The following is a 101533-nucleotide window of genomic DNA, read 5'->3' as shown; positions in this document are numbered from 1 at the left end:
CATGACGACGCACCACGAACAGACCAACGACGCCACCACTTTGCGGACACGACCTAGGGGCTCGGAAGCAGGAGGCGGGCGCCGCGCACTCCGCCGCAACCGCCGAAGCGAATCTGCTGGCGAGGAGGTCTTCCGCGAGCCGGGTCCGCCGCGGACTGGACGGGGCCGCGCCGGTTGGGGGGCGCGCCGGTTGAGGGGGGCCGCGCCGGTTGGGGCCCCTCAACCGGAGGGGGGCGCGCCGGTCGGGGGGCCGCGCCGGTGGGGGGCGGCTGGGGCTTCCTCACCAGCGTCCCTGGAAGATATGGGCTGCACGCAGCTGAGCTGAGCACCTACGTACGCACCCGCCGCACGCACAACACCACCAAGAGGATCACTGATGAAGCGTTCGGCGCCCAGCACCCGTTGGAAGAAGAACACCAAGCCGGCCGCCGCGCTCGTAGCACTCGGTGGGTTTCTTGCGGTGTCACTGTGGCTCGGGGATGAGCTGTGGAGTCTGTCCGCGTACTGGCCGGGGTCCGGCATCGGATTCGGCGCCACCGTCGGCGTGCTGCTCCCGATCACGTTCACGGCCGCCAAGCGCTCCTTCCGCCGGGCCCACCCGGACGGGAGCGCATACTCGCCCCGGTGGATCGTGGTCGGCCTCCTGTACGCGGCTGTGGCTCTGGTGAGCGCGTTGGCCGCATCCCGCGCTGTGCCCGGGAAGGGGTCCTCGGGCCTCTGCCGCAGCGAGTGGCAGCCCTGCTGGGTCAACCACCTCTATCCGGGGGCCTTCCTCGTGACACTCGGCAGCTTCGTCGCGACGGTGGCCGTCATGCATTGGCTGCCGAGCTGGATGTCCCAACTGCGCGCGCTGTCCCGGCGGTAGCGGCCGAGGGCGGCGGCGGACATGGGAACGGGACGTGTTCGAAACGCCAGGAGATCGTTTGGCTTACTGCGGCCTCAAAGCCTCCGACCACGTCGGCACCGCTCAGGGCGTTGGGGTAGGTCGTAGGAATCCCTGACTCAGCAGGCGCGCTACCCACCGGCAGCCATGGAAGAGACCAGCACCGCCCCGCCGAAGAGGACGACCAGCTGCACCATGCCGGGGATGCGCCATCCCAGGGCGAGGAGGCCACCGCCCGTCAGTACGGCGCCGCCGCACAGAAGCCACAGTGCCTGCGACGCCGCCCGCGACGCACTCGTCGGGACGACGCCGTCGCTTTCGTAACTGTCGGCCCATCCCGCCATCCCGACGCTGTACACCGACCAGGCGATGAGCATGAAGTCGATGACGAGCAGCGCCAGGCTGACACCGATCTGCCCGCCGGTTGAAGGCTCGTTCGTCTGTCTCATGGCCACTGCCGTCCCGTCCGCGGGTGACGCTCTAGTAAGTGCATGTGGTCAGCGTGGTGTTGCGGGCGGGCACTGCACATCCGTACAGGTACTCAGATGCGTCATGCTGTTCACGCGAACGGCGACAGGCCCTTGTCCTCCAGGTGAGCGAGGAGCGAGTCGAGGCATGCGTCCGCCGTGGCCAGGTCAGCGCGGAAGAACGAGTCCTCGCCGAGCGGTCCGCCGCTGACGATGACCATCCATGCCGCTCGTCGCTCCATCATGCGCTCACCGTCGACCTTGAAGACGGTCGTGACTCCGCGCTCGGACAGCCACTCCATCAGTTCGAACATGTCCATGCGGGCACCCCCTCGGGAGAGATCGTCCCACCCCCTGGGGACACGCCATCTGGGGTCCCGGCTTCCCGTCCCGCACGAGCAGATCAGACATCCAGTCCTGGGCGCCAGTGCGTAGAGGCAGGGCCTCGTGTCGGTGTCACATCGCTATGGGGCCGAGGTCCGCGGCCGTTTCCGCCAAGGCGCGAATCGTGGGGTTGTCGTCGGTCGACCGCCAGGTGAGGGCCCATTGGAGGGTGGGGGCGTCGTGGACGGGCAGGAAGACGATGCCAGGGGGACTGTTGTACCGGGCGGCGACTTCGCCCAGCGGCTGGACACATTGCCCGGAGGCGACCAGCGTGAGGACCTCGTGGAAGGTCCGCGCGACCGGCCCACGCGGGACGCGTCGGCCGAGCGGCGTACGCGTGGGGACCATGGACGCAACCCAGTACTCGGGGGCGTCGGGACCGAGGTCGACGACACTGTTGTCCCCGAGGTCCTCCAGCGACGCGGCACCGCTTGCGGCAAGTGGATGGTCTGCGGACACGGCGAGCACGCGGACGCCGGTCAGTACGGTGGGGCCCACCGTGAGATCCGGCTCGGCGACGGGCAGCCACAGCACGTGGACGTCATTCTCGCCGGTGCGCAGGGCGGTGAACGGATCGCTGCCGTTGATCTCGCCGAACTGGACGTCGCTGCCGGGGCAGCGGCTGCGGAACGCGTCGACGAGAGGGCGCAGTTCGTGTCCGGCGTGGCCGAACACGCCCAGCCGCAGCGTCCGGCCCGAGCCCTCCCCGGCTGCCTGGGCCCGGGCGAGCCCTGCCTGGATGAGGTCGACGGCCTGCCGGAGGTCTTCGCGGAGGCGTCGGCCGACGGGCGTCAGGGCCACACGCCGGCTGGTGCGGTCGAACAGGGCGACGCCGAGGCGGCGTTCCTGCCTGCTGATGACCTGGCTGACGCGGGCCTGGGACACACGAAGCCGCTCGGCGGTCCGGCCGAAGTGCAGTTCCTCGGCCAACGTCAGGAAAATCTCCATCTCGCGCAGCTCCATACATAACCCCCACGTTATGGATAACCCCACGGATCCTGTCTTGTTCGGTCGCTGACCTGCATCGATGCTGGAAGCGCAGTCCCACCGACAGGCGGAGCACGCCTGGCCCGTCATCGACAAGGCAGGGTATCGATGAGTGACATGCAGGCCATCGCCGACCGCATGGAGATCGAGGCGCTGCGCGCCGAGGTCACCGACGCGGTGATGATGCGCGATTACGACCGTGTCGCATCGCTGTTCACTCCCGGGGGTGCCATGCGATGGCCGCACATCGACAAGGAGTTCGTCGGCCGGGAGGAGATCCGCGTGGGGATCGAATGGGGGCAGGGGCTCTGGGAGTTCTTCGTGCAGAACCTCCACCCGGGCGTCATCCGGCTGGACGGCGACACCGCGGTCGGCCGTGCGTACATCCAGGAGTTCGGGCGGATGCGTGACGGCACATCGCACCTGAACTACGCCCTCTACCACGACGGTTACGAACGCACCTCTGACGGCTGGAAGTTCAGCGAACGCGTCTACGAGGTCCGGTACACGGACCCGTCCCCGCTCGCGGGCTTCCCCCCGCCCGACGCGCCGGTGGCCTGAGCGCGTCGGCAGCAGATCGTCCCGACCGGGATCTTCGGCCACCGCCTCGGGCCCGTCGCGTGGTGGCCGGGCCTCATCATCCCCTGAGCGCATCGAGTGAAGGAGCACACCATCATGATCCTGATCACCGGAGCCAGTGGCGTCGTAGGACGTCAGGTGATGAACCAGCTGGTGCACGAGGGCACCACCGTCACCGCGGTCACGCGCGGGACGGGCGACGCCCGGTTCCCCGACGGCGTGGCGGTCGTCCGCGGTGACCTGTTCCACCCCGAGTGGATCGAGGCAGCGCTGGAAGGTGTGGAGGCACTCCAGATCAGCCCGCGTGCCACCGGGCCCGGCCTCGGCGAACTGCTGAGGCTCGCCGCCGCGCGAGGCGTACGGCGTGCCGTGCTGCTGTCGGCCACCACCGTGGAGTACCCGGCGGGGGAGGCCCGTTTCGCCGCCCGGTTCAAGCATGCCGAGGAGCTCGTCAGGAACTCGGGCCTGGACTGGACGATCCTCCGCCTGGCCGACTTCGCGGCCAACGCACTGGCCTGGGCACCCCAGATCAGGGCCGGTGACGTGGTGCGGGGCGCATACGCCCGGGCCGCCACCTCTCCCCTGCACGAAGCCGACATCGCGGGAGTCGCCGTACACGCTCTGCGGGGCAGCCTTCGCAAGGAGGCGATCCACACGCTGACCGGGCCGCAGTCACTGGACCAGGTCGAGAAGGTACGGCTCATCGGCACCGCCATTGGCCGGGCTCTGTCCTTCCAGGAGCTCCCGCCCGAGCAGGTACGGCAGGGCATGCTCGCCCAAGGGCTGTCGGAGGAGATCCCCGCCCGGCTGCTCGGCTCCCTCGCCGACTACGCCGAGCGGCCGGGCCCCACCACCAGCACGGTGGAGGACCTGCTGGGCCGTCCCGCGCTCACCTTCGCCGACTGGGCACACGACAACGCACCCGCGTTCGGCGGCTGATCACCTTCACGAGGCCGGTCGGATTCCCTGACCTCGTGGCCGCGGTACGCACCCCGACCTCGTGGCCGCTCTACGCACCCCTGGATTCAGCATCCGCAAGCTGACAGGGGCTCACCATGGTCCTGGCCACAGCTATTCCACGTTGTGCGAGAACCAGGTGTGGGAGCAACTGCCGCACTTACCGTCCTGGCCGTGGGTCCACCCCTCACACACCGTGCAGATCAGGCAGTTCAGAATGTCCAGGCCACCCCCCAGCCCCGCTCTGTCCAGGCGGGACATGGCCATGCTGCGCACCTCGTCCAGCTGAGGTTGCAGCTTTGCAAAGTCGTCCGCGTTCTCTTTGAACGCTTGCTCCTGCGCGTCCGTCAGGCGTGTATTGAGGCTCATTGTCTTCCCTCATTTCACAGTAGAGAAGCCATGCGCTTACCTCGATTGTCACCCAGGCCGGGCAAGGGAGCATCCGGATGCGATTGCCCTCCCCTGCCCTGCCCGAGGTCGTCTCCTTGGTGTGAACGCAGAATCTCGCCCCATGAGGGATAGCCGCGGGCCTCTCGTCACGTCGTGATGGTTCGAGAAGGGGAGGGTCGATGGAGGCCTCGAGTCATGACGAGTTCCGGGAGTTCGTGGCGATGCGGTCCACCGCGTTGCTGCGGCTCGCGGTGCTGCTCACCGGCGGGGACCGGCACGCCGCGGAGGATCTGCTGCAGATCGCGCTGATGAAGGCCTACGGGCGCTGGGCGCGCATCGAGCAACACGAGGCCTACGTGCGGCAGGTCATGTATCGCCAGCAGGTCAATCGGTGGCGGCTGCGCAGGCACCGTGCGGAGACGACGGTGCCCGTGCTGCCCGAGTCGGAGAGCGGCACTGACGCCGGGGCGGACTCCGAGTTGCGGATCGCGCTGTGGGCGGCGCTCGGCCGTCTGTCGAAGCGGCAGCGGGCCGTCGTGGTGCTGCGCTACTTCGAGGACCTGCCGGAGGCCGAGGTCGCGGCGCTGCTGGCATGCCCGGTCGGCACGGTCCGCAGTACGGCGCACCGGTCGCTCGCCAAGCTCCGGGCGCTCGTGCCGGAGCTCGGGCCCGAAGGGCCCTCGGAACGGGTCCAGCCGCTCAGCTACACGCCGAAGGAGGTCCAGCGATGACGACGGAGCGCGTGGAGGAGAAGGTCCGGGAGACGCTGAACGCGGTCGCCCTGGACCGGGTGCGGGCACCGGCGAACCTGGTGGAGCAGGTGGTGCGGCGCCGCAGCCGGCGGCGTTTCTCGCAGGCCGCGGGGGCGGCTGTCGCCGTTGCCGCGATCAGTGTGGGGGCGGTGTTCGGCTTCGGGGGAGGCGGTACCGGGCACGATCGGCCCGTGCGGCCGGCGGCGTCGCCCGCGACGCCGCCGGAGGGCTGGGAGCCGTGGCAGAGCAGCAGCCCGGGCGCCAGCGAGCGGGGGTGTCTGGTGGACGGATCCGCGCTGTACTGCAGCGGGTCCGAGTACGACGCCGCGAAGATCGAAGCCAACACGGGCAAGCGGTTGTGGACCGTCAAGGTCAACCGTGAGGGCGACGGCATCGACCACCCGTTCGCTGTGCGTGACGGGGTGGTGTACGCGTACCGCAATCACACCGCGGAGAACGCGCCGGACGGTGACTACGCCGGGGGTACCGATCTGATGGCGGTGGACGCCGACACCGGCGACGTGCTGTGGAAGGTCGAGATGCCGCAGGACGACCGCACGGCCCAGGCCGCCATGCTCATCGACGGCGCGGTGCTGGCGAACACCCCGTCGGTGCGCACGATGTCGGCGCTCGATCCGCTGACCGGCAAGGAGAAGTGGCGCCACACCTGGGACAAGGGCACCGTGTGTCAGCGGGCCGTGCTGAGCGGTGTGCCCTACCTCGCGTGCCTGCCGGACGTCGAGAAGCCGGATGCCACCGAGGTGCTCCGGCTCGATCCCGCCACCGGGAGCGCCACGAAGATCGCGACCCTTCCCGGCGGGCAGCAGCTCATGGGGACCACCGGGGACCGGATGGTGCTGGTCGCAGCGCAGGGTGAGAGTGAGGGTGGCAAGGATCTGCGGCTGACCACCGTCAGCGGCGCCGGAGAACGGGTCTCGCGCCCGTACCGGGCCGTGGGGGCGCCGGCCACCTCCGAGGTCATCGGTGACCGTCTGATCTCCGTGTCCTGGCAGGGCAAGGCCTCCGCCTACTCGCTGACCACGGGCAAGACCTTGTGGACCCGCCCGGTGGGCGTCGAGTTGCCCAGCCAGGAGACGATGCCGCGCCTCCCGTCGCCCATGGTGTCGGCGGGCCAGGGGGTCGTGTACTTCCTCAGCCCGACCGGGGACCTCTCCGGCCTCGATCTGCGCACGGGTGAACAGGTCTGGCGCGATCACGTCGACCTGGGCAAGGAGCGACTCCCGTTCGGGGGCTCGCCCCAACTCCTGCTCTACGAGGACGCGCTCGTCGTCCGGAACGGCAGCACGATCGTCTCGCTGCTGCCCCGGGTCGGCGGCTGACCCAGGCAACCGGCCCAAGCATCCCGGGTCGGGGAGGGAGTGGTGGCACTTCCTCCCCGACCCGGGTTTTCCGTTGACCACATGCGATTAGGATCGCGGAATGTCTTCGGAAGAGCCGGATGTCGTCTGGGTCCTGGAGGGGTTCAGCAAGGCGGACGACACCTTGCGCGTGGAGCACCCCATCAGCCGCGAGCAGTTCCTCCAGCTGCGGGAAGTGATCACGCCGGCCGCCGACGATCCCTGGATGCTCTACTGCTATCCCGTACCCGTCGAACTGTGGCCCGCGGTGGACGCGATACTCGGGTGCGGGCCGCCCCGGCCGGATCTGGACTACCTGACGGGCGCCTACGCAGCCAGGTAGCCGGTCGCGACGGCCGGCCGTCTCAACTGGCCCTCTACCGCGTCGAGTTCGCATACACGCGTGTTGACGATCTCGCTGGTGCGGCAGCTTGCGGACACGCCCCTGCCGGGGCCCGGAGTGCAACTCCCTGCCAGGCAGCTTCCTGGCGTGGCCGGATGCGGACAGCGGGGTCGGGGGGATGGTTCTCTCTTCTCAGCGGCCGGGAAGCGCGGGGAACGCGGAACGGTCCGGGGGAGCTGAAGCACCACTGGCTCCATGCGCATCGTCGCAAAGGTCCTGACTCACGCAGGGAACGGAGACCAGAAATGATCCGCATCACCAAGCGTTGTTCCGCCGCCGCCGCCGCCGTCGTCGTCGGTTCGGCCGTGCTCGCCACGCTCGCCTGGGCGGCGCCGGCTCAGGCCGCCGACCAGCAGGGGTCCGGCTCGTCCGTCGCCGCGCACGTCGGGATCCCGGGCGACATCGTGCTGCCGCACCTGCCGGGCACGCCCGACGACTTCACCTGGACGCCGCTGCCCCTGGGCGGTGACGACTTCACCTGGACGCCGGGTCCGCTGCACAACCGTGACGACTTCACCTGGCACCAGTCGCCCGCCGAGGGCCCCGACGACTTCACCTGGCAGCCCGGTCCGGTGGGCGAGCGGTGATCTCCACGACCACGACGGTGCCGGCGAACGCTGTCGCGAGGGTTCCAACGACCGCTGTCGCGAGGGTTCCAACGACCGCGACCACGGGGGTTCCAGCGACCACCGTCGCGACCGGGGCAGCCACCAAGATGCCGGGTGCCGGCCCACGGCCCAAACCGCCGGTACCGCCGCACCCGGCCCCTCGCCCCACCGGCCAGAGCGTGAGCTGCCGTCAGATCCACTGGCGGCGGGCCGCCTGGACCCCCGCCTCGAAACGGCTGGAGGCCCCCAGGCGCTCCATCAGCTCGGCCATGATGCGGCGTTCGGTGCGGACGCCGATGCCGAGGGCCCGGGCCACCGCCTCGTCGGTGAGGCCGGTGGCGAGGAGTTGCAGGAGTTTGCGCTCCTGCGGGGTGAGGCCCTGCGGGTCGTCGTCGGGTGAGGGGTGCTGATGGAACGGCGTCGCGTGTTCCCAGTAGGCCTCGAACAGGGCCCGCATGGCGAGCACCACCGGCCGGCTGTGGAACATCAGTGCCGCGGGGCCCGTCTGGCCCGGCAGGTTGGCCACGATGGCCGCGGTCGTGTCGATGATCAGCAGTCGCATCGGCAGGGTCGGCGACGTGCGGATCTCGCTGTTGTGCTCCGCCATCCACTGCGCGTGGGACCTCGTCACCCGGTCGTTGACGGCACTGTCGAGGTAGATCGAGCGGAACCGTACGCCCCGGGCGAGCGCCCGTTCGTTCAGCGGCCGGGACGCCTCGATGGCCTCCTTGGTCAGCCCGCCCACGGGGTGGAAGACGAGGGACTCCTGCTGGCACGACTCGGCGAGGGCCTCCAGCCGGATGCGGATCTCGTCGACGTTGTCGAGCTGCTCGGTGCCGTCCGAGCCGGACCCGCCCGACGCCGTGTACTCGGCGGCGAGCGCGGCGAGTGCCGCCCGGTTCTGCTCGATGCGCTGCTGCCGCCAGGCCAGTTCGTCCTGTTCCCGCTGGAGCAGGACCTTCAGGCCGAGCGAGGGGTTCACCGCGCGCAGTGTGCCGGGTGAGTCGCCCGACGGAGCGAGCAGGGACAGGTCCGACAAGCGCATGAGCGCCGCGTGCACATCGTCGGCACCGATGTCGAGGAGCTCGGCGAGCTTGTCCGGATCATGCTGCTTGTGGAACAGGATCGCGCGGTACACCGCGAGGGTCTGCTGATCGAGCGGCGATACGTCGTCCACGTGGCGTCTCCCCCTTGAACCACATGTGAACCGCATGTCTGGACCGGACCGTCGCGCCGGCTCGAGAGCGAAGGCACGGCACGGGGGAGCCGTCGCAAGTCGGGCGAAGATCCCCCGTAGATCGTTCACATATTGGCCACGTTACCCGCTCAGGAGTTCCGGTGTCGCACACAGTCGCACATGTACCACCGCCGTTGCAGGGCTGTGTCGTCCTCGTCGTAGACGCCACCACCGGCGTCGGTCGGCGGGTCACCAGTCAGCTGTGCGCGCTGGGCGCCGCGGTCGCCGTGGTCGGCGCCGGGCACCCGGGGCGCGGCGACGACGCCGCCACCAACGCGGCGTTCCTGTGCAAGGAACTGGCCGGAATCGGGCTGGTCGCACTGCCCTATCAGGCCGATGTGGAACGGCCGGAGAGCTTCGGTGCGCTGACCGGCCAGATCGCCGCCGACCTCGGTCCGGTCACCGCCAGTGTCGTGGTCGTGCCGTGCGCAAGCGGAGGCGAGGAACTGGCTCCGGCGTTCCGCGTGCTGTCGGGTGTCGTCGCGGCCTCTCTGCCGGCCGGCGCCGAGCACATCGAGGTCGACGTGGGCCACGAGGGCTTCGGCCTGGAGGAGGCGGCCCAGGCGGTGGTGGAGCGGCTGGTGCGACTGCACGAGCAGTGGCGCACCCCCTCCGGCTGACGGACACCACCTGTCATGTTTTTCAGAGTCTTTGCCTTAGTCCTGCCGTACGGGGGTCGAGCATGTCGATACGCATAGTCCTCGCTGGTGATCACCAACTCGTGCTGGAGGCCTTCGCCGAGACGCTCAACGGCGTCGACGGACTGGAGGTCGTCGGCCTGGCCACGTCGTACGACTCCGTGCAGCCGGCCGTCGAGCGGCACCGGCCCACAGTGCTGCTGCTCGGCGAGTCCACGATGGGCGGCAAGGCGCTGCGCGTCGCCACCGACGTGCGCAGCCGGCATCCCCGGTGCGGGGTGGCGCTGATGGTCGGGGCGGCGACGTCGTCGGTGGTGGACCGTGCGGTTGCGGCCGGCGCGCTGGGCGTCGTGCCGAAGAACGCCCGGCTCCCCCAGCTCGTCACGACGCTGATGGGTGTCGCGGGCGGCTGCCTGACCGTCGATCCGTCGCTGCTGCGGCCGGTCTCGGTCGGTGAACTGTCGCTGAGTACGCGGGAGATGGACGTGCTGCGACTGACGGCCGGCGGGGCGACGGTGAAGGAGATCGCGGGTGAGCTGTATCTGGCGGCGGGCACGGTGCGGAATCTGACGTCCGCCGCGATCAAGAAGCTCGGCGGTCGCAACCGGTTCGACGCGGCGCGGATCGCCGGGGAACACGGGTTGCTGTGAGGGCGGTGTGGGCGGTGTGGGCGGTGTGGGCGGCGCAGGCGATGCGGGCAGTGTCGGTGGTGCGGGTGGTGCCGACGGGGCGGGCGGTGCCGGCGGTGGGCGGACGCGCGCCGGCCCCGGCACGAGGGGTGCCGGGGCGGGGCGTTGATGCCGTGCGAGCGCTGGTCGGGCTGGTGCGGTCGCTGCGGCGACGGTTGTGCGGTGACGTGCCGGGCTCACTTCTCCAGGCAGAACTCGTCGATCGGGTAGCCGACGTGGCGGTCGGCCGTGGGCAGGTGCCCGAGGATGGTGTCGCCGGGCTTCAGCTCCGTGGAGTTGAGGACGGCGGCGTTCGGGCCGAGGACGCGGACGTGCCAGTCGTCCTGGAGGATCAGGTTGACCGTCTGCCCGCTCGGGGCGACCGCGTCGATGGAGATCAGCGGACGGGTCTCGATCTTGACGCGGCCGACGCTGACGGGCCGGGTGCGGCCCTTGACGTCGACGGCCAGCACCTTGCTTCCGGCGTGGAGTTCGCTGAGGTAGTGGGTGCGGCCGGCCTGCGAGACGGTGTACGAGTGCAGGGCGCCGGCGTTGACCCGGAAGGGGCGGGTCGGCATGTACGGCAGCGGGTGGGTCTCACTGACGCACAGCACCATGCCCTTGGAGTGCGAGCCGACGAGGATGCCCTCGTCCTTGCGGAAGTGGGTCGTGGTGTCGACGCAGGCCCGCTCCCCCATGCCGATGTGCGTGGTCCGGGTGACGGTGAGTTCGACCAGGTCGATCTCGCCGCCCCGGGCGCTGGCGGCGGTGCGCAGGGCGGTGGCGTCGCCGACGGTGCTGGCCCGCATCAGGACGCCGTCCGAGCCCAGTTCCAGGACGCCGTAGATGATCTCGGCCTCCTCGGTGTTGGACGCGGTGGTGATGATGGAGCCGGGGGCGCCGGTGGCGGCGGCGATCACGATCTCCAGCGGGATCTTGGTGGGGTCGCGGAAGTCGAGCACGCTCCACGGCTCCAGGCGGGCCGCGAGGCAGGCGTCCTCCAGGGTGTCGGCGTCGACGATCTCCACGTAGCGGCCGAACTCGACGTCCGGGTGGGCCTCCTGGAGCGCGGCCCGCTCCTCGCGGGGGCCCGGGACGACGACCAGGTCGGCGGCGCCCAGGTCGGCGGGGACGGCGTCGAGCCCGTCCTCGAAGAGCAGGACCTTGCGGACGGTGGGCGGCAGACCGGCGAAGGCGGCCGGGTCGGCGGCGACGATGCCGTCGATGCGCTGGTGCAGGGCCTCTTCGAGGACGGCCTGGGTGGCGGTGCCGGCTCCGCGGATGTCAAGCCAGCACAGTTTTGCGTCCGTCATGATGCGGACCTCCTGTCGGGTGTGAGGAGTACGAAGGGTCGGAGAGGTGGCGCGTGTCGTGGTCGAGCGGGGAGCCGGGCGCGCCGAGGTGGGCCGGGGCGTCCAGGTGATCGGGGGTCAGCCGCTCGGCCCGGTGCGCGTCGGCCGGGAAGGCGAGCGGGGCGAAGTGCTGCTCCGGAAAGTGGTGGATCAGCCGGGCGACCTTGGCCGCGAGCTGCCGCGGGTCGGAGGCCTGGAAGATGTTGCGGCCCATCGCCACCCCGCCCGCGCCGCCGGCCAGGGCGTCCCGGACGTAGGCCAGCACGTCCTCCTCGGTGGGCATCGCGGGACCGCCCGCCACGAGGACGGGCACCGGGCAGGCCGCGGTCAGGTCGAGCATCTCCGCGGTCGAGCCGAGGAAGACGGTCTTGACCAGGTCCGCGCCCAGGTCGGAGGCGACGGTGACGGCGTGCGCCACCAGGTCCGGGTCGCGCGGGTCGGTGACCCGGGGGCCGCGCGGGTACACCATGGCGAGCAGCGGCAGGTTCCACCGGTCGCAGGCGTCGGCGATCCGTCCGAGGTCGCCGATCTGCTGCCGCTCGTCGTCGGAGCCGACGTTGACGTGGACGCTCACCGCGTCCGCGCCTAGCCGGAGGGCCTCCTCGACCTGCGTCACCACGTACTTGGCGTCGGGGTCGAGCGCCTGGCTGGTGGACGCGTTGAGATGGATGATCAGCGACATCGCGGCGAACCGCTCCGGGCTGATGTGCCGGACGCTGCCCTTGTGCACGACCACCGCGTCCGCGCCGCCGGCGGCGAGCTGCCCGGCGAGGTGGTCGAGGCTGGAGCCCTTGGGAGCGACGGGCCCGTCGCTGATCGAGTGGTCGAGAGGGGTGATCATCAGGCCTGCCGTGCTGTGGCGGTAGAGCCGCCGCAGCCTCAGTGACCTGGCGAAGTGGCCGAATGCGGTCATGGGATGCCCTTTCTGTTGCGCGGATCGGTACGCGTACGCCGGTCGGTGGCCCGGCGGGCGTCTGGTCCGGCGGAGCCGCCGGGGTCGGGCGGACCGGTGCCGCGCGGCTCGGCGGGCGGCCCCGACCCCCCGGGCCGGGTCCGCACCGGTGCGGTGACCTCCCGCAACCTGGCCCGGTCCGGTTTGCCGGACGGCGTCAGCGGGAGCTCGGGCCAGACCGAGACGCCGACCGGGGCGTGTTCCGGGGTGAGCGTCGCGGCGACGTAGCCGCGCAGGTCGCAGGAGGTGTGGCCGGCGCCGGAGTGGAGTTCGACGGCGGCGTGGACCTGCTCCACGAGGTCCTCGTCGCGTACGCCGAACACCGCCGCCTGCCGCACCTGCGGGTGCTGGAGCAGCGCCGCCTCGATGGCGGCCGGGTCGAGCTTGAGGCCGCCGTGCTTGATGACGTCGCCGACCCGGCCGTCGAGCCGGAGGTAGCCGTAGCGGTCCCAGTGCCCGAGGTCGCCGGTGCGCAGCCAGCCGTCCCGGTAGGTCGCCCGGGTCAGCTCCGCGTCGTCGAGGTAACCGGCGGACACGGTAGGCGAGTTGATCCAGATCTCGCCGGTCCGGCCGCGGCCCAGCGGGGCGCCGGAATCCGCTGCCCGGATCTCGACGCGCACCCAGGGGAAGGGCCGGCCCGCCGAGCCCAGCAGTTCGGGTTCGCGGTGGTCGAGCGGCGTGAGACTGCTGATGCCGCCCGCCTCCGTGGTGCCGTACACCTGGATGAGGACGTCGCCGAAGGCCCGGACCGCCTGCCGGACCCGCTCGGGGGCGGCCGGGGTGCCGCTGTAGGTGATGCGGCGCAGCGAGGACAGGTCGAACGAGGTGACCAGCGGGTGGTCGAGCAGGCGATACAGGTGGGGCACCGCCAAGTAGACGTCGGTGACGCCCAGTTCGGCGATCGCCGTCAGGGTCGCGTCGGCGTCGAACTCGTCGTGCAGGACGACCGTGCCGCCTGAGCACAGCACGGCGTCGGCCATGGGTGCCGTCGTGTGGCTGACCGGCGTGACCGACAGCAGCGTCGCCGGGCCCCGGGGGTCGAGGCCGGAGGCGAGCCGGTCGACGAGGTGTTCGCGGGTGCCGTAGCGCTGGGCGACCATCTTGGGCCGGCCGGTGCTGCCGCTGGTGAAGTCGACGACGGCCAGGTCGTCGGGGCGCGGCGGCGGGGCCGGTGGCACGGTGTCGTGCCCGTCCGCCGTGCGCGGGATCGCCCGCACGGTCAGGCCGGGCCGACGACGCGCCAGCCATCGGCCGCGGGCCGTGCTCTCCTCGTCCGTGTCGTCCACGAGCAGCAGCGACACCCCGAGGTCACGCAGGAGCCCGGTCTGGGTGGCGACCGAGAAGGTCTCGGTGTCCGTGCGCGGGTTCATCGAGCGGACGTAGACGGAGGTGGCGCCGAGCAGATGGACGGCGTAGCGGGCGCTGAGCATCAGCGGGTGGTTGGGGCCGGTCAGGATGGCGACGGTGGTGCCGGGGCGGACGCCGTGGGAGTGCAGGAGCGCTGCGCTGCCCAAGGCGGACGCGCGCAACTCCCCTGCCGTCACCGTCCGTTCCGGCCGGTGCAGGACGATGCGGGTCGGGTCCCTGCCCAGCGCCGCGAGGACGCGGCGCGCATAGGGGCGGGGAATGGCTTCGGTGGTCATGGTCCTCCTCTCAAGAAAGCAAGAGATGTTTCCGGGAATCACGGAACGCTTTCGAGTCACGGACCCGCTTTCGGGAATCGCGGGACGCTTTCGGGTCACGGACCGCTTTCGGGAATCACGGGACGCTTCCGGGAAGAAACGTTTCCGGAAATCAGGCGATCTTCATCTGCGCCATCATTCCCATGGCGCTGTGGTCGATCATGTGGCAGTGGTACGGATAGACACCGCGGTGCGAATCGAAGGTGAGCTGGAGTTTCGCCGTCTGGCCGGGGAAGAGCAGCACGGTGTCCTTCCAGCCGGTCTCCGCCGGATAGGGCGGCTGACCGTCCCGTTCGAGAATGCGGAACTGCACCAGGTGCGTATGGAAGTTGTGCGGGACGGTCGCGCTCTTGTTGGTGACCGTCCACACCTCGGTGCTGCCCCACTCGATGTGGGTGTCGATGCGGTCCGGGTCGAAGGTCTTGCCGTTGATGTAGGCCTGATGGCCGCCGGAGCCGGGCTCGTCCATGGAGAGCTCGAAGCCGCGCTCCACGGTCGGCTGGGGCAGCGCCGGCAGCGTGGCGAGGGTGTCCGGCACCCTGCTGGTGTCGGCGGTGCGCTCGCCGATGTCGAACCGCATGACCTGGCCGACGAGTTCGGTCGGGCCGGGGCCCAGCATGTTGGCGAGGGTGAGCTTGGTGCCGGGCGCGTACGTGGAGAAGTCGACGACGAAGTCGATGCGCTCCCCCGGGGACAGGACCAGCACCGGCGTCTCGGCGGGCGCGGCGAGCAGGCCGCCGTCGGTGCCGATCTGCTGCACGGGATGCTGGGTGGCCGAGCCGTCCGACAGCGCGAGGATGAAGATGCGCAGGTTGCAGGAGTTGACCAGCCGGAAGCGGTATTTGCGGGCCTCGACCTTGAGGTGGGGCCAGGGGCGGCCGTTGACCAGGATGGTCGTGCGGTTCTCCGCGTCGTCCATCGTGTAGACCATCTGCGCGCCTGTGTCGAAGTGCGCGTCGCGCAGCACCAGCGGGATGTCGTACTTCCCGGACGGCAGGCCCAGCTTGTCCTCGGCGGGGTCGCGCAGCAGGTACAGGCCGGACAGGCCCCGGTAGACGTGCTCGGACTCCATGTGGTGCGCGTGGTCGTGCGTCCACAGGGTGGCGCCGGGCTGCTTGTTCTCGTAGACGTAGGTCCGCTTGCGGCCGGGGGCGATGGTGTCCATCATCCCGCCGTCGTGCGCCACCGGGTTGTTGCCGCCGTGCAGGTGCACCGAGGTCGGCATGTCCAGCGCGTTGACCTGCTGGACGACGGTGGTGCGGCCGGTGCGCGCGCGGATGGTGGGGCCCGTGAACGAGCCGTTGTAGGTCAGGGCGTCGGTGCGGGTGCCCGGCAGGATCTCCACGCCGGCGCGGCGCATCGTGATCCGGTAGAAGTCGGCCGTCTTGGTGCGGCGGTAGGGGGCCAGGACCGGCGGGGTCGTCAGGGGCAGCGAGAAGGGTTCGACCGGGGCGGCCGCCGCGCCGGCCGGTGCTGCCTTCCCGGCCGCCGCACCGGCGGCCGGCTCTACGGCGGCGGCCGCGGCCGGCTGTCCGGCGGTGAGCGTCCGGAAGACCCCGCCCGCCGCGCCGACCGCGCCGACGGCGCCGGTGGTGAGGCCGAGACGTATCGCATGTCGACGACTGAACACGAGGTTTTCCTTCACTGTCGGTGAGTTGCGGGGAGAATTCCTGTTCCGAGGATGCGCTTCGGGTGCCGAATGTCCGAGCGATTGAAGTCCGTCCCTGTCATCTGTCATGCATTCCATGACCCGGGTCACGAGCGGGAATGGCGACTGTCATTCGGTGCGGCCGGTGCGGGGGGAGCCGGTGTAGCGGGCCGCAGAGTGGATTTCGACAGGTCCGCCCACGCGAGTTGTGTACCGGAGGCCCGATGAGTCCCGTAGGCACGAAAGCGATCACCGAGAAACCCCCCGGGTCCGCCGCCCGGGCACTGCGCACCGATGTGCGGGTGACGTTCGACGACGGCACGCACACGGCGCTGCTGAGGGGGCCCGTCACCTCCCTCGTCCTGCGCCCGGTGCGCGGCCCGTTGCGTACGGTCCTGCTCCGGCTGGCCGAGGGGCCGCTGCCGCGGGAGGAGTTGTACGAGGGGCTCGACGCGGCCGGCCGGGAGCGGGCCGACGCACTGCTGGAGCGGGCCGGGCAGCTGCTGGCGTACAGCGTGCTGACGCATGACGAGCCGCCGCTGCGGCGGGAGTTGCTGCGACTGGAGCCCACCGCGCGGGATGCCGGGCACCGGGTCGCGGACGTGGCCGCCGGCGACCGCGTCCGCCTCTCCCGGTTCGCGTTCTGCCGGTCCCGCGAGGGCGTGCTGGTCCTGGAGTCACCGCTGGTGAAGTTCCGCGCGGTGCTGGTCGACCGGGCTGCGCGTGAACTCGCCGCCGCCCTGGGGCAGCCGGGCCGGGCGGGGAGCGCCGGGGAGGTCACCGGACTGAGCGAGGCGGAGACCCTCGACGTCCTGGCCCACCTGGTCGGCCTCGGATTCGCCGAGGTCGCCGGCCCGGACGGCACGTTCTCCTCCGACAACGAACCGGTGCTGCGGCAGTGGGACTTCCACGATCTGCTGTTCCACTCGCGGGTCCGATCCGGGCGCCACGACGGTGTCTTCGGGGCCGTCTATCCCTACCGGGGCGAGATCGACCCGCTGCCCGCCGTGAAGCCCGCGCCGCCCGGCGCGGTGACCGAGCTGTACCGCCCGCGCCGCGCCGACCTCGACGCCGCCGACCCGTCGCTGACCGCCGCCATCGAGTCCCGCCGCTCCCACCGCGCCTTCGGGGACCGGGCGTTGACGGCGCGCGAGCTGGGCGAGTTCCTGTACCGGGTGCAGCGCGTACGCGTCCACCGCACCCCGGGCGCGGACTCCGCCGACGAGGACGAGGTCGTCTCACGGCCGTACCCGAGCGGCGGCTCGCTGTACGAACTGGAGCTGTACGTCACGGTGCTGCGCTGCGACGGGCTGGAGCCGGGCGTCTACCACTACGACTCCTACGCGCACCGCCTGGTCCTGGTCAGCGCCGAGGCGGCGGACCGGCGGGCACTGCTGGGCGTCGCGTCCCGCTCGGTGGGCTTCGACGTCCACCCCGACGTGCTCTTCACGGTGACCTCGCGCTTCCAGCGGATGGCGTGGAAGTACCGGGCGATGGCCTACGCCACGACGCTGCGGCACACCGGGGTGCTCTACCAGACCATGTACCTGGTGGCCACGGCGATGGGCCTGGCGCCCTGCGGGCTGGGCAACGGCGACGCCGACCTGTCGGCCCGGGTGCTGGGCCTGGACTACCTCCAGGAGTCCTCGGTGGGCGACTTCCTGCTGGGTACGCCGGCCTCCGGCACGGAGCTGCCCGCGGACCCGGGCGAGGAATGGCACATGGTGAACAGCCCCGACTGGGCAATTCCGCTCGACGGCCTCGGAAAGCCGGGCGGCGGCGAAAGGTCATCCGCCCCGTGATAAATGTCAGCCGGCGGCCGTGAACCCTGGCGCCGGGGTGATTGCCCGAGCAATATGGATGTCAGAGCCGGACGGGAAGGAAACAAATCCCGGAAGGCGACCAGGAATTCACGGCCGAGATTTCCGGTGACGGAATCGACGGCCTCGACGAAAGGAATGCGACATGACCGCCAAGGACATCAAGAACCAGGACGCGGACAAGGCGTTCGAGGGCTTCGACGCGGACGAGCTGGAGACCCTCGAGGTCACCGACGGCGTCGCCCTGCCCGAGATGGGCGCCTCCAGCGGCTCGATCGGCACCTCCTCCTCGTCCTCCAGCACCTGCTCGGCCTGCTGAAGTCTCACCCAGCACCTGCTCGGCCTGCTGAACCACTCACCCAGGACCTTCGGAAGGAATTCGACATGACCGCCAAGGACATCAAGAACCAGGACGCGGACAAGGCGTTCGAGGGCTTCGACGCGGACGAGCTGGAGACCCTCGAGGTCACCGACGGCGTCGCCCTGCCGGAGATGGGCGCCTCCAGCGGCTCGATCGGCACCTCGTCCTCCTCGTCCAGCACCTGCTCGGCCTGCTGAACCAGCGTCACGGCACCAGCACCACGGCGTGAACGCGTCAAGGATGCGCCTGTCCGGCCTCGGCCGGTCGGGCACATCCTTGCGTTCGGATCTCTCAGAAGGTCAGCCGCGCAGGGCCAGGTGGTACGACGAGGCCCACAGCACCACCGCGCTGCCCAGGCCCACCACGATCCGCACGGTCTCGCTCGCGACGCCGGCCGCGACGAGCACGAACCCGGCGACCGCGACGACGGTCAGCAGCGACGCCGTCCACCGGTACTGCCACTGGTCGTACAGGCGGGCGAGCGGGAAGAAGTGCAGGCCCACGACGAGGGCGATGCCCGCGGGGATGACCTCGGGCCGGCCCGCGGCGTTGGAGGCGGCGATGACGCCGAAGATGGCCGCCAGTTCCACGGTGTTGACGATTCCCACGCCGCGCGCCCAGTTGGCCGGAAGGTCCACCGTCCGGGGCGAGGGCGCGGCGTCCTTGCGGTACCCCAGGTAGATCGCCGCCGCGGTGATCAGCAGCGCCGCCACCTCGATGGCGAGCGGCGCGACATCCGTCGCCGAGCCGGTCCCGGAGGCCGCCGCCACGGCCCACATCAGGCCGAACACGGAGAGCACGGCCACGCCTCGGCGGCGCAGGTTGCGGGTGAGGGCGAGGCACTCGGCGTCCGTGGCGGACGGGGTGGGGGGTGTTGTGGGGGACGTAGATGTCACTCGCGGAGAATACACCTGCCGACCTGCCTTCTTGGCGGTTTCCGGCCAGTTCACCGGCACTCTCGAACCAGCCCATCGACGCCCCCGAAGCGGAATGCAACATTCCGTCATCTTGACCCTTGGTCGGGCGTCACGGAAACGATGACGTATGTAAGCGCCGGGCCTTTTTCCCTTCCGGCTCGAATTCCCGGCGCCAAACATGGGATTCAGGTTCACGAATTCATTGTGGCTCTTCTCGGAAGGTGAAAGGACATGGGGGTTCACGCTCCGGAGCGCATTGCCGTGAGGCCGGATTCCGCCGGCCTGACGGGGGTGCGACTCCATACCCGGATGCCGGTGACACCGGCCTGGCTGGCCCGGCACGTCGTCCCGGTCGCCCGCGCACTGGGCGAGCGGGGCGTGCCCGGCGTGCAGGTGCGGCGCGGCTGGCTGCACGGACCGCACGTCGACGTACTCGCCCCGGCCGGCGCGCCGCCGCCCGGCGGCGCCGTCGACTGGGCGGCGATCGAGGCCGCGCTGGACGCCGGCCCCCTCGACCCGGCCCGGGCGCTGACCGAGGAGGTGTATCTGGACCAGGCCCGCGAGTTCGGCCGCCTCGAAGCGGTGGAGCCGCCGTACCTGCCGCTGCGCGAGCACGGCGCGGTGCTGCGCGTCGAACCCGGCGACCCCGCGCTGCGCTCCCGGGAGCCGCGCCTCGACGCCCTGCGCACGGTCGTGTACGGCGCCCTCGCGACGCCGGTGCTGACGATGATCGAGGGGATGGCCGAGGAGCCGGGCAGTGGCACGGTCCGCCTCGCGGAGGCGTTCGCCGCCCTCGTCGACACCCATGCGCTGGGTCCGGCCTACGGGGTGTTCTCGCCCCGCTCGCACGTGGAGGCCTTCCTCGCCTGGGCGGCCCCGCGCAAGGACATGCGCCCGGTCTTCCGGGAGCGCCTCGCCAAGGAGGGCCCCCGCATCCGGGAGGTCGTCGAACAGCGCCTGAACGGCGCGGTGTCCCCGGCGGCGGCCCAGTGGCGCACGGCGTTCGCCTACGGCGCCGGGGTCCTGGACCACGCCGTCGCCACCGGCGCCCTCACCCCGGACCTGCTCGACTCCGTCACCGACGGCGTCGACCGCAGCCGGATGGGGCCGCCCGGAGCGGAGACGGTGGTGCCGCGCGGCGAGCAGCCGGACACCGACTTCCACCGGACCGTGCACGGCTCGGGGGCGATCAGCACCCCGTCCCCGTTCTTCGCCGCCTACCGCCTGCTGACGAACCTCTTCTACCAGCAGCTGCCCCTGCTCACGGTCTCGCCGATGCAGCGCTACTACATGTGCTTCGCGCTCGCCGAGACCGTCGACGAGGTGCTCGGCAGCAGCTGGCGGGAGCGTCTCACCGCCACGCAACCGACGGGAGCCCCGCGATGACCAGCCCCGAACCCCAGTGGTTCCTGCGCGTCAACCCGCTGCGCAGGGCCCGCCTCGCCGACCCGGAGCAGCGCCGCCTGCTTGGTGAACTGGCCACGGCGGAAGCCGAGTTGGCGGAGGCCGCCGAGGTGTGCTCACAGGAGCTGTACGAGCGGATCGGCGCGGCCGCCTCGGACGCCGAGCGGCGCGAGCTCATCGCGCTGCGCCGCGCCATCCACAACGGCCGCGCCCCCAAGAAGACGCCCGAGAGCCTCGAAGCGACCCCGTCGGTGGCCCGCTGGCTGGCCGCCTGGACCGGGCGGGAGCGGCTGCGCGCCACGATCACGCAGGGCTACCCGGCCGCGGCCGACCGCGAACGCGCGGTGCTGGCCGCCCTGCTGGGCGACGGCGACCTGCTGCGCTCCCTCGCGCTCATCGCCCCCGAGGTGCACCAGGAGGCCGAGCGCTACCGGGCCGCGGTGGAGGGCCCGGGCAAGGTGTCCGCCCGCACCCGCAAGTCGGAGCGCGGCCTGATCCAGTACGTGACCCGGGCGATGGTGCGCACCAGCCCGCTCTCCCGGTTCACAGCGGTGGGCATCGCCGAGCCGGCCCCGGCCGGCGATCCGGAGGCCGTCCGCCCCGGCGACGTGCCCTTCACCGGCGCGCGGGCCGTGCCGGGCCTGGACCGGGTCATGCTCCACTACGTCCTCGGCGGCCTGCCCACCGACGACACCGACCTGACCGCGCTGTGGGTGGGGATGCCGCCCACCTCGGCCCCCGACCCGGAGACGGGCAAGCTGTTCTTCCTGAAGTTCTCCGAGCAGGGCATGCACCGTCTCGCGGTCCCGCTCGACGGGCCCGTGGGCGATCTGCTCGACGCGCTGTCGATGGGGCCGCGCAGGTTCCCGGCGGTCGTCGCGCACGTCGCCGCCCGGGCCGGCTGCCCCGCGGAGGAGGCCGAGCGGCGTGTGCGGCAGGCCCTGCACCAGGGCGTGCTGTGCACGTTCAGCAGGCCCGAGGAGGAGTCCGCCGCGGGCGACTACGACGACCTGCTGACGCTTCCCGATGCCGAGCAGCCGCCCGGTGTACGGGAGTTGGCGAAGCGGGTGCGCGCCGGGCTGCCCCGGGTGACCGAGGCCTCGGCCGCCGAGCGGGGCGCGCTGCTGGCCGGACTGCGCGGCGACCTCGGCCGGTTCAGCCAGGCGGCGGGCCGCCCGGCGCACATCACGGTCGAGGAGGACTACGTCATGCCGCCGCTCAAGGTGGCGGCCTCCGACTGGCACGCCCCGCTGGCCGACCTCGGCCCCGCGGTGGAGCTCCTGACCGTCTTCGACTGGCTGCACGACGTACGGGTCCTGATGACCGCCGCGTTCGTGGAGCGGTTCGGGGCCGGGGCGAACGTGCCGCTCGCCGAGCACGCGGCGTTCATCGTCGGGGAGGTCTCACGGCGGGCCGCCGCGATGGCCGCCGTGTACGGGCCCGAGGGCACCGGCCAGGCCGCCGCGCTGTCCGGGATCGGACCGGCGGACGGCTGCCTGGAGCGCATGTACCTGCTGCGCCGCGAGCTGTCCGAGGAGGTGCACGCCCTCCTCACCAAGACGGCCCAGGCCGGTGAGGACACCCTGCGGCTCACCGCGGCGGACGTCGCCGAGCTGACCCGGGCGCTGCCCGACCGCTTCCGGAGCGACCCGCTGATCTACGGCGTACTGCTCCAGCAGGCCGGCGGCCACCTCGTCCTCAACGACGGACTGCCGGGCCACGGCATGCTGTACGCGCGCTTCCTGGAGGCCGACCGCCGCCAGGGCGGCCGCGCCCTGCCCCGCCTGGCCGACCACCTGAAACGCTTCTACGGCCACGACGGCACCCGCATCACCGAGGACCTGGGCCTGCACCGCCTCAACGTCAACGCGCACACCCCGGTGCTGCCGGGCGGCCTCACGGCCGAGGACTGGTTCACGCTGCGCCTGGCGCACGACCCGGAGACGGACACGCTGCGGGTCGAGGACACCGACGGCGCCCCGCTGCGGGTGCTGCCGCTGGGCACCGGCCACCCGGGCCTCTTCCCGCCGCCCCTGTCGGTCGCCTCCGGCCTGGTGATCAGCGGCCGGCTCTTCAACAGCCTGCCCAACTCCTGGCACGCGGCGACCCCGTGGGACGGCAAGCACACCCGCGTCGCTCCGCGCATGGCGGTCGGCGACGTCCTCATCGGGCGCCGCCGCTGGTACGGCGGTGCCGAACTGGACACGGCCGTCGCCGCCGGGCCCGACGAACACGAGCGGCTCCTCGGACTGACCGCCTGGCGCTCCCGCCACGGCGTCCCCGAGGAGGTCGTCATCAAGTCGGCGCCGGAGGACGAGGGCCCGCTGTCGGTGGGCGCCCCCGACGTCCAGTCCAAGCGCCTGGCGCAGAAGCCGCAGTACGTCGACCTGTCCAGCGCGCTCGCGGTGCGGGTCCTGCCGCGGATGCTGGAGCGCCGCGGCGCCGGCACGAGCTATCTGGAGGAGGCCCTGCCCGGCGTCACCGACGGCACGCACGCCACGGAGTGGGTGCTCGAGGTGGGGCGTGAAGCCGGAGGCCGCTTCGTGTACGACCCGGCGAACAACGGGGCAGCGGAAGGAGTCCGGCCATGACCGTGACCGATGTGGAGAGGAGCCCGGTCGAGTCACCCCCGGCCGCCGCGCCCCTCAAGGCCCGGCCCGGGCTGCACTACGCGCCCGTGCCGGGGGGCGTCTACTTCAGCGGGACGCGCGGGCAGTTCGTGCTGCGCGGCTCGGAGCTGCTGTACGCGGTGGCGGACGGTTGCGTGCCGCTGCTGCGGGCGGGGACGACGGAGGACGCGCTGGTCGCCGAGTTCGGCACCGAGCGGGCCCGGCCCGCCGTACGGCATCTTCTGGGCAAGCTCCGGGAGAACGGCCTGCTGCTCGACCCGGCCACGCTCACCGAGCCGGAACCGCCGGACGAACTGGCCGCCCGGCACGCCGACACGCTGGCCCGCCTCACCGCCCGCCTCGACGACCCGTACGCGGCGTTCGCCCGTCTGCGCCGGGCCCGGGTGCGGCTGCACGGCCCGACGACGGCGACGGCTCCGGCCCTGCGCGGACTGCGCCGGGCGGGCGTGGCCGACGCGACGGCGACGGCCCTCCCGGTGACGCCGCCGACGCCCCTGGTCCCGGTCTGCGATCCCGCGATGTACGCGGACCCCGCCCTGCTGTCCGGCAGGAGCGGATCGGCAGGCGGCTCCCGCGCCCTGATCTCCGCCGGCGCCCCGGCGGTGCGCGCGCTTTCGACCACCGGCGACCCGGCGGTGCGCACTCCTTCGACTCCCGCCGGCGCCCCGGCGGTGCAGCACTCACTGACTCCCGTCGGCGACCCGGCGGTGGATGGAACCGGTACACGCACTCCCGCCGGCGACCCGGCGGTGAACCAACCCGGTACGCGAACTCCCGCCGGCGCCCCGGCGGTGGATGGAACCGGTCCGCGTACTCCCGTCGGCGACCCGGCGGTGAACGGACACGGTGCCACAACTCCCGTCGGCGGCCCGGCGGTGACGGCGCCTGTGACGACCGAGGGCGTGCCCAGGGTCGTCGTCGAGTTCCTCGACGGTGACCGGACGTGGACCGAGGAGGACGGCACACTGCACGTGCCCGTGCTGCTCGGGCCCGGGCCGGTGCTGGTCGGGCCCGTCGGAGTCGCACCCGGCGTCTGGGAGGTCTTCCGGGACCGGGCCAGGGCCTGGGCGGACGCCGAGGGCGTCGAACCGGCGACCGGGCCGATCGCCCACTCCCTCGCGGGAGCCCTCGCCGCACAGCTCCTGACCGACACCCTCACGGGTGTCGCGGAGCCCGGTGAGGCCCACGTCGTGCACGGCCCCGATCTGACGGCCGACCGCGTCACCGTCACGGGCGCCCCCGTGAGCGAAGCGGTCGCCGTCCGTCTCGCCGGCGCCCCCGCCGAACCCCTCCCCGCCCCCGAGGACGCGCTCGACGCCGCCGGCGTGCTCACCGCCCGCTGGACCGGCCTCTTCGCCTCCGCCCAGGGCGAGGACCTGCCGCAGATGCCCCTCGCCCTGCGCGCGGCGGAGCACCGGGCGGACCGCACGGGCACGGTCACCGCATGGGCCGCCCACCAGGAGACGGCGACCATCGCCGCCGCCCTGGCCGCCCTGCGCGACCGCGTCACCGACGCGACCGGTACCCCGGCGGCGGGCCTCACCCGCGAGCACTGGCTGCTGGACGGCGCCCTGCGCCGACTCGCCCGGACGGACGGCGACGTCCTCGACACGGACGCACCGCTGCACGCCGAAGGCCACCGCATCGCCGCCGAGTTGCGGGCATGCCTCGGCGGGTCCGAACCGGTCCTCGCCGTCTCCCGGTACGCCGGGGTCGGCTGGCCGCTGGCCGAGGTCACCGCCGACGGGCGTCCGCTCGGCGCCGGCTGGGGGCCGACCGCCGCGGAGGCGACGTACGCCGCGCTGTGCACGGCACTGGCCGTGGCGCAGACCGGCGGCACGGCCGGCCGGCTCTCCACCGACGCCCTGCTGACCGCGGACGACGCGACCCGGGCGGCGTTGCGCGCGCAGCTCACGGCCCGGGCCGTCCACGAGGGGCACGCTCTTCGCACCGACCCGGTGCTCGGCGAACTCCCCTTCTGGCACGGCCCGGTGACCGCCCATGCCGTCCCCACGACCGCCGAGGAGGCCACCGATGCCGACCACTGAACCGTTGGCCACCGAGCGGTCGACCACTGAGCTGTCGACGCCCGTGCAGGCCGGTCCCGCCCTGCCGGTGACGGCGTACGACGACTGGCTGCCCGCCCTCGTACCCCTGGCCCGCGCCACCGGGGCCACCGTCTGCGTCAACCTCGGCTGGGACCTGGACTGGGAGCGCGACCGCGTCACCCGGGCGACGGGTCCGCACCTGTCCGTGCGGGTCTACGACGACGAGGTCATGGTGGGCCCCCTGTGGGCGCCCGGCACGACGTCCGGCTGCGCCGCCTGCGCCGAGGTGCGCGAACGCACCGTCCTCGACCACCCGCTCGTGGGCGACCTCACCCAGGCCACCCGCGTCCCGGCAGCGCCCGCGCCCCTCCTGCCCGAGCTCCTGCGCACCGGCCTGGACCACCTGGCCGCCCATCCCCTCGCGCCGGGCGAGGCCTACTCGGTGACGGTCCGCGGCACCCGCCGGCACCGCATCGCCCGCAGCTTCCACTGCCCGGCCTGCGGCCCCTCTCCCGAGGACCTGGTGGCGACCGGGCCCCCGGCACCCCGCCCCCTGCGCTCCCGGCCCGCCGTGCCCGGGGACGCCACCCGCACCGCGGCGAGCCGTCTCGTCGAGCCCGGCTTCCTGCGGGACCGGCTCGTCGACGACCGTTTCGGGCCGGTCCGCGCGATCCTGCGCGAGTCGCACGCCCCGTTCGCGATGAGCATGGCCGTCGTCGCCGACGCCCCGGCCATGGGGCACGGCAGGGCCCGTACGTTCACGGAGACCGAACCGGTGGCCGTCCTGGAGGCATACGAACGGCTCGGCGGCTACCCCTACGACATCCCCCTGCTGACCGGCCGCTCGTACCGCGCGGTTGCCGAACGGGCCGTCGACCCGGGCAGCCTCGGCCGCTACACCGCAGAGCAGCTCGCCCACCCGACCAGCAGGGCCACGCCGTTCACCGCCGACACCCCGATGGACTGGGCCTGGGGCCACGACCTGGCCGACGGCACTCCCCTGCTGGTCCCGGCCGATCACGCCTTCTACCAGTACGAGTACGCGTTCCGCCGGGACCGGCGCGCGGCGCGCGTGGCCGGGGCCGCCAACCGCAGGCACTACTTCTTCGACTGCTCCAGCGGCTGCGCGGTCGGCGCCAACTACGAAGAGGCCGCGCTGCACTCCCTCTTCGAACTGGCGGAACGGGACGCCTTCCTGACGTCCTGGTACCGGGCCGAGCCGCTCCCGCACATCCCGGTCGGCACGCTCACCGACCCCACCAGCCGGGCCATGGTCGAGCTGATCAGGGCCCGTGGCTACGACGTCCATCTCCTGGTCGCCACCCGGGACATCGGACTGCCGGTGGTGTGGGTGATCGCCGTGAACGAGAAGGACCCCTTCCCGGCGACCTTCTCCTCCGCCGGCTCGGGCGCCGAGCCCGAGTCCGCGATCCGCGGCGCGCTGCGCGAGGTCGCCCAGCTCGTCACCAACCCGGTCGACTGGACGCGCGAGCAGGTGGAGCGGATGGTCGAGGACCCGTGGTTGGTGGAGGAGCTGGAGGACCACGTCCGCTTCTCCTCCATTCCCGAGACCCGCGACCGCGCCCTGGCGGGCCTCGGCGGCCCGGCCGTCACCCTGGAGGAGGCGTTCCCGGACTGGCCGGGACGGCTGGAGCGCGCGGCCGGCGGTGACGTACGCGGCACGCTGCAGTACGTCGCCTCGCTCTTCGCAGACGCGGGTCTGGACCGGATCGTCATCGTCGACCAGACCAGCCGGGAGCACGCCGACGCCGGTATCGCGGTCGCCCGTGCCGTCGTCCCCGGCATCGTGCCGATGTGCTTCGGCCACGCCCAGCAGCGCCTGGACGGACTGCCCCGGCTGCGCGCCGCCCTGCGCGGCACGGGCCAGGAGCACCGGGCGATCCCCTACGACCCGCACCCGTTCCCGTGACGGCCCCCGCCGAGCCCTGGACGCGACGCGCCCCGGTCGACCTGCCGGGCCCCGAGGGCGACAACAGCATCGCCCGCGAGCCCCTCTGGTACGCCTACGGCACCGGCGACGACGCCCCGGAACCACCGCCGTGGACCTGGGCGGCCACACCGCCGCCCGACTCCCACGTGCCGCCCCCGCCACCGCGCCCGGCGGGCCCGGCGACCCTGCTGCCGCCGGGCACGACGGACCATCTGTCGGCGCTCCCGTACCCGCTGGTCCCGGCCCCGGGCCCGGCCGTTCCGGACGCTCTGGCCCACGCCCTGACCACCACGTTCGCTCCCCTGCGCCGCGAACCGGAGAACCCGTACAACGAACACCGCCCCTACGCGTCGCCGCGCTGCCTGTTCCCGGTGCACGCCTTCGTGGGGGACGGCCACGACTGGCGCCTGCTGGAACCGACCCGCCACACCCTCACGGGCCCCGGCACGGGCAGCCCGGGCCGCATCGCCCTCACCGGCCGCTACACCGCGATCCCCCTGGCGTACCAGTGGTTCCGGGGTTCGCTGGTGGCCATCGAGACGGGCATGGTGCTGCGCGCGTTGAGCCTGGGACTGGAGCTCTTCGGGACACCGGCGTCCCTGACACCGCCGACGGCGGACGGACCGGAGCTGTTGCGCGAGCTGGGCGTGGAGCAGACCTGGGAGTGGTCACTGCCGTGGCTGGTCGAGCTGGACGAGGCGCTTGGCGCAGGTCGCGATGCGACCGGTCCAAAGGAGACGCCGGTCCCCGAGGGCGACCCTTCCCTCACCGACGTGGTCCGTGTCAACCGAGCTCAGCCGTACGGACCTAGGGGCGCGGGGAACTGCGCGACCAGCCACAACGAACCCGCACCCGTCACCACCGCCGTACCCCCCACCCTGCCCCCCTCACCACACACCCCCACCTGGTCGGAACTCCTCTGGCACCGCCACTCCGGCCGCATGCCCCGAGCCCTCCACGGCATGGACTCGGCCACGTGCCTCACCCCCCTCCCCACCAGAACCCTCACCACCGCCCTGGCCTGGCTCGGCGTCCCCCCACCGCACCCCACCCTCGCCGCCGCCTTCGACGAAGTCACCGTCACCGCCGTCGTCCAGCACATCGGCGGCCACACCCCCGGGATTCACCGCATCCACGACGGCACCGCACACCTGCTCCGCCGGGACCCCACCGCCCCCGCCGGCCTGGAGGCCAACTACGGCTACGGCCTGACCCCCGTCAACGGCTGCGGCATCGCCAACGCCCCCCTCACCGTCTTCTTCTCCATCCGCCCCCGCGACCTCTTCGCCCGCTTCGGCCCGGCCGGCTGGAGCGCCGCCCAGCACGCCTGCGGCTGGGCGGTCCACGGACTGTGCCTGGCCGCCGCCGCGGAGGGCCTTTTCGCCCGGCCGGTCCGGGCGTTCAAGGAGATCCAGACCAAGGAGGTCATCGGCCTGGGCGAGGACGAGACGATCGTCCTGTCGGCGGTGGTCGGCGTACCGCGCGAGACCGGGGGCGCCGTGCTGGACCTGCGCACGTAAGGCCCTGGGATCAGTAGGGCCCTGGAACCGCCCATCGACCGGACGACAAGGAACCCGCATGCCCACCACACCGCACCGCTGGAGCGCCTGGCACCTGCACCTCGGCACCACGGCCCGCAGCGCCCACGACCGCGTCCTCACGGACGTCATCGGCCCCACGGTCGCCGAACTCCCGCCCGGGACGCCCTGGTTCTTCATCCGCTACTGGCAGTCCGGGCCCCACCTGCGGCTGCGCATCGCGGACCTGCCCGAGGGCACGGACGCGCACGCGCGCGTGGAGCGAGCCCTGCGGGACCGGCTCGCGGAGGCGGGCCGGCTCGCACCCGGCGAGGAGCCGCTCGCGGAGGAGGCCTACCAGCAGGGCGCGTCCCGGCTCGCCGCCGCCGGGGAGACCGGCATCAACACCTCCGTCCACGCGCTGCTGCAACCCGGCGTGCACCGCGCCGACTACGACCCCGAGTACGAGCGCTACGGCGGCCCGGCCCTCATGCCGGCCGCCGAATCCCTCTTCCACCGCTCCAGCGAACTCGTCCTCCGCCTGGCCCCGCTCGTCACCTCCGAGGCCCGCCGCGCCCGGCTCGCCCTGCGCGGCACGCTGTCCACCGCCGTCGCCCTCGGCGGCCCGGACGAACGGGCCCACTACTTCGCGCGCGGCCGGGACGCCTGGCGGGCCTGGGCCAGTGACGCCGGGCACCCCGACGAGCTGCTGGACCGGATCACCACCGTCGACCAGGACCCCGCCTCGGCAGGCGTCTCCCCGGACGCCCACGGCCCGTTCACCGACTGGCACGAGGCCCTGACCGCCCACGCCGCCGACATCCGGCACCACTCACCGGTCCACCCGGGCATGATCCTCTTCTCGCACGCGCACATGCTCCACAACCGCCTCGGCCTGAGCCTGCTGGAGGAACTGCGCACCTACGCCTGGCTGTCCCACGTCTTCCCCACTCCGGCACCAGCGCCCACTCCGACACCGACGCCCGACCTGGCACCCGCGGGGTGATCCCCCGCGCCCGTGGGCGCCCACACAGAGGCCCGGCCGGATTCCCCTTCACCGGCCGGGCCTCTTCGGCATGTACGGCGGACGGCGGCTCATCCCTCCCGTACGAACACGGCCCGCACCCGCACGAGCAGGTCCGCTCCGACCAGCCCGCGCATGCCACCGACCCCGCACGCGTGCCGGTCGACCCGGGCGGTGGCCCGTACGACGACCCGTTCGCCCTGCTCGGTGAGCTCGTCGACCGTGAACGTCACCGGGGTCGCACGGCCCTTGACCTCCAGCCGCGCCGTGAGGCTCAAGTCGTCCGCCAAGCTCTGGCCGGTCAGGCGCAGTTCGGCATGGCCCTCGGCATCCAGGAAGCGCGGGCCGCGCACCGCCGTGTCCCGCTGCGGGTTGCCGGTCTCGAAACCCGCGGCGGCGACGGTGGCGTCGAGGCGGACCAGGGTGCCGTCCGGGGCGAGCTCGACGCGGCCCGAGCGCACCGGGAACGAGCCGCGCACGGGCAGGACGAAGAAGTGCCGGCCGCTGAACTCCACGGTTGACTCCGCCGGTTCGAGGTGCCAGGCCCCGGTCAGGGCGGTGTGCGGGCGGGTGGTGTGGTCGAGGGACATGGTGGGGGTTCCTTCCGGGAGTGGGGGCGGAACAAGCGCCGAGGGGGCCTCCGGGAGGCCCCCTCGATGGGTCGGGACGGGTCGCTCTACTCGGGGCGCGGGTCCCAGCGGAAGCTGCGCACGGCGATCAGGGCGCCGACGACGCCCCAGGCCGCCAGCACGGCCAGTTCCTTCCACTGGAAGCCGCCCTGGTGCGCGAACGGCGCGAGCATGGCGTCGTTGAACGGCTTCACCGGCAGCAGCCCGGCGATGTTGTTCATGACGTCCGAGTGGATCGGGAAGTAGCTGCCGGAGATGAACACCAGCGGGAACTGGATGAACTGCACGACCGCGGGCGCCGCCTCGGAGTTGCGGATCAGCGAGGCCACGCCGACGCCCAGGGCGCAGAAGCTGGCCGCGCCGAGCACCAGGGTGAGCGCGAGGGCCAGCCAGTCGGCGGGCCACGGCACCCCGTACAGGCGCCCGATGCCGATGACCAGCGCCACGTCGACGACGCTGACGACGACGCAGTGCACGAGCAGGCCCGCGAAGTACACCCAGGCGGGCAGCGGGGTGGCGTGCAGCCGCTTGAGGACACCGGTCTGGCGGCGCATGGCGAGGACGATCGCGAGCTGGCCGTAGCAGGCGCCGAGGACGGAGACGGCCGCGATGGTCGGCGTGTAGTACTGCAGGCCGCTCAGGCCGAAGAAGAAGTCCTCGCCCTCGCTGCCGGCGAACACGGCGCCGAAGACCGAGATGATCACGATGGGCAGGACGAACGTGAACACCATCGACTGCGGGTTGCGCCAGAACGACAGCTGCTCGTAGCGGATCTGGTGGGCGAGCAGGGCGAGGGAGCCCCGCTCGTCGGGCCGCTCGCGCCCGGCGCGGTCGACCCGCCGGGTGGTCTCGGTGGTCGTGGGGGGCAGGGTGCTGGTCATCGTCGGCTCCGTCCGGGTCGGCGCCCTCGGCGCGCACGCGCCGCCGAGGACGGTGTGCTGCCCCGCTCGGTGGACGGGGACGAGGCCTCCTGCTGTGCGTACGAACTGGTCAGCCCCAGGTAGACGTCCTCCAGGGTGGGCTGCTCGACGGTCAGCCGCTCCAGCGGCGTGCCCCGGTCCAGGGCCCAGGAGGTGAGCCGGTGCAGGGCGGCGGTCGGCTCCTCGGCCTCGGCGGTGACGAGGCCGTCCTCGGCGTCGCTGACCTGGACGGGCACGTCGTCGATGGCGGCACCGGCCGGCAGGGCGAACCGGATCCGGGCGAGGGCGCTGTCGCGTCCGCCGATGGTGTCGGGCGTGCCCGCGGCGACGATCCGGCCAGCGGCGATGACGGCGACGGAGTCGGCCAGGGCCTGCGCCTCGTCCATGTAGTGGGTGGTCAGCAGGATGGTCGTGCCGGCGTCGCGCAGGCTCCGCACGACCTCCCAGGCGCCGCGGCGGGCGCCCGGGTCGAAGCCGGTGGTCGGCTCGTCGAGGAACAGCAGCTTCGGGTCGCCGATCACGCCGAGGGCGAGGTCGAGCCGCCGCTTCTGCCCGCCGGACAGGTCCTTGACCTTCGCGTCCCGCTTCTCCTCCAGGCCGACGAGGCCGATGACCTCGTCGACATCGCGCGGGGCCGGATAGTAGCCGGCGTTGCGCGCGATGGTCTCCCGCACCGACAGGTACGGCTCCACGGCGATGTCCTGGAGCACGAGCCCGATCTGCCCGCGCAGCCGGCGCCCGTCGGTCTTGTCGCCGGGGTCGCGGCCGAGGACCCGGACGTCGCCGCCGTCGCGGTGGCGGAAGCCCTCCAGGATCTCCATGGTGGTGGTCTTGCCGGCGCCGTTCGGTCCGAGCAGCGCGAAGATCTCGCCCTCCTCGACGGCGAAGTCGACGCCGCGCACGGCTTCGTGGTCCCCGTACTTCTTGAGCAGGCCCTCGACGGCCACCGCGGTCACCGCGGTCGCTCCACTTCTCGTTCGCGTGTCACCGCGTGCCTCCAGGTGTCGTAACCGGTCTTCTCCTTCCGGAAGTTAGGGCCGGGCAGGGGTGCGGCAGCAGGCATGACGGGGGTTTCGATGACGTCCGTCACGCAAGCGGCGACAGTTGTCAGCACGGCGGGGCGTGACGTTGCCGCCCGGTGGCGGGCGCCACATGCTCGGGGACACGACCGATGACAGTGCGTCCACGTCGCCCGCGGTACGGCGGAGCGCGGACGGGGCGCGAAGACCCGGAAGGCGGTCCCTGAGGTGCTGTTGGGCGAAGACACAGGAGGGCGGCGGCTGCCCGGGAACACCGCGGAGCCGGCCGGCGGGGAGCGGCCGACGGTCGCCATCGTCGGCGCGGGCATCGGCGGACTGACCCTGGCCGGCGCGCTGAGCGCGAGCGGCACGCCGTACGTGATCCACGAACAGACCCGTGAACTGGCCGAGGTGGGCGCCGGCGTCCAGCTCTCCCCCAACGCGATCCGCCCGCTGCTGCGCCTCGGCCTCGGCCCGGCGCTGGAGCAGCACGCGGTGCGGATCGACGCGATGGAGGTACGCGGCTGGAACGGGCGGCCCATCGCGCGCACACCGCTCGGCACGGACTGCGAGCGCATGTTCGCGGCGCCGTATCTGACGATCCACCGGGCGCATCTGCACGACGCGCTGCTGTCCCTGGTCGACCGGGACCGGCTGGGCCTCGGCCAGAAGCTGAGCGCGGCCCGCGAACTCCCCGGCGGGGCGGGCGTGCGCCTCTCCTTCGAGGACGGCTCGGTGCGCGAGGCGGACGTGGTGGTCGGCGCGGACGGCATCCACTCCACGGTCCGCGAGACGCTGCGCCGTGACGAGCCGGTCTACTCGGGCCTGGGCATCTACCGGGGCCTGGTTCCCGTGGAGGCGTTGCCCGCCGAGGCCCGCGAGCGCCTGGTACGGCTGTGGCTCGGGCCGGGCGGGCACTTCGTCGCCTATCCGGTCGCGTCCGGCACGTACCTCAGCTACGCCGCGACCGTGCCGCTGCCCTCCGACGCGCCGCCCCGCGAGTCCTGGTCCCGGCCCGGTGACCCCGACGAACTGCGGGCGGTCTTCGGCTCCTGGACGGGCCTGGTCGCCGACATCGTCGCGGCCGTGGAGACGACCCACCAGTGGGCGCTGCACGACCGGCCGCCGCTGCGGACCTGGTCCACCGACCGCATCACGCTGCTCGGCGACGCGGCCCACCCCATGCTCCCGTTCATGGCGCAGGGTGCCAACCAGGCGATCGAGGACGCGATGGACCTGGCCGCCTGCCTGGCCGACGGGCCGGCCGGGGCGGTCCCCGAGCGTCTGGCCCACTACGAGGCGCTGCGCATCCCGCGCACCGCCGAGGTCCAGCGCGGCTCCCGCGGCAACGCGGGCATCCTGCACCTCCCGGACGGCCCCGCCCAGCGCCGCCGTGACGCTCAGATGGCGGTCCACGCGGCCCTGCACGACCGCGCGGCGCTGTACGCCCACGAGACGGGCCGCAGCGTGGTACCGGCTTGATCCATCCGGAAACCCGTCGAAACATTCGAGGAACGGAACCCTGCCCTCCGCACGCGAAGGGCAGGCGACTGAGAGGAACTTGAACTCGCGGAGTCCGTAAACACCCTTTGAACAGCGGGAATCCATCACAACCGATTCCGGTCGTATCCCGAACATTTCGCAATGACCGCCGAAACTCTTGACAGTTGACAGGGCCCGGCCAACACTCCCGGATGACAGAGCTCCCCCATCGACCCACCCCACGAGGACGAGGAGGAAGCACCCCCATGAAGAAGTCATCCGGCCGTTTCCGGCTGCTCATCAGCAGCACCTGCACCATGCTGCTGGTCGCGGCGGCGGCCCTCACCATGCCGGGCACCGCCCACGCCGACACCGTCGTCACCACGAACCAGACGGGCACCAACAACGGCTACTACTACTCGTTCTGGACGGACGCGCCGGGCACGGTCTCCATGACCCTGTCCTCCGGCGGCAGTTACAGCACGTCCTGGCGGAACACCGGGAACTTCGTCGCCGGCAAGGGCTGGAGCACCGGCGCCCGCCGCACCGTGACGTACTCGGGCTCGTTCAACCCGTCCGGCAACGCCTACCTGACCCTCTACGGCTGGACGGCGAACCCGCTCGTCGAGTACTACATCGTCGACAACTGGGGCACCTACCGGCCCACGGGCACGTACAAGGGCACGGTCACCAGCGACGGCGGCACGTACGACATCTACAAGACGACGCGGTACAACGCCCCGTCCGTCGAGGGCACGAAGACCTTCGACCAGTACTGGAGCGTGCGGCAGTCGAAGCGGACGGGCGGCACCATCACGGCCGGCAACCACTTCGACGCGTGGGCCCGGGCCGGGATGCCCCTGGGCAGCTTCAAGTACTACATGATCATGGCGACGGAGGGTTACCAGAGCAGCGGCAGCTCCAGCATCAGGGTGGGCTCGTGACGGCGAAACGCGCGCTGACCGTCCTCGCGGCGACGGCGGCCGCGGCCCTCACGGTCACGGCCACCACGACCTCGGCGGCCGCCCCGGCCCGGGCCGCCGCCTGCGGGGCCGGCTACGTCGGACTCACCTTCGACGACGGCCCGTCCGGCACCACGACGAAACTGCTCGACGCACTCCGGCAGAACGGCCTGCGGGCCACCATGTTCAACCAGGGCCAGTACGCGGCCGCCAACCCGTCCCTGGTCCGGGCCCAGGTGGCGGCCGGCATGTGGGTCGCCAACCACAGCTACACCCATCCGCACCTGACCCGGCTGGGCCAGGCGCAGATCGACTCGGAGATCTCCCGCACCCAGCAGGCCATCGCCACCGCGGGAGGCGGCACACCGAAACTGTTCCGACCGCCGTACGGCGAGACGAACGCGACGGTGAAGTCGGTCGCGGCCCGGTACGGCCTGACCGAGATCATCTGGCACGTCGACTCCCAGGACTGGAACGGCGCGAGCACCGACGCGATCGTCCAGTCCGTCGCCCGCCTCACCAACGGCCAGATCATCCTCATGCACGACTGGCCGGCCAACACCCTGGCAGCCGTCCCCCGCATCGCCCAGACCCTGGCAACCCGAGGCCTGTGCGCGGGCACGATCTCCCCGCAGACGGGCCGCGCGGTGGCCCCCTGAGATCCCGGCGCGACGGCACGGCACCCCACTGCCGTCGCGCCACCCCGGCCGCCCGGGCCATCGCATGTCAGTGCCCGCTTCTACGATTCGGCGCATGCCTGAGTGGATGCAAGTAGTCATGCCTGTCAGTGAGTTCGGTTGGCATGACGAGGTGAATCTCGTGTTCGCGCGCGGGATGGGGCTCGACGTGCTTGCCGAGGGGCTGCGAGGGCTGCGGCGGGAGCCGTTGGTGAGCGGGGAGGGGAACGGGTGGGTGTGGGTGGTGCATGACATGCTCAACGCCGAGATCGAGGACTTCGACCCCGTGTCGTACGGGGAGCTGGGGGCCGGCGGTGAACTCGTCGTGTTCGTGACCGAGCCGTGCAGCGCGAAAGCGCACCCGCCGAGCTTCGAGTACTACCGGGACGGGCGGCTGATCACCTGCTTCAGCTTCGAGGACCTGACGCAGCGCCCCGGGGAGAACCCGGACTACCTGTCCGCCGAGCTGCTGGAGGCGAAGCTGATCGGGCCCGGCTCCGAGTGCGAGCAGGAGGGGCAGGACGGGCACGACTGCTTCGACCACCACTACGAGGACCACGACCGCATCGTCCGGGCCGTCGCCGGCTTCTTCGCGCTGCCCTCCCCGCCGCTGTCGCAGGGGGCGACGGCCGCGTGACCTGGCTCGCCCCGGACACCTTCCTCACGTTCTGCCGGGGAATCCCCCTGGCCGACCTCACCGGCTTCTTCGCCGAAGCCGGCCTGCCCGCCGACGGCTGCGGCACGGAGAACGGCTGGGCCTGGCTGACCCACCACCCGGACACCACCCCCGACGGGGGCGCCGTCCAGCAACTCGGGCAGTACATCACCGGCTTCCGGTACACGGACCGCGTGCGGGACCAGCAGAACGTCGACCTGGTCTTCCTCGCCTCCACCCCCGCGTGCGCGTGCGGCGACCGGTACGCGGTTCCCCACTGCGCCGAGCACCCGTACCAGTTCGCCTACAGCCGCGGCGGTTTCGCCGTCTCCCTCTTCAACGTCGGCGCCCGCCGGGAGTCCCGCCGCTTCGGCGGCCAGGCCGACCTCTTCATCCGCCAGTTCCTGGACCAGGGCATCGTCGGCCGCACCACCCGCTACGACTCCGAGCCAGGCTTCAACACGGACGGCACCCACACCGTACGGATCATCGCCGAGCACTTCGGCCTCCCGGCAGCGCCCCTTGGCCGGACCGGCTCGTGAGCGCCGGAAGCCTCGGGGCCGGGCGCACGTCCGGGCGTCCGTCGTACTTGAGTACGCGTGCTCATGACGCCGCCCCCGCCATCCCCCGATCCTGGTCGTATGACGAATCGGGGAATCGTGGCGGCCGGGGCCGCGCTCGTCGGCGGGGTGCCTGTGGCCGCCTGGGGGCTGATGGGGCAGCAGAACTACGCCGGGCTGCCGGCCAGTGAGCTGGACTACGCGTTCCAGCCGTGGGACATCGGGGACGGCGTGGCCGCGGTCGCCGGGGGGCTCGCGCTGGTGCTGGCGGTGAGCGGTGCGGTGGTGCTCGTGCGGCGGTCCCTGCGCGGGGCGATGGACCAGCGTTGGTGGGGCGTGCTCGGGCCGCTGGTGGCGCTCGGGCTCATGGCCGGTGTGGGGTGGCGGATCCTGACCGCGGGGGGCATCGGAGCCAACATCGGAGCCGGGCTGCTGATCATCTTCGGTACGCCGATCGCCGCCGGGCTGCTGCTGTGGTCCCTGGCGTGGGCGTTCTGGCTGGCCACCCAGGGCCGCGGGCACGAGGGCGGCGCGGAGTGGGGTGTCGCCTCCCGCGGGTTGTAGCGCCCGCGCGGGCCGTGGCCGAAACTCCACGGCGGTGCGGCAGCGGGAGGGGCAACCCGGCTATCTCACCTGGAAGTTCGCCTAGGTTGGTGAGCCGGTCCCCCTTCCCCGCCCCCCAGGAGGCCCCGCCGTGTCCGACGACCGCCTGCGCGACCGCATCGACACCTCCAAGCCGCACTCGGCCCGCTTCTGGAACTACTTCGTCGGCGGCAAGGACAACTACGAGGTCGACCGCGAGATCGGCGACCAGATCAAGTCGATCTTCCCGGGCCTCGTCGACGTGGCGGTCACGAGCCGCCGGTTCCTGGGGCGGGCCGTCGCTTACCTCGCCGGTGAGCAGGGGGTGCGCCAGTTCCTGGACGTCGGCACCGGGCTGCCCACCGCCGACAACACGCACGAGGTCGCCCAGCGCGTCGCTCCCGACGCCCGGATCGTCTACGTCGACAACGACCCCATCGTGCTGGCCCACGCCAACGCCCTGCTCACCAGCACCCGCGAGGGCAGGACCGCGTACCTGGACGCCGACCTGTACGACCCCGAGGCCGTCCTGAAGGCCGCCGCCGGCACGCTCGACCTGTCCCGGCCGGTCGGCCTGATGATCCTCAACACCCTCGGCCACGTCGCCGACTACGAGCAGGCGCGCGAGCTGGTGCGGCGGCTCATGGCCGGGCTGCCGTCCGGCAGTCACCTGGTGATCAGCGACAGCACCGCGACCAGCGAGGGCATGATCGCCGCCTCGGAGGCGTACAACGCGAGCGGGGCGGTGCCGTACTACGTCCGGCCGGTCGCCGAGATCGCCGGGTTCTTCGACGGGCTGGAGCTGGTGGAGCCGGGGGTGGTGAGGGTTCCCGAGTGGCGACCGGAGGCTGTTGGTGACGCCGGTTTCGGTGACGGCGCCGTGGATGCGTACTGCGGGGTGGGGCGGAAGGCGTAGGAGCGTGGGCGCGTGGGCGCGTGGGCGCGTGGGCGCGTGGGCGCGTGGGCGCGTAGTCCGGTGCGGCGGGGTGGGGGCTGGTCGCGCATTTCCCCGCGCCCCCGAGAAGGTGCCTCGCCACGCAGGCCCGTCGCGCAGTACTCCGCGCCCCCAGACACGGCACCCCCGGCCCATCCCCTGTCACCCGTCCGGGCCGGTCATCCCAGCTCTCCTCCACCCCCACGCGATAATCAGGGCATGCCCGACCCCGTCCCCGAGCCCACCGGCCGGCTTCTCGGTGATCTGCTGGCGGTGGGTGAGGCCTACTCGCTCGTCCTCGCGGGCGGGTACGCGGCGCTGGCGCACGGGCTGGTGGAGCGGACCGGGCCGGACGTGGACCTGGCCACCGAGCACCCGGCCGCGTTGGAGACCGTCGCGGACACGGTCCGCAGCGGGCTGGTGGGGCGCGGCTGGCTGGTGCAGACCCTGGAGGCCGGGCCGCTGTCCGCCCAGTTCCTCGTGACCGACGCGCCGAGCGGCGTGGAGTGCGAGGTCGCCCTCCACAAGGAGGTGCTGTGGCGCCCGGCCGTGGAGACGGAGCTCGGTCCGGCGCTCTCCCTCGACGACCTCGTCGGCACCCGGGTGCGGGACCTGGCCGACCGCGGTCTCGCACGCGACCTGGTCGACGTCCGTGCCGCCTCGGCCCGCTGGAGCCACCCCGAGCTCGAGGAGCTCGGCCGCCGTCACGCCCCCGACACCTTCGACCTCACGGACCTCCAGGCCCGGCTGACCGGCACGGACTGGCTCGACGACAGGGCGTTCACCGTGCAGGGCCTCGACGGGCCGTCCGTCGCCGGGCTGCGCCGCTGGGCCCAGGAGTGGGCCGACGACATCGCGGAACGGCTCATCGAGGGCGAGGCCCCGGACGAGGAGTGACCCGCGCGACACCCGCACCGGGACCTACCGGTCGGTACCCTGACCCGATGGGGAACGGGGCAGCCGGGCAGGTGGGGGTCGTCGCCGCGCTGGTGCGCGCGGCGTTCCTGGTCGACGGTGTGTACGCGGAGGCCAGCCGGGCGTACGGACTGACGCCGCAGCAGGGGCAGTTGCTGTGCGTGCTGATGCCCCAGCCGTACGGGATGAGCGAACTGGGCGAGACGCTCGGGCTGGCGAAGTCGAGCCTGACCGGGCTGGTGGACCGGACGGTGCGGCGCGGACTGGTACGGCGGGAGGCCGACCCGCGCGACGGACGGGCCGTGCGGGTGGGGCTGACGGACGAAGGGGCCGCGCTCGCCGGGAAGTTCTACGCCGAGACCTGCCGTCGTATGGAGGCACTGCCGTCCGGGCTGAGCGGCGCCGAGCGGGACCGTCTGGCCGTCCTGCTGTCACGGGTCGTGGCGGACAACGAGGTTCCCGAGGTGTTCGTGGAGGGTGGGACGGTCGCGGTTCCGGGCGGCTCACCTTCCTGAGCCGGTCCCACAGCTCACCGTCCTCGGTTCCTCCCGCCTCGCCGCCCCCATCAACAGCAACGTCACTCCCGCCGACCCCACGGCCATCATGGTCATCGCCTGGGCGGGAGAGGTGAGTTGGGCCAGTGATCCCGCCAGTGCCGCCGCGACCCCCTGCATCGTGAGCATCCCCGCCGAGTGCAGCCCCAGGGCGTGCCCCGACAGCTCGTCGGGGGTGAGGGTCACCAGTCTCTCCTGCTGCACGAGGCTCGCGCCGAACCCCACGGAGGCCAGTGTCACCGCGGCCGCCGCGAGCGGAAGCGCCGGGTGCAGGAGGAACGGCACGTACGGCACGGCCAGGAGCAGCAGGAGCGGGAAGCCCAGGCGGGGGCGCAGACGTGGCGGCACCACGCGGCCGACCAGCACGTCCCCGGCGAGCATGCCCAGCGCCGCGCAGGCGAACAGGGTGCCGGCGGAGTCGGGGGCGTAGGAGACGTAGAGGGATTCACAGCCGACGACCAGGCCGTTGGGGATCCACAGGGCCAGATAGACCTGGCGGCGGGGCGGCGAGGACCAGAGCAGGGCGTTGGCACGCCAGGTCGCCGACGCCGAGGGGCGGCCCGTGGCACGGGGCGGACGGGGGGCCAGGCCGAGGCGGACGACGACGGCGGCCACGACGTACAGAGCCGCGGCGGTCAGCAGGGACAGCCGCGGGGACATCAAGGCCACGAGCGCGCCGCCGGTCGCGTAACCGGTGATCTGCATCAGCCCGCTCATCATGTTGAACACCGAACGGCCGAGCAGATAGCCGTCCTTGGAGAGGATCTCGTTGAGCAGGCCCCAGCGCACTCCCCCGCCCACGGACTCCGCCAGCCCCTTGGCGAGGACGATCGCGAAGAGCCCCCAGACGGGCAGGCCGGGCAGGGCGAGGCCGGCGGTGGCCACCGCGAAGAGCAGGGCCAGGGCCGTCAGGGCGGCGCGCGGGGGCAGCCGGTCGGCGGCGGAGAGCAGGAAGGTCGCGCCGAGCACCTGCACCAGCGACGAGCCGAACATGCTCACGGCGGACAGCAGCGGCGACCCGGTCGCCCGGTAGACCAGGGTGCCCAGGGCGAGTCCGCCCATGGTCTGGGCGACCGTCTGCGCGGAGGCGGACAGGAAGAACGGCGTGAACTCGGGCGTGCGGAACAGATCGCGGTAACTGCGCATGGCCGGAGTCTTCGACGCTCCTGTCCGCGTGGTTATTGTTTCGCGCACGTGCGAAACCTCGGGGGGTGCGGTCCATGGGCTGGTGGCAGATCAACGCTGACACCCTGGCCGGGAGCCGGTTCGTGATCTCACCGTTCGCGGAGGCCTTCGCGAGTCTGCGGCTGCTGCACGGGGCCGAGGCGGCGCATCCCGGCGAGCGGCGGTGGCTGGACGCGCATCTGCCGGCCTACCGGCGGCGGCTCGCGCGGGACCCGGTGACCGCGCAGCTGATCCGCGCCGGGATCGGGCGGGAGTGGACGGCCGACTTCCTCTCCCCCGCTCCGCGCGACGGGGAGACCTTCGAGCAGGGGGTCGAGCGCGTACGGGCGGCCGACCCGGAGGCGGCCCGCGCCGACCTCACCGTCTCCCTGCGCGGCCCGGTTCCGGCCCGGCTGCACCGGGGCGACCTCCCGGAGCGCGCCGCGGACCTGCTGACGTATGTCTGGACCACGGCCGTGCGGCCGTACTGGCCCCAGCGTCGGCGCATCCTGGAAGCCGATGTGGTGGCGCGGACCGCGCAGGTCAGCCGGGGCGGCTGGGCGAGCGCGCTGGACACGCTGCGGCCGGGCACGCAGTGGCTCGGGGAGAACCGGCTCCAGGTCAACGCGCACGAGTACCCGCCGCGGGAGCTGTCCGGGGCGGAGCTGGTGTTCGTGCCCATCACGACGCAGCGCATCGGCTGGGTGGCGTGGGAGGGGACGGACCGGTACGCGCTGGTCTACCCGTGCGCCGGGGCGCTCGCCGACCCCGGGGGCAGTCCCGTGCCCGCGAGCCTCGGCGCGCTGCTCGGCACGGCCCGCGCGGGGGTGCTGGTCCGGCTCGGCTCGCCGCTGAGCACCAGCCAGCTGGTCGCCGTGACCGGGCAGGGGCTCGGCTCGGTCGGGCGGCATCTGCGGGTGCTGCTGGACGCCGGTCTGGTGGAGCGGCGGCGGGCGGGCCGGTCGGTGCTGTACTCGCGGACGGCGGCGGGGCAGGTCCTGGTGGAGGCCACCGAGGCCCGCGGCCGGCCCGGCACCCGGCGGAGCTAGGGTCTGCTCATGACGACTTCCAACGGTTCCTCTCCCCTCGACGTCGAGATCGGTGCGCTGCAGGGCGGCCCGGCCGACCTGTCCCAGTACGCGGGCAAGGCGGTGCTCGTGGTGAACGTCGCCTCCAAGTGCGGCCTGACCCCGCAGTACACGGGCCTGGAGAAGCTGCACGAGCAGTACGCCGGGCGCGGCTTCAGCGTCCTCGGCGTGCCCTGCAACCAGTTCCTCGGGCAGGAGCCCGGCAGCGCCGACGAGATCGCCGAGTTCTGCTCGGCCACGTACGGCGTGACCTTCCCGATGACCGAGAAGGTCGAGGTGAACGGCGAGGGCCGGCACCCGCTGTACGACCGCCTGACCGGCTTCGCGGACGCCGAGGGGCACAGCGGCGACATCCGCTGGAACTTCGAGAAGTTCCTCATCGGCCGCGACGGGCAGGTCGTCGCCCGCTTCTCGCCGCAGACCGAGCCGGACGCGGCGGAGGTCGTGGCGGCGATCGAGGCCCAGCTGGCCTGACGGCCCGCTGCTTGACCTTGCCCCTGGGTCAGGCCCGAGCGTCCTCGTCATCGGGCGGAAGAGCCGCCCGATGACGGAGGATGCCGTGGTGGACGGACCGGAACCGAACCTGGAGCTGCTCACCATCGGGGCGTTCGCCGCGCGTGCCCGCCTGTCGCCGAAGGCCCTGCGGTTGTACGACCGGCTGGGCCTGCTGGCGCCGGCGCACGTCGACGAGGTGACCGGCTACCGCTACTACCGCGCCGGCCAGGTCGAACGGGCCCGGCTCGTGGCGATGCTGCGGCAGCTGGACATGCCGCTCGCCCGGATCGCCGAGGTGGTCGAGGCGGGCGACGGGCCCGGGGCGGCCGCGCTGCTCGGCGCGTACTGGGCGGATGTCGAGGCGCGGGTGGCGGGGCAGCGGACGCTCGCCGAGTACCTCCGTGGACGGCTGTCGGGGAGGAGCTCCGAGATGTACGGGAAGTTCACGGTCGAGACGGTTCAGACACCTGCGCAGGTGGTGATCTCCGAGAAGCGGCACACGCTGGCGGACGAGCTGCCGGCGTGGATCGGGGCGGCGCTGGGCCGGCTGGAGGAGGCGGCCCGGGAGTGCGGGGGCGTGGCCGGGGTGCCGTACGTCGCCTATCACTCGGAGGTGTCGATGGAGAGCGACGGCCCCGCGGAGGCGTGCGTGCCGGTGGCCGACGAGGCGGCGGCCCGGGCCTGGGTGGAGCGGCGGGGGAGGGCGTGGGAGACGGCGGTGCGGGTGGAGCCGGCCCGGCGGCTGGCCTACACCAGGATCACCAAGGCGCAGGTGGCGCACCCGCAGATCCTGGCCGCGTTCGAGGCGGTGGAGGAGTGGATGGCGGCGCGGGGGCTGACGGCGACGGGCCCCTGCCGGGAGCTCTACTTCGCGGACTGGGCGGCCAGTGGGCCCGAAGACCCGGTGTGTGACGTGGCGTTCCCGGTGAGCTGAGCTCCCTCAGGGATCTCCGGGCACAAGCGGAGCCCTCTCGGCAAGGACGGCGATGCTGGTCGAGAGGGCTCTGTCGGTGGTGCTTGTGGTGCTGTCGATCGCGAGGTCAGGCCTTGACCGAGGCCACGAAGGCGTTCCACGCGTCGGCGGGAAACGCCAGCTTGGGGCCCTCGGGGATCTTGGTGTCCCCGAGCTCCAGGGCCTCGGCGACGGTCGACCTGACCATCACACACGCGCCGTTGTTGTTGGTGTAGGAGGACGTCGTCCACGTTTCCGTGGCGCCCAGACGAATTGCCATGTTCGCTCCGTTGCGGGTTGCGTTTACGCCAACCTGTGCTGGTGGTTGGCGTGATCGACGCTACTCGCCAACATCCTCGTTCGGAGCAGTCATTCACTCGACCGGATGGCATATTCCAGGGGAGACTTCCAGTCAGGCGTGTCAGCGGGTAGCATCCCGCGCTTTGCCCGACGGAAGATCATCCTCCGGTGACGGCTCAGCGCGCGTACTCCTTCGCCACACGCTCGATGAGCTGCCGGGACTGGTCCACGTTCAGCGACTGGGCGCGCAGGTGCTCGTACATCACCGTGTACTTCTGCACGTCGAGCGGCTTCTCCAGGTACAGGTCGCTGGTGACGCCCTCGATGTAGACCACGCTCGAGTCGGCCGCGTCGGCGAACTCCAGGATCGAGTACTGGCCGTTGATGCCCGCGTGCGCGCCCACCTCGAACGGCAGGACCTGCACGGTGATGTGGGGCAGCTGCGACATCTCGATGAGGTGCTCCAGTTGCTCGCGCATCACCGGCCGGCTGCCGACGATCCGGTGCAGGGACGCCTCGTCCAGGACCACCCACAGCCGCAGCGGTTCGGTGTCGGCGGTGATCCGGCCCTGCCGGCGCAGCCGGACCTCGACGCGCTTGTCGTTGTCCGCGTCCGACGCCTCGGGCGAACCGCCGCGGATGATGGCCTCGGCGTACGCACGGGTCTGCAACAGGCCGGTGATGATCTGGGGTTCGTAGACCCGCAGCGACTCGGCGTCCGTCTCCAGGCCGATGTAGACGCTGTAGGGGATGTCCCCGAAGGCGTGCCACCAGCCCTGCTGCCGGGAGTCCTTGGCCATCTGCATCAGCGAGTCGACGATGCGCTGGTCCTCGACCTCGTAGACCCCGCACAGGTCGCGGACGTCACGCTGGCTGATGCTGCGCCGCCCGTTCTCCAGCCGGCTGATCTTCGACTGCGACACCAGCAGCCGCTCGGCCACCTCTTCGGCCGTCATGCCCTTGAGCTCACGGAGCCTGCGGAGCTCCTGGCCCAGCCGGCGCCGCCTGACGGTGGGATTGACATTGGACGCCACGGGACGTGCACCTCCGGCTGCGTGCCTCTACTTTGCGTATCTGCTGTTGAGCAGACTGCCACCAAGGTGCTTACTACCGCTGGGAAACGGTGGATATGCGACGGGTACACGCCAGTTCGGGCACGGCACGCCGAGCGGGGCGAAGAGAGTGTGTGCTCTCTTCGCCCCGCTCGGACAGCGGCTCCCGTGACCGGGTTCGTGGGTCCCGTGGTGCGTGTACCGGTCGTAGGTCGTGCCGGCGCGGCGCGGCTCAGTGGGCCGCGACGCGCGCCATGCTTCCGTGGCGCGGTTGCATCGGAACCCCCCGAGCGGGCTCCGCTGCGGGCCTGGTGCCGCCGGCGGCCTGACGGCCGGACGGTGCCGGGTTGCGGCGCGGCTGGGCCGCGACGCCGTTCTGGACGTCCATCACCGCGTGCGCGACGAGACCGCCCATGGGGTCGTGCCTGATCAGGTCCCTGAGCCGGGAGCGAGAGGAGCGTCCCTCGTTGCCCGGGTACAGGTGCTTGCCGAGGCCGACCGCGTGGGCGAGGGCGGCGAGTGCCGCGGTCCGCGGGTCCGGCGGTACGCCGGTGCGGATCGCGGAGTCCAGCCGGGCCTTGATCTCCCGGCTGATCTCTGTGTCCGTCGCCTGGTAGCGAGTCGTCGGCAGCACCCCGCACATCTGGCCCGCCACGGCATGCACCATGCCGCACCGCTCCAGATGCGAGAGGTAGGTCTGGCGCAGCCCGAGACGCGGCCCGCCAATCCAGTGGACGGCTCGCACGGGAGCGCCACGCCTTCGCAGCAACTCCAGTGCGCAGTCCAGTGTTGGATCTCCAGTCGGCCGTGGCGCCACCACGGCGATACGATCCCCGTCTGGGGCTATCCGTCCGGCCAGCGCCAGCTCTACTAGCTGTGCTCCGGCCAGACCGAGGTCGAGCGACTGCGGCTGTGCGGTGGTACCCGTGGTCGGGTCCAACGCCAGCAGCAGAAGCTCCTCCGGAAGTGTTCTGCGGCTCCTGCCCATCCATGCCTCCCCGCGTGGATGAAAGACAGGGTGACCCCTCTCACATTGGTCTGTCGAGGGTGCGTGACCGGTTCGTAGTGGAACCAGTAGGTATGTCGTTCTCGTCTACCGGATGGGTTTGGCCCGCACACAGGACACTGGTACATGGTTCGGACAGCGCCGGAGCGGTGTCACGGGCGGCGGTTCACGGTTCGGTACGCGCACGCGGGCAGCAGCGGCGCGAGGAGGAGGCATCGGTGGCGGGCGAGTCCCCCGACAGGTCGAAGCAGCGCGAGTCGTCGGCACGAAGGACGTCGGGGAGCGCGAGTCCGGTTCCGGAGGCCAGGAGCGAAGCCGCCGACCCGCGGCTCGCAGTGGCCCGGGACGCGGAGAAGTCCTCGGCACGAGGCGGTGCCGACACGGCGACGCGCGTGCTGTCCACACGCACGGCCGAGGACCCGAAGAACACCGGGCGCGCCGCGGGCGACTCGGAGCCGGAGGACGACGCGGACCGGGGCGCCGCGTCCGCTGTGGACACCGAGGAGGCCGGGAGCGACTCCGACACGGAGAACGCCGCCGGCGACGCCGGACGAGCTGCGGGCGCCGCGGACACCGAGAGCGACTCGGACACCGAGGACGCGGCGGACGGCGCTGCGGGTGACGCCGGGCGGTCCGGGAGCGACTCGGACGCCGAGGACGCGGACGTGTCCGCCGAGCGCGGTGCGAGTGATGACTCGGACGCCGAGGGGGACGTGAGCGACTCGGGCACCGAGGACGCCGCGGCTGACGCCGGGGAGGGCGCTTCCGGCTCCTCCCAGGAGTCCGGGGAGTCCGGGGAGTCCGGGACCGACAAGGAGGCCGCCGACGCCGGGGGCAGCGACGGGCGGCTGCGGGATGCCGTCGCCGCGTGGGTCGCCTCGGCGGACGGGGGCGAGGAGTCTGGCGCCGACAAGGGTGACGCCAAGAACGCCGAGGCCGCCCGAGAGGCCGCCGAGCGCACGGACGAGCCCGCCGAGGCCGACACGGACGGCCAGGAGGCCGGGAAGGCCGCCGAGGCGTCAAAGGCCCCGTCGGACGCCGAAGACGCCGAAGACGCCGAAGACGCCGAAGACGCGGACAACGGCACGGACGACGCGGACCGCCGCGAGGCCGGGCGCGACAAGGTGGCCCAGGACGCCGCAGACGAGGCCGACGAGCCCGAGGCGGACCGTTCCGCCAAGGGCGGCAGCACCGGCACGGCCGAGGCCGACGCGGAGACCGACGACGAGGCCTCCAAGCCCGCGGACCCGCGGGTCTCCGGCGACGCCAAGGCCGAACCGAAGGCCCCCGCCGCCCAGGCCGCCGACCCCAAGGCCGCACCCAAGACCACCGACGACGCCGACGCCTCCAAGGACGCCGCCGCCGAGGCCAAGGCCCCGACCGAAGACCCCAAGTCGAACAAGTCGGACAAGACTGACGAATCGACCGACGGCGACGCCCCCGCCGAACCCCCCGTCGACCAGCCCACCGCCGTCTTCAAGGCCCCGCGGCCCCAGGTCGATCAGCCCACCACCATGCTGAAGATCGGGGGCGGGACCAAGGAAGCTCCGGAGAAGGCGAAGAAGGACGTCCCGGAGAAGGACGCCGAGCGGACCAGCAAGTTCGTCGCGCTCAAGCACCTGGACGACCCTGCGACGAAGAAGCCCGTCGCCCCGGCCGAGGCCACCGCGCCCGTCCCCACCGTCGGCCCCGAGCGCACCACGCAGCAGCCACTGCCGCCCAAGCCGCCGCTGGATCTGCTGGCCGAGCTGACGAACACCCCGCCGCCCCCGGAGACCCCGCTGCGGACGGCGGCCCGGCGGGTGAAGATCTGGACGCCGCTGGTGCTGCTGCTGGTCGTCGTCTTCGCGGTCGTACAGAGCGTGCGCCCGCTCCCCTCGCCCACCCTCGAACTGACCGCCGAGGACAGCTACACCTTCGAGGGCGGCAAGGTCGACATCCCCTGGCCCGCCGACGGCCAGGCCGCGCTGGACGTCCAGGGCATCGGCACGTTCGGGTCCTCCGGCGAGCAGAAGCCCGTGCCGATCGCGAGCGTCGCCAAGGTCATGACCGCCTACGTCATCCTGCGCGATCACCCGCTCAAGAGCGGCGCGGACGGCCCGAAGATCCTGATCGACCAGGCCGCCCAGGACCAGTCCGACGCCGGCCAGGAGTCCACCGTCGACGTCACCAAGGACGACAAGATCACCCAGCGGGAGGCCCTGGAGAGCATCCTGATCGCGTCCGCGAACAACGTGGCGCGGCTGCTCGCCCGCTGGGACGCGGGGTCCGAGAAGGCGTTCGTGCAGAAGATGAACGACGCCGCCAAGGACCTCGGCATGAAGAACACGACGTACACCGACCCGTCGGGCCTGAACAACACGACCGTCTCCACGGCCGTGGACCAGGTGAAGCTCGCCAAGGCCGCCATGCTGCAGCCGGCGTTCCGCGAGGTCGCGGCGATGATGTCGTACGTCGACTACAAGCAGAAGAAGCACGACAACTGGAACCGCCTGGTCGGCTACAACAACGTCACCGGCATCAAGACCGGCACCACCACCTCGGCGCTCGGCAACCTCGTCTTCGCGGCCAAGAAGGACGTGAACGGCGAGACCCACCGGATCATCGGCGCGGTCGTGCGCCAGCCCGCCGGCGGCCCGGACAACACGATCCTGGGCGCCGCTCTCCACGAGGGCGACAAGCTGATCCGGGCCGCGCAGGGCGCGCTGGAGTCGGCGACGATCCTGAAGAAGGGGGACCTCGTCGGGTACGCGGACGACGGTCTCGGCGGCCGTACGCCGGTCGCCGTCACCGAGGACGTCACGGCCGTCGGCTGGGCGGGCCTGTCCGTCAAGCTGACGTTCGCCGGTGACGACCTGCCGCACACGGCCAAGGCCGGCACCAAGGTGGGCACGCTCACCGTCGGTGACGGGACCACCAGTGCCGTGAAGGTTCCGGTCGCCCTCCAGAAGGACCTGACGGAGCCGGGCTTCGCGGCCAAGCTCACGCGCCTCGGCTGAGCCGGGGCGGCCGCACCACCGCACTCCGCCGGTAACGGCCCGTCCGGGCGCTGCCCGGCGGGGTGCGTGCTAGCGTCCCGAACCGGGACAGGTCACCGCTCGCGACGGCGCGGCAGCGGAAGCCGAGAACAGAAGACGGGACACGGGGAGTGCCTTCGAGTGGCCACTGCGGAGCCGACACGCGCAGACGACGAACCGGGCTCGGTATCAGGCCCGCGAATACGCCTGCCCGAAGCACCGGAAGGCGATACGCCGGAAGCCGGCCCGGCAGCTGAGGGCACGGCCGTCGGCACGGCGGACGGCACCGCGGAAGCCACGGCGGCCGGCCCGGCGGACAGCACCGGCGCACCCGGCCGCGACAGCGGCTCGCGGTTCGAGTGGCCCGCCCCCGTCCTGGCGCTGCGCGAGCGCATGCTGCGGCACCCGGTCCTGTCCGTCACGGGCCTGGCCGCGGCGCTGCACATCCTCTGGTTCTTCACGTTCGCGAACAGTGGCGGCGATCTGGCCGCGCAGGACGCGTGGGCCGAGTTCGTCGGCCGGCACCCGGACTCGGCGTACAACCTCGCCTGGTACGGCGGCATGCATCCGGTGTCGTACAGCGTGGTGTCGCCGTATCTGATGTCGGTGCTCGGCGTGCGGACGACGATGATGATCGCGGGGACGGTCTCCGCCGGGCTGCTGACCCTGCTCCTGCTGCGCAGCCGTTCCGTGCTCAACCCCCTGTGGGCGTCGATGGCGGGCGTGTTCGGCCTGTTCTGCAACGCGGTGTCGGGGCGGGTGACGTTCGGTCTCGGCATGATGTTCGCGCTCGGCGCGGTCGCCGTCGTGTTCTGCTGGCCCTACCGGTGGCGCTACAAGCGCTGGGCGAAGGCCCTGAGCGCGGCGCCGCTGGCCGCGCTGGCCACCATGGCGTCGCCGGTCGCGGGCCTGTTCGTGGGCCTGGTGGCGGTGGCGCTGTTCCTGCAGAAGCGGCGGCCGGGCGCGTGGGCGCTGGGTCTGGCGCCGACCGCGGTGGTGGCGGTGTCGGCGTGGCTGTTCCCGTTCTCGGGCACGCAGCCGATGATGATCGGCTCGGTGCTGCTGCCACTCGCGTTCTCGGTCCTCGCCTATGTGCTGGTGCCGCAGGACTGGAAGACGGTCCGGCTCACGGCCGCGGTGTACGGCCTGGGGGTCGTGCTGGTGTGGCTGATCAGCTCCCAGATCGGTTCGAACATCACGCGGCTGGCGATGCTGTTCGCCGGGGTCGCGCTGGTCGCCGCGCTGCCGTTCACGGTGCCGCGCAGCCGCCGGTGGTACGCGGCCGTCGTGGCGCTCTGCGGTTTCGGCGTGTGGATCGGCTTCAAGACGGTCGACGACATCGTGCACACGGCGCCCGCGGCGTCCTGGTCGCGCGAGCTCGCACCGCTCGTCAACGAGTTGCAGGAGGTCGGCGCCGAGAAGGGCCGGGTCGAGGTCGTCCCCGCCCGCTCCCACCGCGAGGCCTCCGCGCTCGCCCCGTACGTCAATCTGGCCCGCGGCTGGAACCGCCAGGCCGACATGGAGCGCAACCCTCTCTTCTACGACGACACGCTCAACTCGGCGAACTACCACGAGTGGCTGAAGCGCTGGGCCGTGCACTACGTCGTGCTGCCGAAGGGCGAGCCGGACGGTGACGGAGGTCAGCGGGAGCGGGCGCTGGTGCGGCGCGGGCTGCCGTATCTGACCCAGATCTGGGGCAACGACACCTGGCAGCTGTTCAGGGTGACGGCCCCGACCTCGCTGGCCGAGCCGAACGCCGTGGTCGACCGGGCCGAGCAGGGCGAGATGGTCCTCCAGGTGAGGAAGGCGGGCCGGGTCCTGGTCCGTATCCCCTACTCGCCCTGGCTGAGCATCGTCGACGCGGAGGGCAAGAGCCTGAAGCCTCCGCAGGAGACGGAGGAGTCCAGGAACCGTCCCGAGGGTGAGCCGAAGACGTATGTGAACGTCAACGGCTGCCTGGCGGAGACGGAGGAGGACGCGCAGGGCGACAAGTGGACGGAGCTGCTGGCCCCGAAGGCCGGGACCTACCGTCTGGCGGCGCCGTACCAGTTCCCCCGGGGCACGCCGTGCCCGGAGGAACTGCGCTGAGCCGGTCCGCCGCACCCCTCTGAACCCCTCGTTCCCGTTCGATTACAGTGCTGAGCTGTCGTACGTATGGACGGTGCCCCGGGGAGGTCTAGGTGGGTGCGACTGCCGGCGCCGTCTGGGGCCGTACAGAGCAGCAGGACTTCCGCAGCCGGGTGCGCGGGACCCTGCTCGGCGTGGCCGTGGGAGACGCGCTGGGCACGCCCGTCGACGGGCTGACCATCGACGCCGTTTGGGAGGCGCACGGGGCGGAGGGCCTGGTGGACCTGGCCCCCGCCTACGGCAGACGCGGCGCGGTCACGCACCTCACCCAGCTCACCCTGTTCTCCGTCGACGGGCTGATCCGGGCCCAGGTCAGACGGGACACCGGCGCCTGGCATCCGCCGACCGATCTGCACCGGGCGTATCTGCGCTGGGCCGCCACGCAGCGCGACTGGGGGCCTGACGAGCGCCGCAAGGAAGACGGGTGGCTGGCGCGGGAGGAGTGGCTGTACGCGCGGCGGGACCCCAGCCGCGCCCTGCTGCTGGGACTCGGCGACGAGACCATGGGGACCCCGGAGGCGCCCAAGAACCCCGGGGAGGCCGGGGCCGAGGCCGCCGCCCGGTCGGCCCCGTTCGGGCTGCTCGTGGGCTGGGAGCCGCAGCTGGTCATACAGCTCGCCGTGGAGTGCGCCGCGCAGACCCACGGTCACCCCACCGCTTCCCTCGCGGCGGGTGCGTACGCCGTGATCGTGCACGCGCTTGCGCTGGGCGAGAGCCTCGACGCCGCCGTGCAGCGGGCCTTCGGGCTGCTGGCCGCCCGGCCGGGGCACCAGCCGGTGTCGGACGCGCTGCAGCATGCGCTGGGCGCCGTGCGGCAGGGCATGCCGGGCCCGGAGCGCGTGGCCGAGCTGAGCGGGGCGGGGACGGCGGAGGGGCTCGTGGCCGCCGCCGTGTACTGCGCGCTGGTCGCGGCGGACGTCCGGCACGGGCTGTGCCTCGCGGTGAACCACGACGGCCCGTCCGCCACCACCGGCGCGCTGACCGGCGGCCTGCTCGGCGCGCTGCACGGGGAGACCGCCCTGCCGCCGGCCTGGCTGGCCGAACTGGAGGGCCGCGCCACCATCCTGGAACTCGCCGACGACTTCGCCATGGAGATGACCCAGGGCCCGGCCCTGCACGGCCCGGCCGGCTCGTCCCCGGGCTGGCTCGCCCGCTACCCGAGGGCCTGAACCGGCCCCCACGCATTGCTGCCGGGCGGTCACCCGGCATAGGGGCGGCAACACCGCTACTGCCTCCGCCTCCGCCACGGGTGCCGTCGCGCGGGGGCACGGATTCCCGCACGCCGGACAGACCGGCAGGGGCTGCCGGGCCGCGGCCGGGCCGGCCCCGCCCACGGCCGGCCGAAGGCGAGGCCGGGCGGCAGCGGGGGCTACCTGCGCTGCGCTGACGACGAGCGGCCCACGCACGAGCCGGAGGCGGGCTCGCTCCCCTCTACCCCCGGCGCTCGACCTCGGCACATCCCCGGGCGAGGCGAAGCACCCGCGCCCCCTTCTCCGCCGGGACGCCCCAGGGCCCGGCGCCGGCGTCGCCGCCGTGAAGCCTGCGGTGCGGGGTACGACATGCCGCCGGGCGGCCACCCCTGTCGAGGGGGTGGCCGCCCGGCGGGGTTCAGTCCTTGCCGAGTCGGACCACGTCCTCCGCCGGGCCGGCCGGTGCCGGGATCGTGGCCGCCGCCGTGCCGTCGTCGTCGGTGTTGATGCGTTCGATGATCGCCAGCCGCTCCGGTGTGTCCTCCGGCCGGATGTAGCCGACGAGGATGTACAGGACCAGCGACACCGCCAGCGGGATGGACACCTGGTACTGGAGCGGGACGCCGCCCTCGACGTTCCAGTTGATCGGGTAGTTCACCAGCCAGAAGGCGAGCAGGCCCATCGACCAGCTGACCAGGGCCGCCGTGGGGCCGGAGCGGCGGAACGCGCGCAGCAGGCCCAGCATCATCGGGATCGCCATCGGGCCCATCAGACCGGCCACCCATTTGATGACGACGGTGATGATGTCCTGGAACGCGGGCGAGTTGACCTGGGTCGCCGCCGCCATGGACAGACCGAGGAAGACGACCGTGGCGATACGGGCGACCCGCAGGCCCTGGCTCTGGTTCCAGGCCCGGGCCCGCGCCCAGATCACCGGCGCGCAGTCCCGGGTGAAGACGGCCGCGATGGCGTTGGCGTCGGAGGAGCACATGGCCATGGTGTGCGAGAAGAAGCCGACGATGACCAGGCCCAACAGGCCGTGCGGCAGCAGCTGTTCGGTCATCAGGGCGTAGGAGTCCGAGCCGTCGGGCTTCTGCGACTCCACCAGCAGCGGCGACATCCACATGGGGAAGAACAGGACCAGGGGCCAGACCAGCCAGAGGATCGCCGAGAGGCGGGCGGAGCGCTCGGCCTCCTTGGCGTTCGGCGTGGCCATGTAGCGCTGGGCCTGGTTGAGCATGCCGCCGTTGTACTCGAAGAGCTTGATGAAGAGGAAGGCGAGCAGGAACACCGTGCCGTACGGCCCGATCAGCGGTTTCTCATGGCCCTGGAGCTCGGGCGAGTCCCAGACGCCGAAGAAGCCGCCGTGGTCGTCGAGGCGCACGAACACCGCCACGAACATCGCGACGCCGGCCAGCAACTGGATGATGAACTGGCCGAGTTCGGTCAGCGCGTCCGCCCAGAGGCCGCCGATCGTGCAGTAGATCGCCGTGATGCCGCCGGTGATGAGGATGCCCTGGTTGAGGGAGATCCCCGTGAAGACGGACAGCAGGGTGGCGATGGCGGCCCACTTGGCGCCCACGTCCACGATCTTCAGCAGCATCCCGGACCAGGCCAGCGCCTGCTGTGTCTTCAGGTCGTAGCGGTTCTTCAGGTACTCCAGCGGGGAGGCCACGTGGAGCCGGGAGCGCAGCCGGTTGATGCGCGGCGCGAACAGCTTCGACCCGATGGCGATGCCGAGGGCGATGGGGAAGGACCAGGTGACGAAGGACGTGACGCCGTAGGTGTAGGCGATGCCCGCGTACCCGGTGAACATCACCGCGCTGTAGCCCGACATGTGGTGCGAGATGCCGGACAGCCACCAGGGCATCTTGCCGCCGGCGGTGAAGAAGTCGCTGACGTTGTCGACGCGCTTGTGCGACCAGACGCCGATCGCGACCATCACGGCGAAGTAGCCGATGAGCACGGCCCAGTCGAGACCGTTCATGTGCGCCCTCCCAGGGTTCAGCCCGGCGCTCATCGTGGGCGCTGCCGCGTGAACACGACAAGTAACCGTAGGGTCAAGGGAAGGTAAAATCGTTCGGCGTGATGGCCTTGGTTCATCTACATGAACGCACTTCGTCAGCTCATCGCATCAGCTCCCCCGCATTGACCAGCAGCGATTGCCCGGTGATCGCCCGCGCCCGGTCCGACGCCAGAAACACCGCCGCATCGGCCACGTCCGCGTCCGTGGCCAGCTCGGGCAGCGCCATCCGCCCGGTCAGCCGCTCCAGGACGGTCGCCTCCTCCACGCCCTCCGACTGCGCCGCGAACTGCACGTACGCCTGCACCGGCGGCCCCCACATCCAGCCGGGCAGCACGGTGTTGACCCGGATCCGGTACGGCCCGAGCTCCCGCGCGAGCGAGTACATGGCACTCGTCAGCGCCCCCTTCGACGCCGCGTACGCCGCCTGCCGCACCTGCGAGGGGGCGGCCACCGCCGACTGCGTCCCGATGAACACGACGGATCCACCGGCCTCCTTGAGCGACGACAGACAGGCCCGGGTCATCCGCAGCGTGCCCAGCAGGTTCACGTCGAGGACGGACCGCCAGGACTCGAAGTCGGCGTCCTCGAGACCGCCGAAGTAGCCGTCCAGCGCGGCCACATGGACGACGGCGTCGATCCCGCCGAACCGCTCCCGCGCCACCCCGGCGAGCGCCTCGCACTGCGCCTCGTCACGGATGTCCGTGGCGCGGTACGCGGCGCACGCCCCGCCGGGGTCGATCTCGGCGGCCGTCTTCGCCAGGCTCGCCTCCGTGCGGGCCCCGAGCACAACGCGCCCGCCGTCCCGCACGACGGCCGCCGCGACCTGCCGTCCGAGCCCGGCCCCGACCCCCGACACGACGACCGTCTTTCCCGCGAGCAGTGACATGGCAGGACCTCCCCGGAACGGACCCTGGCGTTCTATCTGACGGAGCGTCAGAGTATGGGTCAGCCACCGACGAAGGGGAAGGGCATGAGCGAGGACACCCGCAGCGAGCTGTACGCCGAACTGGCCGCCGTCGGCCCCTACGGCACCCACCCCGGGCACGCCCTCATCACCATGGTCGAGCCGCATCCCGGCCACGAGTACGCGTACAACCGCTGGTACGAGGACGACCACTACTACGCCGGTGCGATGGCCATGCCCTGGATGTACGCGGGCCGCCGCTGGGTGGCGACCCGGGAGCTGCAACTCCTGCGCCACCCCGAGAAGTCGGCCATCGCCAGGCCGGTCACCGCGGGCTGCTACCTCTCCACGTACTGGATCACCGCCGGCCGCTACGACGACCACATGCGCTGGACGGTCGCCATCAACAAGCGCCTCAACCGGGACGCCCGCGTCTACCACGACCGCACCCACGTCCTCACGGCGTTCCAGAACCACGAGGCGACGGTGTACCGCGACGGCGCGGCCGGTCCCCGGGACGTCCACGCCCTCGACCACCCCTACGCGGGCCTGGTCCTCCAGGTCGTCGACGCGGACACCCCCGAGCAGCGCGCCCCGCTCCTGGAGTGGCTGCGCACCCGCCACCTCCCCAAACGCCTGGCGGGCTCCCCGGCCGCGCTGGTGACGGTCTTCAGCCCGACTCCCCTCCCCGGCGACCGCATGACGTACGTGAAGCAGGTCGAGGGCGTCGACACCCGGCTGACGCTGCTGTGGTTCCTCCAGACGGACCCGAGGGAGTGCTGGGACGCCTGTTTCACGGGCCTCGACGCGGCGGTGGCGGAGTCGGGTCTGGGCAGGGTGGAACTGGTGGCGCCGTTCATCCCGACGGTGCCGGGCACGGACACCTACGTGGACCTGCTGCGCTGAGGTGGGCGCACGGCACGGCGGCTACCCTTCGCTGTCATGAAGCGCGCCCGGACCCTGCCGATCCTGCTGGTGCTCTGCGGAGCGGCCGGTGCGGCGGGGCTGGTCCTCACGGGAAGCACCGCCGCGGCCGTGGTCCTGCTCGTCGTGTTCCTCCTCCTCGCGGGCGCGCACTCGCCGCTGGTCTTCCCCCGGTCCGTCGGGGCGCTGGAGGCGGAGCGGCGCAGCGCGGCCGACGGCCGGCCGGTCGTCTACTGGCGGCCGGGCTGCCAGTACTGCCTACGGCTGCGCGTCCGCCTGGGCCGGGACGCCCGCCGGGTGCACTGGGTCGACATCTGGCGGGACCCGGCCGGGGCCGCGGTGGTGCGGGCGGCCAACCAGGGAAACGAGACCGTGCCGACCGTCGTCGTGGCGGGCCGGGCGCACACCAACCCCGACCCGGCGTGGGTGCGCGAGCAGCTCACCGGGTGAACAGGGCGGCCGCGTTGTCGTGGCACACGGCCCGGAGCCACTCCTCGCCGAGGCCGAGGCGTTCCAGGGCCTGGAGCTGGTGCAGGTACGGGTAGGGGATGTTGGGGAAGTCGGAGCCGAACAGGATGCGGTCGCCGAGCGCGGCGAACCGGGGCAGGGCTTCGCGCGGGTAGGGCATGAAGTCCTCGGTGAAATCCGTGAAGGCCATCGTCGTGTCCAGCCGCACCTCGTCGTACCGCTCGGCGAGGTCGAGGAACTCGTCGTACTCGGGCATGCCCATGTGCGCGACGATCAGCCGCAGCCCCGGGTGCCGCGCCAGCACCCGCGCGACGGGCTCGGGGCCGGTGTGCTTGCCGGGCGCGGGCCCGGAGCCGCAGTGCATCACCACGGGTATCCCGGCCTCGGCCAGCACGCCCCACGCCGGGTCGAGCCGCTCGTCGGCCGGATCGTACGCGCCCACCTGCACATGCGCCTTGAACACCCGCGCCCCCGCCTCCACGGCCTCGCGGACGTACGTCTCCACATCCGGCTCGGGGTAGAGGGTGGCGGTGTGCAGGCAGTCTGGGGTGCGGCGGGCGAAGTCGGCGGCCCAGCCGTTCAGCCAGGTGGCCATGCCTGGCTTGTGCGGGTAGAGCATCGAGGTGAAGGCCCGCACACCGAAGTCCCGCAGCAGCGCCGCCCGCTCCTCCTCGGCCTTCCGGTACGTGATCGGCCACTCCAGCCCACCGACCAGCGGCCCGTTGGTGTCGAAGTAGTCCCATACCTTGTGCAGCACGCGCTCCGGCATGAAGTGGGTGTGGACGTCGATCAGCCCGGGGAGCCCGAGCCGGCCCCAGAACCGGCGGACCTCACGGGCCTCCTCGGACACCTTGCGCTGCTCACTCATGCCGCTCCACAGCATCACCCTAGACCGAGAGGCCCGGGCAAGCCCTCCTGGTCCGGGACCAGTTCCGCCCACACCGTCTTGCCGTGCGCCGCTGTCTCCACCACCCCCCAGCGATGTGCGTACGCCGCGACGATCAGCAGCCCGCGCCCGCCCTCCGCGTCCTGCACGGCCGGTCCCTGGAGCCGTGGGATCCGGTCACCCCGGGCGTCGGTGACCTCGATACGGAGCGTGCGGTCGGCGTACAGCCTCAGCGTGAGCCGGAAGTCCCTGCCCGGGACGCGCCCGTGCAGCACCGCGTTCGACGCCAGCTCGGCCACCACCTGCGTGGCGGTCCCGTACGCCTCACCCCACTCGTCGAGCTGGCGTTCGGCGAGCAGCCGAGCCAGTCGAGCACCCCTTCGAGTGGCCGACAGCTGGATCGCGAAGTGGCGTACGGGGGCGCTGATCCCAGGGAGGAATTTCTGACTCATGTCACCCAGCGTGGTCGCCCGTCCCTACTCTGAACAGCGACGACCCCGGTACGGAGCGTGACTGTCCGGACGCGTGACGGGGTCGTACGGCTCGTACGTCAGGAGGGGAAGGCGTGGAGGACGAGGAAGCGGCGGCCGTGCTCAGGACGGTCGGGCGGCAGATCAAGATGTGGCGCGAGGCGGCCGGGCTGAGGCAGGCGGAGTTCGGATCTGCGATCGGGTACGGGGAGGAGATGGTGTCGTCCGTGGAGCGCGCGCGGCGCATCCCCAAGCCGGACTTTCTCGACAAGGCGGATGAGGTGCTGGGGGCGGGCGGCAAGATCGCCGCGATGAAGGAGGACGTGGAGAGGGCTCGGTATCCGAAGACGGTGCGGGACCTGACCAAGCTGGAGGACCAAGCGGTCGAACTCGGGGCCTACTCGGCCCTGCACATCCACGGGTTGTTGCAGACACCCGAGTACGCCCAGGCGCTGTACGCGATGCGGCGACCGGCCTACAGCGAGGACGAGATCGAGCGCCACGTGGCCGCGCGCATGGCACGGAAGGCCGTCTTCGATCGGACACCCCGCCCCCTGGTCACGTTTGTCCAGGAAGAGATGACCCTGCGGCGGCCCCTCGGGGGCAAGATGGTCCTGCGCCGCCAACTCGAACACCTTCTGGAGGTAGCCGGGTTGAGGCACGTCGAGATCCAGGTGATGCCCATGCACAGGGAGGACCATGCGGCCGTGATGGGCTCGTTCCGGCTGCTGAAGCTCCAGGACGGCAAGGCACTCGGACACACCGAAAGCCAGCTGTACGACCGGGTGATCAGCGATCCGAGGGACGTCCAGATCCTCGATATGCGCTATGGCATGATCCGGGCGCAGGCCCTCTCACCCCGCGATTCACTGACCTTCATCGAGAAAGTGCTGGGAGAAGAGACATGACGCCCACCCCGCTGACATGGATCAAGAGCAGCTACAGCGGTAACGACGGCCCCGATTGCATCGAGGTCGCCATATCGGCCCCCACCATCCACATCCGCGACTCCAAGAACAAGGACGGCGCCCGTCTGGCGTTCACCGGCGGTGCCTGGTCCGAGTTCGTGGAGTTCGCGGCGGGGCGTTGAACATCGGCTCTGGCAAAGGAGCATGCCGTTCACCCGGCGAGGGCCGGAGCCAGTACCGCGCGGTCGCTGTCCGAAAGGCGTTCCAGCGTCTCGGAGTTCAGTTCCCGTACGCGTTCCACATCCGCCCGGGCCTCTTCCCACCGCCCCGTGACGGCATGCAGCACAGCCCGGCGGCACAGTGCCCAGACGTAGCCCGGCCGCATCTCCAGTGCCCGGTCCAGGTCGGCCAGGGCTTCCGCGTGGCGGCCGAGTCTCGTCAGGGACGCGCCCCGGCTCGCGTGGGCCGATGTGTACGCGGGATCCAGGGCCAGTGCGACGTCCAGGTCGGCGACCGCCTCCTCGTCGCGGCCGGCGGCCCGCAGCGCGTCGCCGCGTTCGCAGCGGGCCCAGGGCCAGTCGGGGCTCAGAGTGAGGGCCCGGTCGAGGTCCGCCAGTTGGCGGTGGGGTTCGCCCAGCGCGCGCCACACGCGGGCGCGGCGGGCGTACGCCCAGGCGTAGTCCGGGTCGAGGTCCAGTGCCCGTCCCAGGTCGGCGAGGGCCGCGTCGGGGTCCCCGGCGCGCTCGTGCGTGGCGCCCCGGGAGGCCCAGGCGAACCCGAGGGCCGGATCGAGGCGGAGGGCCTCCGTCAGGTCCCGGACCGCCTCGGCATCGCGTCCGGCGATCCGTTGGTGTTCACCGCGCAGGGCGATGTACCAGGCGTTGTCCGGCTCCAGCGCGACGGCTCGGTCCAGGTCGGCGATCGCCCCGTCGGGGTCGCCCAGGTCTCCCCGGATCCCGGACCGGTTCCGGTAGGCGACGGCCAGTCCCGGATCGAGCGCGACGGCCCGGTCGTACTCGGTGCGGGCCTGCGCGTACGCACCCTCGCCGCGCAGCTCGTCGCCCCGTAGGAGGCGGGCCCGGGCCTGAGTCGGAGCGTCGAGTACCGCGCGCCGCAGGAGCAGCCCCAGCGCGGCGGTGATGCCCTCCGCGTCGAGTTCCGCCGTCAGTTCGGTGCCCCACTCGGCCACGGCCCGGACGTCCGCGTCGTGCCCGGCGTCCACCAGCACGCGGGCCCACCGCACGGCCATGACCTGACCGGCGCCACAGGCGTGGACGAAGTCCCTCAGCGCCTGTGGCAGCGCCTCTCGCACCCCGGCGCACAGGAGGTGGTACGCCTCGGCCTGACGCAGGTCGCGCCACGTGTCGTCAGCCCAGGGATCGGCCACGTCCCGTCCGGCCTCTTCCCGCCATTCCCGGAACGTCCGCGCCAGGCTGCGCTGCCGCTCGGCCCATCCGCGTGGTGACCGCCTGCGTTCCGCGCGCAGCATCGGCGCCCGTACGACGTCGTGGTAGCGCAGCCGCCCTCCGCCGCGCTCGCTCACGAACGGCATCCCCCGCAACCACGCGTAGAGGGGCTCCAGTTCCTCGCGCGGGCAGTCGACCGCCGCCCGGAACACGTCCCCGTCCAGCCACCTCGGCAGCGCGCAGGCCAGCGCGGCGGCCCGACGCGCCGGGTGGTTCTCCTCCCACTTGAGGAAGCGGTCCACGGCCGTCGCGCTCGGATCGCCCACGGCGCCCGGGTCGGTGGGGTGGGACTCGGCGAGGGTGGAGACCAGGACGGGGAGGCCGCCGGTGAGGCGCAGCACCTCCTCGACGACCGGCTCGGCCGTCACGCCCCTGGCGGCCAGCAGGCCGCGTGTCTCCGTCTCCGTGAAGGGGGTCAGGGGAAGGTCCGTCACGAAGTCCGCGAGCCCGCCCCAGCGGGACGGGTCCAGGGGGGTGCGGCCCGCCGTGGCCACCACGGTCGTGGCGGGCACCCCGCCGTGGCGGTCGGTCGTCATCGTCTCGTGCAGCCAGGGGTCCAGATACGGGCCCGTCCGCTCGTACGTGTCCAGGAAGAGGGCGATCCAGGGCGCGTCCGTGTCCGACAGCTCGCGCAGGAGTACCGGGGTGAGCACCTGCTCGGGGGCGAGGACCAGGTGGAGGTCCTCGTGGTTGCGGAAGCGGGCGACGAGGCTCGCCCGCAACCGGTCGGCGACGTGGGCGAGTTGCTCCGCGTCCAGCATCCCCGCGAGCGGGCCCACCACCGGCACCATTCCGGCGGCGACCACCCCGGCCCGCGCCACCATCCTGCCGCCCGTGGACGGGCCGGCCTCCTCGGGCTGCGTGTCCAGGACGTCCAGCGCGGCCAGTTCGGCCTCGTGCCGGCGTTCGCGGTGGGCGGCGAGGAGCCGGTCCAGCTCCTTCAGCCGCCGGCCCTGGGCGGCGAACTGGCGGCTGATCTCCGCCATCGCCTCGGGCACACTGCCCGCGCCCTCGTCGACGTACGCCGTCAGCGCGCCCCGTTCGCGGGCGATCTGCTCCAACTCCCGTAGCAGGAAGCTCTTTCCGATGCCCGCGTTGCCGTGCACGTGGAAGCGGAAGCGGTGGCGTTCGTCGTCCGGTTCGGTGCCGAAGTTGGCGCGGAAGGCGGCGCGTTCGGCGGAGCGGCCGACGAAACCGGCCCGGCTGCGCTGCCGTATCAGTTCCTGGAGGGACGGTCTCGCCTGCGCCATCCGTACGTTCCCCTCGTCTCGCGCGGTCGGCCTCGGCCGTCATTCTCGCTCAACTGCCGTGGGGTACAACGGACGGCCGTGCGCGGGGAGAATGATCGCCATGGCCACCTCCTCCACATCACGCGGCACGCTGTCGCTCGCCGCCACCCTGCTCACCGCGACCATCGCCCTCTACATGGCGCTCGTCGCGTTCGGGAACATCACCGACTTCGGGACCAACCAGCAGTTCGTCCGGCACGTGCTGGCCATGGACACCACGTTCAAGGACGAGGACCTGATGTGGCGGGCCGTCACGAGCCAAGGGCTCCAGGACGCCGCCTACGTGGGGATCATCGTCTGGGAGACGATCGCCGCGCTGGTCCTCATATACGGGAGCTGGCTGTGGGCCAGACGCGATGACCTGCGCGCCCGGCGGATGTCCACGTACGGGCTGCTGATGGTGATGCTGCTGTTCGGGGCCGGGTTCATCGCGATCGGCGGTGAGTGGTTCTCGATGTGGCAGTCGAAGAGCTGGAACGGGCTGGACGCCGCGACCCGGATCTTCCTGTTCAGCGGCGTCGTGCTGCTCGTCAACCAGCTGCCGTCCCCGCGGACGGAGACCTCCGCTACCTGACCACGTTCACGGTCGTGCCGACCGTGCCGAACGCCCACAGTGCCGTGCCGTCCGCCTTCTTCATCCGGACCCCACCGGTCTTTCCACCGGAGGCGGCGGGCGGCGGGGACGATCCGTCGACCGCGTTGGAGAAGGCGACCGAGACGCCGTCCTTCGCGGCGAAGTACATGATGTGCTCGATCTGGACGCCGTCCGAGCCGGTCGTGGCCGCGTTGCGCGACGACACCGTGTAGTCGCCCGGGTCGGGGCTGACCGAGCCCGGCCAGACGGTGAACGTGCGGCGGGTCGCCTCGCTCGCGTCCACCAGCCAGACGCGCTTCTCCCCGAGGGAGTAGACGACGCGCCGGCCGGTGCCGGAGCCGTCGGGCACCTTCGCCGGGGCCGTCGGCGTGGGGGTGGGCTGCGCCGAGGCCGTGCTGCTCGGCTTGGCCGAGGTGGCGGTGGGGTGCGAGCCCCGGTCCGCCTGCACGCCCAGGACCGTCACCGCGGCTATCGCTCCCACGGTCAGCCCGGTCACCCAGGCCCACGAAGGAAGTCGGGCAGGCACCGGCACGCATCTCCTCAGTCACGGGACCCCACACCGAAGGGGGTTCCGATCATCGTACTGCGCACCCGCCGGCTCACTGCCCCTCTGCCCCACGGCCCTCCGCTCCCTCAGGGGCCGTCGGCGGTCTTGCGGACCGGGACCGGGCCCGTTCCGGCGCCGCGGGCGGTGTAGCGCGGGGTGCGCACCGGGGCCGGGTAGGAGAGGTGCACGAGCCGGGTCTGCTCCTGGCGCATGTGCATGAGCGACTCAAGGATGTAGCCCACGAGCAGCACGAGCGCCGCGATGGTCATGATCGCGGCGGCGAGGATCGCCGTGGGCACCCGGGGGACGGTGCCCGTCTCGACGAAGTCGGCGATGACGGGGATGCCGAGGACGACCGAGACCAGGGCGAGCACGCCCGCGAGCACGGTGTGGACCAGCGAGGGGCGCTCGCGCCGCGCCAGGTCGAGGATGACCCGCAGGATGCGCCAGCCGTCCCGGTAGGTGCGCAGCTTGCTCTCGCCGCCGGCGGCCCGGACCCGGTAGTCCGTGAGGATCTCCGCGGTGGGCAGCCGCAGGTGCAGCGCGTGGATCGTCATCTCGGTCTCGGTCTCGAACTCTCGGGCCAGCGCCGGGAAGGACTTCACGAAGCGCCGCGAGAAGACCCGGTAGCCGCTGAGCATGTCGGTCACGTCGTTGCCGAACAGGGACCTGACCGCCCCGGTGAGCAGTTTGTTGCCGACCGCGTGCCCGGCCCGGTAGGCCCCGTCTACCGTCACCCGGCGGGCTCCCACGACCTGGTCGTACGGCCCTTCGAAGAGCAGGTCCACCAGGTCGCGGGCGCGGGAGGCGTCGTAGGTGTCGTCGCCGTCGATGATGAGCAGCGCGTCGGCGTCGACGTCGGCGAAGGCGCGGCGGATGACGTTGCCCTTGCCCTTGCGGGTCTCCTCCCGGACGATCGCGCCCGCGGCCCGGGCGACCTCCACGGTCCGGTCGGTGGAGGCGTTGTCGTACACGTAGACGACGGCCTCGGGCAGGGCCGCGCGCAGGTCGCGGACCACCTTGCCGACGGCCGCCTCCTCGTTGTGGCAGGGCACGACACACGCGATCGTCGGTTCCACGACCACTCCTCACTCGACCGGTTCCGCACACCGTCAGCACCTCATACATCAGCACCTCATACAGTCGGACATAGTGCGATATGAGCGCGCCTGACCGGATGGCGCTCACCGGGTCGTTAGGCTCGCCGCGTGCCGGTCCTCGACTCTGTGACGCTGCGTGCGCGTGACGCCATCAAGGGCATCTGGCGCGAGGCCGCCAAGTTCGGCGTCGTCGGGGCCCTGGCCTTCGTCGTCGACAACGGCGGCTACAACCTGCTCGTCTTCGGTCTGCCCGGCGGCGCGGAGGGCGGGGTGATGCGGACCGCCCCCGTGCAGGCGTCCGTCATCGCGACGACCGCGGCCGCGCTCTTCAGCTGGGTCGGCAACCGCTACTGGACCTACCGCGGCCGGCACCGCGAGAAGGTGTCCCGCGAGCTGCTGCTGTTCCTCGTCGCGAACGGGGTGGGGCTCGCCATCACCGCGGGCACGGTCTACGCCTCGCGGCATCTGCTCGGGCTCGACTCGGCGCTCAGCGACAACACCGCCCGCATCCTCGGCTGGGTACTCGCGACGCTGTTCCGCTTCTACGCCTACCGGCGCTACGTCTTCGTCGCATCCTGAGCCGCTAACATCCGGCATATGGGACAAAAGCCAACGGTGGCGCGTGCGCAGCGCTGGGTCTGGGTTCTGGCCGCCGTCGCCGCGCTCTGCTGCCTGGCCACGGTCCTCGTCTTCGCCCCCGGATTCCTGAGCCCCGACAGTCTCGACCAGCTCCGGCAGGCCCAGGGCAAGGCTCCCCTGACCGACTGGCATCCGCCGGTGCTGAGCCTGGTGTGGCGGGCGCTCATCTCCCTGACCGGGTCGATCACCTCGATGCTCGTCCTGCAGTCCGCCGTCCTCTGGGGCGCGCTGTGGGTGCTGGCCCGGTGTGTGTGGGAGCTGACCCGGAGCCGCGGCGGGTCACTCGCCGTGCTCGGCGTGGGGCTCGCGCCCTTCGTGCTGAACTTCGCCGGGGTGGTGTGGAAGGACGTGCACGCGGCGTTCGCGCTGCTCGCCGCCTGCGCGGTCGCCTTCACCGGGCTGCGGCTGCGCGAGGGGGACCCGCGTCCGGCCGTGCGGTGGGCGCTGCTCGGGCTGGGGGCGCTGTTCCTGGCCTACGCCATGCTGGTGCGCAAGAACGCCTTCGTCGCCGCGATCCCGGTGTTCGTCATGCTCGTCCTCGCCCTGTGGCGCGCTCCGGGGCGCCGTACGTGGCTGACGTGCACGGCCGCGCTCGTCGCGGCCCTGGTGGTGCCCGCCGCCGCGATCTCCCTGTTCGCGCAGCCCCTCCAGACGAAACAGGGCGCGCAGATCATGCTCGACGACCTCGTCCACGTCCTGACGGTGGACGAACTGCGCTCCGCGGACGTGCCGCCCGGACTGCGGGACCGGCTGGTGGCCTCGGCGCGGGAGTGCGACCGGGTCGGGGCCCTGTCGGACGCCTACTGGGCCTGCTACCGGCGCCCGGCGGACGGGCTGCGCGGGGACTCCGGCGAGATCACCTCGCTGTGGCTGCGCGAGATGAGCGGGCACGTTCCGGGCTATCTCCAGTACCGGCTGCGGCTCTTCGCGACGCTGCTGTTCGAGACCGACTACGTGTACAAGGGGGGCATCACCCGCAACGACCTCGGCGTCGGGGTGGCGCACCCCCGGCTGGCGGACATGCTCGGCACGTACGTCGAGGGCATGGCCGCGGACCTGCGGTGGCTGTTCCGCGGCTGGTTCTGGCTCACGGTCGCGCTGGTGCTGGCCATCCGCCCCGGCCGGGGCCTGTTCGCCATGCCCGTGCGGGCGCTGGGCATCAGCTCGGCCGCCTACATCCTCGGCTATCTGCCGATCATGCCCGCGACGGACTTCCGCTACGTGTACTGGCCCGCGCTCGCCTGTGCCCTCGGCCTGCTGCTGCTATGGCTGGGCCGCGGCAGGACCGCACCGCCCCCTGCGGCTCCCGGCGCCACGGCCGGCCGCGCCCTGCCGGCGCATCAGCCGGCGGACGCCGGAAGCCAGTAGGGCGCCGGAAGCCAGTAGGCGCCGGTCAGTCGAGCACCGGCAGCAGCTCGGGCAGATGCCCGTCCGAGGCCGCCGCCGCGCGCTGCCGCTCCTGCGGGACGTCGCCGTAGAGGGTGGTGCGGGGCCTGGCGGGACGCCCGGCCGCGTCCGCCACCGCGATGAGGTCCTTCACCGACTTGTACGACCCGTACGACGAGCCCGCCATGCGGGAGATGGTCTCCTCCATGAGCGTCCCGCCGAGGTCGTTGGCGCCCGAGCGGAGCATCTCGGCGGCGCCCTCCGTGCCCAGCTTCACCCAGCTGGTCTGGATGTTGGGGATGTGCGGGTGCAGCAGCAGCCGGGCCATGGCCGTGACCGCGCGGTTGTCCCGCATGGTCGGGCCCGGGCGGGCGATCCCCGCGAGGTAGACCGGCGCGTTGGTGTGCACGAACGGCAGGGTCACGAACTCGGTGAAGCCGCCCGTGCGCTGCTGGATGCCGGCGAGGGTGCGCAGGTGCCCGAGCCAGTGCCGGGGCTGGTCGACATGGCCGTACATCATCGTCGAGGACGAGCGGATGCCCAGCTCGTGGGCGGTGCTGACGACCTCGATCCAGTCGGCCGCGGGCAGCTTGCCCTTGGTGAGGATCCAGCGGACCTCGTCGTCGAGGATCTCGGCGGCCGTGCCGGGGATGGTGTCCAGGCCCGCCTCCTTGGCGGCGGTCAGCCACTCGCGGATGGACATGCCGGTGCGGGTCGCGCCGTTGACGACCTCCATCGGCGAGAAGGCGTGCACGTGCATGCCCGGGACGCGTTCCTTCACGGCCCGCGCGATGTCGAAGTACGCCGTGCCCGGCAGGTCCGGGTGGATGCCGCCCTGCATGCACACCTCCACCGCGCCCACGTCCCAGGCCTGCTTGGCCCGGTCCGCGACCTGGTCCAGGGAGAGGGTGTAGGCGTCGGCGTCCGTGCGGCGCTGGGCGAAGGCGCAGAAGCGGCAGCCGGTGTAGCAGACGTTGGTGAAGTTGATGTTGCGGGTGACGATGTAGGTGACGTCGTCGCCCACGGCCGACTTGCGCACGTCGTCGGCGATCCGGGCGAGGGCGTCCAGCGCCGGGCCGTCCGCGTGCAGCAGGGCCAGCGCCTCGTCGTCGGTGAGCCGCGTGGGGTCGTCGGCCGCCGTGCGCAGGGCCTCGCGCACGTCGGTGTCGATGCGCTCGGGGGCCATGCCCGGGGCGGCGGCCTCGCGCAGGGCGCCCCAGTCGCCGTACACCTCGTCGAAGTCGTCCCGGCGGTCCGAGGTACGGCCCTCGGTGTCGATGGAGCTGTGCAGGTCGGTACGGCCGGACGCCGTGAACACCTCCTCCGGCTCCTGCCACGGCAGGCCCTGCGGCAGCGCCTCGGAGCGCGCGAGGCCGGTCTCCGGGTCGGCCAGCGCGGCCACGTGCGGGCGCAGCCGCGGGTCCAGCCAGGGCTCGCCGCGCCGCACGAACTCCGGGTACACGCAGAGGCGTTCGCGCAGTTCGAAACCGGCGGCGCGGGACTTCTCGGCTAGCTGCTCGATCTGCGGCCAGGGGCGCTCGGGGTTGACGTGGTCGATGGTGAGCGGGGAGACCCCGCCCCAGTCGTCGATGCCGGAGCCGATCAGCCGCTCGTACTCGTCGTCGACGAGGTTGGGCGGGGCCTGGATGTTGCCGCTCGGGCCCATGAGGAGCCGCGCGACGGCCACCGTGGCGACCAGTTCGTCCAGTTCCGCGTCGGGCATACCGCGCATCGCGGTGTCCGGCTTGGCGCGGAAGTTCTGGATGATCAGCTCCTGGACGCCGTGGTAGGCGCGGGAGACCTTCCGCAGCGCGAACAGCGACTCGGCGCGCTCCTCGTAGGTCTCGCCGATGCCTATGAGGACGCCCGAGGTGAAGGGCACGGAGGACCGCCCGGCGTCCTCCAGCACGCGCAGCCGCACCGCGGGCTCCTTGTCGGGGGAGCCGTGGTGCGGGCCGCCCGGCTCCGACCAGAGACGGGTCGCGGTGGTCTCCAGCATCATGCCCATGCTGGGCGCGACCGGCTTCAGACGCTGGAAGTCCGTCCAGCTCATGACGCCCGGGTTCAGGTGCGGAAGCAGGCCCGTCTCCTCCAGGATCCGGATGGAGATGGCGCGGACGTAGGCGAGGGTGTCGTCGTAGCCGTGCGCGTCGAGCCACTCGCGCGCCTCCGGCCAGCGGTCCTCGGGCTTGTCACCGAGGGTGATGAGGGCTTCCTTGCAGCCGAGGGCCGCGCCCCTGCGGGCGATGTCCAGCACCTCGTCCGGCGACATGAACATCCCGTGACCCTCACGGCGCAGCTTGCCCGGGACGGTGACGAAGGTGCAGTAGTGGCACTTGTCCCGGCACAGCCGGGTCAGCGGGATGAAGACGGACTTGGAGTACGTGATGACGCCGGGCCGCCCGGCCGCCGCCAGGCCCGCGTCCCGCACCCGGGCGGCCGAGGCCGACAGGTCCTCCAGCTGCTCGCCCCGGGCCTGGAGCAGCACCGCCGCCTCGGCGACGTCGAGCGAGACACCGTCCCTGGCCCGTTTCAGGGCGCGACGCATGGAGTTGTCGGTGGGGCCGGTTCCGGAGGTCGCGGAGGTCGTCATCCTTCGAGCATACGAGTGCGCTGATCAGGCTCGGGGAAGCCCCGTCAGTGGAACGCCAGCCAACCGATGCCCAGGGCCGAGGTGAGGCCGGCGGCGGCGACGGCGGCCGGTCTGTTGCGGTGCAGGGTGAACCAGACCAGCGCGGCGGTCACCAGCACGGCCGTGGTGCCGATCGCGGCACGCAGCAACCCCTGGCTGTACCCGTACTCGGTGAAATGGCGCAGGAGCCAGGACAACCAGCTGAGCCTCATCATGTTCTCTCCCCCGTGGCGAACTGACCGGTAGTTTAGTAGCGGGAGCCAACCGGCATGCCAGACAGGGGAGTTGTCAGAGAAGGGCGGCGAGTCCGTCCAGCGTCTTCAGCACCTCCGCCTCCCCCGCCGGAGGCAGCTGCGCCACGACCTCCTCGATACCGAGGTCGGCGTAGTGGGCGAGCTTGCCCGGGGTGGGGTGGACGGCGTAGGGGACGATCTGCAGGGCCCGGGGGTCGCGGCCGGCGTCGGCCCAGACGGTGCGCAGGACGGGCAGCGCCTCGCCCAGACCACGGCCGCCGATCGGAAGCCAGCCGTCGGCGTACTCGCTGATGTGCGAGAACAGCTTGGGTCCGGCGGCCCCGCCGACGAGCGTGCGCGGGCCGACGACCGGGCCGCGCGGCTTCTGCACGGGCTTCGGGTACGCGTGGCTGGCCCGGACGCCGCCGAACTCCCCCTCGTAGGCGACCGGTTGCTCCGACCACAGGGCCCGCATCAGCGCCATCCGGTCCCGGACCAGCTCGCGCCGTGCGCTCCACCGCACGCCGTGGTCGGCGGCCTCCTCGACGTTCCAGCCGAAGCCGAGCCCGAGCGTGAACCGGCCGCCGGAGAGGTGGTCGAGGGTGGCGATCTGCTTGGCCAGGGCGATCGGGTCGTGCTGGGCGACGAGCGTGATGCCCGTGCCGAGCCCGAGCCGCTCGGTGACGGCGGCGGCCTGGCCGAGGGCCACGAACGGGTCGAGGGTGCGCCCGTACTCGGGCGGCAGCTCACCGCCCGCCGGGTACGGGGTGGTCCGCTCGACGGGGATGTGGGTGTGCTCGGGCAGGTACAGCCCCGCGAAACCGCGGTCCTCCAGCTCCCGGGCGAGCCGGGTCGGGGTGATCGTCTCGTCGGTGAGGAAGATCGTCACGGCGATGCGCATGACGCATCCCTACCCGAGCGCGGCGCATCTGTCCATACCGACTGGTCGGACCTTCAGTGGACGGTCGCGAGCGCCGCATAGCCGACTCCGGCCTCGGTCCCCGCCCACAGCAGGGCCGCGACCGCACTGTAGGGGGCGATGCGGCGGTAGGGCAGACGGGTGGCGCCCGCGAGGTGCGGGGTGAGGGTGCGGACCACCGGGAGGAAGCGGGCCACGAAGACGGCCCGGCCGCCGTGGCGGTCCATGCGGGCCTCGGCCTGCCGCCAGACGGTGGCCGGGATGCGGCTGCCCGGTCGCCCGGTGCGCAGACGGTCGCCGAGCAGGGCTCCGGTGCGGTGGGCCAGGAAGTCACCGGCCGCCGCGGCGCCCGCGGTGACCGCGACGACCAGCGGCAGGCTCAGGGCTCCGGTACGGGCGAGCGCGCCGGCCGCCAGGAGCAGGCCGAGCGTGGGGACGAGCGCGCCGGCCAGCAGGACGGATTCGGCCAGGACCGCCGCCGCCAGCAGCGAATAGGCGGCGGTGGCGGGGACGTGGCCGAGCAGGTCCGACGGGACGGTCACCGGGCGTCCCCGGCCGCGGCGTGCTCGGGCCGGACCGTGCCCGCGTCCGGTTGTTCCGGGCGCCGCAGCTGCCAGACCCGGGCCGGCGGGAGGTTGGCCCACACCGACCAGCGGCCGGTGGCGTACCGGCGCTGGTAGGCGGCCATGACCTCCTCGACCGCGTGGTGCCGGCGGGCCTCCGCACGGGAGGACAGCAGGGTGCGAGCGTGCCGGGTGCCCAGGTAGGCGAAGTAGGTCAGGGTGCCGCCGGGGTGGAGCAGCTCCAGGTAGCGGGCCATGACCGCGTCGGCCGCGTCGGGGGTGAGGTTGGTCAGGGGCAGGCCGGAGACGATCACGTCGTAGCGCCGCTCGCCGGGCAGGTCCTCGACGTAGGCGCAACGGACCCGGACGCGCTCGGGCTGCCCGGCCAGATGGGGGTGGGTGTCGACCAGCCTGCGCAGCCGGGCGGCGAAGCGCGGGTTGGCCTCGACCACGTCCAGGCGGCTGCCCGGGGACAGCCGGGGGATGAGGGCGCGGGTGACCGCCCCGGTGCCGGCGCCCGCCTCCAGCACGGTCAGCGGCCCCGGGGCCGGGGTGCGCACCGGGTCGGTCAGCGCCCGGGCCAGGGCCCTGCCGCTCGGAGCGAGGGCGCCGGTGGTGCGCGGATCACGGGCCGCTTCGGTGAGGAACGTCCAGTCCATGGTTCGGAAATCCATGGTTTCGACGCTAGGAACGAGCCTGCGCTCAAAGATCCCTCGTTGTACGACGGCCTTCCCCTACGAAAGTAGGGGGTAAAAGCGGTACTGAGGTCGGAGGGCGGCCGGGCCGAGCCCGCCTAGGATCCGGGGGGTGAAACGGAGAGAGAGCTTCCGGTGGAGCGGGTGGAGCACCTTCGGGCGCCGGTGCCTGGTCGTGCTGCTGACCGTCCTCGCCGTGCAGAACAGCGCCACCACCACCGGCGGCCGGTACCTCGTCCCGGCCACCGTCGCCGCGGCGCTGTGCGGGGCGGCCCTGCTGGTGCGGCGGCTGCCCTGGTACGCCTCCGCCGTACCGGCCACCGTGGCGACCGGGCTGTGGGGGTGGCCGCTGCTGCCGCTGCTGCTCGTCGCGCTGTTCGACCTGACGGTGCACCGGCGTGCCCGCCTGGCGATGGGCTGCGCCGCGGCGGCGCTGGGCGCCAACCTCCTCATCCCCCCGGCGATCTCCCTGTGGACCCCGCAGCGGTACGGCTCCACCCTGTTCGTGCTGCTGGCCCTGGTGGGCGGGCTGTGGGTGGGCAACCGCCGGCGGCTGCTGAAGGCGCTGGGCGACCAGGTCGAGCACCTGCGCGTCGAGCGGGAGCTGCGCGAGGAGGCCGCCCGGGCCGCCGAACGATCGCGGATCGCCGCGGAGATGCACGACGTCCTGGCGCACCGGCTGAGCCTGATCGCCCTGCACACCGGCGTCCTGACGACCAGGCCTGAACCGCTGCCCGAGCCGGTCGTGGAGCGCCTGGCCCTGCTGCGCACCGCCTCCACCGACGCCCTGGCCGACCTCCGCGACGTCCTCGGCGCCCTGCGCGACCCCGGGGCCGAGCCCGCCGCGGCCGCTCCCGGGCCCGTCCTGCGCGATGTGGACGAGCTGGTCGAGCAGGCCCGGGCCGCGGGGCAGCGGGCCGAGGTGGAGGTGGACGGCCGGCCCGAGGAGGCTCCCGCCGCCCACCGGCTCGCCGTCCACCGCCTCGTCCAGGAGGCACTGACCAACGCCCGCAAGCACGCCGGAGGCGCCCCGGTGCGCATCCACCTCGGCTACGGGCCGCCCGCCACCACCGTGGAGGTCACCAACACCCCCGGCAGCCCGGCCGCCGCCGTCGCCTCGGGGTTCGGGCTGGTGGGTCTGCGTGAGCGGGTCTCCGCCCTCGGCGGCCATCTGCACGCCGGGCCGAACGGGGCCGGCAGCTGGCGGCTCGCCGCCCGCATCCCCCACCCCGCGCCCCTCGAAGAGAACGGCAACGCCCCATGATCCGCGCCCTGATCGCCGACGACGACGCCCTGGTCCGTCTCGGCCTGACCGACCTCCTCGACGGGGACGCGGGCATCGAGGTCGTCGCCCAGGCGACCGACGGACTGCACGCCGTCGAGCAGGCCACCGCGCACCGCGTGGACGTCGCCCTCGTCGACGTCCGCATGCCCCGCATGGACGGCATCACCGCCACGGCCCGGCTGCGCGCCCTGCCCCACCCCCCGAAGGTGATCACCCTGACGACCTTCGACCTCGACGAGTACGTCTACGACGCCCTCGCGGCCGGGGCCGACGGATTCCTGCTGAAGGACACGGATCCCGCCGAGATCCTTCGGGCCGTCCATCTCGTCGCCGCCGGATCGGCGATGCTCCACCCGAGTGCGGCCCGGCGGCTCATCGACCGCTACCACCGCTCGGGCGGGCCGCAGGCGACCACCGCCCGGGCCCGGTCGGACCGGCTCACCCCCCGGGAGCGCGACGTCCTGGCCCTGCTCGCCCGGGGTGACACCAACGCCGACATCGCCGGCCGCCTCGGCATGCGGGAGAGCACCGTCAAGGCGCACGTCAGCCGCATCCTCACCGCACTGGAGGTCACCAACCGGGTGCAGGCGGCCCTGCTGGCCCGGGACGCGGGCCTCACCCCCTGACCGGCGCGGCCTGTTTCCCTCCCGCCCGCCGTCCAATTCCCCTCTCTTGCACGGCGGTTCACGGCCGCATACAAGGGTGGCACGCACCACCCCCGCACCACCCGTGCCATGTCACCGACGACACCTGGGGAGCAGCAGCATGTGCGAGGACAGCCACGGCGGGCTCGGTCGGCGCGCTCTGTTCGTGACGGGAGCCGCGGCCGCCCTTACGTTGGGAAGCGTGAGCTTCGCTTCAGCGGCCGACGGGGACCGGGAGAGCAGAACCGTGCGCGGCACGCTGCCACCCGGCTCCCCGGACTTCGTGTACGTGCCCGTCGAGGTCCCGGCCGGTGTCCGGGAGCTCAAGGTCGCCTACACCTACGACCGGCCGTCCGTCCCGGCCGGCACCATGGGCAACGCCCTCGACATCGGCGTCTTCGACGACCGCGGCACCGAGCTCGGCGGCCGGGGCTTCCGGGGCTGGTCGGGCGGGGCGCGCACCGAGTTCTTCATCCGCGCGGACGACGCGACGCCCGGCTACCTCCCGGGCCCGGTGCGCGAGGGCACCTGGCACATCGCGCTCGGCCCGTACACCGTCGCCCCGCAGGGCCTGTCGTACGAGATCACCATCACGCTCACGCACGGGGAGCCGGGCGAGGCCGCCGAGCCGGTGTATCCGCCGGAGCGGGCGAAGGGCCGGGGCCGGGCCTGGTACCGGGGCGACTGCCATCTGCACTCCTGGCACTCCGACGGCCGCCGCACCCCCGCCGAGATCGGGGAGCTGGCCCGGGCGGCCGGCCTGGACTTCATCAACTCCTCCGAGCACAACACGCACTCCGCGCACGCCCACTGGGCCGACGTGGCCGGGGACGACCTGCTCGTCATGCTGGGCGAGGAGATCACCACCCGCAACGGGCACGTCGTCGCGCTCGGCACCGACCCGGGCACCTTCGTCGACTGGCGCTACCGGGCCCGCGACAACCGCTTCGGCCGGTTCGCCCGGCAGATCCGCCGGGCCGGCGGCCTGGTCGTCCCGGCCCACCCGCACGCCACCTGCGTCGGCTGCAACTGGAAGTTCGGCTTCGACGAGGCGGACGCGGTCGAGGTGTGGAACGGCCCCTACACGCCCGACGACGAGGTCGCGCTGGCCGACTGGGACAGCATGCTCGTGGCGTCCGTACGGGACGGGCGCGGCTGGCTCCCGGCGATGGGCAGCAGCGACGCCCACCGCTCCCCGGACGCGGTGGGCAGCCCCCAGACGGTCGTCCTGGCCGACGACCTGACCCGGGAGGCGATCCAGGAGGGCATCCGGGCGGGACGGTCCTACGTCGCCGAGTCCGCGCGGGTCGCGCTGTCGCTGCGGGTGTCCGGCGGGCGCGGTGAACACGCCGGGATCGGCGAGCGGTTGAGGGTGGACCGCGACACCCCGGTCACCGTCCGCCTGGAGGTCACGGGCGCCCCACGCTGCACCGTCCGCTTCGTCACCGACCAGGGCGTCCTGCACACCAGCGACCCGCTGCCGGTCTCCGGCTCGGGCGTGGTCGAGTGGCGCACGACGCCGTCCTACGCGGCGTACGTACGGGCCGAACTGCGGCACGAGGCGGCCGCGGGACCGCTGCCCGGCCCACTGGCGGCGTTCACCAACCCGATCTTCCTGGGGCGCCGCACGGACTAGGGCGCATCCTCCAGGTCGGCCACGACCGCCGCGTGGTCGGAGGGCCAGACGCCGTCCACGGGGCCGTCGCAGGCCCGCCGTGCGTCCCGTACGCGGCCGAGTCCGCCGGGGCCGGGCGGGCCGACGTGGATGTAGTCGATGCGTCCGCCGGGCCGCCGGGCGGGCGTCACATGCGGGTTGGCCGCGTCCCAGGTTGCGGAGGGCGCGGCCGGGTCGGCGTACTCCCAGGCGTCGACGAGGACTTGGCCGGGCACGGTCGGGGCGGTCTTGTAACCGCCGAGGAGACGGACCTCGTCGGAATCGGGCCAGGCGTTGAGGTCGCCGGTGACGACGGGCGGGAACGGGGTGTCGCCGCGGTGCCGGGCGACGAACTCGGCGAGCGCGGCGACCTGGCGGCAGCGGACCGCCGAGGCGTGCAGCGCGGAGGTGAAGTGGGCGGTGAAGAAGGGCACTTCGTGACCGGGAGCGGCCAGGCGGGCGTAGAGGGCTAGGCGGCCGTCGTCCGTGTCGGCCGGGGCGGGCAGCGGCAGCACGTCCTGGGCGACGACCGGCCATCGGCTCAGCACGGCGTTGCCTATGCCGACCGTCGGGTCCCCGATCCGCCGCTGCCAGCGCTCCGGGGCGGGCGAGGCGCCCCAGGCGCGGTGCAGGCCCAGCTCACCGGCCAGCCACTCGGCGAGGTTCTCGCCGCCGGCCGCCCACACCTCCTGCAGTCCGACGACGTCGGGCCGCAGCTCCCGCAGGGCCGTGAGGATCGCCTTCTGCCGCGTCTGCCACGGCCCGAAGCGCCACCAGAGGTTCCAGGTCACGATCCGCACCCGCAGCCACCCGCTCTCCTCGATGCCGCGTCGGGGATCATTGAAGCAGGACCGCTTGCAGAAACCGTGAGAGCTTCGTGCGAAGGAGACCCGCCGACGATGTCCCGCCGCACCGACCTGAGGTTCCGCGCCACCACGGCCTTCCAGCGCCGCCTCAACCCGATCCTGCGCCGCCTCCCCCTCCAGACGGTTCTGGAGACCACGGGCCGCGTCTCGGGCCTGCCCCGTCGGACGCCGGTGGGCGGACGCCGCGTCGGCGGCTCCTTCTGGCTGGTGTCGGAGTTCGGCGAACGGTCCCAGTACGTGCGCAACATCAAGGCGGATCCCCGGGTGCGGGTACGGATCCGCGGCCGGTGGCACGAAGGCACCGCGCATCTGCTGCCCGAGGACGACCCGGTGGCCCGGCTGCGGGGGCTGCCCCGGGTCAACAGCCTGGGCGTCCGGGCCCTCGGGACGAACCTGCTGACGGTTCGGGTGGATCTGGACGCCTGAGCGGCGTCACCCCGGCCAGACGATCGCCTGCACCTCGCTGTAGGCGTGCAGGGCGTACGAGCCGACGTCGCGGCCCACTCCGCTCTGCTTGAACCCGCCGAAGGGCGCCTCCATGTTCCGACCGACGGTGTTGATCCCGACGCCGCCGGCCCGCAGCCGCCGCGCCACGCGGAAGGCCCGGGCCACGTCGCCCGACCAGACGTAGTCGATGAGCCCGTAGTCGGTGTCGTTGGCGAGCGCGACGCCCTCGTCCTCGTCGTCGAAGGGGACGACGGCCACCACCGGCCCGAAGATCTCCTCGCGGACCACGCGCATGTCGTTGGTGCAGTCCGCCAGGAGGGTCGGGGCGACGTAGAAGCCGCCGGGGAGGGCCGGGCGTTCGCCGCCCGACATCACCACCGCGCCTTCCTTTCGGCCCAGTTCGACGTACGACTCCACCCGGTCCCGGTGCGCCGCCGAGATCACCGGCCCGACCACGGTGTCCCGCTCGCCCGGGTCTCCCACTTTCAACCGCCGGGCATAGGCGGCCAGTTGCTCCACCAGCCGGTCGTAGATCCCGCGCTGCGCCAGCACCCTCGTCGGTGCCGTGCAGATCTGGCCGCTGTAGAAGGAGAAGGTGGTGCCGATCCCGGCGACGGCCGAGCCCAGGTCGGCGTCGTCGAAGACGACCGCGGCGCCCTTCCCGCCCAGCTCCATCAACTGCCGTTTCATGCCGCGCCCGCACACCTCGGCGATGCGCTGCCCGACCGCCGTGGAGCCGGTGAAGCTCACCATGTCGACGTCCGGCGACGCCACGGCCGCCTCGCCGGCCTCCGTACGGGAGCCGCTGACGACGTTGACCACGCCCGGTGGCACGCCCGCCGCCTCCAGGGCCTCCGCCATCCGGTACACCGACAGCGGGTCCTGCGGGGCGGGTTTCACCACGACCGTGTTGCCCATGGCCAGAGCGGGGGCGATCTTGCCGGCGGGGTTGGCCCAGGGGTTGTTGTACGAGGTGATGCAGGTGACGACCCCGACGGGCTGCCGGACGGCCAGGGCGCCCATCACACCGGCTTTCCCCATCGGCCCGGCCTCGTTGATCTGGGGCGGGATCGCCCACTCGGCGGGCTCCACGCGCGCGTAGCGCCGGAAGCGGGCGGCGGCGACGCCGACCTGCATGCCGCGTGCGGTGCCGAGCGTCGCACCGGTCTCGGCCCGGGCCAGTTCGGCGTACTCCGTCAGCCGGCCGGCGATGATCCCCGCCGCCCGGCCGAGCACCGCGGCACGCTCCTCCGGCGAGGTGCGCGACCACGGCCCGAAGGCCTCGCGGGCCGCGGCACAGGCCGCGAGCACCTGATCCCGCGAGGCCTCCGGCGCCCACCCGACGGTCTGCTCGCCCGCCGGGTCGATCACCTCGTAGTGCCCGCCGTCCGGCTCCACCCAGGAGCCGCCGACGAACAGCGACTGCCGTGCCGTCACCGCGTGCTCACCGTCTCCGTGTCCCGCCCGGAGCGCAGCACCCGGCCCGGTACGGACCCGGTCACCACGTCGTCCCGGATCGCCTCGACCCCGTTGACCCAGACGGCCCGTACGCCGAGCGCCCGCGAGTCCAGCCGGGGGCTGTCGCCCGGCAGGTCGTGCACCAGGGTGGCCGGGCCCGCGTCGATGCGCTCCGGGTCGAGCAGGACCAGGTCGGCGTGCCAGCCCTCCCGGACCTGCCCGCGCTCCCGCAGCCCGAAGAGCCGGGCCGGGTCGTCGGTCAGCATCTTCACGGCCTGCTCCAGACCGACCAGCTTCCGCCCCCGCAGGCAGTCCCCGAGGAACCGGGTGGTGTACGGCGCCCCGCACATCCGGTCCAGATGGGCGCCCGCGTCGGACCCGCCCAGCAGCACGTCCTCGTGGCTCCAGGTCTGAGCCCGCAGCGCCCAGGACGCCGGGTCGTTGTCGGTCGGCATCGGCCACAGCACCGTGCGCAGTCCGTCGTTGGCGCAGATCTCCACCAGACAGGCGAAGGGCTCCTGACCGCGCTCCTCGGCGATGTCGTTCACCACGCGCCCGGTGAGCCCGGCGTTCGCCTCGCTGTAGGTGTCGCCGATGACGTACCGCCCGAAGTTCGACAGCCGCCGGAAGACACCCGCCTCCTTGGAACGGGCCCGCCGCAGCAGTTCGGCCCGCACCTGCGGGTCCCGCAGCCTCTCGATCCGCTCGGGCACGGGCAGCCCGAGCACCGGCCCCCACCCGGGGATGAGGTTCAGCGCGCAGAACGTCCCCAGCGACATGTTCATGGGCGTGAGGATCGGCATGGTCAGCGCCACGACCCTGCCGCCCGCCTTCCGCGCCTGCTCGCTCGCGAGCAGCTGCCGGGGCACGCGCTCGGGAACGGCCGCGTCGATGGTCAGCACGTTCCAGTTCAGCGGCCGCCCCGCCACCGCGCTCATCTCCACGAACAGATCGATCTCCGCGTCACTGAACTGATCCAGACAGCCCGCGACGATCGCCTCGATCTGCGTGCCCTCGCACTCCCCGACGGCCCGCGACAGTGCCAGCAGTTCGGCCGGCTGGGCGTGCCGCGAGGCGACGGGCTGTCCGTCGCCGTCGGAGTGACTGGTCGACTGGGTGGTGGACAGCCCCCACGCCCCGGCGTCCATGGCCTCCCGCAGCAGCCGCACCATCGCGGCGAGCTGCTCCTGACTCGGCTGCCCGCCCACCGCCTCCGGCCCCATCACGTACCGCCGCAGCGCACAGTGCCCCACCATGAACCCGGCGTTGACGGCGATCCGCCCTTCCAGGGCGTCCAGGTACTCCCCGAAGGAATGCCAGTTCCAGGGCGCCCCCTCCTCCAGCGCCACCAGCGCCATGCCCTCGACCCGGGACATCATCCGCCGCGTGTAGTCGGCGTCCCCGGGCCGCTCGGGGTGCAACGGCGCAAGCGTGAACCCGCAGTTCCCACCGGCGACGGTGGTGACCCCGTGGTTGAGCGAGGGCGTGGCGTACGGGTCCCAGAAGAGCTGGGCGTCGTAGTGGGTGTGGGGGTCGACGAAGCCGGGGGTGAGGACGAGGCCGTGAGCGTCCTCGGTGGTCCGGCTTTCCTCGGTGATCCGACCGATGACAGCGATCCGCCCGTCGCGGATGCCGACGTCGGCGGTGTATGCCGGGGCACCCGTCCCGTCCACGACGGTCGCGCCCTTGATGACGTGATCGAGCATGCCCACTCAACTCCCTCGGGATGGACGCCTTTAGGGGCGCGGGGAACTGCGCGATCAGCCCCCACGAACCCGCACCCGCCGACGAACGCTCAACCACCCCGCCGGAACCGCGAAGTCCGATGCACGGGATCCGTATCGATCTTGGGAATCACGTACTCCCCGACCAGCCGGATCGTCTGCAGCGTCTCCTCCTTCGGCACCCCCACGGGCAATCCGAAACTCAACTGATCCGCCCCGGCCCGCTCCCATCGCTCGCACTGCCGCAGCACCTCGTCCGGATCCCCGCAGATCAGCAGCTCCTCCTCGATGAGCACCTCCACGAACTCCTCGGTGTACTCCGGCAGCGTCTCCGGCCACACCGGGAACCCCTCGGGCCGCGGGAACGTGTCGTGGTACCGGAACACCAGCGAGGGCAGATAGTGCAGCCCCCCGCTCGCCGCGATCCGGACCGCCTCCGCATGGGTCGGTGCGCAGATCGCCGTGGTCGTCACCATCACGTTGTCGTTCACGAAGGCCCCGACCGGCTCCGCGTCCACGATCGCCGTCTTGTACTGCTCCAGCACCCACTCCATGTCGGAGACCTTCTGCACGCTGAAGCCGAGCACGCCGAGCCCCTTCTTCGCGGCCATGGCGTACGACGGCGGCGATCCGGCGGCGTACCACATCGCCGGGTGCGCCCCGCCGTACGGCTTCGGCAGGACCTTCCGCGGCGGCAGCGACCAGTGCTTGCCCTGGAAGCCCTGGTACTCGTCCTGGAGCCACATCTTGGGGAACTCGGCGATGGTCTCCTCCCAGAGCTCCTTGGTGTGGTTCATGTCGGTCACCCCCGGCATGAACCCGAGGATCTCGTGGGATCCGGCGCCCCGCCCGCTGCCGAACTCGAAGCGGTTGCCGCTGAGGTGGTCGAGCATCGCGACCTTCTCGGCGACCTTCACCGGGTGGTTGACCGGGGCCAGCGGGTTGAAGATGCCGGAGCCCAGGTGGATCCGCTCGGTCGCGTGGGCCAGGTAGCCGAGGAAGACGTCATTGGCGGACAGGTGCGAGTACTCGTCCAGGAAGTGGTGCTCGGAGGCCCAGGCGTACTTGAAGCCGGACTTGTCCGCCTGGATGACGTACTCGGTCTCCTCCATCAGCGCCTTGTGCTCGGCGAGCGGGTCGGTCTCGGCCCGTTTGCCGACGTATCCCTGAACGAAGATGCCGAATTCCAAGGAGGTTCACCGCCCCACGATCGGTTCATCATTTCTGACGGCGCGTCAGATTTATGGTCCGACTGTTCCACCGCCCTCCGGGAGCGTCAATAGCTGATGGTTCGTCAGATACGTCAGATGACGCTGACCCCGGCCAGCCACCCGCCGTCGATCACGAACGGCTGACCCGTGATGTACGAGGAGTCCTCCGAGGTCAGGAACAGCGCGAGCCTGGCCACCTCCTCGGGCCGCCCGACCCTGCCCAGCGGCACCAGCTTGCGGTACAGCCGGTCGAGTCCCTTCGCCGTCTCCACGAGGTCGGCGTCCGGGTCCAGCCGGGCCGGGTTGGACATCGCCGTGTCGATGGCCCCGGGGCAGACGGCGTTGACGCGTATCCCGCGCCCGGCCAGCTCCAGGGCGGCGACCCGGGTCAGACCGACCACGGCGTGCTTGGTCGCCGCGTAGGCGCCCACCGCGGCCATCCCGGTCAGGCCCGTGTAGGAGGCGGTGTTGACGATCGTGCCCCCGTCGGCCATCTCCGGGGCGACCGTCCTGACGCCGAGGAAGCAGCCGACCTGGTTGACCCGGACGACCTGCATGAACTCGTCGAGGGGGGTGTCGAGGAGGGAGTTGAAGCGCAGGATGCCTGCGTTGTTGACGAGGCCGTCGAGATGACCGTAGGCGTCCTTGGTGGCCGTGACGGCGGCCTGCCAGTCGTCCTCGCTGCCGACGTCGAGATGGAGGTAGCGCGCGCCGATCTCCTTCGCGAGGGCCTCGCCCTGGTCGTCGAGGACGTCCGCGACGACCACCCGGGCCCCCTCGGCCGCGAACAGCCGTGCCTCCTGCTCGCCCTGGCCGCGTGCGGCGCCGGTGACGATGACGACGCGTCCGTCGAGCTTGCCCATGGGGTCTCCTCACAGCTCGGGGGCGACCTCGGCGCCGAACGCCGCGATCTGGTCGGTGAGTTCACTGCGGCTCCGGCTGCGGAACCGCACCTGGATCTGGTGCACGCCCATCGCCCGGTACGCCCGCAGCGACTCGGCGAGCTCCCGCGGCCCACCGGTGAGGGTCCGGCGCCCCACCTCCCACCGGGGCGTGCCGACGTAGAGCGGTTCGACGATGGCGCCCACGGTGAACGGGCCCTGGACACGGGCCTCTTCGCGCAGTTCCCTGATGCGTGTGATCTGCGCGGGCAGCCGATCCCTCGGATCCCCCTGCGGCAGCCAGCCGTCGCCCCTGAGCGCGGCCCGTCGCACGGCGGCCGGTGAGGAACCGCCGACCCAGACGGGGATCCGGTCCTGCACCGGCCGGGGCCGCTGCCCGAGCCCCTCGAAGTCGTACAGCTTGCCGTGGTGCTCGGGGAACTCGTCGGGCCCGAGGGCGGCACGCAGGGCGTCGAGACACTCGTCGAGCACGGCCCCGCGCTGCCGGAAGTCGACACCGAGGGCCTCGAACTCCTCCTGGACGTGCCCGGCGCCGACCCCGAGGATCAGCCGGCCTCCGCTGAGGTGGTCGAGGGTGGCGTACTGCTTGGCGGTGAGCAGGGGATGCCGCAGCCCGACGATCGCGACATGGCTGAGCAGCTTGACGTGTTCGGTGGCGGCGGCGAGGAAGGCGAGCGTGGCGACGGGGTCGTACCAGACGGTGCTCATGGCGGCGGCGAGGCGACGCGGGATGGCGACGTGGTCGCAGCCGGCCAGGTAGTCGAACCCGGCCCGGTCGGCGGCGCGGGCGATCTCCAGCAGGTCGTCCGGCCCGGCCTCCGCCTCCCACCCCTCGGCGTAGAGGGTGCTCTGCGACTGGACGGGAAGCTGCATCCCGTACCGCAGGCTCACCGCGCACCACCGGCGCCGCCCGGCCACAGCCCTTCCTCTGTCAGCCCGAGCAGTTCGATGGCGTTCCCCCGCACGATCCGCTCGACCACGTCGGGCTCCAGGTGCCCCATCTGCGCCTCGCCGACCTCGCGGGACTTGGGCCAGGTGGAGTCGGAGTGGGGGTAGTCGGTCTCGTAGAGGACGTTGCCGACGCCGATGGAGTCGAGGTTGCGCAGTCCGAAGGCGTCGTCGAAGAAGCAGCCGTAGACGTGCTCGGCGAAGAGCTCAGACGGCGGCCGGTGCACCTTGTCGGCGACGCCGCCCCAGCCGCGGTTCTCCTCCCACACCACGTCGGCCCGCTCCAGGATGTAGGGGATCCAGCCGATCTGCCCCTCGGCGTACATGACCTTGAGGTTCGGGAACTGCTCGAACTTGCCGCTCATCAGCCAGTCGACCATGGAGAAGCAGCAGTTGGCGTACGTGATGGTGGAGCCGACGGCGGGCGGGGCGTCGGCGGAGGTGGACGGCATCCGGCTGCTGGAGCCGATGTGCATGGCGACGACGGTCCCGGTCTCGTCGCACGCCTGGAGGAACGGGTCCCAGCCCTCGGTGTGGATCGAGGGCAGCCCGAGGAACGGCGGTATCTCGGAGAAGGCGACGGCACGGACCCCGCGGGCGGCGTTGCGCCGGACCTCGGCCGCCGCGAGCTCGGCGTCCCAGAGGGGGATGAGGGGCAGGGGGATGAGCCGCCCGTGCGCGTCCGGGCCGCACCACTCCTCCACCATCCAGTCGTTGTAGGCGCGCACGCAGAGCAGGCCGAGGTCGTGGTCCTTGGCCTCGGTGAAGGTCTGGCCGCAGAAGCGCGGGAAGGTCGGGAAACACAGGGCGGACTGGACGTGGTTGACGTCCATGTCGGCGAGGCGGGAGGTGACGTCATAAGAACCCGGGCGCATCTGTTCGTACGTGATGACCTCGAGCTTGATCTCGTCCCTGTCGTACCCCACGGCGGTGTCGAGCCGCGTCAGGGGCCGCCGCAACTCCTCGTAGACCCACCAGTCCCCGACCGGCCCGTCGTCCCCGGGCTGCCCCATCACCGGCTTGAAGCGGCCTCCGAGGAACGTCATTTCCTTCACGGGGGCCCGGACGATACGCGGTCCGACCTCCCGGTACTTCCCCGGAAGCCGGTTCTGCCAGACGCTCGCGGGCTCAACGGTGTGGTCGTCCACGGAGATGATCAGCGGAAACGTGCTGTCGTGGGTGTCCATGGCGCTCACGGTAGCGCTGATCTGACGGGGCGTCAGCTATGCCTGCCGAGGCGGATTCCGGCCATGATGGCGTGATTCACTCGACTCGGCCGGGTGGGCGCGGAGAGAGTGTGCAGACTTGGTGGACTCCCGTGTGCCGCCCTGTGATCGGTGTCTCCCACGGCTGACGTATCCGCCGTCAACAAGGCAAACTGGCGTGGTTGCTCAGGATGTCTAGGGGGACTGCATGGACGGTGTACCGGACGGTGTGCCGCGCGTACCGGAGCAGCGGCGTCCCGACTCCACGCCGACGCCGTCGGAACCGTCGGCGACGCCCGGGGCGGAGCGGCCGGCGGAGACCGCCGCTCTGCGCTTCAGCGTGCTCGGGCCCGTGCGCGCCTGGCGCGGCGACGAGCCGGTCACCACCGGGTCCCCCCAGCAACGCGCCCTGCTCGCCGCCCTGCTGCTGCGCGAGGGCCGCACCGCCACGGCCGCGGAGCTGATCGACGCCCTGTGGGGCGAGGAACCGCCCTCGCAGGCGCTGGCGGCGGTACGGACGTACGCCTCCCGCCTGCGCAAGGTGCTGGACCCGGGCGGCGAGGCCCGCCGGTCCGGCGGCACCACGGCCACCGCCGTCCTGGTCAGCGAGTCCGGCGGCTACGCGGTCCGCGACCTCGCCGAGGAGGCCCTTGACCTCACCGTCGCCCAGGACCTGGCGACCGAGGCGGAGAAGGCCCGCTCCGCGGGCGACCTCTGCCACGCCCGCGAGACCCTGCGCCGCGCCCTCGCCCTGTGGGACGGGGAGACCCTGGCCGGAGTGCCGGGCCCGTACGCGGAGACCCAGCGCGTCCGGCTGGAGGAGTGGCGGCTCCAACTCGTCGAATCGCGCCTGGACATGGACCTGGAGCAGGGCTGCCACGCCGAAGCAGTCTCGGAGCTCACGGCCCTCACCGCGGCCCACCCGCTCCGGGAGCGGCTCCGGGAGCTCCTGATGCTGGCGCTCTACCGCAGCGGCCGCCAGGCCGAGGCACTGGCCGTCTACGCCGACACCCGCCGCCTGCTCGCCGACGAACTCGGTGTGGACCCGCGCCCCGGCCTGAGCGAGCTGCAGCAGCGGATCCTCCAGGCGGACCCCGGGCTGGCGGAGCCCTCCTCCCCGGCGCCCGAGCCGGCCGCCGTCCCGGTCCGCCCGGCACAACTGCCCGCGACTGTGCCGGACTTCACCGGCCGCTCCGGTTTCGTGCGGGAGCTCGGCGACATCCTGGCCTCCGCCGAGGGCCGGGTCATGGCGGTCTCGGCCCTGGCCGGCATCGGCGGCGTCGGCAAGACGACCCTGGCGGTGCACGTGGCGCACCAGGCGCGCGCGGCCTTCCCGGACGGGCAGTTGTACGTCGACCTCCAGGGGGCGGGTGCCCGGGCGGCGGAGCCGGAGACGGTCCTGGGCTCCTTCCTGCGCGCCCTCGGCACGGCCGACTCGGCGATCCCCGACTCCCTGGAGGAACGCGCGGCCCTCTACCGCTCGGTCCTCGCCGGGCGCCGGGTGCTGGTCCTGCTGGACAACGCCCGGGACGCCGCCCAGGTGCGCCCCCTGCTGCCCGGCACGGACGGCTGCGCCGCGCTGGTCACCTCCCGGGTGCGGATGCTGGACCTGGCGGGCGCCCACCTGATCGACCTCGACGTGATGTCCCCGGACGAGGCGCTGGCGCTCTTCACGAAGATCGTGGGCGAGGAGCGGGTGGCGTCCGAGCGGAAGGCCGCGCTCGACGTGGTCGCGGCCTGCGGCTTCCTGCCGCTGGCCATCCGCATCGCGGCGTCCCGCCTGGCAGCCCGCCGTACCTGGACGGTGTCGGTCCTCGCGGCGAAGCTCGCCGACGAGCGCCGCCGCCTGGACGAGCTCCAGGCCGGTGACCTGGCCGTCAAGGCGACCTTCGAGCTCGGCTACGGCCAGCTGGAACCCGCCCAGGCGCGCGCGTTCCGCCTGCTCGGTCTGGCGGACGGCCCCGACATCTCCCTGGCCGCCGCGGCGGCGGTCCTGGACCTGCCGGTGGAGGACACGGAGGACCTGCTGGAGTCCCTCGTGGACACCTCCCTCCTCGAATCGGCGGCCCCCGGCCGCTACCGCTTCCACGACCTGGTGCGGCTCTACGCGCGTGCCTGTGCGGAAAGGGACGAACTCCCCCCGAGCGAACGGGGCTCGGCGCTGTCCCGGCTGCTGGACTTCTACCTGGCGTCCGCGGCCGGGGTGTACGCGATCGAGCGGCCGGGGGACCGGCTGGTGGATCACCTGGAGCCCACGTCGTACCCGGGTCTGCGGTTCGACAACCGGCACGCGGCGCAGGACTGGCTGTACGCGGAGGCCATCTGCCTCCTCGCCTGCGTACGGCAGGCCGCGGGGCGGCCGGAGACACTCCCCCGGGCGATCGACATGCTGTGGGCGGCGCACGACCTTTCCGAGTCGGGGGCCAACTCCAAGGAGTACGAGGCGACCGCCCAGGCGCTCGTCGGCGCGGCCCGGTCGCACGGCCTCGGCCGGGCGGAGGCCCGGGCACTGATGACGCTCGTCAACGTCCACCACGTGAGCGGCCGTTTCGAACGGGCCGAGGAGGAGGCGGAACGGGCCATCCGCCTCGCGCAGGAGTCCGACGACCTGCTCCCCGTCTGCTGGGCGCGCAACGCGCGCGGCATCATCGCGCTCTACCAGAACCGCCACGCGGACGGCGAGGAGCACCTCTCCCGGGCCATCGAGCACTTCCGGGCCCTGGGCGACCGCCCCGGCGTGGCCGCCGCGCTCTGCAACCTCTCCCGGATCCATCTCGCGACCGGGCGCACCCAGAGCGCGGTCGCGCTGGCCCAGGAGGGCATCGACATCTACGACGCCATGGGCAACTCCCTGCGCGGGGCGAACGCCCGCTACGCCCTCGGGCTCGCCCTCACTCAGAGCGGGGAGCTGAACAGCGCCGCCGAGCGGCTCCAGGAGGCGCTGGAGGTGTTCCGGGACAGCAGGCAGCGCCTCTGGGAGGGCATGAGTCTGTTCCGGCTGGCCGAGGTGGATCTCGCCGCCCGGCGTGCGGCGCGGGCCGCCGCCAACGCCGAGATGGCCCTCACGGTCCTCCGCGGGATCGGCGGGGAGTGGCGGCGGGGCAACGTCCTCACGGTCCTCGGACGCGCGCTGAGCGGCATCGGCCAGACCGGCCGGGCCCAGGTCTGCTGGCAGGAAGCGGCCGGGATCTACGAGGAGTTGGGCTCGCCCGAGGCCGCCGAGGTGCGTGCGCTGCTGTCCCCGGTGCAGGCGGCCTGAGGCGACGGGACGGGGCGTTCATCATTCGTTTATCCCCCCACGCCATGATGGACGCAGTCGATCCGTCGCGTCGGGGGGCAGACGGGTCACCGCACGGGCCTCGCTCCGGTCGTTCGGGGCGAGCGGCCCGGGTGGGTCCCGCCCGGCCACACTCGGGGGAGTGACCGGGCGGGCCCGCCGACCTCACTGCTTGATCCACGCCAAGGGGAGTTGACGATCATGGGCGACCAGCTCAAGCCGCAGGACCTGCACGCCACGGACGAGCCGCTGGAGACCAAGGACCTGCACGCCACGGACGAGGGCGCCGTCAAGAAGCAGGACCTGCACGCCACGGACGAGCCGCTGGAGACGAAGGACCTGCACGCCACGTCGGAGCCGTTCAAGCCGGCGAAGTAAGCCACCGTCACACGGGGTTCGGCCGCGGCGGCGCGGAGGGGGAGCCGTCGCGGCCGAGGTGTGTCCGCGGGCAGATGCCGTCATGTCACAGCGGAACGACCCGCACGCCCGGCCCGCACAGCTTTCCCATGTCGTCCTCGTCGGACGTGAAGAGCACCACACCTGCGGGCTGTCGGCCCGCGATCACGGCCAGGGCCGCGTCGATCGCGTACTCGTGGCCGTGCAGACCCGTTTCCTGGAGCAGGGTGACAGCGGCGTCGGCGACCTCGCGGGTCACGGGTTCCACCACGACACGCGACATCGCCCGCGCCCAGGCCGCGCGCCTCACCCGGCCGTGGTAGGCCTCGATCAGCGTCATCGAGCTGGTCACGACGCGGATCCCGGAGCAGTGTGCGTCCTTGAGCCGCGCGAGCATCACCCGGTCGCCCAGAACGGCCCGGGACAACGCCTCGCAGTCCAGCACGTAGCAGGACGGCACCACTAGTTCGCCCTCCGGTCCCGTTCGCCGGTCCTCGTGCCCTGCTCGGTGAAGTGACGCTCGAACTCCCTGCGCTCGGCCTCGGCCGACGCGAGTTCGGCCTCGGTGACGGGGCCGTGCTCGTGCTCCAGCCAGGTCACCAGCTCTCCCAACCGATCCTGCTCCCGCTGGCGCTCTATGGCCCGCGTCACATAGGCGCTGAAGCCTCCGGACCCGACCTCCTGCCGGATCTCCTCGGCGAGCTCCTCCGGCAGCGTCACGGTGTACTTCTTCGTTGCCATACCGCTTACCATACCGGCCCTGAGCGCGGTCGGCCCGGCGTAGTGCGCCCCCGGCCGCGGCGCGCGATAGTGGGTTCGCGCAGATCACCCGTCGGCCCACTCATGAAGGCGGCCCCCCCATGCCCGGCGAGCAGCCCCTCCTCTACGAGACCTTCGACGAGCGGTTCCGGACGGGGCGATGTCAGGCCGGGGACTCGCGGCTGGAGGTCCTTTACGAGGGGTGCCGGTGGGCCGAGGGGCCCGTGTACGTGCCCGCCGGGCGGTATCTCGTGTGGAGCGACATCCCGAACGACCGGCTGCTGCGGTGGGACGAGACCACCGGGGCCGTCGGGGTGTTCCGCTCCCCCGCCGGCTACCCGAACGGCAGCACCCTGGACGTCCAGGGGCGTCTCGTCACCTGTGAGCAGGGCAATCGGCGGGTGACCAGGACCGAGCACGACGGTTCGGTCACGGTGATCGCCGAGCGGTTCCGGGGCAAGCGGCTCAACAGCCCTAACGACGCCGTGGTGAGGTCGGACGGGTCGGTGTGGTTCTCCGACCCCGAGTTCGGGATCGCCACCGACTACGAGGGGCATCGCGCCGAGAGCGAGATCGGTGCCCGCAACGTCTACCGGGTCGACCCCGCGAGCGGCGAGGTGCGGCTGGTCGCCGACGGGTTCGAGGGGCCCAACGGGCTGGTCTTCTCACCGGACGAGCGGCGGCTGTTCGTGTCCGACAGCGTGGCCAACCACATCCGCGTCTTCGACGTGAGCGAGGACGGGTTCTCGCTCTCCGGGGGCGAGGTGTTCACCGCATGCGCGCAGGGCAACTTCGACAACATCCGGTTCGACGACGAGGGGCGGCTCTGGGCCGCCGCCATGGACGGGGGCGTGCACTGCTACGACCCCGACGGCACGCTCCTGGGCCGCATCCTGGTGCCCGGCACCGTCGCCAACGTGCGGTTCGGCGGCGCCCGGCGCAACCGGCTGTTCATCGCCGCCGACACCACCCTGTACTCCCTGATGATGTCGGTCACCGGCACGCCGGCCCTGCCGCTCAGCCGGTGACCCGATCCCGCACGCCGGCCCCGCCGCTCAGCCGGTGACCCGGTCCCGCAGGGCGCCCTTCACGACCTTCCCGCTCGCGTTGCGCGGCAGCTCGGCGACGAACTCCACCGTTCTCGGGACCTTGTAGTTCGCCATCTCCCTGCGGGACCAGGCGATCAGGTCGTCGGCGGTCAGCAGGGCACCGGGGCGTCGTACGACGTAGGCCCGGCCGACCTCGCCGAGCCGGGCGTCCGGTACGCCGATCACCGCCACGTCGGCCACGTCCGGGTGCAGGCCCAGCAGCTGCTCTATCTCGGCGGGGTAGGCGTTGAAGCCGCCGACGATGAACATGTCCTTGAGGCGGTCGGTGATGCGCAGGTTTCCCGCCGCGTCCAGGACGCCGATGTCACCGGTGCGCAGCCAGCCGTCGGGGGTCAGCACCTCGGCGGTGGCCTGCTCGTCCTCGTAGTAGCCGGACATGACGTTGAAGCCGCGCACCAGGACCTCGCCGGGCAGGCCGGGTTCCAGGGGCCGGTTCTCGGGGTCCACGACCCGGATCCGCGTGCCGGGGACGGCGCGGCCCGACGTGGACGCGATGACCGTCGGGTCGTCGCCGCGCCGGCACATCGTGACGATGCCGCTCGCCTCGGAGAGGCCGTAGGCCGTGAGGACCGTGCCGACGCCGAGTTCGGTGCGCAGGCGCTCCACCAGGCGCAGCGGCACGACCGCCGCTCCCGTCACCACCAGGCGGAGGGCCGAGAGGTCGTGGGCGTCGCGTGCGGGGTGGTCCAGGAGGGACTGGAGGAGGGTCGGGGGGCCGGGAAGTACGGAGACCCGTTCGGCGGCGATGTTGGCCAGAACCGTGTTCACGCTGAACACCGGCTGGGGGATCATCGTCGCGCCCCGCATGAGGCAGGCGATCACCCCGGCCTTGTAGCCGAAGGTGTGGAAGAAGGGATTGACGATCAGATAGCGGTCGCCCCGGGTGAGGCCCGCGAGGTCGCCCCAGATGTCGTAGGCGCGCAGGGTCTGGTCGTGGGTGATGACCGCGCCCTTGGGGCGGCCGGTCGTGCCCGAGGTGAAGATGATGTCCGAGGGCCAGGTCCCCCGCACGGCCGCGGACCTGTCGCGTACGTCCGCCGTTCCCACCCCCTCCCCGCCGGCCAGGAAGTCCTTCCAGGTCAGGAAGTCGGCCGGGGCGTCCTCCGAGAGGACGACCGCGTGCCTCATGGCGGGCAGGCCGGGCAGCGGGCCGGCGCCGGGACCGTCTCCGGCGGCCCTGCGCAGGGACGCCACGTACGACGTTCCGAGGAACGTGCCCGTCACGAACAGCAGTCGGGCACCGCTGCGGCGCAGCACGTCCGCGGCTTCGGCGCCCTTGAACCGGGTGTTCAGCGGCACGAGCACCGCGCCCGCGGACACCGCGCCCAGGGCCGCGACGATCCAGTCGAGGGAGTTGGGGGCCCAGATGGCGACCCGGTCACCCGGCTCGACGCCGGTGGCCAGGCAGGCCGCCGCCGCGCGCTCCACGCGTGCGCCGAGTTCCGCGTAGGTGACGCGGGTGCGGCCCTCGACGACCGCCTCGACGTCCGCGTAGCGCTCGGCCGCCGCCCTGACCAGGTCCGGAACGCTTTCCCATGCCGTATCCGCTCGCACAGCACGCCTCCCCACGCCATAGGAGCTGACTACCCGTCAGATTATCTGTAATCTGACGACCTGTCAGCGACCGCTCGGCCCCGGAGGTGCGCGCAGCATGGCAGCAGGATCGGGAGGCCTCAAGGACGCCACCGCTCTCGTCGGCATAGGCCAGACACCCTTCGCCAAGCGGCTGCCGGAGGACGAACGCACCCTGGCCTGCCGGGCCGTCCTGGCCGCTCTCGACGACGCCGGGATCGCACCCGGCGAGGTCGACGCCCTCGCCTCCTACACCATGGAGGAGACGGACGAGGTGGAGCTGGCGAAGGCCTGCGGCTTCGGCGACCTCACCTTCTTCAGCAAGGTCGGCTTCGGCGGCGGCGGTTCGTGCGCCACCGTCGCCCATCTCGCCGCCGCCATCACGGCCGGGCAGGCGAGCGTCGGGGTCGCCTGGCGGTCCCGCAAGCGGGGCAGCGGTCCGCGGCCCTGGACCAACACCACCGCCCAGCTCCCGACCCCGGCCCAGTGGACCCGCCCCTACGGGCTGCTGAGGCCCGCCGACGAGATCGCGATGCTCACCCGCCGCTACATGCACGAGTACGGCGCCACCCGCGACCACCTGTTCAACGTCGCCCTGGCCTGCCGCAACCGGGCCAACCAGAACCCCGCCGCGATCATGTACGACCGCCCCCTGACCCGCGAGATGTACATGACCTCCCGCTGGATCAGCGAGCCGCTGTGCCTGTTCGACAACTGCCTGGAGACGGACGGGGCGCTGGCCTGTGTCGTGGTCTCCGCCGAGCGCGCCCGCGACTGCCGGCGCAGACCCGTCTACGTCCATTCCGTCGCCCAGTCGCTCCCCGCCCAGCACCACGGCATGGTCAACTACTGGAACGACGACCCCCTCACCGGCCCCGCCTGGAGCGCCGCCCGGCACCTGTGGAAACACTCCGACCTGGCCCCCGAGGACGTCGACGTCGCCCAGATCTACGACGCCTTCACGCCCCTGGTCCTGCTCTCCCTGGAGGGCTACGGCTTCTGCGGGCGCGGTGAGGGCGGGGCGTTCACCGAGGGCGGGGCGCTGGAGACCGGCGGGCTGCTGCCGGTGAACACCGGCGGGGGCGGGCTGTCCGAGGCCTACGTGCACGGGTTCAACCTCATCAACGAGGGGGTCAGGCAGCTGCGCGGGACCAGTACCGCGCAGGTGCCGGGAGCCTCCGCCTGTCTGGTCACCGCCGGGGAAGGGGTCCCGACCTCCGCCCTGCTGCTGAGGAGTTGAGGAGCCGCTCGTGCTGCGTCCCGTCCCCGACACCGACGGCGCTCCCTTCTGGGAGTACGCCGCGCAGGGTGAACTCCGCGTCCAGGCCTGCGGCGACTGCGGAGAGCTCCGCTTCCCGCCCCGGCCCTGCTGCCCGCACTGCCGGTCCTTCGAGAGCGAGTGGCGTGCGGTGTCCGGGCGGGGCCGGGTCTGGTCGTACGTCGTCGCCCATCCGCCGCTGCTGCCCGACTACGCGGCGCAGGCGCCGTACAACGTGGTCGTCGTCGAGCTGGACGAGGCGCCTCGCATCCGGCTGGTGGGCAACCTGGTCGCGGCGGCCGGGCAGCCGCTCGGCGCCTTCCCGCCGCAGAGCGTGCGCATCGGCGCCCGGGTGCGGGCCGTCTTCCACGACGGCCTTCCCCAGTGGGTTCCGGAGCGGCCATGAGCAGCGTGCTCGTGCGGGCCGACCGGGACAGCGGGGTCGCCGTGGTGACGCTGAACCGGCCCGAGCGGCTCAACGCCGTCGACCTCGCCATGGCCGACGAACTCGCCTCCACCTGGCACGACTTGCGGTTCGACGACGCCGTGCGGGCGATCGTCCTCACCGGGGCCGGTGACCGCGCCTTCTGCACCGGCATCGACCGGGACGCCGTCGTCCCGCAGCCGAACTCGCCCTACGCGCAGGACGATCCGCTGCTCGTCATCGGCCCCAAGGCGAACGACCTGTGGAAACCGGTCGTCGCCGCCGTGCACGGCATGGCCTGCGGCGGCGCCTTCTACCTGCTGGGCGAGGCCGAGTTCCTCGTCGCGGACACCACCGCCACCTTCTTCGACCCGCACACCACCTACGGCATGGTCAGCGCCTACGAGTCCGTCCTGATGGCGCAGCGCATGCCGTACGGCGAGGTCGCGCGGATGGCGTTGATGGGGACGGCGGAACGCATCTCGGCCCGGCGGGCGTACGAGGTCGGGCTGGTGTCGGAACTCGTGGCGGAGGGGGCGGCCTTGGAGGCGGCGACCTCGTGCGCCGCGGTCCTCGCCGGGTATCCGACCGAGGCCGTCCAGGGGACCGTGCGGGCGCTGTGGGCCGCGAGCGAGGCGGGGCGCTCGCAGGGGGTCGCGCAGGCGCCGCACCTCATCGCACTCGGGAACGCGGCGGGTGAGCGGCAGGCCCGGTTGTTCGGGGAGCGGTCGCGGGAGTACCGGTTGCGGGAGTAGAAGTCGTTTCCTCATACATGCGTATGCTCGGCGTGTGGTTGAGCATCGGATGATCGACGTCAATGGCATACAGCTGCACATCGCGGAGCAGGGCGAGGGCCCGCTCGTGGTGCTGCTGCACGGATTCCCGGAGTCCTGGCACTCCTGGCGGCACCAGTTCGGCCCGCTGGCCGAGGCCGGTTTCCGGGTGGTCGCGCCCGACCAGCGCGGGTACGGCGGCAGCGACCGCCCCGAGGACGTGTCCGCCTACAGCATCCTCCACCTGGTGGGGGACGTGGTCGGGCTGATCCACGCGCTGGGCGAGGAGCGGGCGTTCGTCGTCGGGCACGACTGGGGCGCGCCGGTGGCCTGGCACACCGCGCTGCTGCGGCCGGACGTGGTGCGCGGGGTGGCGGGGCTGAGTGTGCCGCCGCCGTTCCGCGGCAGCCGGCCCCCGCTGGAGACCATGCAGGAGCGGTTCGAGGGCCGCTTCTACTGGAACTACTTCAACCGGCCCGGCGTCGCGGACGCCGAGTTCGCCGCCGACACCCGCACGACCCTGCGCAAGCTGCTGTACTCCGCCTCCGGCGACGCGCCGGACGCCGGGCGCCCCGAGCAGGCCCTGGTCGACCTGGAGCGCGGCTGGCTCACGGACGCGCCGAACCCCGAGGTGCTGCCGGAGTGGCTGACCGAGGAAGACCTCGACGTGCTCACCGAGGGCTTCGAGCCGGGCTTCACCGGCGCGCTCAACTGGTACCGCAACCTGGACCGCAACTGGGAGCTGACCGCCCCCTGGCAGGGCGCGGTCGTCTCCCCGCCCTCGCTGTACATGTACGGCGACCGGGACCTGGTCCCGGCCTTCCCGGGCACGCCCGAACTGATCGAGCGGCTGCCGGAGTTGATGCCGAACCTGCGCCGCAAGCCGCTCGTGCTGCCGGGCTGCGGCCACTGGACGCAGCAGGAGCGGCCCGCCGAGGTGAACGAGGCGCTGATCGACTTCCTGACGGAGCTGCGGGGCTGAGCCCCGGTTCCGTCAGTCGTCGACCAGTGCCTGGCGGTCGACCTCGCAGTGGTCGACCGAGTCCACCAGGCCCGAGCCGCCCACCCGGACGTCGACGGTGGCCCTGCCGTTCGCGGGGACCGTGACGTCCCCGTAGCGGCTGACGACGGTGATGCCCTGGGCGTCCTCGAAGGTGACCGAGACGGAGAAGTCGGCCTTGCGGCCGTTGGGGTTGCTCACCTCGACGGTCGCGTACGGCCGGGCGGAGGTCGCGCAGCTCACCAGCCGCGCCGTGCCGTCCTCCAGTGCCTTGCGGCTGCCGGAGCCGGAGGAGGACGTCGGCGTGGAGCCGTAGTCCGGCCTGCGGGTGTAGGAACTGCCACCGCTGCTGCCGTAGTAGTCATCGTCGTCGGAACCGTAGGACCCGCCGCTCGAACCGCTGGAGCCGTACGAGCCGCCGCTCGACGAAGACGACCTCGAACTGTCGTGGTCCTGGCTGGAACTGCTGCACCCGCCGCCGCCTCCGCCGCCGTGACCGTGGCTGCCGCCGCGGCCCCGGCCGGAGGAGAAACCGGTCAGTGCCAGCACCACCAGGACCAGCACCGCCGTGAACCTGAGCCTGCGCCCCCGTGTCTGCATGACGGAGAGCCTAGTGATCTCCTGTCACGGTCATGTCACTGCGTGGCGACCGGCACGTACCCGGCGTAGCGTCGTGGGTGGAAGCGGTGGACGGACCGCTTCCCGACAAGCGACGGCCGCCGTCTGGAACCCCTTCCGCAGGCCGGTACGACGGCCGTCCCGGGCCGGGTCAGGCGGTGCGCGCCGTGCCCGTGCCCTTCTCCGCGTCCAGTGCGTACACACAGCGGTCCTTGCTGCACGCGTACACCACCCCGTCCCGGACGACCGGGGAGCCGGTGATCTCGCCGCCGGTGGCGAGTTTCCAGCGCAGCCGGCCGTCGTCGGCCTTCAGGGTGTAGAGCAGGTGGTCGGTGGAGCCGAAGTGGATCCGGCCCTCGGCCACCGAGGGGGCGCCCACGATGTCGCCGCCCGCCTGGAAGCGCCACTTGGGCGTGCCGGTGACCGCGTCGAGGGTGTAGAGGCCCTTGCCGCTGCCCACGTGGACATGGCCGGCGGCGACCAGCACGGGGTCGACGGAGGCACGGGACTCGGTGGCGATGCGCCAGCGGTCGCGGCCGTCGGTGGCGTCGAGGGCGTAGACCGTGCCGAGGTAGTCGGCGAGGTAGATGCCGCCGCCGGTGACGGCCGGGCCGGGGACGAAGGTGGGCGGGCAGAGGAACACGGCCGGGGCCTCGAAGTGCCACTTCACGTGCCCGGCGGCCACGTCCAGGGCGAGGACGCGGGTGCCGGCGCAGACGTAGACGTAGCCGTCGGTGGCCTGGGTGAGCCGGATCGGCACGCCGCCGCAGGAGGCCGCGTCGCCGATCGGGTACGACCAGCGCTCCTCGCCGGTGCGGGCGTCCAGGGCGCGCAGCCGGGCGTCCTGCCACACGTAGACCGTGCCGTCGTGCAGGGCGGGCCCGGCCTCGGGGGACTCGAAGTCGGACTGGCAGCCGGTGATCTCCCAGAGCTTCTGTCCGCCGGAGGCCTCCCAGCCCTGGACGCCGCCGCCGCGGGTGCCGGTGACGACGGTGCCGCGGCCGGCCTGGAGCGTGTAGACCCAGGCGTCCGTCTGCAGCCGCCACAGGTCGGCGCCCTCACGGGCGTCCAGGGCGAAGAGCGTGGGCCCGTCGGAGGCGTGGATACGGCCGTCCGCGACCGCCATGGACCAGGCGACGTCCCGGGTCTTGAAGCGGCGGCGGCCGGTGGCGACGTCCAGGGCGTGCACCTCGAAGGAGGTGACGTAGACCAGGTCGTCGGCGACCGAGGGCGTGCCCCAGACGTCGTTGGACATGCGGAAGCGCCAGGGCCGCCAGCCCCCGGCCTGCTCCGGCGGCGCGGCCGGGGCGGGAGGCGTGGTGACGGCGGGGCCCACGGCGGGGTCCGTGCCGTTGACACCGGGGCGGGGCTTGGACCAGGAGGCGGCGAGGGCGGCCTCCGGCCGGGGCGCCGCGACGGCGGCGGCGCGCACGTCGGCGACGCGCGGGCCCGGGCCGATGGGCACCGGGGCGCCGGCGAGGCGGACCGGGCCGGTGTCGGGGCCGCCGGCAGGCGCGGGCACGGGTACCGGGACGACGGGGTCGTGCGAGGGCGGGGGCGGGATGGGCGCGGGGCCGGGGGCGGGGCGTCCGCCGCCGCTGCGGCCCGCGCCGGGGGCGGGCTTGCCGGCCGGGCGGCCGTTGCGGCGGGACTCGATCAGGCTCACGGCCCGCTCGGGCAGCCACGCGGAGGCCGTGCCGCTGTCGTCGGAGCCGGAGCCGAAGAGGTGGGGGGCCAGCTGGGACTGGAGGTCGGCCGGGTTGGGGCGGGCCGTCGCGTCCATCTGCATACAGGACTCGATGAGCGGACGCAGTTCGTCCGGGAGGCCTTCCAGGTCCGGGCCCTCGCGCAGCAGCATGAAGACCGTCTCGACCGGGTTGGCGCCGTGGAAGGGCGGGTGCCCGGTGGCGGCGAAGACCAACATCGAGCCGAGGGAGAAGACGTCGCTGGCGCCGGTGACGCTGCGGGAGTCCTTGGCCTGCTCGGGCGACATGTAGGCGGGGGTGCCGACGGCGACGTTCGTCATCGTCAAACGTGTGTTCGACACGCCGGACGCGATACCGAAGTCGATCACCCGGGGGCCGTCCTCGACGACGAGGACGTTGGACGGCTTGAGGTCCCGGTGCACCAGGCCCGCGCCGTGGATGGACTGGAGCGCCTCGGCCACGCCCGCCGCCAGCCAGCGCACCGCCTGGGCCGGCATCGGGCCGCAGTCGTTCACTATCTCCTCGAGGGAGGGCGCGGGGACGTAGGCGGTGGCCAGCCACGGCACGGCGGCGCGCGGGTCGGCGTCCACGACCGCGGCCGTGTAGAAGCCGGAGACGGCGCGGGCCGCCTCCACCTCACGCGTGAAGCGGACCCGGAACAGCTGATCCTCGGCCAGCTCCGTCCGGACGGTCTTGATCGCCACGCGCCGGCCGGACGCCGAACGCGCGAGATAGACCAGCCCCATGCCGCCGGCACCCAGCCGTCCCAGCACCTCGAACGGCCCGATCCGCCGCGGATCGTGCTGCGTCAGCTGATCCACCACTCTGCCTGCCACCTCCCCGTACGAGCCGCGCCAAGCCACATGTTCCACGCGACCTTCGTGCAGCGTCTCACCACCGCACCGCCATGGCGGCACGCACCCTGATTCTTCCTGGCCGGAGCCCCGGTTGCGAACCCGGTGACAATTGGGATGTCTCGGCACAGAAGAGATCAAACGCTGACCAAATCATGCCTGGTCAGCGGTGCAGCAGCGCGAAGGACGCCCCTTGATTGTCCGTGACGACGGCGACCTCTCCGTACGACGTCTCGAAAGGCGGGACCTGGACCCGGCCGCCGAGCCGCGTCACGTCCTCCAGCGCGGCCGCCACGTCCTCGACGGCGAAGTGCACGAGGAAGTGGGGCGGCATCTCGGCCGGGTACACGTCGGAGACGGGGGCGCGGCCGAAGTCGGGCTCGGCGTCCGGCCCGAACAGGGCCTCCCGGAAGAGGTCGCCGTAGAAGGTGTTGGCCGCCTCGGTGTCCCGGGCGTAGAGCTCGGCCCAGGCGAAGGTGCCCGGCTCGTGCCGCTTGCCGAAGCCGGGGTGCTCCTCCGGCTGCCACAGGGCGAAGACGGCGCCCTCGGGGTCGGTGACGAGCGCGGTGACGCCCAGCTCCCCGGCCGGCACCGGCGCCGAGACGATCTGCCCGCCCGCGTCCCGGATGCGCCGGGCCAGGGCCGGGGCGTCCGGGGTCGCGAAGTACACCGTCCAGACGGTGGGCAGCCGCCCGTCCACCTTGCGGACCAGGGCGGCCACCGGTTCGCCGTCCTTCAGCGCCTCGGTGAAGGAGCCGAACCACTCGTCCTCGAAGGTCCACCCGAAAAGTTCACCGTAGAACCGCTTGCCCGCCTCGACGTCGCGAAGCTGCGCGTCCACCCAGCAGGGGACGCCCTCTCCGTACACCGATGCCCTGTTTTCGGCCATGTCGCCAACGTAACCGCGACTGCCGCACCCCGCAGACCAGGCACACCAGCCCCGGCACTCTCCTGCACCCCATTTGCAGTCGGCCGAATCGCGCCCCGATCACGCCTCGGTAAGCTGACGTCATGACAGGACAAGTGCGTACCGTCGACGGCCGCGTGGCCGGCCGACGTGGGCAGGCGACCCGGCAGAAGCTGCTCGACTGCCTCAGCGAGATGCTCAGCTCCTCCCCGTACCGGGACGTCAAAGTCATCGATGTCGCCCGGAAAGCGGGCACTTCGCCCGCGACCTTCTACCAGTACTTCCCGGACGTCGAGGGCGCCGTCCTGGAGATCGCCGAGCAAATGGCCACCGAGGGCGCCGCGTTGACGGAGCTCCTGGAGGGCCGCTCCTGGGCCGGCAAGGCCGGCTGGCAGACGGCACAGGAACTCGTCGACGGCTTCCTGGAGTTCTGGCGCAGGAACGACGCCATCCTCCGGGTCGTCGATCTCGGTGCCGCCGAGGGCGACAAGCGCTTCTACAAACTCCGGATGAAGATCCTCAACTCGGTGAACAACTCCCTGGCGGACGCCGTCGCCGAGCTCCAGGCCAAGGGCAGGGTCGACAAGGACGTGAACCCGGCGGCCGTCGCCGGTTCGCTGGTCGCGATGCTCGCGGCCGTCGCCTCCCACCAGAAGGGCTTCTCCTCCTGGGGCGTGAAGCAGGCCGAACTGAAGCCGAACCTCGCCCTGTTGGTCCACCTGGGCGTCACCGGCCGGAAGCCGACGAAATAGCGCGGCGCGACAGCCTCTTACCTCCCACGTCCTGTCTGGCAGGCGGTGGTCCACCCGGGTGGACCACCGCCTGTCGCGCTCTCCGCGTCCGTGCTACCGCCGTACGAGCCGGAACACCCGGATCTCCCGCTCCACCCGCGCCTGGTACGCCGCGTACGGCGGCCAGAACCGCAGCAGCGCCCGCCAGGCCGCCGCCCGTTCCTCCCCGGCCAGCAGCCTGGCCGTGACCGGGACGTCCCGGCCCTTCCAGCTGATCTCCGCGTCGGGATGCGCGAGCAGGTTGTGACTCCAGGCGGGGTGCCCCGGCCGCCCGAAGTTGGACCCGACGAGGATCCAGCCGCGCCCGTCGCCCTCGGGCATGCAGGCCAGGGGGGTACGGCGGGGCAGCCCGCTCCGGGCCCCGGTCGAGGTCAGCACGACCCCGGGGAGCAGTTGCGCGCTGAGCAGCACCTTTCCCCTGGTGAGCCGGTGGACGGCACGGTCGAGGGCGGGCACCACGTGCGGTGCCACGCGGGCGAAGCCCCTCGTCGACGACACCTTCTGCACCACACGCGCACCCCTCATGGGTCGGCCTCCTCGAAGACGTGTGCCGCGTCGGCCGCGTGCGCCCGCAGCCGGTGCACCGGCCCGAACAGCAGCTCGTCGCCCGCGGCACGCTTGAAGTACAGGTGAGCCTCGTGCTCCCAGGTGAAGCCGATGCCGCCGTGCAACTGGATTCCCTCGGCGGCGGCGCGGCGCAGCGCCTCGAGCGCCTGGGCCAGGGCGAGAGCGCCGGCCGTCTCCTCGCGGGCGGTTGCCGCCGCGGTGACCGTGACGCCGTCGGTGGCTTCCGTGGCGGCCGCCCAGGCCGCGTAGTACGCCGCCGAGCGGGCCGCCTGGACCTGGACGTACGCGTCGGCCAGCCGGTGCTTGACCGCCTGGAAGGAGCCGACCGGCCGCCCGAACTGCTCGCGCTGTCCGACGTACTCGACGGTCCGCTCCAGCACCCGGCCGGCCGCCCCCACTGCCTCGGCGGCGAGGCAGGCGGCGGCGGTGTCGCCGAGCCGCGCGAGGGCGGGGAGGGCGTCGGCGGTTTCGTCGCCCAGCAACTCGGCGGGCACGTGACGCAGTTGGATCCGGCCCTGCGGGCGGGTGGCGTCCAGCGCGGTCTGCCGTACGCGGGTGAGCCCGGTGGCGTCGCCGCGCACCAGGAAGAGCAGGACGCGGGAGCGGGCGAACCCCCCGGTGTGCGCCGCGACCACGAGCAGCCTGGCGCTGTGCCCGTCGAGGACCTGGTCGACCTGCCCGTACAGCTGCCAGCCGCCCTCGGCCCGCCGGGCCTGGACGCCCCCGGCCCGTCCCCCGCCGGCCCACGCCCCGTGCCGGTCCTGGCCGGCGAGGGCGGTGGCGAGGGCGGGCCCCGGTACGGCGAGGGCGGCGGTGAGTCCGCCGGAGGCGATGCGGGGCAGGACTGCGGCGCGCTGGGCGTCGGTGCCGAGGGCGAGCAGCAGCGGGGCGGCGAGGACGGCGGTGGCGAGCAGCGGGGTGGGGGCGAGGGTGCGGCCCGTCTCCTCGCAGGCCAGGGCCAGTTCGGTCGCCGTGCAGCCGACGCCGCCGTAGGTCTCGGGGAGGGCCAGTCCGGCCAGGCCGAGCTGCTCGGCGAGGGTGATCCACAGGGCGGGGTCGTGTCCGGCCGGGGTGTCGACGGCGGCCCGCAGCTCTTCCGGACCGCACCGCTTGCCGAGCAGCTCGCGCAGGGTGCGGCGGATCTCGTCCTGTTCGTCGGTGAAGCGGGCGTCCATGGGGTACCTCTCTCCGCATCTGACGGTGCGTCATATTAGGGCGACGGAACAGGGAAGCCCAGAGCCCTGCCGCGCCCACGACAATCTGATGTACCGTCAGATTCATGGTGGCACGGAGGAAAGTGGCCGTCGTCGGCGTGGCCCTCTCGGACTGCGGCCGGGTGGACGACGAGACCCCGTACGCACTGCACGCCCAGGCGGCCCGCCGCGCCCTGGCGGACGCGGGCCTGGACCGGTCGCTGGTCGACGGCTTCGCCTCGGCGGGCCTCGGCACACTGGCGCCCGTCGAGGTCGCCGAGTACCTGGGCCTGCGCCCCACCTGGGTCGACTCCACCTCCGTGGGCGGCTCCACGTGGGAGGTCATGGCGGCGCACGCGGCGGACGCGATCACGGCCGGGCACGCCCGCGCGGTGCTGCTCGTCTACGGCTCGACGGCCCGGTCGGACGTCAGGGCCGGCCGCCGCACCGGAACACTGTCCTTCGGCACACGGGGCGCCATGCAGTTCGAGGTCCCGTACGGCCACACCCTGATCGCCAAGTACGCCATGGCGGCCCGCCGCCACATGATCGAGTACGGCACGACGATCGAGCAGCTGGCGGAGGTGGCGGTGCAGGCCCGGGCCAACGCGACCCTCAACCCGGAGGCGATGTTCCGCACGCCGATCACGGTCGACGAGGTGCTGTCCGGCCCGATGATCGCGGACCCCTTCACCAAGCTGCACTGCTGCGTCCGTTCCGACGGCGGGGCGGCGGTGCTGCTGGTGGCCGAGGAGTACGTACGGGACTGCCGTACATCGCCGGTGTGGGTGCTGGGGAGCGGGGAGTCCGTGTCGCACGCGGCGATGTCCGAGTGGCCGGACTTCACGGTGTCGCCGGCGGCGGTGAGCGGGCGGCTGGCGTTCGAGCGGGCGGGGGTGCGGCCGGCGGAGATCGAGGTCGCCGAGATCTACGACGCGTTCACCTACATGACGCTGGTGACACTGGAGGACCTCGGCTTCTGCGGCAAGGGCGAGGGCGGGGCGTTCGTGGAGAAGGGGCGGCTGCGGGTCGAGGGCGGTGAGCTGCCGGTGAACACCGACGGGGGCGGGCTGTCGGCCCAGCATCCCGGGATGCGGGGGCTGTTCCTGCTGGTGGAGGCGGTCCGGCAGCTGCGCGGGGAGTGCGGGGAACGGCAGGTGCGGCGGGGCGACGGCTCGCCACCGCGACTGGCGGTGGCGTCGGGGACGGGGGGCTGGTTCTGCTCGTCGGGGACGGTGGTGCTGGGGGTGGGGTGAGGGGGCGGGCGAGGATCCGGGGCGGGGGCGCGGGGGTCCGCGAGGGCGAAGGCGGGGACGAGGCCGCGGGGGTCCGCGAGGGCGAAGGCGAGGCCGGGGGCCGCGGGGTCCGCGGGGTCCGCGGGGTCCGCGAGAGCGAAGGCGAGGCCGGGGCCGCGGGATCCGCGAGAGCGAAGGCGAGG

General features: G+C 72.4%; 97 protein-coding genes. 53 read left to right on the top strand and 44 right to left on the bottom strand.

Translation table 11 applies throughout. From position 1 onward, the window contains the following. The first annotated feature begins 376 nt into the window (after nt 1-376). Nucleotides 377-865 carry a hypothetical protein gene (locus IE153_RS37565; protein WP_189594174.1) on the top strand — a complete coding sequence of 163 codons (489 nt, stop codon included), beginning with the start codon at nt 377-379 and terminating at the stop codon, nt 863-865. Nucleotides 866-1014: 149 nt separating this feature from the next. Here IE153_RS37565 and IE153_RS37560 read toward each other — a convergent pair whose 3' ends face one another. The 3 genes from IE153_RS37560 to IE153_RS37550 form a co-directional block, all read right to left on the bottom strand. Next, complete coding sequence (locus IE153_RS37560; protein ID WP_229829359.1) at nt 1015-1332, bottom strand: hypothetical protein; 318 nt, start codon at nt 1330-1332, stop codon at nt 1015-1017. A 110-nt stretch (nt 1333-1442) separates the two neighbouring features. After that, entirely contained in the window at nt 1443-1670 is a 228-nt protein-coding gene (locus IE153_RS37555) for a hypothetical protein (protein WP_031105011.1), read from the bottom strand. 136 nt (nt 1671-1806) lie between these two features. Further along, complete coding sequence (locus IE153_RS37550) at nt 1807-2682, bottom strand: LysR family transcriptional regulator (RefSeq protein ID WP_229829358.1); 876 nt, start codon at nt 2680-2682, stop codon at nt 1807-1809. 147 nt (nt 2683-2829) lie between these two features. On the opposite strand from IE153_RS37550, the gene IE153_RS37545 reads away from it, so the two are divergent. Then, a complete protein-coding gene (locus IE153_RS37545; protein WP_189594171.1) occupies nt 2830-3282 on the top strand; it encodes a nuclear transport factor 2 family protein in 453 nt (150 codons plus the stop codon). 114 nt (nt 3283-3396) lie between these two features. Beyond that, on the top strand, nt 3397-4239 hold the full coding sequence (locus IE153_RS37540) for an NAD(P)H-binding protein (RefSeq protein WP_189594170.1): 843 nt from the start codon (nt 3397-3399) through the stop codon (nt 4237-4239). A 132-nt stretch (nt 4240-4371) separates the two neighbouring features. On the opposite strand, the gene IE153_RS37535 is transcribed toward IE153_RS37540, so the two are convergent. Then, nucleotides 4372-4626, bottom strand: a complete 255-nt coding sequence (locus tag IE153_RS37535) for a hypothetical protein (protein ID WP_189594169.1) — start codon at nt 4624-4626, stop codon at nt 4372-4374. A gap of 200 nt (nt 4627-4826) precedes the next feature. Here IE153_RS37535 and IE153_RS37530 point away from each other — a divergent pair, with 200 nt between their 5' ends. From IE153_RS37530 to IE153_RS37515, 4 genes are all read left to right on the top strand, one after another. Continuing rightward, nucleotides 4827-5378, top strand: coding sequence for a SigE family RNA polymerase sigma factor (locus tag IE153_RS37530; protein ID WP_189594168.1), 552 nt, complete (start codon nt 4827-4829; stop codon nt 5376-5378). Continuing rightward, on the top strand, nt 5375-6739 hold the full coding sequence (locus tag IE153_RS37525; RefSeq protein WP_189594167.1) for an outer membrane protein assembly factor BamB family protein: 1365 nt from the start codon (nt 5375-5377) through the stop codon (nt 6737-6739). The genes IE153_RS37530 and IE153_RS37525 overlap by 4 nt, the downstream gene beginning before the upstream one ends. Before the next feature lie 100 nt (nt 6740-6839). Beyond that, a complete protein-coding gene (locus IE153_RS37520) occupies nt 6840-7100 on the top strand; it encodes a DUF7683 domain-containing protein (RefSeq protein WP_189594166.1) in 261 nt (86 codons plus the stop codon). A gap of 305 nt (nt 7101-7405) precedes the next feature. Next, a complete protein-coding gene (locus IE153_RS37515; RefSeq protein WP_189594165.1) occupies nt 7406-7747 on the top strand; it encodes a hypothetical protein in 342 nt (113 codons plus the stop codon). Nucleotides 7748-7958: 211 nt separating this feature from the next. Here the strand turns inward: IE153_RS37515 and IE153_RS37510 are convergent, their stop codons facing one another. Then, the gene (locus IE153_RS37510) at nt 7959-8945 is read right to left on the bottom strand and encodes a helix-turn-helix domain-containing protein (RefSeq protein WP_189594164.1); all 987 of its coding nucleotides are present in this window, start codon (nt 8943-8945) and stop codon (nt 7959-7961) included. 161 nt (nt 8946-9106) lie between these two features. Here IE153_RS37510 and IE153_RS37505 point away from each other — a divergent pair, with 161 nt between their 5' ends. Together IE153_RS37505 and IE153_RS37500 are read left to right on the top strand one after the other, a co-directional pair. Beyond that, a complete protein-coding gene (locus IE153_RS37505) occupies nt 9107-9625 on the top strand; it encodes a hypothetical protein (protein ID WP_229829357.1) in 519 nt (172 codons plus the stop codon). A 62-nt stretch (nt 9626-9687) separates the two neighbouring features. Continuing rightward, nucleotides 9688-10293 carry a response regulator transcription factor gene (locus IE153_RS37500; protein ID WP_031104995.1) on the top strand — a complete coding sequence of 202 codons (606 nt, stop codon included), beginning with the start codon at nt 9688-9690 and terminating at the stop codon, nt 10291-10293. Nucleotides 10294-10508: 215 nt separating this feature from the next. On the opposite strand, the gene IE153_RS37495 is transcribed toward IE153_RS37500, so the two are convergent. The 4 genes from IE153_RS37495 to IE153_RS37480 all read right to left on the bottom strand — a co-directional run bounded on the left by IE153_RS37495 (nt 10509) and on the right by IE153_RS37480 (nt 15927). Beyond that, nucleotides 10509-11624, bottom strand: coding sequence for a 3-dehydroquinate synthase II (locus tag IE153_RS37495; protein ID WP_189594163.1), 1116 nt, complete (start codon nt 11622-11624; stop codon nt 10509-10511). Next, complete coding sequence (locus tag IE153_RS37490; protein ID WP_189594162.1) at nt 11596-12576, bottom strand: 2-amino-3,7-dideoxy-D-threo-hept-6-ulosonate synthase; 981 nt, start codon at nt 12574-12576, stop codon at nt 11596-11598. The genes IE153_RS37495 and IE153_RS37490 overlap by 29 nt, the downstream gene beginning before the upstream one ends. Next, entirely contained in the window at nt 12573-14258 is a 1686-nt protein-coding gene (locus IE153_RS37485; RefSeq protein ID WP_189594161.1) for a class I adenylate-forming enzyme family protein, read from the bottom strand. Before IE153_RS37485 ends, IE153_RS37490 begins: the two co-directional genes overlap by 4 nt. 151 nt (nt 14259-14409) lie before the next feature. Beyond that, nucleotides 14410-15927 (bottom strand): multicopper oxidase family protein, encoded by a 1518-nt coding sequence (locus tag IE153_RS37480; RefSeq protein WP_189594160.1) that lies wholly within the window; start codon nt 15925-15927, stop codon nt 14410-14412. Between the two features lie 242 nt (nt 15928-16169). Here IE153_RS37480 and IE153_RS37475 point away from each other — a divergent pair, with 242 nt between their 5' ends. The 3 genes from IE153_RS37475 (at nt 16170) to IE153_RS37465 (ending at nt 18323) form a co-directional block, all read left to right on the top strand. Next, the gene (locus tag IE153_RS37475; RefSeq protein ID WP_189594159.1) at nt 16170-17747 is read left to right on the top strand and encodes a SagB/ThcOx family dehydrogenase; all 1578 of its coding nucleotides are present in this window, start codon (nt 16170-16172) and stop codon (nt 17745-17747) included. A 163-nt stretch (nt 17748-17910) separates the two neighbouring features. Then, the gene (locus tag IE153_RS37470) at nt 17911-18084 is read left to right on the top strand and encodes a thiazolylpeptide-type bacteriocin (RefSeq protein WP_078615318.1); all 174 of its coding nucleotides are present in this window, start codon (nt 17911-17913) and stop codon (nt 18082-18084) included. A 65-nt stretch (nt 18085-18149) separates the two neighbouring features. Continuing rightward, nucleotides 18150-18323 (top strand): thiazolylpeptide-type bacteriocin, encoded by a 174-nt coding sequence (locus IE153_RS37465; protein ID WP_078615318.1) that lies wholly within the window; start codon nt 18150-18152, stop codon nt 18321-18323. A 102-nt stretch (nt 18324-18425) separates the two neighbouring features. Here IE153_RS37465 and IE153_RS37460 read toward each other — a convergent pair whose 3' ends face one another. After that, nucleotides 18426-19022 carry a hypothetical protein gene (locus tag IE153_RS37460; RefSeq protein WP_229829356.1) on the bottom strand — a complete coding sequence of 199 codons (597 nt, stop codon included), beginning with the start codon at nt 19020-19022 and terminating at the stop codon, nt 18426-18428. Nucleotides 19023-19352: 330 nt separating this feature from the next. On the opposite strand from IE153_RS37460, the gene IE153_RS37455 reads away from it, so the two are divergent. The 6 genes from IE153_RS37455 to IE153_RS37430 are packed head-to-tail and all read left to right on the top strand — an operon-like array spanning nt 19353 to nt 29599. Continuing rightward, a complete protein-coding gene (locus tag IE153_RS37455; RefSeq protein WP_189594158.1) occupies nt 19353-20429 on the top strand; it encodes a hypothetical protein in 1077 nt (358 codons plus the stop codon). Then, nucleotides 20426-23038 (top strand): lantibiotic dehydratase, encoded by a 2613-nt coding sequence (locus IE153_RS37450; RefSeq protein ID WP_189594157.1) that lies wholly within the window; start codon nt 20426-20428, stop codon nt 23036-23038. The genes IE153_RS37455 and IE153_RS37450 overlap by 4 nt, the downstream gene beginning before the upstream one ends. Beyond that, nucleotides 23035-25125 carry a hypothetical protein gene (locus IE153_RS42505; protein WP_189594156.1) on the top strand — a complete coding sequence of 697 codons (2091 nt, stop codon included), beginning with the start codon at nt 23035-23037 and terminating at the stop codon, nt 25123-25125. Before IE153_RS37450 ends, IE153_RS42505 begins: the two co-directional genes overlap by 4 nt. Next, nucleotides 25112-27055 carry a TOMM precursor leader peptide-binding protein gene (locus IE153_RS37440; RefSeq protein WP_189594155.1) on the top strand — a complete coding sequence of 648 codons (1944 nt, stop codon included), beginning with the start codon at nt 25112-25114 and terminating at the stop codon, nt 27053-27055. The genes IE153_RS42505 and IE153_RS37440 overlap by 14 nt, the downstream gene beginning before the upstream one ends. Next, a complete protein-coding gene (locus tag IE153_RS37435) occupies nt 27052-28596 on the top strand; it encodes a nitroreductase family protein (RefSeq protein ID WP_189594154.1) in 1545 nt (514 codons plus the stop codon). The genes IE153_RS37440 and IE153_RS37435 overlap by 4 nt, the downstream gene beginning before the upstream one ends. 58 nt (nt 28597-28654) lie before the next feature. Then, complete coding sequence (locus IE153_RS37430) at nt 28655-29599, top strand: thiopeptide-type bacteriocin biosynthesis protein (protein WP_189594153.1); 945 nt, start codon at nt 28655-28657, stop codon at nt 29597-29599. Nucleotides 29600-29688: 89 nt separating this feature from the next. Here IE153_RS37430 and IE153_RS37425 read toward each other — a convergent pair whose 3' ends face one another. From IE153_RS37425 to IE153_RS37415, 3 genes are all read right to left on the bottom strand, one after another. Next, a complete protein-coding gene (locus tag IE153_RS37425; RefSeq protein ID WP_189594152.1) occupies nt 29689-30207 on the bottom strand; it encodes a YceI family protein in 519 nt (172 codons plus the stop codon). 86 nt (nt 30208-30293) lie between these two features. Beyond that, nucleotides 30294-31127 (bottom strand): ABC transporter permease, encoded by an 834-nt coding sequence (locus IE153_RS37420; protein ID WP_189594151.1) that lies wholly within the window; start codon nt 31125-31127, stop codon nt 30294-30296. Beyond that, complete coding sequence (locus IE153_RS37415; protein ID WP_189594150.1) at nt 31124-32122, bottom strand: ABC transporter ATP-binding protein; 999 nt, start codon at nt 32120-32122, stop codon at nt 31124-31126. The genes IE153_RS37420 and IE153_RS37415 overlap by 4 nt, the downstream gene beginning before the upstream one ends. Nucleotides 32123-32413: 291 nt before the next feature. Here IE153_RS37415 and IE153_RS37410 point away from each other — a divergent pair, with 291 nt between their 5' ends. The 9 genes from IE153_RS37410 (at nt 32414) to IE153_RS37370 (ending at nt 39467) form a co-directional block, all read left to right on the top strand. Next, nucleotides 32414-33667 carry an FAD-dependent monooxygenase gene (locus tag IE153_RS37410; RefSeq protein ID WP_189594149.1) on the top strand — a complete coding sequence of 418 codons (1254 nt, stop codon included), beginning with the start codon at nt 32414-32416 and terminating at the stop codon, nt 33665-33667. 266 nt (nt 33668-33933) lie between these two features. Further along, nucleotides 33934-34611 carry an endo-1,4-beta-xylanase XynA gene (xynA, locus tag IE153_RS37405; protein ID WP_189594148.1) on the top strand — a complete coding sequence of 226 codons (678 nt, stop codon included), beginning with the start codon at nt 33934-33936 and terminating at the stop codon, nt 34609-34611. Beyond that, complete coding sequence (locus IE153_RS37400) at nt 34608-35288, top strand: polysaccharide deacetylase family protein (RefSeq protein WP_189594147.1); 681 nt, start codon at nt 34608-34610, stop codon at nt 35286-35288. Before xynA ends, IE153_RS37400 begins: the two co-directional genes overlap by 4 nt. 160 nt (nt 35289-35448) lie before the next feature. Beyond that, the gene (locus IE153_RS37395) at nt 35449-35943 is read left to right on the top strand and encodes a DUF6461 domain-containing protein (RefSeq protein ID WP_308432235.1); all 495 of its coding nucleotides are present in this window, start codon (nt 35449-35451) and stop codon (nt 35941-35943) included. Further along, nucleotides 35940-36503 (top strand): hypothetical protein, encoded by a 564-nt coding sequence (locus tag IE153_RS37390; protein WP_189594146.1) that lies wholly within the window; start codon nt 35940-35942, stop codon nt 36501-36503. Before IE153_RS37395 ends, IE153_RS37390 begins: the two co-directional genes overlap by 4 nt. Before the next feature lie 99 nt (nt 36504-36602). Beyond that, on the top strand, nt 36603-37085 hold the full coding sequence (locus IE153_RS37385) for a hypothetical protein (RefSeq protein ID WP_189594145.1): 483 nt from the start codon (nt 36603-36605) through the stop codon (nt 37083-37085). A 130-nt stretch (nt 37086-37215) separates the two neighbouring features. Beyond that, on the top strand, nt 37216-38019 hold the full coding sequence (locus tag IE153_RS37380; protein WP_189594144.1) for an SAM-dependent methyltransferase: 804 nt from the start codon (nt 37216-37218) through the stop codon (nt 38017-38019). A gap of 237 nt (nt 38020-38256) precedes the next feature. Beyond that, a complete protein-coding gene (locus IE153_RS37375; RefSeq protein WP_189594143.1) occupies nt 38257-38934 on the top strand; it encodes a hypothetical protein in 678 nt (225 codons plus the stop codon). A gap of 47 nt (nt 38935-38981) precedes the next feature. Next, a complete protein-coding gene (locus tag IE153_RS37370; RefSeq protein WP_189594142.1) occupies nt 38982-39467 on the top strand; it encodes a MarR family winged helix-turn-helix transcriptional regulator in 486 nt (161 codons plus the stop codon). Here IE153_RS37370 and IE153_RS37365 read toward each other — a convergent pair. Beyond that, the gene (locus IE153_RS37365) at nt 39456-40652 is read right to left on the bottom strand and encodes an MFS transporter (protein ID WP_189594141.1); all 1197 of its coding nucleotides are present in this window, start codon (nt 40650-40652) and stop codon (nt 39456-39458) included. The genes IE153_RS37370 and IE153_RS37365 overlap by 12 nt on opposite strands. 74 nt (nt 40653-40726) lie before the next feature. Here IE153_RS37365 and IE153_RS37360 point away from each other — a divergent pair, with 74 nt between their 5' ends. From IE153_RS37360 to IE153_RS37350, 3 genes are all read left to right on the top strand, one after another. Further along, nucleotides 40727-41719, top strand: a complete 993-nt coding sequence (locus IE153_RS37360) for an ArsR/SmtB family transcription factor (protein WP_189594140.1) — start codon at nt 40727-40729, stop codon at nt 41717-41719. A gap of 9 nt (nt 41720-41728) precedes the next feature. Beyond that, nucleotides 41729-42232 (top strand): glutathione peroxidase, encoded by a 504-nt coding sequence (locus tag IE153_RS37355; RefSeq protein WP_031103366.1) that lies wholly within the window; start codon nt 41729-41731, stop codon nt 42230-42232. A 70-nt stretch (nt 42233-42302) separates the two neighbouring features. Further along, nucleotides 42303-43187, top strand: a complete 885-nt coding sequence (locus tag IE153_RS37350; protein WP_189594139.1) for a MerR family transcriptional regulator — start codon at nt 42303-42305, stop codon at nt 43185-43187. 106 nt (nt 43188-43293) lie between these two features. On the opposite strand, the gene IE153_RS37345 is transcribed toward IE153_RS37350, so the two are convergent. The 3 genes from IE153_RS37345 to IE153_RS37335 all read right to left on the bottom strand — a co-directional run bounded on the left by IE153_RS37345 (nt 43294) and on the right by IE153_RS37335 (nt 45545). Further along, complete coding sequence (locus IE153_RS37345) at nt 43294-43485, bottom strand: DUF397 domain-containing protein (protein WP_031103364.1); 192 nt, start codon at nt 43483-43485, stop codon at nt 43294-43296. Between the two features lie 196 nt (nt 43486-43681). Then, nucleotides 43682-44539 (bottom strand): helix-turn-helix domain-containing protein, encoded by an 858-nt coding sequence (locus tag IE153_RS37340; RefSeq protein WP_189594138.1) that lies wholly within the window; start codon nt 44537-44539, stop codon nt 43682-43684. A 250-nt stretch (nt 44540-44789) separates the two neighbouring features. After that, complete coding sequence (locus tag IE153_RS37335) at nt 44790-45545, bottom strand: GOLPH3/VPS74 family protein (protein ID WP_185007477.1); 756 nt, start codon at nt 45543-45545, stop codon at nt 44790-44792. Nucleotides 45546-45781: 236 nt separating this feature from the next. Between IE153_RS37335 and IE153_RS37330 the strand changes: the two genes are divergently transcribed. The 3 genes from IE153_RS37330 to IE153_RS37320 all read left to right on the top strand — a co-directional run bounded on the left by IE153_RS37330 (nt 45782) and on the right by IE153_RS37320 (nt 51876). After that, nucleotides 45782-48562, top strand: coding sequence for a D-alanyl-D-alanine carboxypeptidase (locus tag IE153_RS37330; RefSeq protein ID WP_229829355.1), 2781 nt, complete (start codon nt 45782-45784; stop codon nt 48560-48562). 159 nt (nt 48563-48721) lie between these two features. Further along, a complete protein-coding gene (locus IE153_RS37325; protein ID WP_189594136.1) occupies nt 48722-50668 on the top strand; it encodes a DUF8823 domain-containing protein in 1947 nt (648 codons plus the stop codon). Nucleotides 50669-50760: 92 nt separating this feature from the next. Next, entirely contained in the window at nt 50761-51876 is a 1116-nt protein-coding gene (locus IE153_RS37320; RefSeq protein WP_189594135.1) for an ADP-ribosylglycohydrolase family protein, read from the top strand. Between the two features lie 439 nt (nt 51877-52315). Here IE153_RS37320 and IE153_RS37315 read toward each other — a convergent pair whose 3' ends face one another. After that, nucleotides 52316-53884 carry a sodium:solute symporter family protein gene (locus IE153_RS37315; protein WP_189594134.1) on the bottom strand — a complete coding sequence of 523 codons (1569 nt, stop codon included), beginning with the start codon at nt 53882-53884 and terminating at the stop codon, nt 52316-52318. Between the two features lie 139 nt (nt 53885-54023). After that, a complete protein-coding gene (locus tag IE153_RS37310; protein WP_189594133.1) occupies nt 54024-54809 on the bottom strand; it encodes an SDR family oxidoreductase in 786 nt (261 codons plus the stop codon). A gap of 84 nt (nt 54810-54893) precedes the next feature. On the opposite strand from IE153_RS37310, the gene IE153_RS37305 reads away from it, so the two are divergent. Next, entirely contained in the window at nt 54894-55733 is an 840-nt protein-coding gene (locus IE153_RS37305; RefSeq protein ID WP_189594132.1) for a hypothetical protein, read from the top strand. Nucleotides 55734-55769: 36 nt separating this feature from the next. Then, nucleotides 55770-56201 (top strand): glutaredoxin domain-containing protein, encoded by a 432-nt coding sequence (locus IE153_RS37300; RefSeq protein ID WP_189594131.1) that lies wholly within the window; start codon nt 55770-55772, stop codon nt 56199-56201. On the opposite strand, the gene IE153_RS37295 is transcribed toward IE153_RS37300, so the two are convergent. Both IE153_RS37295 and IE153_RS37290 read right to left on the bottom strand, forming a co-directional pair. Then, complete coding sequence (locus IE153_RS37295; RefSeq protein ID WP_189594130.1) at nt 56191-57087, bottom strand: amidohydrolase family protein; 897 nt, start codon at nt 57085-57087, stop codon at nt 56191-56193. The two genes, IE153_RS37300 and IE153_RS37295, sit on opposite strands and share 11 nt — an antisense overlap. Nucleotides 57088-57101: 14 nt before the next feature. After that, nucleotides 57102-57557 (bottom strand): ATP-binding protein, encoded by a 456-nt coding sequence (locus IE153_RS37290; RefSeq protein ID WP_189594129.1) that lies wholly within the window; start codon nt 57555-57557, stop codon nt 57102-57104. A gap of 113 nt (nt 57558-57670) precedes the next feature. On the opposite strand from IE153_RS37290, the gene IE153_RS37285 reads away from it, so the two are divergent. Beyond that, on the top strand, nt 57671-58483 hold the full coding sequence (locus tag IE153_RS37285) for a helix-turn-helix domain-containing protein (RefSeq protein ID WP_189594128.1): 813 nt from the start codon (nt 57671-57673) through the stop codon (nt 58481-58483). Then, the gene (locus IE153_RS37280; RefSeq protein WP_189594127.1) at nt 58480-58665 is read left to right on the top strand and encodes a DUF397 domain-containing protein; all 186 of its coding nucleotides are present in this window, start codon (nt 58480-58482) and stop codon (nt 58663-58665) included. The genes IE153_RS37285 and IE153_RS37280 overlap by 4 nt, the downstream gene beginning before the upstream one ends. 29 nt (nt 58666-58694) lie before the next feature. On the opposite strand, the gene IE153_RS37275 is transcribed toward IE153_RS37280, so the two are convergent. Further along, complete coding sequence (locus IE153_RS37275; protein ID WP_189594126.1) at nt 58695-61199, bottom strand: tetratricopeptide repeat protein; 2505 nt, start codon at nt 61197-61199, stop codon at nt 58695-58697. 100 nt (nt 61200-61299) lie between these two features. On the opposite strand from IE153_RS37275, the gene IE153_RS37270 reads away from it, so the two are divergent. Continuing rightward, on the top strand, nt 61300-61812 hold the full coding sequence (locus IE153_RS37270; RefSeq protein WP_189594125.1) for a DUF2165 domain-containing protein: 513 nt from the start codon (nt 61300-61302) through the stop codon (nt 61810-61812). Here IE153_RS37270 and IE153_RS37265 read toward each other — a convergent pair. Both IE153_RS37265 and IE153_RS37260 read right to left on the bottom strand, forming a co-directional pair. After that, nucleotides 61805-62359: a hypothetical protein gene (locus IE153_RS37265; protein ID WP_189594124.1), complete on the bottom strand. Its 555-nt coding sequence runs from the start codon at nt 62357-62359 to the stop codon at nt 61805-61807. The genes IE153_RS37270 and IE153_RS37265 overlap by 8 nt on opposite strands. A 107-nt stretch (nt 62360-62466) precedes the next feature. Continuing rightward, nucleotides 62467-63465 carry a glycosyltransferase family 2 protein gene (locus IE153_RS37260; RefSeq protein ID WP_189594123.1) on the bottom strand — a complete coding sequence of 333 codons (999 nt, stop codon included), beginning with the start codon at nt 63463-63465 and terminating at the stop codon, nt 62467-62469. Nucleotides 63466-63588: 123 nt separating this feature from the next. Here IE153_RS37260 and IE153_RS37255 point away from each other — a divergent pair, with 123 nt between their 5' ends. Next, entirely contained in the window at nt 63589-64059 is a 471-nt protein-coding gene (locus IE153_RS37255; RefSeq protein ID WP_189594122.1) for a GtrA family protein, read from the top strand. An 18-nt stretch (nt 64060-64077) separates the two neighbouring features. After that, the gene (locus IE153_RS37250; RefSeq protein WP_189594121.1) at nt 64078-65487 is read left to right on the top strand and encodes a hypothetical protein; all 1410 of its coding nucleotides are present in this window, start codon (nt 64078-64080) and stop codon (nt 65485-65487) included. Between the two features lie 25 nt (nt 65488-65512). Here the strand turns inward: IE153_RS37250 and IE153_RS37245 are convergent, their stop codons facing one another. From IE153_RS37245 to IE153_RS37225, 5 genes are all read right to left on the bottom strand, one after another. Next, nucleotides 65513-68098: a bifunctional FO biosynthesis protein CofGH gene (locus IE153_RS37245; RefSeq protein WP_189594120.1), complete on the bottom strand. Its 2586-nt coding sequence runs from the start codon at nt 68096-68098 to the stop codon at nt 65513-65515. A gap of 44 nt (nt 68099-68142) precedes the next feature. Continuing rightward, a complete protein-coding gene (locus tag IE153_RS37240; RefSeq protein ID WP_229829353.1) occupies nt 68143-68352 on the bottom strand; it encodes a hypothetical protein in 210 nt (69 codons plus the stop codon). 73 nt (nt 68353-68425) lie between these two features. After that, nucleotides 68426-69271: a TIGR03619 family F420-dependent LLM class oxidoreductase gene (locus tag IE153_RS37235; RefSeq protein WP_189594119.1), complete on the bottom strand. Its 846-nt coding sequence runs from the start codon at nt 69269-69271 to the stop codon at nt 68426-68428. Between the two features lie 53 nt (nt 69272-69324). Further along, nucleotides 69325-69831 (bottom strand): DedA family protein, encoded by a 507-nt coding sequence (locus IE153_RS37230; RefSeq protein ID WP_189594118.1) that lies wholly within the window; start codon nt 69829-69831, stop codon nt 69325-69327. Continuing rightward, on the bottom strand, nt 69828-70526 hold the full coding sequence (locus IE153_RS37225) for a class I SAM-dependent methyltransferase (protein WP_229829352.1): 699 nt from the start codon (nt 70524-70526) through the stop codon (nt 69828-69830). Before IE153_RS37225 ends, IE153_RS37230 begins: the two co-directional genes overlap by 4 nt. A gap of 133 nt (nt 70527-70659) precedes the next feature. Between IE153_RS37225 and IE153_RS37220 the strand changes: the two genes are divergently transcribed. The 3 genes from IE153_RS37220 to IE153_RS37210 all read left to right on the top strand — a co-directional run bounded on the left by IE153_RS37220 (nt 70660) and on the right by IE153_RS37210 (nt 74112). Beyond that, nucleotides 70660-71811, top strand: a complete 1152-nt coding sequence (locus tag IE153_RS37220; RefSeq protein WP_189594117.1) for a sensor histidine kinase — start codon at nt 70660-70662, stop codon at nt 71809-71811. After that, a complete protein-coding gene (locus tag IE153_RS37215; RefSeq protein WP_189594116.1) occupies nt 71808-72458 on the top strand; it encodes a response regulator transcription factor in 651 nt (216 codons plus the stop codon). Before IE153_RS37220 ends, IE153_RS37215 begins: the two co-directional genes overlap by 4 nt. A gap of 139 nt (nt 72459-72597) precedes the next feature. After that, nucleotides 72598-74112 carry a CehA/McbA family metallohydrolase gene (locus IE153_RS37210; RefSeq protein ID WP_189594115.1) on the top strand — a complete coding sequence of 505 codons (1515 nt, stop codon included), beginning with the start codon at nt 72598-72600 and terminating at the stop codon, nt 74110-74112. Here IE153_RS37210 and IE153_RS37205 read toward each other — a convergent pair. Further along, a complete protein-coding gene (locus IE153_RS37205; RefSeq protein WP_189594114.1) occupies nt 74109-74930 on the bottom strand; it encodes an endonuclease/exonuclease/phosphatase family protein in 822 nt (273 codons plus the stop codon). The genes IE153_RS37210 and IE153_RS37205 overlap by 4 nt on opposite strands. Nucleotides 74931-75029: 99 nt before the next feature. Here IE153_RS37205 and IE153_RS37200 point away from each other — a divergent pair, with 99 nt between their 5' ends. Continuing rightward, nucleotides 75030-75422 (top strand): nitroreductase/quinone reductase family protein, encoded by a 393-nt coding sequence (locus IE153_RS37200; RefSeq protein ID WP_189594113.1) that lies wholly within the window; start codon nt 75030-75032, stop codon nt 75420-75422. A gap of 6 nt (nt 75423-75428) precedes the next feature. Here the strand turns inward: IE153_RS37200 and IE153_RS37195 are convergent, their stop codons facing one another. The 6 genes from IE153_RS37195 to IE153_RS37170 form a co-directional block, all read right to left on the bottom strand. Beyond that, on the bottom strand, nt 75429-76880 hold the full coding sequence (locus IE153_RS37195; RefSeq protein WP_189594112.1) for an aldehyde dehydrogenase family protein: 1452 nt from the start codon (nt 76878-76880) through the stop codon (nt 75429-75431). Then, nucleotides 76877-78607 carry an N-acyl-D-amino-acid deacylase family protein gene (locus IE153_RS37190; RefSeq protein ID WP_189594111.1) on the bottom strand — a complete coding sequence of 577 codons (1731 nt, stop codon included), beginning with the start codon at nt 78605-78607 and terminating at the stop codon, nt 76877-76879. Before IE153_RS37190 ends, IE153_RS37195 begins: the two co-directional genes overlap by 4 nt. A gap of 89 nt (nt 78608-78696) precedes the next feature. Beyond that, nucleotides 78697-79815, bottom strand: coding sequence for an LLM class flavin-dependent oxidoreductase (locus IE153_RS37185; protein WP_031105620.1), 1119 nt, complete (start codon nt 79813-79815; stop codon nt 78697-78699). A 113-nt stretch (nt 79816-79928) separates the two neighbouring features. Further along, entirely contained in the window at nt 79929-80699 is a 771-nt protein-coding gene (locus IE153_RS37180) for an SDR family NAD(P)-dependent oxidoreductase (RefSeq protein WP_189594110.1), read from the bottom strand. A gap of 9 nt (nt 80700-80708) precedes the next feature. Then, a complete protein-coding gene (locus tag IE153_RS37175) occupies nt 80709-81611 on the bottom strand; it encodes a TIGR03619 family F420-dependent LLM class oxidoreductase (RefSeq protein ID WP_189594177.1) in 903 nt (300 codons plus the stop codon). A 14-nt stretch (nt 81612-81625) separates the two neighbouring features. Next, nucleotides 81626-82873: an amidohydrolase family protein gene (locus tag IE153_RS37170; RefSeq protein WP_189594109.1), complete on the bottom strand. Its 1248-nt coding sequence runs from the start codon at nt 82871-82873 to the stop codon at nt 81626-81628. Nucleotides 82874-83099: 226 nt separating this feature from the next. On the opposite strand from IE153_RS37170, the gene afsR reads away from it, so the two are divergent. Both afsR and IE153_RS37160 read left to right on the top strand, forming a co-directional pair. Beyond that, nucleotides 83100-86150: an SARP-family global regulator AfsR gene (afsR, locus tag IE153_RS37165; protein ID WP_189594108.1), complete on the top strand. Its 3051-nt coding sequence runs from the start codon at nt 83100-83102 to the stop codon at nt 86148-86150. A gap of 219 nt (nt 86151-86369) precedes the next feature. Beyond that, the gene (locus IE153_RS37160) at nt 86370-86546 is read left to right on the top strand and encodes a hypothetical protein (protein ID WP_189594107.1); all 177 of its coding nucleotides are present in this window, start codon (nt 86370-86372) and stop codon (nt 86544-86546) included. An 85-nt stretch (nt 86547-86631) separates the two neighbouring features. Here IE153_RS37160 and IE153_RS37155 read toward each other — a convergent pair whose 3' ends face one another. Next, nucleotides 86632-86961, bottom strand: a complete 330-nt coding sequence (locus tag IE153_RS37155) for a hypothetical protein (protein ID WP_438817981.1) — start codon at nt 86959-86961, stop codon at nt 86632-86634. A 65-nt stretch (nt 86962-87026) separates the two neighbouring features. Then, nucleotides 87027-87305 carry a hypothetical protein gene (locus tag IE153_RS37150; protein WP_189594105.1) on the bottom strand — a complete coding sequence of 93 codons (279 nt, stop codon included), beginning with the start codon at nt 87303-87305 and terminating at the stop codon, nt 87027-87029. A 119-nt stretch (nt 87306-87424) separates the two neighbouring features. Here IE153_RS37150 and IE153_RS37145 point away from each other — a divergent pair, with 119 nt between their 5' ends. Beyond that, nucleotides 87425-88351, top strand: coding sequence for an SMP-30/gluconolactonase/LRE family protein (locus IE153_RS37145; protein ID WP_189594104.1), 927 nt, complete (start codon nt 87425-87427; stop codon nt 88349-88351). A gap of 27 nt (nt 88352-88378) precedes the next feature. Here IE153_RS37145 and IE153_RS37140 read toward each other — a convergent pair whose 3' ends face one another. Then, entirely contained in the window at nt 88379-89986 is a 1608-nt protein-coding gene (locus IE153_RS37140; protein WP_189594103.1) for a FadD3 family acyl-CoA ligase, read from the bottom strand. A gap of 97 nt (nt 89987-90083) precedes the next feature. Here IE153_RS37140 and IE153_RS37135 point away from each other — a divergent pair, with 97 nt between their 5' ends. Genes IE153_RS37135 through IE153_RS37120 form a run of 4 tightly spaced genes read left to right on the top strand, consistent with a single transcriptional unit; the run spans nt 90084 to nt 93441 of the window. Then, nucleotides 90084-91244 (top strand): lipid-transfer protein, encoded by a 1161-nt coding sequence (locus IE153_RS37135; protein WP_189594102.1) that lies wholly within the window; start codon nt 90084-90086, stop codon nt 91242-91244. A gap of 10 nt (nt 91245-91254) precedes the next feature. Then, entirely contained in the window at nt 91255-91668 is a 414-nt protein-coding gene (locus IE153_RS37130) for a Zn-ribbon domain-containing OB-fold protein (protein ID WP_189594101.1), read from the top strand. Beyond that, nucleotides 91665-92441, top strand: coding sequence for an enoyl-CoA hydratase/isomerase family protein (locus IE153_RS37125; RefSeq protein WP_189594100.1), 777 nt, complete (start codon nt 91665-91667; stop codon nt 92439-92441). Before IE153_RS37130 ends, IE153_RS37125 begins: the two co-directional genes overlap by 4 nt. Nucleotides 92442-92490: 49 nt before the next feature. Then, nucleotides 92491-93441: an alpha/beta fold hydrolase gene (locus tag IE153_RS37120; RefSeq protein ID WP_189594176.1), complete on the top strand. Its 951-nt coding sequence runs from the start codon at nt 92491-92493 to the stop codon at nt 93439-93441. A 12-nt stretch (nt 93442-93453) separates the two neighbouring features. On the opposite strand, the gene IE153_RS37115 is transcribed toward IE153_RS37120, so the two are convergent. The 3 genes from IE153_RS37115 to kbpA form a co-directional block, all read right to left on the bottom strand. Continuing rightward, nucleotides 93454-94059 carry a hypothetical protein gene (locus IE153_RS37115; RefSeq protein WP_189594099.1) on the bottom strand — a complete coding sequence of 202 codons (606 nt, stop codon included), beginning with the start codon at nt 94057-94059 and terminating at the stop codon, nt 93454-93456. A gap of 169 nt (nt 94060-94228) precedes the next feature. Continuing rightward, a complete protein-coding gene (gene afsK / locus IE153_RS37110; protein ID WP_229829351.1) occupies nt 94229-96607 on the bottom strand; it encodes a protein serine/threonine kinase AfsK in 2379 nt (792 codons plus the stop codon). A 193-nt stretch (nt 96608-96800) separates the two neighbouring features. After that, the gene (kbpA, locus tag IE153_RS37105) at nt 96801-97526 is read right to left on the bottom strand and encodes an AfsK-binding protein KbpA (protein ID WP_189594098.1); all 726 of its coding nucleotides are present in this window, start codon (nt 97524-97526) and stop codon (nt 96801-96803) included. A gap of 122 nt (nt 97527-97648) precedes the next feature. Here kbpA and IE153_RS37100 point away from each other — a divergent pair, with 122 nt between their 5' ends. Then, complete coding sequence (locus IE153_RS37100; protein WP_167551612.1) at nt 97649-98296, top strand: TetR family transcriptional regulator; 648 nt, start codon at nt 97649-97651, stop codon at nt 98294-98296. Between the two features lie 93 nt (nt 98297-98389). Here the strand turns inward: IE153_RS37100 and IE153_RS37095 are convergent, their stop codons facing one another. Then, nucleotides 98390-98860 carry a nitroreductase family deazaflavin-dependent oxidoreductase gene (locus tag IE153_RS37095; RefSeq protein WP_189594097.1) on the bottom strand — a complete coding sequence of 157 codons (471 nt, stop codon included), beginning with the start codon at nt 98858-98860 and terminating at the stop codon, nt 98390-98392. Then, entirely contained in the window at nt 98857-100077 is a 1221-nt protein-coding gene (locus IE153_RS37090) for an acyl-CoA dehydrogenase family protein (RefSeq protein ID WP_189594096.1), read from the bottom strand. Before IE153_RS37090 ends, IE153_RS37095 begins: the two co-directional genes overlap by 4 nt. 104 nt (nt 100078-100181) lie before the next feature. Between IE153_RS37090 and IE153_RS37085 the strand changes: the two genes are divergently transcribed. Further along, nucleotides 100182-101351, top strand: coding sequence for a thiolase C-terminal domain-containing protein (locus IE153_RS37085; RefSeq protein WP_189594095.1), 1170 nt, complete (start codon nt 100182-100184; stop codon nt 101349-101351). Nucleotides 101352-101533 lie beyond the last annotated feature (182 nt).

The sequence above is a fragment of the Streptomyces massasporeus genome (assembly GCF_014648995.1).
In the GTDB taxonomy this organism is placed as follows: domain Bacteria; phylum Actinomycetota; class Actinomycetes; order Streptomycetales; family Streptomycetaceae; genus Streptomyces; species Streptomyces massasporeus.
Note: the sequence above shows the minus strand (reverse complement) of the source record. Positions and strands in the feature narration are given on the sequence as shown.

Coding starts and splice junctions, on each gene's coding strand:
- IE153_RS37565 (WP_189594174.1), top strand. CDS start 377: ATGAAGCGTTCGGCGCCCAGCACCCGTTGGAAGAAGAACACCAAGCCG.
- IE153_RS37560 (WP_229829359.1), bottom strand. CDS start 1,332: ATGAGACAGACGAACGAGCCTTCAACCGGCGGGCAGATCGGTGTCAGC.
- IE153_RS37555 (WP_031105011.1), bottom strand. CDS start 1,670: ATGGACATGTTCGAACTGATGGAGTGGCTGTCCGAGCGCGGAGTCACG.
- IE153_RS37550 (WP_229829358.1), bottom strand. CDS start 2,682: ATGGAGATTTTCCTGACGTTGGCCGAGGAACTGCACTTCGGCCGGACC.
- IE153_RS37545 (WP_189594171.1), top strand. CDS start 2,830: ATGAGTGACATGCAGGCCATCGCCGACCGCATGGAGATCGAGGCGCTG.
- IE153_RS37540 (WP_189594170.1), top strand. CDS start 3,397: ATGATCCTGATCACCGGAGCCAGTGGCGTCGTAGGACGTCAGGTGATG.
- IE153_RS37535 (WP_189594169.1), bottom strand. CDS start 4,626: ATGAGCCTCAATACACGCCTGACGGACGCGCAGGAGCAAGCGTTCAAA.
- IE153_RS37530 (WP_189594168.1), top strand. CDS start 4,827: ATGGAGGCCTCGAGTCATGACGAGTTCCGGGAGTTCGTGGCGATGCGG.
- IE153_RS37525 (WP_189594167.1), top strand. CDS start 5,375: ATGACGACGGAGCGCGTGGAGGAGAAGGTCCGGGAGACGCTGAACGCG.
- IE153_RS37520 (WP_189594166.1), top strand. CDS start 6,840: ATGTCTTCGGAAGAGCCGGATGTCGTCTGGGTCCTGGAGGGGTTCAGC.
- IE153_RS37515 (WP_189594165.1), top strand. CDS start 7,406: ATGATCCGCATCACCAAGCGTTGTTCCGCCGCCGCCGCCGCCGTCGTC.
- IE153_RS37500 (WP_031104995.1), top strand. CDS start 9,688: ATGTCGATACGCATAGTCCTCGCTGGTGATCACCAACTCGTGCTGGAG.
- IE153_RS37495 (WP_189594163.1), bottom strand. CDS start 11,624: ATGACGGACGCAAAACTGTGCTGGCTTGACATCCGCGGAGCCGGCACC.
- IE153_RS37490 (WP_189594162.1), bottom strand. CDS start 12,576: ATGACCGCATTCGGCCACTTCGCCAGGTCACTGAGGCTGCGGCGGCTC.
- IE153_RS37485 (WP_189594161.1), bottom strand. CDS start 14,258: ATGACCACCGAAGCCATTCCCCGCCCCTATGCGCGCCGCGTCCTCGCG.
- IE153_RS37475 (WP_189594159.1), top strand. CDS start 16,170: ATGAGTCCCGTAGGCACGAAAGCGATCACCGAGAAACCCCCCGGGTCC.
- IE153_RS37470 (WP_078615318.1), top strand. CDS start 17,911: ATGACCGCCAAGGACATCAAGAACCAGGACGCGGACAAGGCGTTCGAG.
- IE153_RS37465 (WP_078615318.1), top strand. CDS start 18,150: ATGACCGCCAAGGACATCAAGAACCAGGACGCGGACAAGGCGTTCGAG.
- IE153_RS37455 (WP_189594158.1), top strand. CDS start 19,353: ATGCCGGTGACACCGGCCTGGCTGGCCCGGCACGTCGTCCCGGTCGCC.
- IE153_RS37450 (WP_189594157.1), top strand. CDS start 20,426: ATGACCAGCCCCGAACCCCAGTGGTTCCTGCGCGTCAACCCGCTGCGC.
- IE153_RS42505 (WP_189594156.1), top strand. CDS start 23,035: ATGACCGTGACCGATGTGGAGAGGAGCCCGGTCGAGTCACCCCCGGCC.
- IE153_RS37440 (WP_189594155.1), top strand. CDS start 25,112: ATGCCGACCACTGAACCGTTGGCCACCGAGCGGTCGACCACTGAGCTG.
- IE153_RS37430 (WP_189594153.1), top strand. CDS start 28,655: ATGCCCACCACACCGCACCGCTGGAGCGCCTGGCACCTGCACCTCGGC.
- IE153_RS37425 (WP_189594152.1), bottom strand. CDS start 30,207: ATGTCCCTCGACCACACCACCCGCCCGCACACCGCCCTGACCGGGGCC.
- IE153_RS37420 (WP_189594151.1), bottom strand. CDS start 31,127: ATGACCAGCACCCTGCCCCCCACGACCACCGAGACCACCCGGCGGGTC.
- xynA (WP_189594148.1), top strand. CDS start 33,934: ATGAAGAAGTCATCCGGCCGTTTCCGGCTGCTCATCAGCAGCACCTGC.
- IE153_RS37385 (WP_189594145.1), top strand. CDS start 36,603: ATGACGAATCGGGGAATCGTGGCGGCCGGGGCCGCGCTCGTCGGCGGG.
- IE153_RS37375 (WP_189594143.1), top strand. CDS start 38,257: ATGCCCGACCCCGTCCCCGAGCCCACCGGCCGGCTTCTCGGTGATCTG.
- IE153_RS37370 (WP_189594142.1), top strand. CDS start 38,982: ATGGGGAACGGGGCAGCCGGGCAGGTGGGGGTCGTCGCCGCGCTGGTG.
- IE153_RS37365 (WP_189594141.1), bottom strand. CDS start 40,652: ATGCGCAGTTACCGCGATCTGTTCCGCACGCCCGAGTTCACGCCGTTC.
- IE153_RS37360 (WP_189594140.1), top strand. CDS start 40,727: ATGGGCTGGTGGCAGATCAACGCTGACACCCTGGCCGGGAGCCGGTTC.
- IE153_RS37355 (WP_031103366.1), top strand. CDS start 41,729: ATGACGACTTCCAACGGTTCCTCTCCCCTCGACGTCGAGATCGGTGCG.
- IE153_RS37350 (WP_189594139.1), top strand. CDS start 42,303: ATGACGGAGGATGCCGTGGTGGACGGACCGGAACCGAACCTGGAGCTG.
- IE153_RS37345 (WP_031103364.1), bottom strand. CDS start 43,485: ATGGCAATTCGTCTGGGCGCCACGGAAACGTGGACGACGTCCTCCTAC.
- IE153_RS37335 (WP_185007477.1), bottom strand. CDS start 45,545: ATGGGCAGGAGCCGCAGAACACTTCCGGAGGAGCTTCTGCTGCTGGCG.
- IE153_RS37315 (WP_189594134.1), bottom strand. CDS start 53,884: ATGAACGGTCTCGACTGGGCCGTGCTCATCGGCTACTTCGCCGTGATG.
- IE153_RS37310 (WP_189594133.1), bottom strand. CDS start 54,809: ATGTCACTGCTCGCGGGAAAGACGGTCGTCGTGTCGGGGGTCGGGGCC.
- IE153_RS37305 (WP_189594132.1), top strand. CDS start 54,894: ATGAGCGAGGACACCCGCAGCGAGCTGTACGCCGAACTGGCCGCCGTC.
- IE153_RS37300 (WP_189594131.1), top strand. CDS start 55,770: ATGAAGCGCGCCCGGACCCTGCCGATCCTGCTGGTGCTCTGCGGAGCG.
- IE153_RS37295 (WP_189594130.1), bottom strand. CDS start 57,087: ATGAGTGAGCAGCGCAAGGTGTCCGAGGAGGCCCGTGAGGTCCGCCGG.
- IE153_RS37290 (WP_189594129.1), bottom strand. CDS start 57,557: ATGAGTCAGAAATTCCTCCCTGGGATCAGCGCCCCCGTACGCCACTTC.
- IE153_RS37280 (WP_189594127.1), top strand. CDS start 58,480: ATGACGCCCACCCCGCTGACATGGATCAAGAGCAGCTACAGCGGTAAC.
- IE153_RS37275 (WP_189594126.1), bottom strand. CDS start 61,199: ATGGCGCAGGCGAGACCGTCCCTCCAGGAACTGATACGGCAGCGCAGC.
- IE153_RS37270 (WP_189594125.1), top strand. CDS start 61,300: ATGGCCACCTCCTCCACATCACGCGGCACGCTGTCGCTCGCCGCCACC.
- IE153_RS37250 (WP_189594121.1), top strand. CDS start 64,078: ATGGGACAAAAGCCAACGGTGGCGCGTGCGCAGCGCTGGGTCTGGGTT.
- IE153_RS37245 (WP_189594120.1), bottom strand. CDS start 68,098: ATGACGACCTCCGCGACCTCCGGAACCGGCCCCACCGACAACTCCATG.
- IE153_RS37240 (WP_229829353.1), bottom strand. CDS start 68,352: ATGATGAGGCTCAGCTGGTTGTCCTGGCTCCTGCGCCATTTCACCGAG.
- IE153_RS37235 (WP_189594119.1), bottom strand. CDS start 69,271: ATGCGCATCGCCGTGACGATCTTCCTCACCGACGAGACGATCACCCCG.
- IE153_RS37225 (WP_229829352.1), bottom strand. CDS start 70,526: ATGGATTTCCGAACCATGGACTGGACGTTCCTCACCGAAGCGGCCCGT.
- IE153_RS37215 (WP_189594116.1), top strand. CDS start 71,808: ATGATCCGCGCCCTGATCGCCGACGACGACGCCCTGGTCCGTCTCGGC.
- IE153_RS37210 (WP_189594115.1), top strand. CDS start 72,598: ATGTGCGAGGACAGCCACGGCGGGCTCGGTCGGCGCGCTCTGTTCGTG.
- IE153_RS37200 (WP_189594113.1), top strand. CDS start 75,030: ATGTCCCGCCGCACCGACCTGAGGTTCCGCGCCACCACGGCCTTCCAG.
- IE153_RS37190 (WP_189594111.1), bottom strand. CDS start 78,607: ATGCTCGATCACGTCATCAAGGGCGCGACCGTCGTGGACGGGACGGGT.
- IE153_RS37180 (WP_189594110.1), bottom strand. CDS start 80,699: ATGGGCAAGCTCGACGGACGCGTCGTCATCGTCACCGGCGCCGCACGC.
- IE153_RS37175 (WP_189594177.1), bottom strand. CDS start 81,611: ATGCAGCTTCCCGTCCAGTCGCAGAGCACCCTCTACGCCGAGGGGTGG.
- IE153_RS37170 (WP_189594109.1), bottom strand. CDS start 82,873: ATGGACACCCACGACAGCACGTTTCCGCTGATCATCTCCGTGGACGAC.
- afsR (WP_189594108.1), top strand. CDS start 83,100: ATGGACGGTGTACCGGACGGTGTGCCGCGCGTACCGGAGCAGCGGCGT.
- IE153_RS37160 (WP_189594107.1), top strand. CDS start 86,370: ATGGGCGACCAGCTCAAGCCGCAGGACCTGCACGCCACGGACGAGCCG.
- IE153_RS37155 (WP_438817981.1), bottom strand. CDS start 86,961: ATGCTCGCGCGGCTCAAGGACGCACACTGCTCCGGGATCCGCGTCGTG.
- IE153_RS37150 (WP_189594105.1), bottom strand. CDS start 87,305: ATGGCAACGAAGAAGTACACCGTGACGCTGCCGGAGGAGCTCGCCGAG.
- IE153_RS37145 (WP_189594104.1), top strand. CDS start 87,425: ATGCCCGGCGAGCAGCCCCTCCTCTACGAGACCTTCGACGAGCGGTTC.
- IE153_RS37135 (WP_189594102.1), top strand. CDS start 90,084: ATGGCAGCAGGATCGGGAGGCCTCAAGGACGCCACCGCTCTCGTCGGC.
- IE153_RS37125 (WP_189594100.1), top strand. CDS start 91,665: ATGAGCAGCGTGCTCGTGCGGGCCGACCGGGACAGCGGGGTCGCCGTG.
- IE153_RS37120 (WP_189594176.1), top strand. CDS start 92,491: ATGATCGACGTCAATGGCATACAGCTGCACATCGCGGAGCAGGGCGAG.
- IE153_RS37115 (WP_189594099.1), bottom strand. CDS start 94,059: ATGCAGACACGGGGGCGCAGGCTCAGGTTCACGGCGGTGCTGGTCCTG.
- kbpA (WP_189594098.1), bottom strand. CDS start 97,526: ATGGCCGAAAACAGGGCATCGGTGTACGGAGAGGGCGTCCCCTGCTGG.
- IE153_RS37100 (WP_167551612.1), top strand. CDS start 97,649: ATGACAGGACAAGTGCGTACCGTCGACGGCCGCGTGGCCGGCCGACGT.
- IE153_RS37095 (WP_189594097.1), bottom strand. CDS start 98,860: ATGAGGGGTGCGCGTGTGGTGCAGAAGGTGTCGTCGACGAGGGGCTTC.
- IE153_RS37090 (WP_189594096.1), bottom strand. CDS start 100,077: ATGGACGCCCGCTTCACCGACGAACAGGACGAGATCCGCCGCACCCTG.
- IE153_RS37085 (WP_189594095.1), top strand. CDS start 100,182: ATGGTGGCACGGAGGAAAGTGGCCGTCGTCGGCGTGGCCCTCTCGGAC.